This is a genomic window from Simplicispira hankyongi, from assembly GCF_003570885.1.
Taxonomy (GTDB): domain Bacteria; phylum Pseudomonadota; class Gammaproteobacteria; order Burkholderiales; family Burkholderiaceae_C; genus Simplicispira; species Simplicispira hankyongi.
Map to the genome: position 1 here is coordinate 1,134,043 of NZ_QXJC01000001.1, position 112,632 is coordinate 1,246,674.

General features: G+C 64.1%; 110 protein-coding genes, 3 tRNA genes, 1 other RNA gene, 1 pseudogene and 1 riboswitch (2 of these 116 cut by a window edge). Of the genes and pseudogenes, 58 read left to right on the forward strand and 57 right to left on the reverse strand.

Annotated elements, in window-relative coordinates:
- Together D3F03_RS05180 and recJ are read left to right on the forward strand one after the other, a co-directional pair.
- Positions 1-731, forward strand: partial view of a phosphoglycerate mutase gene (locus tag D3F03_RS05180; RefSeq protein ID WP_119108225.1) — the 3' portion only. The gene continues 226 nt to the left of window position 1, outside the view; 731 of the gene's 957 nt are visible here — the last part of the coding sequence; the start codon falls outside the window, past its left edge; the stop codon is at positions 729-731.
- A complete protein-coding gene (gene recJ / locus D3F03_RS05185; protein WP_119108226.1) occupies positions 728-2,437 on the forward strand; it encodes a single-stranded-DNA-specific exonuclease RecJ in 1,710 nt (569 codons plus the stop codon). The genes D3F03_RS05180 and recJ overlap by 4 nt, the downstream gene beginning before the upstream one ends.
- Here recJ and D3F03_RS05190 read toward each other — a convergent pair.
- On the reverse strand, positions 2,434-4,239 hold the full coding sequence (locus D3F03_RS05190; protein ID WP_119108227.1) for a methyl-accepting chemotaxis protein: 1,806 nt from the start codon (positions 4,237-4,239) through the stop codon (positions 2,434-2,436). The genes recJ and D3F03_RS05190 overlap by 4 nt on opposite strands.
- A gap of 151 nt (positions 4,240-4,390) precedes the next feature.
- Here D3F03_RS05190 and D3F03_RS05195 point away from each other — a divergent pair, with 151 nt between their 5' ends.
- The 4 genes from D3F03_RS05195 to D3F03_RS05210 all read left to right on the forward strand — a co-directional run bounded on the left by D3F03_RS05195 (position 4,391) and on the right by D3F03_RS05210 (position 8,101).
- The gene (locus D3F03_RS05195) at positions 4,391-5,248 is read left to right on the forward strand and encodes a 3',5'-nucleoside bisphosphate phosphatase (protein WP_119108228.1); all 858 of its coding nucleotides are present in this window, start codon (positions 4,391-4,393) and stop codon (positions 5,246-5,248) included.
- Positions 5,249-5,270: 22 nt separating this feature from the next.
- Positions 5,271-5,906: an L-threonylcarbamoyladenylate synthase gene (locus D3F03_RS05200; RefSeq protein WP_119108229.1), complete on the forward strand. Its 636-nt coding sequence runs from the start codon at positions 5,271-5,273 to the stop codon at positions 5,904-5,906.
- A gap of 203 nt (positions 5,907-6,109) precedes the next feature.
- On the forward strand, positions 6,110-6,787 hold the full coding sequence (locus tag D3F03_RS05205; protein ID WP_119108230.1) for a site-2 protease family protein: 678 nt from the start codon (positions 6,110-6,112) through the stop codon (positions 6,785-6,787).
- Between the two features lie 24 nt (positions 6,788-6,811).
- The gene (locus D3F03_RS05210; protein ID WP_119108231.1) at positions 6,812-8,101 is read left to right on the forward strand and encodes a tryptophan--tRNA ligase; all 1,290 of its coding nucleotides are present in this window, start codon (positions 6,812-6,814) and stop codon (positions 8,099-8,101) included.
- A gap of 53 nt (positions 8,102-8,154) precedes the next feature.
- Here the strand turns inward: D3F03_RS05210 and D3F03_RS17490 are convergent, their stop codons facing one another.
- The 5 genes from D3F03_RS17490 to ompA all read right to left on the reverse strand — a co-directional run bounded on the left by D3F03_RS17490 (position 8,155) and on the right by ompA (position 10,931).
- Positions 8,155-8,277, reverse strand: coding sequence for a hypothetical protein (locus tag D3F03_RS17490; RefSeq protein ID WP_281271411.1), 123 nt, complete (start codon positions 8,275-8,277; stop codon positions 8,155-8,157).
- A 156-nt stretch (positions 8,278-8,433) separates the two neighbouring features.
- Positions 8,434-8,820: a transfer-messenger RNA gene (gene ssrA, locus D3F03_RS05215) on the reverse strand.
- Positions 8,821-8,827: 7 nt separating this feature from the next.
- Complete coding sequence (locus tag D3F03_RS05220) at positions 8,828-9,499, reverse strand: HAD family hydrolase (protein ID WP_119108232.1); 672 nt, start codon at positions 9,497-9,499, stop codon at positions 8,828-8,830.
- On the reverse strand, positions 9,492-10,211 hold the full coding sequence (gene ubiG / locus D3F03_RS05225) for a bifunctional 2-polyprenyl-6-hydroxyphenol methylase/3-demethylubiquinol 3-O-methyltransferase UbiG (RefSeq protein WP_119108233.1): 720 nt from the start codon (positions 10,209-10,211) through the stop codon (positions 9,492-9,494). Before ubiG ends, D3F03_RS05220 begins: the two co-directional genes overlap by 8 nt.
- An 84-nt stretch (positions 10,212-10,295) precedes the next feature.
- Entirely contained in the window at positions 10,296-10,931 is a 636-nt protein-coding gene (gene ompA, locus D3F03_RS05230; RefSeq protein WP_119108234.1) for an outer membrane protein OmpA, read from the reverse strand.
- A 227-nt stretch (positions 10,932-11,158) separates the two neighbouring features.
- Between ompA and gyrA the strand changes: the two genes are divergently transcribed.
- The 16 genes from gyrA to D3F03_RS05305 all read left to right on the forward strand — a co-directional run bounded on the left by gyrA (position 11,159) and on the right by D3F03_RS05305 (position 29,876).
- A complete protein-coding gene (gene gyrA / locus D3F03_RS05235) occupies positions 11,159-13,804 on the forward strand; it encodes a DNA gyrase subunit A (protein WP_119108235.1) in 2,646 nt (881 codons plus the stop codon).
- Positions 13,805-13,901: 97 nt separating this feature from the next.
- The gene (gene serC / locus D3F03_RS05240) at positions 13,902-15,011 is read left to right on the forward strand and encodes a 3-phosphoserine/phosphohydroxythreonine transaminase (RefSeq protein WP_119108236.1); all 1,110 of its coding nucleotides are present in this window, start codon (positions 13,902-13,904) and stop codon (positions 15,009-15,011) included.
- Positions 15,008-16,129 carry a prephenate dehydratase gene (gene pheA, locus D3F03_RS05245; RefSeq protein WP_119108237.1) on the forward strand — a complete coding sequence of 374 codons (1,122 nt, stop codon included), beginning with the start codon at positions 15,008-15,010 and terminating at the stop codon, positions 16,127-16,129. The genes serC and pheA overlap by 4 nt, the downstream gene beginning before the upstream one ends.
- 129 nt (positions 16,130-16,258) lie before the next feature.
- Positions 16,259-17,140: a prephenate dehydrogenase gene (locus D3F03_RS05250; RefSeq protein ID WP_119108238.1), complete on the forward strand. Its 882-nt coding sequence runs from the start codon at positions 16,259-16,261 to the stop codon at positions 17,138-17,140.
- A gap of 188 nt (positions 17,141-17,328) precedes the next feature.
- A complete protein-coding gene (locus D3F03_RS05255) occupies positions 17,329-19,359 on the forward strand; it encodes a bifunctional 3-phosphoshikimate 1-carboxyvinyltransferase/cytidylate kinase (protein WP_119108239.1) in 2,031 nt (676 codons plus the stop codon).
- A gap of 165 nt (positions 19,360-19,524) precedes the next feature.
- Positions 19,525-21,225: a 30S ribosomal protein S1 gene (gene rpsA, locus D3F03_RS05260; RefSeq protein ID WP_281271412.1), complete on the forward strand. Its 1,701-nt coding sequence runs from the start codon at positions 19,525-19,527 to the stop codon at positions 21,223-21,225.
- 200 nt (positions 21,226-21,425) lie between these two features.
- Entirely contained in the window at positions 21,426-21,740 is a 315-nt protein-coding gene (locus tag D3F03_RS05265) for an integration host factor subunit beta (protein ID WP_119108241.1), read from the forward strand.
- Positions 21,741-21,878: 138 nt separating this feature from the next.
- Complete coding sequence (locus D3F03_RS05270) at positions 21,879-22,181, forward strand: LapA family protein (RefSeq protein ID WP_119108242.1); 303 nt, start codon at positions 21,879-21,881, stop codon at positions 22,179-22,181.
- A complete protein-coding gene (lapB, locus tag D3F03_RS05275; protein ID WP_119108243.1) occupies positions 22,171-23,337 on the forward strand; it encodes a lipopolysaccharide assembly protein LapB in 1,167 nt (388 codons plus the stop codon). The genes D3F03_RS05270 and lapB overlap by 11 nt, the downstream gene beginning before the upstream one ends.
- A complete protein-coding gene (locus D3F03_RS05280) occupies positions 23,337-23,651 on the forward strand; it encodes a ComEA family DNA-binding protein (RefSeq protein WP_245960502.1) in 315 nt (104 codons plus the stop codon). The genes lapB and D3F03_RS05280 overlap by 1 nt, the downstream gene beginning before the upstream one ends.
- A 20-nt stretch (positions 23,652-23,671) precedes the next feature.
- On the forward strand, positions 23,672-26,599 hold the full coding sequence (locus D3F03_RS05285) for a monovalent cation/H+ antiporter subunit A (RefSeq protein WP_119108590.1): 2,928 nt from the start codon (positions 23,672-23,674) through the stop codon (positions 26,597-26,599).
- Positions 26,599-26,982, forward strand: coding sequence for a Na+/H+ antiporter subunit C (locus D3F03_RS05290; RefSeq protein ID WP_119108244.1), 384 nt, complete (start codon positions 26,599-26,601; stop codon positions 26,980-26,982). The genes D3F03_RS05285 and D3F03_RS05290 overlap by 1 nt, the downstream gene beginning before the upstream one ends.
- Positions 26,979-28,697: a monovalent cation/H+ antiporter subunit D gene (locus D3F03_RS05295; protein ID WP_245960503.1), complete on the forward strand. Its 1,719-nt coding sequence runs from the start codon at positions 26,979-26,981 to the stop codon at positions 28,695-28,697. Before D3F03_RS05290 ends, D3F03_RS05295 begins: the two co-directional genes overlap by 4 nt.
- A gap of 8 nt (positions 28,698-28,705) precedes the next feature.
- A complete protein-coding gene (locus D3F03_RS17390; RefSeq protein WP_281271417.1) occupies positions 28,706-29,206 on the forward strand; it encodes a Na+/H+ antiporter subunit E in 501 nt (166 codons plus the stop codon).
- Positions 29,203-29,481 (forward strand): K+/H+ antiporter subunit F, encoded by a 279-nt coding sequence (locus D3F03_RS05300; RefSeq protein WP_119108245.1) that lies wholly within the window; start codon positions 29,203-29,205, stop codon positions 29,479-29,481. Before D3F03_RS17390 ends, D3F03_RS05300 begins: the two co-directional genes overlap by 4 nt.
- The gene (locus D3F03_RS05305) at positions 29,478-29,876 is read left to right on the forward strand and encodes a monovalent cation/H(+) antiporter subunit G (protein ID WP_119108246.1); all 399 of its coding nucleotides are present in this window, start codon (positions 29,478-29,480) and stop codon (positions 29,874-29,876) included. Before D3F03_RS05300 ends, D3F03_RS05305 begins: the two co-directional genes overlap by 4 nt.
- Positions 29,877-29,926: 50 nt before the next feature.
- Here D3F03_RS05305 and D3F03_RS05310 read toward each other — a convergent pair whose 3' ends face one another.
- Together D3F03_RS05310 and D3F03_RS05315 are read right to left on the reverse strand one after the other, a co-directional pair.
- Positions 29,927-33,640 carry a hydantoinase B/oxoprolinase family protein gene (locus D3F03_RS05310; RefSeq protein ID WP_119108247.1) on the reverse strand — a complete coding sequence of 1,238 codons (3,714 nt, stop codon included), beginning with the start codon at positions 33,638-33,640 and terminating at the stop codon, positions 29,927-29,929.
- Positions 33,641-33,710: 70 nt separating this feature from the next.
- Positions 33,711-34,241 (reverse strand): winged helix DNA-binding protein, encoded by a 531-nt coding sequence (locus D3F03_RS05315; RefSeq protein ID WP_119108248.1) that lies wholly within the window; start codon positions 34,239-34,241, stop codon positions 33,711-33,713.
- 174 nt (positions 34,242-34,415) lie between these two features.
- On the opposite strand from D3F03_RS05315, the gene D3F03_RS05320 reads away from it, so the two are divergent.
- The 4 genes from D3F03_RS05320 to crcB are packed head-to-tail and all read left to right on the forward strand — an operon-like array spanning position 34,416 to position 37,651.
- A complete protein-coding gene (locus D3F03_RS05320) occupies positions 34,416-35,399 on the forward strand; it encodes a TRAP transporter substrate-binding protein (RefSeq protein ID WP_119108249.1) in 984 nt (327 codons plus the stop codon).
- A 15-nt stretch (positions 35,400-35,414) separates the two neighbouring features.
- Complete coding sequence (locus D3F03_RS05325; protein WP_119108250.1) at positions 35,415-35,924, forward strand: TRAP transporter small permease; 510 nt, start codon at positions 35,415-35,417, stop codon at positions 35,922-35,924.
- Between the two features lie 13 nt (positions 35,925-35,937).
- The gene (locus tag D3F03_RS05330; protein ID WP_119108251.1) at positions 35,938-37,242 is read left to right on the forward strand and encodes a TRAP transporter large permease; all 1,305 of its coding nucleotides are present in this window, start codon (positions 35,938-35,940) and stop codon (positions 37,240-37,242) included.
- 31 nt (positions 37,243-37,273) lie between these two features.
- Positions 37,274-37,651, forward strand: a complete 378-nt coding sequence (gene crcB, locus D3F03_RS05335) for a fluoride efflux transporter CrcB (protein WP_119108252.1) — start codon at positions 37,274-37,276, stop codon at positions 37,649-37,651.
- On the opposite strand, the gene D3F03_RS05340 is transcribed toward crcB, so the two are convergent.
- Positions 37,648-38,808, reverse strand: a complete 1,161-nt coding sequence (locus tag D3F03_RS05340; RefSeq protein WP_119108253.1) for a cytochrome P450 — start codon at positions 38,806-38,808, stop codon at positions 37,648-37,650. The two genes, crcB and D3F03_RS05340, sit on opposite strands and share 4 nt — an antisense overlap.
- A gap of 139 nt (positions 38,809-38,947) precedes the next feature.
- On the opposite strand from D3F03_RS05340, the gene D3F03_RS05345 reads away from it, so the two are divergent.
- Positions 38,948-39,811, forward strand: coding sequence for an LOG family protein (locus D3F03_RS05345; RefSeq protein WP_119108254.1), 864 nt, complete (start codon positions 38,948-38,950; stop codon positions 39,809-39,811).
- Positions 39,812-39,835: 24 nt separating this feature from the next.
- On the opposite strand, the gene D3F03_RS05350 is transcribed toward D3F03_RS05345, so the two are convergent.
- The 6 genes from D3F03_RS05350 to D3F03_RS05375 all read right to left on the reverse strand — a co-directional run bounded on the left by D3F03_RS05350 (position 39,836) and on the right by D3F03_RS05375 (position 47,046).
- Entirely contained in the window at positions 39,836-40,780 is a 945-nt protein-coding gene (locus tag D3F03_RS05350; RefSeq protein ID WP_119108255.1) for a FecR family protein, read from the reverse strand.
- Between the two features lie 35 nt (positions 40,781-40,815).
- Positions 40,816-42,153 carry a surface lipoprotein assembly modifier gene (locus D3F03_RS05355; RefSeq protein ID WP_119108256.1) on the reverse strand — a complete coding sequence of 446 codons (1,338 nt, stop codon included), beginning with the start codon at positions 42,151-42,153 and terminating at the stop codon, positions 40,816-40,818.
- 152 nt (positions 42,154-42,305) lie between these two features.
- The gene (locus D3F03_RS05360) at positions 42,306-43,826 is read right to left on the reverse strand and encodes a DNA recombination protein RmuC (RefSeq protein WP_119108257.1); all 1,521 of its coding nucleotides are present in this window, start codon (positions 43,824-43,826) and stop codon (positions 42,306-42,308) included.
- Positions 43,827-43,886: 60 nt separating this feature from the next.
- On the reverse strand, positions 43,887-44,903 hold the full coding sequence (locus tag D3F03_RS05365) for a 2-hydroxyacid dehydrogenase (RefSeq protein ID WP_119108258.1): 1,017 nt from the start codon (positions 44,901-44,903) through the stop codon (positions 43,887-43,889).
- Between the two features lie 163 nt (positions 44,904-45,066).
- A complete protein-coding gene (locus tag D3F03_RS05370) occupies positions 45,067-46,473 on the reverse strand; it encodes a sodium:proton antiporter (RefSeq protein ID WP_119108592.1) in 1,407 nt (468 codons plus the stop codon).
- A 117-nt stretch (positions 46,474-46,590) separates the two neighbouring features.
- Positions 46,591-47,046 (reverse strand): acyl-CoA thioesterase, encoded by a 456-nt coding sequence (locus D3F03_RS05375; RefSeq protein ID WP_119108259.1) that lies wholly within the window; start codon positions 47,044-47,046, stop codon positions 46,591-46,593.
- Positions 47,047-47,316: 270 nt separating this feature from the next.
- Here D3F03_RS05375 and D3F03_RS05380 point away from each other — a divergent pair, with 270 nt between their 5' ends.
- The 3 genes from D3F03_RS05380 to D3F03_RS05390 all read left to right on the forward strand — a co-directional run bounded on the left by D3F03_RS05380 (position 47,317) and on the right by D3F03_RS05390 (position 49,986).
- Positions 47,317-47,865, forward strand: coding sequence for a phasin family protein (locus D3F03_RS05380; protein WP_119108260.1), 549 nt, complete (start codon positions 47,317-47,319; stop codon positions 47,863-47,865).
- 190 nt (positions 47,866-48,055) lie between these two features.
- A complete protein-coding gene (locus tag D3F03_RS05385; protein WP_119108261.1) occupies positions 48,056-49,114 on the forward strand; it encodes an extracellular solute-binding protein in 1,059 nt (352 codons plus the stop codon).
- 113 nt (positions 49,115-49,227) lie between these two features.
- Complete coding sequence (locus tag D3F03_RS05390) at positions 49,228-49,986, forward strand: 3-hydroxyacyl-CoA dehydrogenase (protein WP_119108262.1); 759 nt, start codon at positions 49,228-49,230, stop codon at positions 49,984-49,986.
- 207 nt (positions 49,987-50,193) lie between these two features.
- Here D3F03_RS05390 and D3F03_RS05395 read toward each other — a convergent pair whose 3' ends face one another.
- Genes D3F03_RS05395 through D3F03_RS05470 form a run of 16 tightly spaced genes read right to left on the reverse strand, consistent with a single transcriptional unit; the run spans position 50,194 to position 62,772 of the window.
- A complete protein-coding gene (locus tag D3F03_RS05395) occupies positions 50,194-50,385 on the reverse strand; it encodes a 2-hydroxymuconate tautomerase (protein WP_119108263.1) in 192 nt (63 codons plus the stop codon).
- A gap of 20 nt (positions 50,386-50,405) precedes the next feature.
- Positions 50,406-51,194, reverse strand: coding sequence for a 2-oxo-3-hexenedioate decarboxylase (gene dmpH, locus D3F03_RS05400; protein ID WP_119108264.1), 789 nt, complete (start codon positions 51,192-51,194; stop codon positions 50,406-50,408).
- A 10-nt stretch (positions 51,195-51,204) separates the two neighbouring features.
- Positions 51,205-52,242, reverse strand: a complete 1,038-nt coding sequence (dmpG, locus tag D3F03_RS05405) for a 4-hydroxy-2-oxovalerate aldolase (RefSeq protein WP_119108265.1) — start codon at positions 52,240-52,242, stop codon at positions 51,205-51,207.
- A gap of 10 nt (positions 52,243-52,252) precedes the next feature.
- The gene (locus D3F03_RS05410) at positions 52,253-53,164 is read right to left on the reverse strand and encodes an acetaldehyde dehydrogenase (acetylating) (protein WP_119108266.1); all 912 of its coding nucleotides are present in this window, start codon (positions 53,162-53,164) and stop codon (positions 52,253-52,255) included.
- Between the two features lie 15 nt (positions 53,165-53,179).
- A complete protein-coding gene (dmpE, locus tag D3F03_RS05415; RefSeq protein ID WP_119108267.1) occupies positions 53,180-53,962 on the reverse strand; it encodes a 2-oxopent-4-enoate hydratase in 783 nt (260 codons plus the stop codon).
- A gap of 27 nt (positions 53,963-53,989) precedes the next feature.
- Positions 53,990-54,841 (reverse strand): alpha/beta fold hydrolase, encoded by an 852-nt coding sequence (locus D3F03_RS05420; protein ID WP_119108268.1) that lies wholly within the window; start codon positions 54,839-54,841, stop codon positions 53,990-53,992.
- A gap of 10 nt (positions 54,842-54,851) precedes the next feature.
- A complete protein-coding gene (locus D3F03_RS05425) occupies positions 54,852-56,306 on the reverse strand; it encodes a 2-hydroxymuconic semialdehyde dehydrogenase (protein ID WP_119108269.1) in 1,455 nt (484 codons plus the stop codon).
- Positions 56,307-56,311: 5 nt separating this feature from the next.
- Positions 56,312-56,794, reverse strand: a complete 483-nt coding sequence (locus D3F03_RS05430; protein WP_119108270.1) for a GlcG/HbpS family heme-binding protein — start codon at positions 56,792-56,794, stop codon at positions 56,312-56,314.
- Positions 56,781-57,725, reverse strand: coding sequence for a catechol 2,3-dioxygenase (locus D3F03_RS05435; protein WP_119108271.1), 945 nt, complete (start codon positions 57,723-57,725; stop codon positions 56,781-56,783). The genes D3F03_RS05430 and D3F03_RS05435 overlap by 14 nt, the downstream gene beginning before the upstream one ends.
- A 31-nt stretch (positions 57,726-57,756) precedes the next feature.
- On the reverse strand, positions 57,757-58,113 hold the full coding sequence (locus D3F03_RS05440) for a 2Fe-2S iron-sulfur cluster-binding protein (protein ID WP_119108272.1): 357 nt from the start codon (positions 58,111-58,113) through the stop codon (positions 57,757-57,759).
- A 13-nt stretch (positions 58,114-58,126) separates the two neighbouring features.
- Positions 58,127-59,191 (reverse strand): NADH:ubiquinone reductase (Na(+)-transporting) subunit F, encoded by a 1,065-nt coding sequence (locus D3F03_RS05445; RefSeq protein ID WP_119108273.1) that lies wholly within the window; start codon positions 59,189-59,191, stop codon positions 58,127-58,129.
- 55 nt (positions 59,192-59,246) lie between these two features.
- The gene (locus D3F03_RS05450) at positions 59,247-59,603 is read right to left on the reverse strand and encodes a phenol hydroxylase subunit P4 (RefSeq protein ID WP_119108274.1); all 357 of its coding nucleotides are present in this window, start codon (positions 59,601-59,603) and stop codon (positions 59,247-59,249) included.
- Positions 59,600-61,186: an aromatic/alkene/methane monooxygenase hydroxylase/oxygenase subunit alpha gene (locus D3F03_RS05455; RefSeq protein ID WP_119108275.1), complete on the reverse strand. Its 1,587-nt coding sequence runs from the start codon at positions 61,184-61,186 to the stop codon at positions 59,600-59,602. The genes D3F03_RS05450 and D3F03_RS05455 overlap by 4 nt, the downstream gene beginning before the upstream one ends.
- A gap of 40 nt (positions 61,187-61,226) precedes the next feature.
- A complete protein-coding gene (locus D3F03_RS05460; RefSeq protein ID WP_119108593.1) occupies positions 61,227-61,496 on the reverse strand; it encodes an MmoB/DmpM family protein in 270 nt (89 codons plus the stop codon).
- A 36-nt stretch (positions 61,497-61,532) separates the two neighbouring features.
- On the reverse strand, positions 61,533-62,525 hold the full coding sequence (locus D3F03_RS05465; RefSeq protein WP_119108276.1) for a ferritin family protein: 993 nt from the start codon (positions 62,523-62,525) through the stop codon (positions 61,533-61,535).
- A gap of 13 nt (positions 62,526-62,538) precedes the next feature.
- Entirely contained in the window at positions 62,539-62,772 is a 234-nt protein-coding gene (locus D3F03_RS05470; protein WP_119108277.1) for a phenol hydroxylase subunit, read from the reverse strand.
- 291 nt (positions 62,773-63,063) lie between these two features.
- Between D3F03_RS05470 and D3F03_RS05475 the strand changes: the two genes are divergently transcribed.
- On the forward strand, positions 63,064-64,755 hold the full coding sequence (locus tag D3F03_RS05475; protein WP_119108278.1) for a sigma-54-dependent Fis family transcriptional regulator: 1,692 nt from the start codon (positions 63,064-63,066) through the stop codon (positions 64,753-64,755).
- Between the two features lie 17 nt (positions 64,756-64,772).
- A complete protein-coding gene (locus D3F03_RS05480; protein WP_119108279.1) occupies positions 64,773-65,546 on the forward strand; it encodes a GntR family transcriptional regulator in 774 nt (257 codons plus the stop codon).
- Positions 65,547-65,624: 78 nt separating this feature from the next.
- On the opposite strand, the gene D3F03_RS05485 is transcribed toward D3F03_RS05480, so the two are convergent.
- The 4 genes from D3F03_RS05485 to nadC all read right to left on the reverse strand — a co-directional run bounded on the left by D3F03_RS05485 (position 65,625) and on the right by nadC (position 71,462).
- Complete coding sequence (locus D3F03_RS05485) at positions 65,625-67,226, reverse strand: flagellar assembly protein A (protein ID WP_158606132.1); 1,602 nt, start codon at positions 67,224-67,226, stop codon at positions 65,625-65,627.
- Between the two features lie 219 nt (positions 67,227-67,445).
- Positions 67,446-69,227 carry a chorismate-binding protein gene (locus tag D3F03_RS05490; protein WP_119108281.1) on the reverse strand — a complete coding sequence of 594 codons (1,782 nt, stop codon included), beginning with the start codon at positions 69,225-69,227 and terminating at the stop codon, positions 67,446-67,448.
- A 71-nt stretch (positions 69,228-69,298) separates the two neighbouring features.
- Complete coding sequence (nadA, locus tag D3F03_RS05495; RefSeq protein WP_119108282.1) at positions 69,299-70,426, reverse strand: quinolinate synthase NadA; 1,128 nt, start codon at positions 70,424-70,426, stop codon at positions 69,299-69,301.
- A 160-nt stretch (positions 70,427-70,586) separates the two neighbouring features.
- The gene (nadC, locus tag D3F03_RS05500; RefSeq protein WP_119108283.1) at positions 70,587-71,462 is read right to left on the reverse strand and encodes a carboxylating nicotinate-nucleotide diphosphorylase; all 876 of its coding nucleotides are present in this window, start codon (positions 71,460-71,462) and stop codon (positions 70,587-70,589) included.
- A 106-nt stretch (positions 71,463-71,568) separates the two neighbouring features.
- On the opposite strand from nadC, the gene panB reads away from it, so the two are divergent.
- The 7 genes from panB (at position 71,569) to D3F03_RS05535 (ending at position 76,805) form a co-directional block, all read left to right on the forward strand.
- Entirely contained in the window at positions 71,569-72,462 is an 894-nt protein-coding gene (gene panB / locus D3F03_RS05505; RefSeq protein ID WP_119108284.1) for a 3-methyl-2-oxobutanoate hydroxymethyltransferase, read from the forward strand.
- A 40-nt stretch (positions 72,463-72,502) separates the two neighbouring features.
- Positions 72,503-73,351, forward strand: a complete 849-nt coding sequence (gene panC, locus D3F03_RS05510; protein WP_119108285.1) for a pantoate--beta-alanine ligase — start codon at positions 72,503-72,505, stop codon at positions 73,349-73,351.
- A 180-nt stretch (positions 73,352-73,531) separates the two neighbouring features.
- Positions 73,532-74,140, forward strand: a complete 609-nt coding sequence (locus tag D3F03_RS05515) for a hypothetical protein (RefSeq protein WP_119108286.1) — start codon at positions 73,532-73,534, stop codon at positions 74,138-74,140.
- A 17-nt stretch (positions 74,141-74,157) separates the two neighbouring features.
- The gene (locus D3F03_RS05520) at positions 74,158-74,781 is read left to right on the forward strand and encodes a pseudouridine synthase (RefSeq protein WP_119108287.1); all 624 of its coding nucleotides are present in this window, start codon (positions 74,158-74,160) and stop codon (positions 74,779-74,781) included.
- Positions 74,782-74,972: 191 nt separating this feature from the next.
- Positions 74,973-75,160: riboswitch (FMN riboswitch) on the forward strand.
- 103 nt (positions 75,161-75,263) lie between these two features.
- Positions 75,264-76,001, forward strand: coding sequence for a 3,4-dihydroxy-2-butanone-4-phosphate synthase (gene ribB / locus D3F03_RS05525; RefSeq protein ID WP_119108288.1), 738 nt, complete (start codon positions 75,264-75,266; stop codon positions 75,999-76,001).
- Positions 75,998-76,681, forward strand: a complete 684-nt coding sequence (locus D3F03_RS05530) for a DUF3334 family protein (RefSeq protein WP_119108289.1) — start codon at positions 75,998-76,000, stop codon at positions 76,679-76,681. The genes ribB and D3F03_RS05530 overlap by 4 nt, the downstream gene beginning before the upstream one ends.
- 36 nt (positions 76,682-76,717) lie before the next feature.
- Positions 76,718-76,805, forward strand: a tRNA-Ser gene (locus tag D3F03_RS05535).
- 114 nt (positions 76,806-76,919) lie between these two features.
- On the opposite strand, the gene D3F03_RS05540 is transcribed toward D3F03_RS05535, so the two are convergent.
- From D3F03_RS05540 to D3F03_RS05550, 3 genes and pseudogenes are all read right to left on the reverse strand, one after another.
- Positions 76,920-77,978, reverse strand: a complete 1,059-nt coding sequence (locus D3F03_RS05540; protein ID WP_119108290.1) for a sensor domain-containing diguanylate cyclase — start codon at positions 77,976-77,978, stop codon at positions 76,920-76,922.
- A 21-nt stretch (positions 77,979-77,999) separates the two neighbouring features.
- Positions 78,000-79,184 (reverse strand): S-methyl thiohydantoin desulfurase domain-containing protein, encoded by a 1,185-nt coding sequence (locus D3F03_RS05545; protein ID WP_119108594.1) that lies wholly within the window; start codon positions 79,182-79,184, stop codon positions 78,000-78,002.
- A 152-nt stretch (positions 79,185-79,336) separates the two neighbouring features.
- Positions 79,337-79,690: pseudogene (locus tag D3F03_RS05550) on the reverse strand (helix-turn-helix domain-containing protein); the annotation flags it as partial.
- Positions 79,691-79,719: 29 nt separating this feature from the next.
- Here D3F03_RS05550 and D3F03_RS17140 point away from each other — a divergent pair.
- On the forward strand, positions 79,720-79,887 hold the full coding sequence (locus D3F03_RS17140) for an urease accessory protein UreG (RefSeq protein WP_147414701.1): 168 nt from the start codon (positions 79,720-79,722) through the stop codon (positions 79,885-79,887).
- 56 nt (positions 79,888-79,943) lie between these two features.
- A complete protein-coding gene (locus tag D3F03_RS05555) occupies positions 79,944-80,258 on the forward strand; it encodes an I78 family peptidase inhibitor (RefSeq protein ID WP_119108291.1) in 315 nt (104 codons plus the stop codon).
- 10 nt (positions 80,259-80,268) lie between these two features.
- On the opposite strand, the gene hemW is transcribed toward D3F03_RS05555, so the two are convergent.
- The 5 genes from hemW to D3F03_RS05580 all read right to left on the reverse strand — a co-directional run bounded on the left by hemW (position 80,269) and on the right by D3F03_RS05580 (position 84,897).
- Entirely contained in the window at positions 80,269-81,504 is a 1,236-nt protein-coding gene (gene hemW, locus D3F03_RS05560) for a radical SAM family heme chaperone HemW (protein ID WP_119108292.1), read from the reverse strand.
- Between the two features lie 33 nt (positions 81,505-81,537).
- Positions 81,538-82,140 carry an RdgB/HAM1 family non-canonical purine NTP pyrophosphatase gene (gene rdgB / locus D3F03_RS05565; protein WP_119108293.1) on the reverse strand — a complete coding sequence of 201 codons (603 nt, stop codon included), beginning with the start codon at positions 82,138-82,140 and terminating at the stop codon, positions 81,538-81,540.
- A gap of 45 nt (positions 82,141-82,185) precedes the next feature.
- Complete coding sequence (rph, locus tag D3F03_RS05570; RefSeq protein ID WP_119108294.1) at positions 82,186-82,914, reverse strand: ribonuclease PH; 729 nt, start codon at positions 82,912-82,914, stop codon at positions 82,186-82,188.
- Between the two features lie 67 nt (positions 82,915-82,981).
- On the reverse strand, positions 82,982-83,881 hold the full coding sequence (locus tag D3F03_RS05575; RefSeq protein ID WP_119108295.1) for a PP2C family protein-serine/threonine phosphatase: 900 nt from the start codon (positions 83,879-83,881) through the stop codon (positions 82,982-82,984).
- Positions 83,878-84,897 (reverse strand): serine/threonine protein kinase, encoded by a 1,020-nt coding sequence (locus tag D3F03_RS05580; RefSeq protein WP_119108296.1) that lies wholly within the window; start codon positions 84,895-84,897, stop codon positions 83,878-83,880. Before D3F03_RS05580 ends, D3F03_RS05575 begins: the two co-directional genes overlap by 4 nt.
- A 74-nt stretch (positions 84,898-84,971) precedes the next feature.
- Between D3F03_RS05580 and D3F03_RS05585 the strand changes: the two genes are divergently transcribed.
- From D3F03_RS05585 to D3F03_RS05600, 4 genes are all read left to right on the forward strand, one after another.
- Positions 84,972-85,889 (forward strand): YicC/YloC family endoribonuclease, encoded by a 918-nt coding sequence (locus tag D3F03_RS05585; protein WP_199665409.1) that lies wholly within the window; start codon positions 84,972-84,974, stop codon positions 85,887-85,889.
- Positions 85,890-85,913: 24 nt separating this feature from the next.
- Positions 85,914-86,546 (forward strand): guanylate kinase, encoded by a 633-nt coding sequence (gmk, locus tag D3F03_RS05590; RefSeq protein ID WP_119108297.1) that lies wholly within the window; start codon positions 85,914-85,916, stop codon positions 86,544-86,546.
- 16 nt (positions 86,547-86,562) lie between these two features.
- On the forward strand, positions 86,563-86,766 hold the full coding sequence (gene rpoZ, locus D3F03_RS05595) for a DNA-directed RNA polymerase subunit omega (protein WP_119108298.1): 204 nt from the start codon (positions 86,563-86,565) through the stop codon (positions 86,764-86,766).
- A gap of 94 nt (positions 86,767-86,860) precedes the next feature.
- Complete coding sequence (locus tag D3F03_RS05600) at positions 86,861-89,134, forward strand: RelA/SpoT family protein (RefSeq protein ID WP_119108299.1); 2,274 nt, start codon at positions 86,861-86,863, stop codon at positions 89,132-89,134.
- A gap of 22 nt (positions 89,135-89,156) precedes the next feature.
- Here the strand turns inward: D3F03_RS05600 and greB are convergent, their stop codons facing one another.
- From greB to petA, 8 genes are all read right to left on the reverse strand, one after another.
- Complete coding sequence (gene greB / locus D3F03_RS05605; protein WP_119108300.1) at positions 89,157-89,714, reverse strand: transcription elongation factor GreB; 558 nt, start codon at positions 89,712-89,714, stop codon at positions 89,157-89,159.
- 101 nt (positions 89,715-89,815) lie between these two features.
- Positions 89,816-89,892 (reverse strand) — tRNA-Arg (locus tag D3F03_RS05610).
- Between the two features lie 93 nt (positions 89,893-89,985).
- Positions 89,986-90,060 (reverse strand) — tRNA-Thr (locus tag D3F03_RS05615).
- 48 nt (positions 90,061-90,108) lie between these two features.
- Complete coding sequence (locus D3F03_RS05620) at positions 90,109-90,621, reverse strand: ClpXP protease specificity-enhancing factor (RefSeq protein WP_119108301.1); 513 nt, start codon at positions 90,619-90,621, stop codon at positions 90,109-90,111.
- Positions 90,622-90,655: 34 nt separating this feature from the next.
- Positions 90,656-91,267: a glutathione S-transferase N-terminal domain-containing protein gene (locus tag D3F03_RS05625; protein WP_119108302.1), complete on the reverse strand. Its 612-nt coding sequence runs from the start codon at positions 91,265-91,267 to the stop codon at positions 90,656-90,658.
- A gap of 97 nt (positions 91,268-91,364) precedes the next feature.
- The gene (locus D3F03_RS05630; RefSeq protein ID WP_119108596.1) at positions 91,365-92,123 is read right to left on the reverse strand and encodes a cytochrome c1; all 759 of its coding nucleotides are present in this window, start codon (positions 92,121-92,123) and stop codon (positions 91,365-91,367) included.
- Between the two features lie 17 nt (positions 92,124-92,140).
- On the reverse strand, positions 92,141-93,577 hold the full coding sequence (locus D3F03_RS05635) for a cytochrome b (protein ID WP_119108303.1): 1,437 nt from the start codon (positions 93,575-93,577) through the stop codon (positions 92,141-92,143).
- 11 nt (positions 93,578-93,588) lie between these two features.
- Positions 93,589-94,188, reverse strand: coding sequence for a ubiquinol-cytochrome c reductase iron-sulfur subunit (petA, locus tag D3F03_RS05640; RefSeq protein WP_119108304.1), 600 nt, complete (start codon positions 94,186-94,188; stop codon positions 93,589-93,591).
- Positions 94,189-94,369: 181 nt separating this feature from the next.
- Here petA and mscL point away from each other — a divergent pair, with 181 nt between their 5' ends.
- Positions 94,370-94,813 (forward strand): large conductance mechanosensitive channel protein MscL, encoded by a 444-nt coding sequence (mscL, locus tag D3F03_RS05645; protein ID WP_119108305.1) that lies wholly within the window; start codon positions 94,370-94,372, stop codon positions 94,811-94,813.
- A gap of 4 nt (positions 94,814-94,817) precedes the next feature.
- On the opposite strand, the gene pdxA is transcribed toward mscL, so the two are convergent.
- Positions 94,818-95,858 (reverse strand): 4-hydroxythreonine-4-phosphate dehydrogenase PdxA, encoded by a 1,041-nt coding sequence (gene pdxA, locus D3F03_RS05650; RefSeq protein WP_119108306.1) that lies wholly within the window; start codon positions 95,856-95,858, stop codon positions 94,818-94,820.
- 89 nt (positions 95,859-95,947) lie between these two features.
- Entirely contained in the window at positions 95,948-96,697 is a 750-nt protein-coding gene (locus D3F03_RS05655) for a Nif3-like dinuclear metal center hexameric protein (RefSeq protein WP_119108307.1), read from the reverse strand.
- An 89-nt stretch (positions 96,698-96,786) separates the two neighbouring features.
- On the opposite strand from D3F03_RS05655, the gene D3F03_RS05660 reads away from it, so the two are divergent.
- Positions 96,787-97,938 (forward strand): S1C family serine protease, encoded by a 1,152-nt coding sequence (locus D3F03_RS05660; protein ID WP_119108308.1) that lies wholly within the window; start codon positions 96,787-96,789, stop codon positions 97,936-97,938.
- Positions 97,939-98,027: 89 nt separating this feature from the next.
- Here the strand turns inward: D3F03_RS05660 and rplI are convergent, their stop codons facing one another.
- The 4 genes from rplI to rpsF are packed head-to-tail and all read right to left on the reverse strand — an operon-like array spanning position 98,028 to position 99,536.
- A complete protein-coding gene (gene rplI, locus D3F03_RS05665; RefSeq protein ID WP_119108309.1) occupies positions 98,028-98,480 on the reverse strand; it encodes a 50S ribosomal protein L9 in 453 nt (150 codons plus the stop codon).
- A gap of 12 nt (positions 98,481-98,492) precedes the next feature.
- Positions 98,493-98,774, reverse strand: coding sequence for a 30S ribosomal protein S18 (rpsR, locus tag D3F03_RS05670; protein WP_119108310.1), 282 nt, complete (start codon positions 98,772-98,774; stop codon positions 98,493-98,495).
- Positions 98,775-98,792: 18 nt separating this feature from the next.
- Entirely contained in the window at positions 98,793-99,083 is a 291-nt protein-coding gene (priB, locus tag D3F03_RS05675; RefSeq protein ID WP_119108311.1) for a primosomal replication protein N, read from the reverse strand.
- 27 nt (positions 99,084-99,110) lie between these two features.
- Positions 99,111-99,536: a 30S ribosomal protein S6 gene (gene rpsF, locus D3F03_RS05680; protein WP_119108312.1), complete on the reverse strand. Its 426-nt coding sequence runs from the start codon at positions 99,534-99,536 to the stop codon at positions 99,111-99,113.
- 208 nt (positions 99,537-99,744) lie between these two features.
- Here rpsF and grpE point away from each other — a divergent pair, with 208 nt between their 5' ends.
- The 11 genes from grpE to D3F03_RS05735 form a co-directional block, all read left to right on the forward strand.
- Positions 99,745-100,299 (forward strand): nucleotide exchange factor GrpE, encoded by a 555-nt coding sequence (gene grpE / locus D3F03_RS05685; RefSeq protein WP_119108313.1) that lies wholly within the window; start codon positions 99,745-99,747, stop codon positions 100,297-100,299.
- Positions 100,300-100,389: 90 nt separating this feature from the next.
- Complete coding sequence (gene dnaK / locus D3F03_RS05690; RefSeq protein ID WP_119108314.1) at positions 100,390-102,336, forward strand: molecular chaperone DnaK; 1,947 nt, start codon at positions 100,390-100,392, stop codon at positions 102,334-102,336.
- A gap of 106 nt (positions 102,337-102,442) precedes the next feature.
- Positions 102,443-103,585: a molecular chaperone DnaJ gene (gene dnaJ / locus D3F03_RS05695; protein WP_119108315.1), complete on the forward strand. Its 1,143-nt coding sequence runs from the start codon at positions 102,443-102,445 to the stop codon at positions 103,583-103,585.
- 39 nt (positions 103,586-103,624) lie between these two features.
- The gene (locus tag D3F03_RS05700; protein ID WP_119108316.1) at positions 103,625-104,989 is read left to right on the forward strand and encodes an MBL fold metallo-hydrolase; all 1,365 of its coding nucleotides are present in this window, start codon (positions 103,625-103,627) and stop codon (positions 104,987-104,989) included.
- 115 nt (positions 104,990-105,104) lie between these two features.
- Complete coding sequence (locus D3F03_RS05705; protein WP_119108317.1) at positions 105,105-106,046, forward strand: LysR family transcriptional regulator; 942 nt, start codon at positions 105,105-105,107, stop codon at positions 106,044-106,046.
- Positions 106,047-106,079: 33 nt separating this feature from the next.
- Positions 106,080-107,531, forward strand: coding sequence for a 3-isopropylmalate dehydratase large subunit (leuC, locus tag D3F03_RS05710; protein WP_119108318.1), 1,452 nt, complete (start codon positions 106,080-106,082; stop codon positions 107,529-107,531).
- A gap of 48 nt (positions 107,532-107,579) precedes the next feature.
- A complete protein-coding gene (locus D3F03_RS05715; protein ID WP_119108319.1) occupies positions 107,580-107,705 on the forward strand; it encodes an entericidin A/B family lipoprotein in 126 nt (41 codons plus the stop codon).
- An 11-nt stretch (positions 107,706-107,716) separates the two neighbouring features.
- Positions 107,717-108,367, forward strand: coding sequence for a 3-isopropylmalate dehydratase small subunit (gene leuD, locus D3F03_RS05720; RefSeq protein ID WP_119108320.1), 651 nt, complete (start codon positions 107,717-107,719; stop codon positions 108,365-108,367).
- A gap of 76 nt (positions 108,368-108,443) precedes the next feature.
- A complete protein-coding gene (leuB, locus tag D3F03_RS05725) occupies positions 108,444-109,514 on the forward strand; it encodes a 3-isopropylmalate dehydrogenase (protein ID WP_119108597.1) in 1,071 nt (356 codons plus the stop codon).
- A gap of 262 nt (positions 109,515-109,776) precedes the next feature.
- Positions 109,777-110,907 (forward strand): aspartate-semialdehyde dehydrogenase, encoded by a 1,131-nt coding sequence (asd, locus tag D3F03_RS05730; protein ID WP_119108321.1) that lies wholly within the window; start codon positions 109,777-109,779, stop codon positions 110,905-110,907.
- A gap of 241 nt (positions 110,908-111,148) precedes the next feature.
- Positions 111,149-112,632, forward strand: the 5' portion of a protein-coding gene (locus D3F03_RS05735; protein WP_119108598.1) for a motility hub landmark protein FimV. It continues 1,153 nt past the right edge of the window; 1,484 of the gene's 2,637 nt are visible here — the first part of the coding sequence; its start codon is at positions 111,149-111,151; its stop codon lies beyond the right edge, outside the window.

The window sequence follows — 112,632 nt, forward strand, 5'->3', positions numbered from 1 at the left end:
CGCTGCACGCCGCACAGACCGGCTTGGCCAACGCCGCCAAGCCGGGCGACGGCTGGGCCTTTGTCACCCCCTGCCACTGGCAGGTGCGCACCGACCACGTCACGCTCTCGGACCCGGCCGGCCTGGACCTCGGCGACGAAGAATCGCGCGCGCTGCTGGCGCTGATGGCGCCCTGGTTCGCGCAAGACGGCATGGCCCTGCACTACGAGCAGCCGGGGCGCTGGCTGGCAAGCGGCCCGCTATTGGCCGAAGTGGCCACCGCCTCGCTCGACCGCGCGCTGCAGCGCGATGTGCGCGCCTGGCTGCCGCACGAAGCCGCCGCTGCACCCCTGCGCCGCCTGCACAGCGAAATGCAGATGCTGCTCTACACCCACGCACTGACCGACGCCCGCGAAGCACGCGGCCTGCCGCCGGTCAACGCCTTCTGGCTGCATGGGTCGGGCGCCCTGCCCGCGCAGCTCCCCGCCAGCCCACCCCCGCAAGTGGTGGAGTCGCTGCGCGGCCCCGCTCTGCGGGAGGATTGGGCTGCGTGGCGCAGCGCCTGGCAGGCGCTGGACGCTGGCGCCGTGGCACAACTGGCGGCGCGCGCGGCGCAAGGCCAGCCGGTGCAGATCACGCTGTGCGGCGAGCGCGGCGCGCTCTCGTGGCGCAGCGCACCGCGCAGCCTAGGGCAGAAAATTTCAAGCCTTTTTGGCCGCGAGCGCTTGTCCCAATTGCACGAGCAGCTATGAACATAGTAGCAAGGCAAGTGCCCCCACGCGCCGCCTGGGCGCTGGAGCAAGCGGGCGTGCACCCGCTGCTGGCACGCCTGTTTGCCGCCCGAGGCGTGCAGAGCCACGACGAGCTGGACGACGGCCTGGCGCGCCTGCTGCCGCCCGCCGGCCTCAAAGGCATCGCCGCCGCTGCCCGGCTGCTGGCCGACGCCATCGCCGCGCAGCAGCGCATCTGCATCGTCGCCGACTACGACTGCGACGGCGCCACCGCCTGCGCCGTGGCGCTGCGCGGCCTGCGTTTGCTGGGCGCAGAGCACGTGGACTACCTGGTGCCCGACCGTGTGGTGGACGGCTATGGCCTGACGGCGCCGATCGCCCGCCGCGTGAAGGAGCGTGGCGCGGACCTGCTCGTCACCGTGGACAACGGCATCGCCAGCGTCGAGGGCGTGGCCGAGGCCAAGGCGCTGGGGCTCGCGGTGCTGGTGACCGATCACCACCTGCCGGGTGCGCAATTGCCCGCCGCCGACGCCATCGTCAACCCCAACCAGCCGGGCTGCGGCTTCGAGAGCAAGGCCCTGGCCGGCGTGGGCGTGATGTTTTACGTGCTGCTGGCGCTGCGCAGCGAACTGCGCGCGCGCGGAACCTTCGACAAGGCCACACAGCCGCGCCTTGAGCCCCTGCTGCCCCTCGTCGCCCTGGGCACCGTGGCCGACGTGGTGCGGCTGGACGCCAACAACCGGCGCCTGGTCGCTCAGGGCTTGAAGCGCATCCGCACCGGCTACGCGAGCGCCGGCATCACCGCGCTGTTTGCGGCAGCCGGGCGCAAGATAGACGCTGCCACGAGCTTGGATTTTGGTTTTGCCCTTGGGCCGCGCATCAATGCGGCCGGGCGCCTGTCGGACATGTCACTGGGTATTGAATGCCTGCTGACGGACGACGCAGGCCACGCGGCGCAACTTGCCGCCCAGCTCGACGCCATCAACCGCGAGCGCCGCGACATCGAGGGCGGCATGCGCGAGCAAGCGCTGCTGATGGCCGAGAACCTGTTTGAAGAAGGGGCCGAACCCCCGCCCGCCGTCAGCGTGTTCGACGCCGATTTCCACGAGGGCGTGGTCGGCATCGTCGCCTCGCGCATCAAGGACAAGCTGCACCGCCCCACTTTCGTGTTCGCCACCAGCGGCGCGCCGGGCGCAGAGGGCGAGCTCAAGGGCTCGGGCCGCTCGATCGCCGGGTTTCATCTGCGCGACGCGCTGGACCTGGTCGCCAAGCGCCACCCTGGCGTGCTGCTCAAGTTCGGCGGCCACGCCATGGCGGCGGGCTGCACGCTGGCGGCCGGTCAGTTCGCGGTGTTCGAGCAGGCGCTGGCGCAGGTGGCGCGCGAATGGCTGGACGCGGCTGCGCTGACGCGCCGCATCGACACCGACGGCACGCTGGCGAGCGAATACTGCCGCGCCGATCTGGTGGACACGCTGCACCGCGAAGTCTGGGGCCAGGGCTTTGCGCCGCCCACCTTCAGCGAAGAAGTGGAGGTGCTGAGCCAGCGGCTGGTGGGCGAAAAACACCTCTCGCTCAAGCTGCGCCACCAGGGCCGGCCGGTGGACGGTATCTGGTTTGGCCACACCGACCCGCTGCCCGCCCGCGTGCTGCTGGCCTTTCGGCTCGACGTCAACGAGTGGAAAGGCGAGCGAAAAGTGCAGTTTCTGGTGGAGGGGGCGCAGGTCTAGAAGCTTTCCCAGTCGCCTTCTGCCACAGCCGCAGCTTGGCGCTTGGCGGGCGCAGCGATGCGGGCCGCAGGGACAACGGGTGCGCGGTATGCGCCGGTTGCGGTGCCTGTTTTGGTTTTTTCCGGCCCAGCAACCGCAGCCCGTGCAGCAGGCGCGGCGCCCAGCTTGCGCGGGGCCGGGGCAGCTCGCAAAGCAGCAGGTCGGGCCGGCGCCGGCGCACTGCGGTGCAGCGGTGCGCGGGCGGGCGTCAGCGCCACAGCGCCCACGTTGAACACCGACACCACACCGGTCAGGTGCTGGGCCTGGTCGCGCAGCGCCGTCGCCGCGGCGGTGGACTGCTCCACCAAAGCCGCGTTTTGCTGCGTCATCTGGTCGAGCTGGGTCACGGCCTGGTTCACCTGGGCAATGCCGTCGCGCTGCTCGGTGGACGATGCCGTGATCTCGCCAATCAAATCGCTCACACGGTGCACGCTGGCAACGATTTCCTCCATGCTCTGGCCGGCCTCGGTTACTTGGCGCGAGCCCGTTTCGACATTGGCGACCGAAGTGCCAATGAGCTGCTTGATCTCCTTGGCCGCCTCGGCGCTGCGCCCGGCCAGGCTGCGCACTTCGGACGCCACGACGGCAAAACCGCGCCCCTGCTCGCCCGCCCGGGCCGCCTCGACGGCGGCATTGAGCGCCAGGATGTTGGTCTGAAAGGCGATCCCATCGATGACGCCGATGATGTCGGCAATCTTGCGCGCGCTCTGGCTGATTTCCTCCATGCTGCTGACGACCTGCCCCACCACTTCGCCGCCGCGCGTGGCGGCCTTGGCGGCGTTGGCGGCCAGCTGATTGGCCTGGCGCGCCGTATCGGCGGACTGCGTGACGGTAGTGGTGAGCTGCTCCATGCTGGCCGCAGTCTGCTGCAAATTGGAGGCCGATTGCTCGGTACGGGCCGACAGGTCCTGGTTGCCAGTGGCGATCTCGGACGATGCCAGCGAGACCGCCTCGACACCGGTGCGCACGTCGCCCACCACACTGCGCAATTTCTCGGTCATGCCCGAGAGCGCGCGCAGCATGTGGCCGAATTCGTCCTTGCGCGTGGGGTGCAGTTCGCGCGTGAGGTCGCCAGCGGCAATGGCGTCGATCAGCTCCCCCGCCTGGGCCAGCGGCACGGTGATGGAGCGCACCAGCTTCCAGGCCAGCAGCAGGAAAACAGCCATCAGTACAGTGGCTGCCACCAACCCCTGGATGACGTAGGACGTACGCCGCGAAAGAGCCTCTGCCCGCACCGCAGCGCCATGCTGGCGCAGGGTCTCGACAAAGGCATCCTGGTCTTTGAGGTAGCCGGCGATCAGTGGCGCAAACTGATCATCGGCGAAGGCCTGCGTCGCCGCCACATCGCCCGCGCCCTTGAGATCCCAGGTCTTGGCGGTTGCCGCCAGCACCGCCTTGCGCGCGACAAGTACCTTGTCCACCGCCGCCTTTTCGTCCGGCGCAGTGGCCTCGGCAACGACCTTTTCCTGAAGCTTGTTGATGTCGCCAATGATGGCCTTGACCTTGGCGTTGTACTGCTCTGCCAGCACAGAGTCGGACGTCACCGCCGCACCCATGACCATGTTGACGGCAATTTCAGTGGCGCCGCGCCAGCGTACGGCGGTGGCGATCCGCTCGTCGATATGAACGACTTCGTCCATGGCGTTGGCCATGGAAGCGTTGGCGCGGTATTGCTGAACGCCAGAGATCACCAGCATGGCGAGCATCAGCGCCAAAAAGGCACCCCAGAGCTTGCGCGAGACACTGACATTGTCGAGTTGCATATTTTTTCCGAAAAACTGTCAAACCACCACTGTCGCACACAACAGGGGCCATAGATACATTCGTTCACATTTTAGCGAGCGAGGCGGCTGACGCTTGGGTTTACCCCTAGTGACCACCCGGCGAACACAAAACCGTAAGATGGTCGCAACTATGTACGCCAACGCCGACCTGCACTGCCACTCCGTCGTCTCTGACGGCACCCTCACGCCCGAGGTGCTGGCAGCGCGAGCGCACGCCAACGGCGTGGACCTGTGGGCCCTGACCGACCACGACGAAGTGGGCGGCCAGGCGCGCGCGCTTGCCGCCGCCCAGGCGCTGGGCATGGCCTATATCACCGGTGTCGAGATTTCCGTCACCTTTGCCGGCACCACGGTGCACATCGTCGGCCTGGGGTTCGATCCGACCGACCCGCAAATGGTGCAAGGCCTGGCCGCCACGCGCGGCGGGCGCCTGGAACGGGCGCGCGACATGGCCGGGCAACTGGCTGCGGTCGGCATTGCCGGTGCGTACGAGGGTGCGCTGCGCTATGTGGGCAACCCAGAACTGGTCTCGCGCACCCACTTCGCGCGCTTTCTGGTGGAAGCCGGCGTCTGCCGCGACACTTCCGAGGTGTTCCGCAAATACCTGGTCGAAGGCAAACCCGGCTACGTGCCCCACCGCTGGGCGGCCCTCGGCGACGCGGTGCGCTGGATCACCGAAGCGGGCGGCGTGGCCGTCATTGCGCACCCGGCGCGCTACCGCTTCACGCCCAACGAAGAATTCGCCCTGTTCTCTGAATTCCAGCAGCACGGCGGGCGCGGCGTCGAGGTCGTCACCGGCAGCCATTCCGCCAGCGAGGCCGTGCGCTATGCTGACTTGGCGCGCGAACTCGGCCTGGCGGCATCGCGCGGCAGCGACTTCCACAGCCCCGACGAATCCCACACCGATCTGGGTATCCTGCCCCCCTTGCCGGCGGACCTGACGCCCGCCTGGGATCTGGTGGCGGCGCACATCCACCCAGGCCGCTGAAGCCCTTTCCCCATCCAGCCCCATGGCCCTGTATTTCGAAGTCCATCCCGACAACCCGCAGCCCCGTTTGATCAAACAGGCGGCCGCCCTGCTGCAGCAAGGCGGCGTGCTGGCAGTTCCCACCGATTCCAGCTATGCCCTGGTCTGCCAGCTGGACGACAAGGCCGCCGTGGACCGCCTGCGCCGCATCCGCGGCGTGGACGACAAGCACCATCTGACGCTGTTGTGCCGCGACCTCTCGGAGCTGGCCAGCTACGCACGTGTGGACAACCGCCAGTACCGGCTGCTCAAGCTGGGCACGCCGGGGCCGTACACCTTCATCCTCGACGCCACCAAGGAAGTGCCGCGCCGCGTCAGCCACCCCAGCCGCAAGACGATTGGTCTGCGCGTGCCCGAAGGCGCGGCACTGCAGGCGCTGCTGGAGCTGCACGGCGGGCCGCTGCTGGGCACCACCCTGATCGCACCGGGCGAGACGCAATCCATGAACGACGCCGAGGAAATCCTGGCCCGCTTTGACAAGCTGATCGACGGCGTGATTGACGCGGGTGCCTGCCCGTCGCAGCCCACCACGGTGCTGGACCTGACGCCCATGGAGCGCGGTGGCGACCCCGAAGTGGTCCGCGAGGGGCGCGGCAAGCTGGCAGCGCTTGGGCTCTGAATTTTATAAAAATAGGCCTCTAGCGCTTATCCCATAAGCGCTTCAAGCTATTCATAAGATAGCAAAAAAACACCATCTGGCGCTACCAAATCGCGTCCCTGGCCACACTTTGGGGTGTGCGCAGCGCGCAATGCGCGGCATAAGAACGTATTTGCGATCTCCCAGGGGCCTCCTGCGAGATCGTAAACACGTTCTAAGGGACAATGTGGCTGGTGAACTTTTCCAACACCCTCCAGACCGTCCTCATCTACGCACTGCCAGTGCTTTTCGCCATCACGGTGCACGAGGCTGCCCACGGCTATGTGGCGCGGCACTTTGGCGACCCTACGGCGACGCGCCTGGGGCGCGTCACGCTCAATCCCTTCACGCACATTGATCCGGTCGGCACCATCCTGATGCCGCTGATCCTGTACTTCGCCACCTCGGGCGCCTTTCTGTTTGGCTACGCCAAGCCGGTGCCGGTGAATTTCGGCGCGCTGCGCAACCCCAAGCGCGACATGATCTGGGTGGCACTGGCGGGACCGGTGTCGAACTTCATCCAGGCCATTTTGTGGGCCCTGCTGCTGGTGGCATTGGTGGCCATGGGCGTGAACGAACGGTTCTTCATGGAAATGGCGCGTGCCGGCGTCCTGGTCAACCTCGTGATGTGGGCCTTCAACCTGTTTCCGCTGCCACCGCTCGATGGTGGGCGGGTTCTGGTGGGGCTGCTCCCCTGGAAGCAGGCACAAATGGTGTCGCGGGTCGAGCCCTGGGGCTTCTTCATCGTCATGGCGCTGGTGCTCGCTGGCGTCGTCGGCACGCTGTGGCTGACCCCGCTGATGTCGCTGGGCTACGCTGCCATCAACCTGCTGCTGTCGCCTCTCGTCGCCCTGCTGGGCTGAGCCTTTTTTGATTTTGATTTCGTCATGAGCACCACCCGTTTTCTCACCGGCATCACGACCACCGGCACACCGCACCTGGGCAATTTTGTTGGCTCGATCCGCCCGTCCGTCGCGGCCAGTCTGCGCCCCGGCGTGCAAAGTTTTTACTTTCTGGCCGACTACCACGCGCTCATCAAATGCGAAGACCCGGCGCGCATTCAGCGCTCGACGCTGGAGATCGCCGCAAGTTGGCTGGCTGCCGGGCTCAATCCTGAGAAAGTGATTTTTTATCGCCAGTCGGACATCCCCGAAATCCCCGAGCTGACCTGGCTGCTGACCTGCGTGACCGGCAAGGGCCTGCTCAACCGCGCCCACGCCTACAAGGCCAGCGTGGACAAGAACCACGAAGCCGGCCGCGAGAGCGACGACGGCGTGACCGCCGGTCTCTTCATGTACCCGGTGCTGATGGCCGCCGACATTTTGATGTTCAAGGCGCACAAGGTGCCCGTGGGGCGCGACCAGGTGCAGCATATCGAGATGGCGCGCGACATGGGCGCGAGCTTCAACCACCTCTACGGCGAGCATTTCGTGCTGCCCGAGGCCGCCATTGACGAGCACGTCGCCACCCTGCCCGGCCTGGATGGCCGCAAGATGAGCAAGAGCTACGACAACACGATTCCGCTATTTGCCAGCAAGGCGCAGCTGCAAAAGCTGATCCAGGGCATCGTCACCGACTCGCGTGCGCCCGGGGAGCCCAAGGACACCGAGGGCTCGGCCCTGTTCCAAATCTACCAGGCCTTCTCCACGCCCGACGAAACCGCCGCGCTGCGCCAGCAGTACGCCGATGGCATTGCCTGGGGCGAGGCCAAGGCCATGCTGCTCGAGCGCGTGGATTCGGTGGTGGCCCCGATGCGCGCCCAGTACGAGGCCCTGATGGCCGACCCGGCCCGCATCGAAGCCACGCTGCTGGCCGGCGCCGAGCGTGCCCGTGCACTGGCCACGCCCTTCCTGCGCGAACTGCGCAACGCCGTGGGTTTGCGCAGCCTGGCACAGGCCAGCACGGCGGCCAAAGCCGCCAAAGTCGCCAAAATCGCCCTGCCCTCCTTCAAGCAGTACCGCGAGCAGGATGGCAAGTTCTATTTCAAGCTGGTGGACGCCGATGGGCGTTTGCTGCTGCAAAGCCTGGCGTTTGATGCCCCCAAGGAGGCGGGCGCCGCCATTGGGCAGTTGCAAAAGGACCCCGCCGCTCTGGGTCAGCTTGCGAGCCGGCTGGACCCGCTCCCCGGAGTGACCGAGCAGGACGTAGCTGCGGCCCTGGCGCTGCTGCGGGAGTAGCTTCGTTTTTTATAGCTGCCAACGCAAGCCCAATAAGCGCTAGGAGCCAAAAATCATCCGAATTTCCGGCCTTCCATCTCACAGCCGACAGCGTCTGCAATTTTCTCGGGGCTGAGGGAGAGTTGGTCGCGCAGCTTCATGCGCCTGACCTTGCCAATCATGTCCATGGTGATCACCTCGTATCCTCGCTGAAAGTATCAGCAGGCCCGTGGAACACCCTGGTCATTGTGGATCGGCACTGTGCGGTCTAGCAGGTCAGTTCTGCAACGGCACCAACACTGGGGAGAAAGGGCGAAAAAAAACCAACCGGGAACGGTTGGTTTTTTGAATAGTGGTGGAGCTGGCGGGAATTGAACCCGCGTCCGCAAGCCTTTACCGGGCAGATCTACATGTTTAGCGGTCTGATTTAAGTCTCGCCACCGGCATCGCGCAGTCGCACGCTCTACCGGCCGCCAGCACCCTATTGTCTCGCCCCAACCCAAGGTACCCGGATCAGGACCAGCCCATGTAATTATCCTTGCAGCCGGGAGGCAGCGATTGCTCGATACCCCCTTGCCCAGCCCATCGGCCAACTGTTGCAAGGCTCACTGGCAATTAAGCAGCGAGTGCGAAACGTTCGTCGTTTGCAGTTAGTTTTTTGAATGCAGATTTACGAGCGCCAATCAAGCTCGACATGCACCACGCCGATTCCGAACCCACGTCGAAACCAGGGCAGCCCCAAGCCCCCTATATTAAGCGGGAAGACAGGAATTGCAAGAGTTGCGCAGGCGAATTAATTTCTGCGTCGGCACCCCAGGCCCTGACCGATGCAGTGGCGCCAAGATAGCCATAGTTGGCGGCCACGGTGGGCATGCCTGCTGCCCGTCCTGCCACGATGTCGCGCTCGTCGTCCCCCACATAAATACACTGGCCTGGAGCGACCCTCAGGCGCCGCGCAGCCTCGAACAGGGGCTCTGGATGCGGCTTCGCGTGCAGCGTGGTGTCGCCGCTGATGGCGACAGCACAGTTCGCGAAAACCGGCAGGGTGCGCAGCAGCGGCTCGGTGAAACGCGCCGCCTTGTTGGTCACAATACCCCAAAGAAAGCCACGCGCCGTGAGGGTAGCCAGCAGTTCGACCACCTCGTCGAATGCCGCCGTATGGTTGAACATGCACGCCGTGTAATTGGCAAAGAACTCTTCGCGCAGCAAGTCAAAGTCTGGATCTCCGGGCCCAATGCCAAACGCCACACCCAGCATGCCGCGTGCGCCGGCGCCTGCCATGGCACGGTAATCAGCAAGCGGCAGCGGCTCCAGGCCACGGTCGGTACGCATCTTGTCGGCAGCATGGCCAAGGTCGGTAGCGCTATCGATGAGCGTTCCGTCCAGATCAAACAGAACGGCGCGAACACCTTCAAACATTGGCGAGCGGTCGCTGCGCCGCAATCAGGTAGTTCACGCTGGTATTTTCGCTGAGCCAATAGCGCCCGGTGAGCGGGTTGTGCTCCAGTCCCCTCGTATGGGCAATGTCCAAACCAGCGTCGCGGCAGCTTTTTGCCAGCTCACTGGGGCGGATCAGACGCGCATATTCATGGGTACCACGGGGCAACAGCTTCAGCAGGTATTCGGCCCCCAGAATGGCAAATGCAAACGCCTTGGCGTTGCGGTTGATGGTGGAGAAAAACACCCAACCACCTGGCCGCACCAATTGGGCACAAGCACGGACAATGGAGTCCGGGTCAGGGACATGCTCCAGCATTTCCATGCAGGTGACGGTGTCGAAGCCCGCCGGCTGCTCCTGCGCCAGGGCCTCGGCGCTGATCTCCCGGTAGCTTACGCGGGGGGTCTCAGCTTCCAGAGCGTGCAACTGGGCGACTTTGAGGGACTTGGTAGCCAGGTCAATGCCCAGCACCTGGGCACCCTTGCGCGCCATGGCGTCCGCGAGAATGCCACCACCGCACCCGACATCAAGCACCTGCTTGCCCGAAAGGGGGGCGATGGAATCGATCCACGCCAGGCGCAAGGGGTTTATTTCGTGCAGCGGACGAAACTCGCTGTCCTTGTCCCACCAGCGATGGGCGAGATCGGAAAACTTGGCCAGTTCGGCAGGATCAACGTTGGTGGCATTCGTCATTTCAGCGATCGATGGCAAAAGCATGGAAGCAAAAAACCATGAAAAAAGCCCCGTTTCCGGGGCTTTTTTATCAGCAATCAAAGATTACTGGGCAGCGCGGGTACCGACCACTTCGATCTCTACGCGGCGGTTCTTGGCGCGACCTTCTTTGGTCTTGTTATCGGCCACAGGCTGCTTCTCGCCCTTGCCTTCGGTGTAGACACGGCTCTTTTCGATACCCTTGGACACCAGATAGGCCTTGACGGCTTCAGCGCGGCGAACCGACAGCTTCTGGTTGTAGGCGTCGGTACCGATAGAGTCGGTGTGGCCCACGGCAATGATCACTTCAAGGTTGATGCCTTGAACCTTGGAAACCAGATCATTGAGCTTGGCCTTGCCTGCGGGCTTCAAAACCGACTTGTCAAAGTCGAAGAAGGCATCGGCAGCATAGGTGACCTTGCTCGAAGTAGCCACTGCGGGGGCAGGAGCGGGAGCAGGAGCGGGAGCAGCTGCAGGTGCCGGTGCCGGTGCAGCGGCTACGGGAGCAGCCAGAGCGCCGTCGCAGCCAGGAGCTGCCGTAGCAGGGGTCCAGTTGGCATCGCGCCAGCACAGTTCGTTGGTGCCGTTCTTCCAGACCAGTTCATTGGTACCGTTTTTCCAGTTATCAACAGTCTGGGCACCAGCGGCGGTAGCAAGCGCTGCAGAGGCCAACAACATCGCCACTTTGTTCAGTTTATTCATGGTTCTCCTCTTGGGGGCAAAGGCCGCAGCAGCGCTGCGAATCAAGGACGTTATTCGGTGACCACCACCAAAAACGTTGACCGAATTGTGCCATACGTAACAGGGGAGAGTGGCCCCACATACCGCTCAGACCGTAGGACAAAAGCGCTTGAAAGCTTAAACGTTGCTCTACAGCTACAAAGCCTTGCGCCTAAAATGCCCGATTCCGGCCGTTTTGTACCTTATCCATGACCCAGTTCGCCAAAGAAACTCTCCCGATCAGCCTCGAAGAGGAAATGCGGCGCAGCTATCTGGATTACGCCATGAGCGTGATCGTGGGACGGGCGCTTCCCGATGCGCGAGACGGCCTCAAACCCGTGCATCGGCGCGTGCTGTTCGCCATGCACGAGCTCAACAACGACTGGAATCGGCCCTACAAGAAATCTGCCCGCATCGTCGGCGACGTGATCGGCAAATACCACCCGCACGGCGACAGCGCGGTGTACGACACCATCGTTCGCATGGCGCAGGATTTTTCCCTGCGCCATATGCTGGTGGACGGCCAGGGCAACTTCGGCTCGGTGGACGGCGACAACGCCGCCGCCATGCGGTACACGGAAATCCGCCTGGCCAAGATTGCCCACGAGATGCTGGGCGACATCGACAAGGAAACCGTCGATTTCGGCCCAAACTACGACGGCAGCGAGAAAGAACCCCTGGTGCTGCCGAGCAAGCTGCCCAACTTGCTGGTCAATGGCTCGTCGGGCATTGCCGTGGGTATGGCGACCAATATTCCGCCGCACAACCTGAACGAAGTGGTGGACGCCTGCCTGCACCTGCTGCACCACCCGGAGGCCTCGATCGACGACCTGATGGAGATCATCCCGGCACCTGATTTCCCTACCGCCGGCATCATTTACGGCATCAACGGCGTCAAGGACGGCTACCGCACCGGGCGCGGCAAGGTGGTGATGCGCGCTCGCTGCCACTTTGAAGACATCGACCGGGGCCAGCGCCAGTCCATCATCGTGGATGAGCTGCCCTACCAGGTCAACAAGAAGACGCTGCAGGAGCGCATGGCCGAGCTGGTGCACGAGAAGAAGATTGAAGGCATCAGCCACATCCAGGACGAATCCGACAAATCGGGCATGCGCCTGGTGATCGAGCTCAAGCGCGGCGAAGTCCCCGAGGTGGTGCTGAACAACCTGTACAAGCAGACGCAGCTGCAGGACACCTTTGGCATGAACATGGTGGCGCTGATCGACGGCCAGCCGCGCTTGTGCAATCTCAAGGACCTGGTCAGCGTCTTCTTGCAGCACCGCCGCGAGGTGGTCACCCGGCGCACGGTGTTCGAACTGCGCAAGGCGCGCGACCGCGGCCATGTGCTGGAAGGCCTGGCCGTGGCGCTGGCCAACATCGACGATTTCATTGCCATCATTCGCAGCGCCCCCACGCCACCGGTGGCCAAAACCGAACTGATGGCGCGCTCCTGGGACAGTAAGCTGGTGCGCGAAATGCTCACCCGCACGCGCACCGATGGCGGTGTCATCAATGCCGACGACTACCGTCCCGAGGGGCTGGACCGCGAGTTCGGCATGGGCCAGGACGGCCTGTACCGCCTGTCGGACACCCAGGCGCAGGAAATTTTGCAAATGCGCCTGCAGCGCCTCACCGGGCTGGAGCAGGACAAGATCGTTGCCGAGTACAAGGAGATCATGGCGGTCATCGAAGACCTGCTGGACATCCTGGCCACGCCCGAGCGCGTCTCGGCCATCATCGGCGACGAACTGACGGCCATCAAGCAGGAGTTCGGTCAAAGCAAGCTCGGCGCGCGCCGCAGCCTGGTCGAATACAGCGCGCAAGACCTGTCCACCGAAGACCTGATCACCCCCACCGACATGGTGGTCACGCTCAGCCACACGGGCTACATCAAGAGCCAGCCGCTCTCGGAATACCGCGCACAAAAGCGCGGCGGGCGCGGCAAACAGGCCACGGCGACCAAGGAAGACGACTGGATCGACCAGCTTTTCATCGCCAACACGCACGACTACATCCTGTGCTTCTCCAACCGCGGCCGCCTGTACTGGCTCAAGGTCTGGGAGGTTCCCGCAGGCTCGCGTGGCTCCCGCGGCCGGCCCATCGTCAACATGTTCCCGCTGGCCGAGGGCGAGAAGATCAACGTCGTGCTGCCGCTCACCGGCACCATGCGCACCTTCCCTGCTGACCACTATGTGTTCATGGCAACCAGCATGGGAACGGTCAAGAAAACCGCGCTCGACGATTTCTCCAACCCCCGCAAGGGCGGCATCATTGCCGTCAACCTCGACGAGGGCGACTACCTCATTGGCGCCGCGCTGACCGACGGCCAGCACGACGTTATGCTGTTCTCTGATGGCGGCAAGGCGGTGCGCTTCGACGAGAACGATGTCCGCCCCTTGGGTCGCCAGGCACGTGGCGTGCGCGGCATGACGCTCGAAGAAGGCCAGAGCGTGATTGCCATGCTGGTCGCCGAAGACGAGACGCAAAGCGTGCTGACCGCCACCGAGAACGGCTACGGCAAGCGCACCGGCATTACCGAGTACACGCGCCACGGCCGTGGCACCAAGGGCATGATCGCCATCTCGCAAAGCGAGCGCAATGGCAAGGTCGTCGCCGCCACACTGGTGCGGGGGCACGACGAAATCATGCTCATCACCGACAAGGGCGTGCTGGTGCGCACCCGCGTCAGCGAAATCCGCGAACTGGGCCGGGCGACGCAGGGCGTCACACTGATCGCCCTGGACGAAGGCGCCCAACTCATCGGCCTGCAACGCATCGTGGAAAACGACGCCCAAGGCGCTGATGGTGCAGACGGTGATGCACCGGGGACAGAGCCCGAAGCAGGAGCGGAGTAACGCAGGGCCGCCAGCCCTCGTTTCGACATTTCACTTATTGATAGCTGCTAACGCTTACCCCATAAGCGCTAGCGCCTGATTTGATACCTATTTTGTGATGCAACGTCCTTACAACTTTTCTGCCGGGCCCGCCGCCATTCCCGAAGAGGTACTGCAGCGCGCTGCGGCCGAAATGCTGGACTGGCACGGCAGTGGCATGAGCGTGATGGAAATGAGCCACCGCGGCAAGGAGTTCCTCTCGATCTACGAGGCGGCCGAAGCGGGTCTGCGCAGTCTGCTCGCCGTGCCCCAGCATTTCAAGATTCTGTTCATGCAGGGCGGCGGCCTGGCCGAGAACGCCATCGTTCCGCTCAACCTCTCGCGCGCGGCCGGCGTGGATTTCGTCGTCACCGGCAGCTGGAGCCAGAAGTCGCAGAAAGAGGCGCGCAAGTACGCGTCGGAAGTGAACATCGTCGCCTCAGGCGAATCCAGCGGCTTCACCACCCTGCCCGACCCGGCCAGCTGGACGCCCAGCGTGGGCGCGAGCTACCTGCACATCTGCAGCAACGAAACCATCAACGGCATCGAATTCCACGAGCTGCCCGACCTCAAGGCACTGGGCAGCGATGCGCCCCTGGTCATCGACTTCTCCTCGCACGTCGCCTCGCGCCCGGTGGACTGGTCGCGCGTCGGCCTGGCCTTTGGCGGAGCGCAAAAGAATCTGGGGCCAGCGGGCCTGACCATCGTCGTGGTGCGCGAAGACCTGATCGGCCAGGCGCTCCCCGCCTGCCCCAGCGCGTTTGATTACAAGCTGGTGGCCGAGAACCATTCCATGTTCAACACGCCGCCGACCTGGGGCATCTACATGGCGGGCCTGACCTTTGATTGGCTGGCGCGCCAGAGCGAGGGCTCGGCGCGCGGCATTGCCGCCATGGAGTTGCGCAACATCGCCAAGGCGGAGCTGCTGTATGGCGCGATTGACAACTCCGATCTGTACCTCAACAAAGTGGCCGCCAACTGCCGCTCGCGCATGAACGTGCCCTTCTTCCTGCGCGACGAATCGCTGAACGACGCGTTCCTCGCTGGCGCACGCGAGCGCGGCCTGCTGCAGCTCAAGGGCCACAAGTCGGTGGGCGGCATGCGTGCGAGCATTTACAACGCCATGCCGCTGGCCGGCGTGCAAGCGCTGGTGGACTACCTGCGAGAATTCGAAAAAACCCGCGCATGAGCTCCACCACACCCACCCCCGTGACCACGGCCGTCGCCTCGCCCGATCTGGCAAGCCTGCGCGTGCAGATCGACAACATCGACCAGCAGATGCTCACGCTGCTGAACCAGCGCGCGCTGGTCGCCGAGCGTGTCGGCGAGGTGAAAAAACGCGAAGGCACACCGTTTTTCCGCCCCGACCGCGTGGCGCAGGTGATCGAGAAAATCGTCCGCACCAACCCTGGCCCGCTGCGCAGCGCGCATGTCTCGGCCATCTGGCGCGAGATCATGTCGGCCTGCCTGGCGCTTGAGTCTCCCCAACGCGTCGCCGTGCTCGGCCCGGCCGGCACCTTCTGCGAGCAAGCGGCGATCGAGTTCTTTGGCGGCGCGGCCGACATCGTCTATTGCGCCAATTTCGACGAAGTGTTCCATGCCACGGCCTCGGGCAGCGCGCAGTTTGGCGTTGTCGGGGTTGAAAACTCGGTCGAAGGCGTGGTCACGCGCTCGCTCGACCTGTTCCTGCACACGCCCACGCACGTGGTGGGCGAAGTCAGCCTGCTGGTACGCCACAACCTGCTGCGCACCAGCGCCTCTGTCGAAGGCATCGAAGCCGTGCTGGCGCACCCACAGGCGCTGGCGCAGTGCCAGGCCTGGCTCTCCAAGCACTTGCCGCACGCCGAGCGGCGCCCCGTGTCGAGCAATGCCGAAGGCGCGCGCATGGCCGCTGGCAACCCCGCCCTGGCCGCGCTGGCCAGCGACCGTGCCGCAGCGCAATTTGGCTTGCATGTGGTGGCGCCCGCCATCCAGGACGACGCCTACAACCGCACACGCTTTGCCGTCATCTGCCTGCCGCACACGCTGGACACCCCACCGCCGTCGGCGCACGACTGCACAAGCCTGATTGTGTCTGTCCCGAACAAGCCGGGCGCCGTGCACGACCTGCTGGTGCCGCTCAAGAACCACGGCGTATCGATGACACGCTTCGAGTCGCGCCCAGCACGCACGGGTCAGTGGGAATACTATTTTTATATCGACATCGACGGCCATCCAAGCCAGCCGCACGTGGCAGCGGCCCTTGCGGAACTGCGCAGCCTGAGCGCCTTCTACAAGGTGCTGGGCACCTACCCGGTGACGTCATGACCCCCACGCTTTTCACTGCGTGTAAGACGCTGCCCCCCAAGGGGGCCTTCGCGCCTTGGGGCGGCCCGGCGGCGCTCATCACCCCCACGCTTTTCACTGCGTGCAAGGCGCTGCCGCCAGGAGCACGCCATGTTTGAACAGCTTGGCCTGATCGGTTGCGGCCTGATGGGTGGCTCCTTTGCCTTGGCGCTCAAGCAGGCGGGGCTGGTCAACCGCGTGGTGGGCTACAGCAAGTCGCCCTCCACCACCGACCGCGCCCGGCAATTGGGCGTGATTGACGTCGAGGCGCCCTCCGCCCTGCTGGCGGTGGCCGGGGCCGACATTGTGCTCGTCGCTGTCCCGGTGTCGGCCACGGAAGCCACGCTCAAGGCGATCAAGCACCTGGTGACACCGCAAATGCTGGTGATGGACGTGGGCTCGACCAAGGCCGACGTCGTACAGGCCGCGCGCCGTGCTCTGCGCGACCAGGTCGGCTCCTTCGTGCCGGCGCACCCGATCACCGGGCGCGAGGTGTCGGGTGTCGAGCATGCCGATGCCGAGCTCTACAGCGGCCGCCAGGTCATCCTGACACCCACGGAGCGCACACTGACCGCACAATTGCAAAAGGCCGAGGAAGTCTGGACAGCGCTGGGCTGCCGCGTCACCAGCATGTCGCCCGAATCACACGATGAGGCCTTTGCCGCGGTCAGCCACCTGCCTCACTTGCTGGCGTTCTCGCTGGTGAACAGCATCACCGGGCAGGCCCAGGCCGACACGTTTCTCTCGCTGGCTGGCCCAGGGTTTCGCGATTTCACCCGCATTGCCGCCAGCGACCCCAAGGTGTGGCGCGACGTGCTGCTGGCCAACCGCGACGAACTGCTGGCGCAGTCGAAACTGTTCCAGCAGGCGCTCTCGCAATTGGAAAACGCCATCCGCACCGACGACGCGCAAGCGCTGGAAGACATGCTGACCCTCGCCAGCGAAACACGCGCGCACTGGCGCATGGGTGCGCAGCGTAAAAAATCCCCCTGAAAAGTAATCCCCCCTGAGTCGCCTACGGCGCCTTCCCCCAAGGGGGACGCACCCGGTGGCCTGGCAAAGCCAGTTCCATGGGTGCACGGGTATTGGGCCGCGCCGGGTTCATCGGTTTCTAGCGGCAGACACGCACCACGTTCGCACTAAAAATATAGTGTCAACAGGCCTTAGACGAACCTTTACCGATGTACAGCACCGCATTTCTCGATATCCCTGCACTTGCCTCGGCAGGCGGCAGCGTTCAATTGCCAGGCTCCAAGAGCATTTCCAACCGCGTGCTGCTGCTGGCGGCGCTGAGCAGCGGCACCACCGCCGTGCACGACTTGCTCGACTCGGACGACACCCGCGTCATGCTGGACGCCCTGCGCGCGCTGGGTTGCCAGGTCGCGCTGGCAGAGGGCACAACCCGCATCACTGGGCTGGGTGATGCGCGCCCCGCAGCGGCGCTGTCGCTGTTCATGGGCAATGCGGGCACCGCCATGCGCCCGCTGACCGCCGCGCTGGCCCTGCTGGGCGGTGACTACACGCTCGACGGCGTAGCGCGCATGCGCGAGCGCCCGATTGGCGACTTGGTGGACGCGCTGCGCCAACTGGGCTGCCACATCGACTACCTGGGCACCGAAGGCTTCCCTCCGCTGCGCATTGCCCAGGGCGCGGGCGTGCCAGCGCTGGCGCTGGATCGGCCGGTCCGGGTGCGGGGCGACGTCTCCAGCCAGTTCCTCACCGCCCTGCTGATGGCGCTGCCGCTGGCGGCGAAATCGCAAGACGTGGTGATCGAGGTCGTTGGTGAACTCATCTCCAAGCCCTACATCGCCATCACGCTGGCCCTGCTGGCGCGCTTTGGTATCGCCGTGACCAACGAGAACTGGCAGCGTTTTCGCATTCCGGCGGGCAGCCGCTACCAATCGCCCGGCAGCATTCACGTCGAGGCCGACGCGTCTTCTGCTAGCTACTTCATAGCGCTAGGCGCAATCGCAGCAAGCGCTAGAGGCCAAAAAGGCATTGAAATCCACGGCGTAGGGCTTAATTCCATCCAAGGCGACATCCGCTTCATCGAAGCGGCCCAGGCCATGGGCGCCCAGGTGAGCGGCGGCCCCAACTGGCTGCGGGTGGAGCGCAGCACCTGGCCGCTCAAGGCCATCGACCTGGACTGCAACCACATTCCCGACGCTGCCATGACGCTGGCCGTCATGGCGCTGTATGCCGACGGCACCACCGTGCTGCGCAACATCGCCAGCTGGCGCGTCAAGGAAACCGACCGCATTGCCGCCATGGCCACCGAGCTGCGCAAGCTGGGCGCCACCACGGAAGAAGGGCCGGACTTCCTGCGCATCACGCCACCCGCGACGGCGCAGGCCTGGCGCGCCGCCAGCATCCACACCTACGACGACCACCGGGTCGCCATGTGCTTCTCGCTCGCCGCCTTCAACCCCGCCGGCCTGCCGGTGCGCATTGAAGACCCGCGCTGTGTCGCCAAGACCTTCCCCGACTATTTCGAGACCCTGTTTGCCGTGGTGCAGCCTGCGTCTACGGGCGTGCCGGTCATCTGCATCGATGGCCCCACCGCCTCGGGCAAAGGGACCGTGGCCGCAAAAGTGGCCCAGGCGCTGGGCTACCACCTGCTGGATTCGGGCTCCATTTACCGGGCAACCGGGCTGGCGGCGCGGCAGGCCGGCCTTGCGATCGGCGCGGAGCATGCGGAGGCCATCGCGGACCTCGCACGCACCATGGCGCTGCGCTTTGACGCCGGGCGCGTGCTGCTGGCCGGCGTGGACGTCAGCGACGCCATACGCACCGAGCAGGCAGGCATGGACGCATCGCTGGTGTCCGCCCTGCCGCAGGTTCGCACGGCGGTCGTCGCATTGCAGTTGGGGTTTCGCACCCTGCCCGGCCTGGTCGCCGACGGGCGCGACATGGGCACCGTGATCTTCCCGGCGGCGCCGCTCAAGGTGTACCTCACCGCCAGCGCCGCGTGCCGGGCCGAGCGGCGCCGACAACAATTGCTTGCGCGCGGAATAAACGCTAAAATAGCCGACCTTCGCGCAGACCTCGAGGCGCGCGACGCCCGCGACATGAACCGCAGCGTTGCCCCCTTGAAGAGCGCGCAGGACGCATTGCTTCTGGACAACTCCGAGCTCACGATCGAACAGGCCGTGGCCCAGGTGCTGGCTTGGTGGCAGCAGCGCCAGCCCTTTGCGCGGTCCGCAGCGGGCTGAAAAACCGGGGCCGCAAGGCCCCACCTTGGTCCACATGGCCTCCAGCCCGCGCCGCAGCGCACTGGCCTTGTGGTTGTTTCAACTCTAACCCGCGGCATCCGCCGTACCCCAACCACCACGGGCAGCCTTTCAAACCGCAGCAATGGTGCTGCTGTCAACCTGCACGTGGCAAGGAAATACATGTCTGAATCTTTTGCCGACCTTTTCGAAGAATCCTTGCAACGCACCGAGATGCGCCCGGGCGAAGTCATCACTGCCGAAGTCGTGCGCGTCGAGCACAGCTTCGTCGTGGTCAACGCCGGTCTCAAGTCCGAAGCCTATGTGCCGCTCGACGAGTTCAAGAACGACAAGGGCGAAGTCGAAGTCCAGGTCGGTGACTTCGTGTCGGTTGCCATCGGCTCCATCGAAAACGGTTACGGCGACACCATCCTCTCGCGCGACACGGCCAAGCGCCTGGCCTCGTGGATGAGCCTGGAAAAAGCCCTGGAATCCGGCGAATTCGTCACCGGCACCACCAGCGGCAAGGTCAAGGGGGGCCTGACGGTGCTGGTCAACGGCATCCGCGCCTTCCTGCCCGGCTCGCTGATCGATACGCGCCCGGTCAAGGACCTGACGCCGTACGAAAACAAGACCATGGAGTTCAAGGTCATCAAGCTTGACCGCAAGCGCAACAACGTGGTGCTGAGCCGCCGCGCTGTCGTGGAAGCTTCGATGGGCGAAGAGCGCGCCAAGCTGATGGAAACGCTGAAAGAAGGCGCCATCGTCCAGGGCGTGGTCAAGAACATCACCGAATACGGTGCCTTCGTGGACCTGGGCGGCATCGACGGCCTGCTGCACATCACCGACATGGCATGGCGCCGCGTTCGCCATCCTTCGGAAGTGGTCACGGCTGGCCAGGAAATCACCGCCAAGATCCTCAAGTTCGACACCGAGAAGAACCGCGTCTCGCTGGGCCTCAAGCAAATGGGCGACGACCCATGGATGGGCGTTTCGCGCCGCTACCCGCAAAGCACGCGCCTGTTCGGCAAGATCACCAACATCGCCGACTACGGCGCGTTTGTGGAACTCGAACCCGGCATCGAAGGCCTGGTGCACGTGTCTGAGATGGACTGGACGAACAAGAACATCGCTCCTGCCAAGCTGGTCACCCTGGGCGACGAAGTCGAAGTCATGGTCCTCGAGATCGATGAAGACAAGCGCCGCATCAGCCTGGGCATGAAGCAGTGCAAGGCCAACCCCTGGCAAGAATTCGCACAGGACACCAAGCGCGGCGACCGCGTCAAGGGCCCCATCAAGTCGATCACCGACTTCGGCGTGTTCGTCGGCCTGGCGGCCGGCATCGACGGCCTGGTGCACCTGTCCGACCTCTCGTGGAACGAGCCCGGCGAAGCCGCCGTGCGCAACTACAAGAAGGGCCAGGAAGTCGAAGCCATCGTGCTGGCCGTGGACGTGGAACGCGAGCGCATCTCCTTGGGCATCAAGCAGCTCGACGGCGACCCGTTCACCACCTTCGTGACCGTGAACGACAAGGGCCAGACCGTCACCGGCAAGGTCAAGACCGTGGACGCCCGTGGCGCCGAGATCGACCTGGGCGAAGACATCGTCGGCTACCTGCGCGCTTCGGAAATCTCGCGTGACCGCGTGGAAGACGCCCGCAACGTGCTCAAGGAAGGCGACGAAGTCACCGCCGTGGTGGTCAACGTGGATCGCAAGACCCGCAACATCCAGCTCTCGATCAAGCAAAAAGACATGCTCGACGAGCAAGGTGCCATGGCCAACCTGAGCCAGCAGTCGAGCCGCGAGAGCGCCGGCACGACCAGCCTGGGCGCCTTGCTGCGCGCCAAGCTGGACAACTCGGACAAGTAATTCCGTTTCTCAATCAATCGGGTGCGCGATGGTCAAGCGCAGACAGTACAGGCGTACTGGCTAAGCGAAGCCAACGAAGCAACCGTTTGATTTAGATTGGGAATCCAGCTTGTTCTGCCGGCGCCTCTGCTGCGCCGGCCTCATTTTTCATCGGGTGGGTGCACAATGCGCCCACCCGTTTTCATGTCTACGCCTCTCCCATGACCCGATCCGACCTTGTGGAAGCCTTGGCCGAGCGTTTTGACCAGCTCACCCACCGCGACGCGGAAGTCGCCGTGAAGGCGCTGCTCGACGCCGTTGGCGACGCCCTGGTGCGCGGCCACCGCATCGAAGTGCGGGGTTTTGGCAGTTTTTCCGTCAGCCACCGCCCGCCACGCATGGGCCGCAACCCGCGCAGTGGCGAAGCGGTTGCCATTCCCTCCAAACGTGTGCCGCACTTCAAGCCCGGCAAGGCCTTGCGCGAGGCGGTGGACCAACGCACCGACCAGCTCACCCAGCAAAGTACAGCGAAATAAAGCTATAAAACTTATAGCTACTAGCGCATGCTGCATAAGCGCTAGAAGCCAAAAACACCAAAATTTTCTGGTGGATGCGAACCCGCCTGCCAGTTTGGCGGCCAGGCTTCGTAGAATCGTCCTACCACTGGGACCACCATGAAATACTTCCTGTGGCTGCTCAAGGCAGCCATTTTTTTTACATTGTTCGCCTTCGCGCTGAACAACCAGCAAGACGCCACCGTGCACCTGTTCTTCGGCACGCAATGGCGCGCACCGCTGGTGCTGGTGGTGCTTACCGCCTTTGCCTTTGGCCTCGTCGCCGGTGTGCTCGGCATGGTGCCGCGCTGGTGGAAGCACCGAAAAGCCGCGCAGCGCGCCCAGGCAAGCCAGGCCCAAGCCGAAGCTGCAGCACCTCTGCCGCCGGCACCTGCCGATTCCGTGCCGCCCCATGGAGTTTGACCTCGCCTGGATCCTGCTGGGTCTGCCGCTCGCCTTCATACTGGGCTGGGGCGCCTCGCGCCTGGACCTGCGCCAGTTGCGCGCGCAGAACCGCGACGCCCCCAAGGCCTACTTCAAGGGCCTGAACTTCCTGCTCAACGAGCAGCAGGACAAGGCCATTGACGCTTTCATCGAGGCAGTGCAGAACGACCCCGACACGTCAGAGCTGCACTTTGCGCTCGGCAACCTGTTTCGCCGCCGGGGCGAATACGACCGCGCCGTGCGCGTACACGAGCACTTGCTCTCGCGCGGCGACTTGAGCGGCGCCGACCGCGATCGCGCACAGCACGCGCTGGCGCTCGATTTCCTCAAAGCCGGCTTGCTCGACCGCGCGGAAGATGCACTCGCGCGCCTCGAAGGCACGGCCTTCGAGGGCGAGGCACGGCTGGCGCGGCTGGCCATTTTCGAACGCTCGCGCGACTGGCCGCAGGCCGCCAGTGTGGCGCGCCGCATGCACGCCGCCGGTCAGGGCGACTTCAGCACCCGCCAGGCGCACTACCTGTGTGAGCAGGCGCAGAGCCAGCGCGCAGCCGGCGACAACGCCGGTGCCGTCGCCCTGCTGGAACAGGCGCTGGCCGCAGCGCCGCAGGCCGCGCGCGCACGTCTCGAACTGGCGCGCATTGCCCAGCAGGCGGGCAACAGCGCAGAAGCCCTGGGCACGCTGCGCGAGCTGCGCGCGCAGGCCCCCGCTGCCCTGCCCCTGGCCGCAGCCCTGTTCGCCGAAATCGCGCGAACCAGCGGCCGCGAGGCCGAGGTACTGGAACTGCTCACGGGGTACTACGCGGAGGCCCCCTCGCTCGATGTACTCGATGCCATCGTGGCGCTGTCCGCATCAGAACCGAAGGCGATACCGGGCACGGACGACAGCCGCATGTGGTACCTGCGCCACCTGGAACGCGAACCGTCGCTCGTCGCCGCCGCAAAATGGCTGGCCGGCGAACGGTTGGAGCATGAAGAGTTTCACCCCCAAATCCAGGCGGCGCTCGACACCGCCGCACGCCCGCTGACACGCTACCGCTGCGCCGCCTGCGGCTTCGAGGCGCGCCAGCATTTCTGGCACTGCCCCGGTTGCCAGGCTTGGGACAGCTACCCGGCCAAGCGCGTGGAGGAGCTGTAGTGGGGCGCGTCGGCGCGCGCCGTGCCTGCCTGCTGGCGTGCGCCCTGCTGTGGTGCAGCGCCGCACTCGCCCAGGTGGATCTCAACAGCGCGAGCGAAGCACAGCTTGACGGCATTCGCGGCGTCGGTCCGGCGACCACGCGGCGCATCCTGGCCGAACGCGAGCGCCAGCCTTTCAAGGACTGGGCCGACCTGGTCGCGCGCGTACGCGGCATCGGTCGCACCAATGCCGCAAACTTCTCTGCCCAAGGTTTCACCGTCAACGGCCAGCCGTATCCGGGAGCGCGCGAGGCCGGTCACGCTGCAGAAAAGTAAGGTCCATGGACCTGCCGCAGTTGCCACTCGCCACCCTTGTCGCCCTGCCCTTTGTCGGCAGCCTGCTGGCGGCGTTCCTGCCGTCGAACGCACGCAACACCGAATCGACCATCGCCGGGTTGATTGCCGTTTTCTGCACGGTGCAGGCGGCCCTGCTGTTTCCGCACATTGCCGTTGGCGAGGTGCTGCGCCAGGAGATCAATTGGGCGCCGGCGCTGGGTCTCAAGCTGGTGCTGCGGCTTGACGGCTTTGCCTGGATGTTCTGCCTGCTGGTGCTGGGCATGGGTGCACTGGTGGTGCTGTACGCACGCTACTACATGTCGCCCAAAGACCCGGTGCCGCGCTTCTTCGCGTTCCTGCTGGCCTTTATGGGTTCCATGGTGGGCGTGGTGCTCTCGGGCAACCTGATTCAACTGGCGCTGTTCTGGGAGCTGACCAGTCTGTTCTCGTTCCTGCTGATCGGCTACTGGTACCACCGCAAGGACGCCCGGCGCGGCGCGCGCATGGCGCTCACGGTGACGGGTGCCGGCGGTCTGTGCCTGTTCGCCGGGGTGATCGTGCTCGGCCACATCGTGGGCAGCTACGACCTCGACCATGTGCTCGCGGCGGGCGCGCTGGTGCGCGCGCACCCGCTCTACCCCGTGGCCCTGGTGTTGATCTTGCTGGGCGCGCTGACCAAGAGCGCACAGTTCCCCTTTCACTTCTGGCTGCCGCACGCCATGGCAGCGCCGACGCCCGTATCGGCCTACCTGCACTCGGCCACGATGGTGAAGGCCGGCGTGTTCCTGCTGGCGCGGCTGTGGCCCGTGCTCTCGGGCACGGAGCCCTGGTTCTGGATCGTGGGCGGCGCCGGCCTCATCACCCTGCTGCTGGGCGCCTATGTGGCGATGTTCCAGAACGACCTCAAGGGCGTGCTGGCGTACTCAACCCTCTCGCACCTGGGCCTCATCACCTTGCTGCTGGGACTCAACAGCCCGCTGGCAGCCGTGGCCGCCGTGTTCCACACCATGAACCACGCGACCTTCAAGGCCTCGCTGTTCATGGCGGCGGGCATCATCGACCACGAAACCGGCACGCGCGACATGCGCCGGCTCTCGGGCCTCGCGCACAGCATGCCGATTACGGCCACGCTGGCCACCGTAGCGGCGGCGGCCATGGCAGGTGTGCCGCTGCTCAACGGTTTCTTGTCCAAGGAAATGTTCTTTGCCGAAACCGTGTTCGTGCAGGCCAGCCCACTGGTCGAGGCGCTGCTGCCCTGGGCCGCCACGCTTGCCGGTGTGTTCAGCGTGGCCTATTCCGTGCGCCTGTGCCTGCAAACCTTCGCCGGCCCGCCCGCCACCGACCTGCCGCGCCAGCCGCACGAACCCCCGCACTGGATGCGCGTGCCGGTGGAGCTGCTGGTGCTGGCCTGCCTGGTGGTGGGCGTGCTGCCGCAGTGGTCGGTGGGGCGTGTGCTCGATACGGCTGCGCGCCCCGTCGTAGGCGGCGAACTGCCCAGCTACAGCCTGGCCGTGTGGCACGGCTTCAATACGCCTTTTCTGATGAGCCTGGTCGCCTTGGGTGGCGGCGCACTGCTCTACGCTTTGCTGCGCCGACGCAGCGACACCTCGGGCCGCACGCCTGGTCTCACCTGGGCCGACGGCCAACGCGCTTTCGAGGCGCTGCTCGCAGGGCTGACCGTGGCTGGCCGGCGCGGGCGGGCACTGCTGGGCACGAAAAAACTGCAGTGGCAGATGCTGTGGCTGGTGGCATTTGCACTGGTAGCGGCAACGCTACCGCTTTGGACGCGCGGCCTGCCGATCGGCAACCGCGCCAGCCTGCCCTTTGAGCCAGCGTTCGCAATGCTCTGGGCACTGGGCATGGTCTGCGCGCTGGCGACGGCATGGCAAGCCAAATACCACCGCCTGGCCGCACTCACGCTGCTGGGCGGCGCGGGCCTGGTCACCTGCGTCACCTTTCTGTGGTTCTCCGCTCCGGATCTGGCGCTGACGCAACTGGCGGTCGAAACAGTGACCACGCTGCTGATCCTGCTGGGCCTGCGCTGGCTGCCTAAGCGCGTGCCGGAATGGCAGCGCCGCGCCCTGCCTGGGGCGGCGCGGCGGGCCCGCCTGCGCCGCACGCGAGACTTTGCCCTGGCTGCGGCGGCCGGCTTGGGCATGGCGCTGCTGTCCTTTGCCATGCAAAACCGGCCGTTTCCCACCAGCACCTCGACCTTCTTTCTGGAGCACGCGCTCTCGGGCGGCGGTGGCTCCAACGTGGTCAACGTGATGCTGGTGGATTTCCGCGGTTTCGACACCTTTGGCGAAATCGTGGTGCTCGGCGTGGTGGCGCTCACGGTGTACGCCCTGCTGCGGCGCTTTCGCCCAGCCATCGAAATGCTCGACCTGCCACCGCAGCAGCGCGCGCTGCCCGCCGATCTGGACACCGACCTGATCAACCCACGCCTGGCGAGTGACACGGCCATTGGCTACCTGCGCGTGCCTGCCGTGCTGGTGCGCCTGCTGCTGCCTTTCGCCACGCTGGTGGCCGTCTACCTGTTCTTGCGCGGACACAATGCCCCAGGCGGTGGTTTTGTCGCCGGCCTGGTGTTCTCGGCGGCCATCGTGCTGCAGTACACCATCTCCGGAACGCAGTGGGTCGAAGCCCACCTTGCGCTGTACCCGCGCCGCTGGATGGCCGCGGGCTTGCTGGTGGCACTGGCCACCGGTCTGGGTTCGCTGGTCTTTGGCTACCCCTTCATGACCACGCACACGGCGCACTTCACGCTGCCGCTGGTTGGCGAGGTGCACGTGGCGAGCGCCATGTTCTTTGATACCGGCGTGTTCCTGCTGGTGGTGGGCGCGACGCTGCTCATCCTCACCTCCATTGCCCACCAGTCGATTCGCGGCCACCGGGCACACGCACGCCGCGCCGAAGAAGCGACAGCCGCGAAAGCAGAGGTCGCCTGATGGAACTTACCCTGGCGCTGGCCATAGGCGTACTCACCGGCTCGGGCGTCTGGCTGCTGCTGCGTCCGCGCACCTTCCAGGTCATCATGGGGCTGTCGCTCATCTCCTACGCGGTCAACCTCTTCATCTTCAGCATGGGGCGCCTGGGCCTGGCCACCGGCAAAGAACCCGTGCTCCAAGCCGGCGTACCGCAGGACCTGGCGCATTACACCGACCCCATGCCGCAGGCCCTGGTGCTCACGGCCATCGTCATCGGCTTTGCCATGACGGCGCTGTTCCTGGTGGTGCTGCTCGCGTCCCGAGGCCTGGCGGGCACCGACCATGTGGACAGCGCCGAGCCGCCCGAGGGCGATGGGCCGGACGACGAAGGACTCGCCCCATGAGCGATGTCCTGGATACCGCCGCCGTACAGCACCTGATGCTGGTGCCGGTGCTGCTGCCACTCCTGGTGGCGGCCTGGATGATGCTGCTCGGCGAAGAGCGCCACCGGCTCAAGATGGCGCTCAACGTGGGCTCCTGCGCCGTGCTGCTGGCGGTCTCGTCGACACTGCTGCTGCGCGCCGCGCAGGAGGGCACAGCCAACGCGCTGGGGGTGTACCTGCCGGGCAACTGGCCGGCGCCGTTTGGCATCGTGCTGGCGCTCGACCGGCTCTCGGCGCTGATGCTGGTCCTGACCAGCCTGCTGGCGCTCGCCGCCTCGGTGTTCGCCTGCGCGCGCTGGCACCGGGCAGGCGTGCACTTTCATCCGCTGTTCCAATTGCAGCTGATGGGGCTGTGCGGTGCCTTCCTCACCGCCGACCTGTTCAATCTGTTCGTGTTTTTCGAGGTCACGCTGGCGGCCTCGTACGGCCTGCTGCTGCACGGCTCGGGCCGCGCGCGCGTGCTCGCCGGCATGCACTACATCGCCATCAACCTGGCGGCCTCGGCACTGTTTCTGATTGGCGTGTCCATGCTCTATGGCCTCACCGGCACGCTGAACATGGCCGACCTGGCGCAGCACATTCCGACCCTGCCAGACGCCGACCGCGGCCTGCTGCACGCAGCGGCGGGCATTCTGGCCACGGCCTTCCTCATCAAGGCCGCCGTCTGGCCGCTCAACTTCTGGCTGGTGCCGGCCTACAGCGCGGCCACGGCGCCGGTGGGCGCGCTGTTTGCCATCATGACCAAGCTGGGCATCTACGCCATCCTGCGGCTGTGGACGCTGCTGTTTGGCGCCGAGGCCGGGGCGTCGGCGCAGTTTGGCAGCCAGTGGCTATTGGGCGCTGGCCTGCTGACCATGGCCTTTGGCGCCGTCGGCATGATGGGCTCGCAACGCCTGGGCCATCTGGCGGGGTATGCGGCGCTGGTGTCCTCGGGCACGGTGCTGGCCGCCAGCAGCTTTGGGCAAAACCTGCTGACCGCCGGCATGCTGTACTACCTTCCCGGCTCGACACTGGCCGTTGGCGCTCTGTTCCTGCTGGGCGACGTGCTCGACCGCTGGCGCAGCCCCAATCAGGGCGCCGACCCCTACGAGCAGGAGGACGAAGAGGCGCCCTTTCTCAACGCCCGCCTGGAACACACGCGTGGCTTCAACCTCGACGAAAACGAAGACGCGCTGGTGGGGCGCCCCATCCCGGCTGCCACGGCGTTCGTCGGCCTGGCTTTCATGGGCTGCACGCTGATGCTCGCGGGCATGCCGCCGCTGCCCGGTTTTCTCGGGAAATTCGCCATGCTGAGCGCGCTCTTGAACCCGCTCGGGCTCGCCGCGTCGGCCGGGCAGCAGCCAGGGCTCACCGGCTGGACTTTTCTCGCCGTGCTGATCGTCAGCGGCTTCCTGGCGCTGACCGCACTCGTGCGCGTCGGCATCGCCCATTTCTGGGCGTCACAGGGACGCCGCCCACTGCGCGTGGGGCTTGCCGAAGGCCTGCCGATTGGCGCCCTGCTGCTGGCCTGCGTGCTGCTGGCGGTGGCCGCCGGCCCGGCGCTGCATTTCACGCAGGCCGCAGCCGACGCGCTCTACGCACCGCGCGGCTACGTGCAGGCGGTTCTTGGCGCCGAGCCCGTGCCAAGCAGCGCTGCGGGCTCGACACCTTCAGAGCCTGGGGAGAAAACGCCTTGAAGCGCCTGTTGCCAACCCTATTGCCAGCACTCTTGCCTGCGCCCTTGCTGTCGCTCGCTCTGTGGGGGCTGTGGATGGTCCTGGGCCGCAGCGTCGACGCGGGCCAGGCGCTGATGGGCCTGGTGCTGGGCATCGCGATTCCGCTGCTCACGCGTGGGCTGCGGCCGCTGCCCGTGCGCGTGCGCCACCCGGTCGCCATTGCGCGGCTGGCGCTGCGTGTCGCGGCGGACACCATCGCGTCGAACCTGGACGCGCTGCGTGTGTTCCTCGCACCCGGCCTGCGCCGCCACCCTGCTGGCTTCGCCCACGTGCCACTGGAGTTGCGCGACCCGAACGCACTTGCCGTGCTGGCAGTGATCGTCTGCCTGACGCCCGGCACGGCCTGGGCAGAGCTTTCAAGCGACCACAGCATGCTGCTGCTGCACGTACTGGAGCTGGGCGATGAAGCCCAGTTCGTCGCCCTGGTGAAAGAGCGCTACGAGCGCCCGCTGATGGAGATTTTCGAATGAACCCGGTGCTGTCCTATGCCCTGCCTGCTGCGCTCTTTATTCTGGCGCTGGCCATGGCCTGCTCGCTGGTGCCCGTGCTGCGCGGCCCGACGGCGCAAGACCGGGTGCTGGCGCTCGACTGCCTGGCGCTCAACGCCATGCTGCTGATGCTGGTGCTCGGCATCCACCAAGGCAGCAGCAATTATTTCGAGGCGGCGCTGCTGATTGCCCTGCTCGGCTTTGTCAGCTCCATGTCCATGGCCAAGTTCCTGCTGCGCGGCGAGGTGATTGAATGACGCCGCTGCCGTTGTGGGTGGACATCCTGGTCTCGGTCTTGGTGCTGGCCGGCGCGCTGATTGCGCTGATTGGCTCGTTCAACCTGATGCGCTTGCGCACGTTTTTCGAGCGCGTCCATGCGCCGGCCGTCATCGCCACGCTGGGCTGCTGGTGCGTGGTGGCCGGCACGGTGCTGTACTTCTCGCTGCAAAGCCGCGCCGTGGCGGCAAACGGCCTGCTGATCGCCGTGTTCCTGGCGGTCACGGTGCCGGTGACCAACATTTTCCTCATGCGCACCGGGCTGTTTCGCGCCCGGCTGGCTGGCCAGGACGTACCGCCACCGCTCTCGGGCAGCGGCGAGGGCAGCAAGGCTGCGGCTGCAGTTCGCCCTGCATCCGGGCAAAAGAACTCCTAGATTCATAGCTGCTAGCGCTTACTGGGTAAGCGCTAGAGGCCATTTTTCCTCTATTTTTCTGATTCTCCGAAGCCGCCACCGCCCGGCGTGGTGACTTCAAACACATCGCCTGCCTGCATCTGCGCCTGCCCGATGTGGCCGAGCAGCGCTACCGTTCCATCCGCACGCAGCACGCGGTTGCGGCCCGGTGCGCCGGCGCTGCCGCCAGCCATGCCAAAGGCCGGGTGGATGCGGCCGTTGGAGAGGATGCTGGCGGTCATGGGTTCGAGAAAGCGCACCCGCCGCACGCCGCCATCGCCGCCGCGCCAGCGCCCGGCGCCGCCCGAGCCGCGCTGGATGGCAAAGCTCTCCAGCCGCACCGGAAAGCGGAACTCCAGCACCTCGGGGTCGGTGAGGCGCGAATTGGTCATCTGCGCCTGCACCACGCTGGTCCCCGGGAAGCCGCCGATCAGGCGACCGGCATCGTCAAACTCACCGCCCGCGCCCGTGCCGCCGGCAATGGTTTCGTAGTACTGGTGGCGCTCGCTGCCGAAGGTGAAGTTGTTCATGGTCGGCTGGCTCGACGCCATCACGCCCAGCGCGCCGAACAGCGCGTTGGTGATGCAGGTGGAGGTCTCCACATTGCCAGCGACCACCGAGGCCGGCGGATTCGGGTTGAGCATGCAGCCGGGCGGAATCACCACCTTGATCGGCTTCAAGCACCCGGCGTTGAGCGGAATGTCGTCGTCCACCAGGCAGCGGAACACAAACAGCACCGCCGCCATGCACACCGCCGTGGGTGCGTTGAAGTTGTTGGTCTGCTGCGGCGAGGTGCCGGTGAAGTCCACCACGGCGCTGCGCGAGGCGGCGTCGAGACGAACCGACACGGTGATCTGCGCGCCATTGTCGAGCTGAAGGGTGAAGGCGCCGTCCTGCATGCGCACCGCCAGGCGGGTGATGGCGCGGCGCACCGATTCCTCGGCGTTGTCCTGCACGTGGCCCATGTAGGCCTGCACCACGCCCAATCCGAACTGCTCGGCCATGCGGCGCAGCTCCTGCACGCCCTTTTCGTTGGCGGCAATTTGGGCTTTCAGGTCGGCAAGATTCTGCTGCGGGTTGCGCGACGGGTAGCCACCCGAGGCGAGCAGCGCGAGGATCTCCGCCTCGCGCAGCACACCCGCGTCGACCAGCTTGAAGTTGTCGATCTGCACACCCTCTTCTTCGATACGCGTGGAAAACGGCGGCATCGAGCCCGGCGTGGTGCCGCCCACGTCGGCATGGTGGCCCCGGCTGCCCACGTAAAACGTCGGCTGGCCGCTTTGGTCCAGGTACACCGGTGTGATGACGGTGATGTCGGGCAGGTGCGTGCCGCCGTGGTACGGGTCGTTCAGCACAAACACGTCGCCAGGCCGCATGGCGCCTGCGTTTTCACGAATGACCGTCTTGATGCTCTCACCCATGCTGCCCAGGTGCACCGGCATATGCGGCGCGTTGGCAATGAGCTGGCCCTGGGCGTCGAACAGCGCGCACGAAAAATCAAGCCGTTCCTTGATGTTCACCGAATAGGCCGTGTTCTGCAGTTGCAGCCCCATCTGCTCGGCAATGTTCATGAACAGGTTGTTGAACACCTCCAGCAGCACCGGGTCGACCTGCGTGCCGACGGCATGGCGCGCGGCGCGCGGGACGCGGCGTTGCAGCAGCAGGTTGTCCTGCGCGGTGAGCTGCGCCTCCCAGCCGGGCTCGACGATGGTTGTCGCGTTCTGCTCGGCAATGATGGCCGGGCCAGCCAGGCGGTCGCCAGCGCGCAGGTCACCCCGCACCACCAGTGCGGCCTCGTGCCAGGCGGGGGCGCCATCGACGCCGCCCGTGTACATGCGCGCCGTGGCGCGGCGCGGCACCTCACGCTCGGGGTACAACGGCAGGTCGGGCACAGCGGGGGCAACGCCGGGCAAGATTGCTTCGACGGACACCGCCTCAACCACCAGGCGCTTGCCCTGCATGACAAAAGCGTAGCGCTGGCGGTAGGCCGTTTCAAAGGCCTTGCGCAGCAGATCCACGCGCACGGCTGCATCGTCCGAAGTCTCGGGGGTATGCGGCACGACCAGCGCAGCGTCGCTGCCCTCATAGCGCAAATGCACACGCCGGAGCACACGGACCTTGGCGGGCCGCGACCCAGCGGCACCCTCGGCGGCGGCAACCGCCTGCTGGCTGACCAGCTCCTGGCGTGCCGCTTCGCCGATCTGCGCCAACTGCGCCTCCACCTCGACCAGCACCTCGGCACCCAGCAGGCGCTCAACCGCCTGCTCGCGGATCACGTTCTGGTCGGCCAGGCCCATGCCGTAGGCCGAGAGCACACCCGCCAGTGGATGCACCAGCACCTGCTCCATGCCCAGCGCATCGGCCACCAGGCAGGCGTGCTGGCCGCCAGCGCCACCAAAGCACTGCAGCGTATAGCGCGTGACGTCGTAGCCGCGGGCGACGGAAATCTTCTTGATGGCGTTGGCCATCTGCTGCACGGCAATTTGGATGAACCCGTGCGCCACGTCTTCCGGCTCGCGGCCAGTACCCAAACCCAAGGCGGCAAACTTCTGCGCCACCACATCTGCGTCCAGCGCCTCGTTGGCCGCCGGGCCAAACACCTGCGGAAAGTGCGCTGGCTGGATTTTGCCGACCATGACGTTGGCGTCGGTAACGGCCAGCGGCCCGCCGCGCCGGTAGCTCGCCGGGCCGGGGTTGGCGCCGGCGCTCTCGGGGCCGACACGAAAGCGTGCGCCGTCGAAGCTGAGCAGCGAGCCGCCACCCGCGGCAACGGTGTGGATGCTCATCATCGGCGCGCGCATGCGCACACCAGCCACTTGCGTTTCAAATTCGCGCTCGAAGCTGCCGGCATAGTGGCTCACGTCGGTAGAGGTGCCTCCCATGTCGAAACCGATGACGCGCGTGTGCCCGGCGATTTCCGCCGTGCGCGCCATGCCGACGATGCCGCCCGCCGGGCCCGAGAGGATGGCATCCTTGCCCTGAAAAGCGTTGGCATCGGTCAGCCCGCCAGACGACTGCATGAAGTACAGCGGCACGCCCGGCATCTGCCGTGCCACCTGCGCCACGTAGCGGCGCAGGATGGGCGAGAGGTAGGCGTCCACCACCGTGGTGTCGCCCCGCCCGACGAACTTCATCATCGGGCTGACCTCGTGCGAGGCACTGATCTGCGTAAACCCCAGCTCGCGCGCGATGCGGGCTGCCGCTTGTTCATGCTGCGCGTAGCGGTAGCCGTGCATGAACACGATGGCGCAGCTGCGCAGACCGGCGTCGTACGCCGCCCACAGGCGCTCGCGCAAACTCGCTTCATCGAGCGGCGCCACCACATCGCCATGCGCGCCAATGCGCTCGCTCGCCTCGACCACGCGCTCGTAGAGCAGCTCGGACAGCACGATGTGGCGATCGAACAGGCGCGGGCGGTTCTGGTAGGCAATGCGCAGCGCATCGCGAAAGCCCCGCGTGGTGATGAGCAGGGTCGGTTCGCCCTTGCGTTCGAGCAGCGCGTTGGTGGCCACCGTGGTGCCCATCTTCACGCACTCCACCTGCTCGGGCGTCACCGGCACGCCACTGGCGAGTCCCAGCAACTGGCGGATGCCCGCCACCGCAGCGTCCGGGTACTGCTCGGGGTTTTCCGAGAGCAGCTTGTGCGTGACCAGGCGGCCATCGGGCCGGCGCCCCACCACATCGGTAAAGGTGCCGCCACGGTCAATCCAGAACTGCCAGCGCTGCTTGGGAGTGGGCTCGGTCATGGGATGCTCTCGAATATGTAGCTGCTAGCGCTTATGGGTATTGCGCGAGAGGCCATTTTTGCTTGAAATTTCACAAGGACGCGGCGGCCCGCGCTGCCTGGTCGTACATGCCCGAGAGCACGCGCAGCAGCCGGGCCAGCTCACCGATATCGCGGTTGAGCGACTCGTCGGCATTGAGCGCATTGATCAGGCAGCTCTCGCGGATTTCACGGTAGCGCTTGACGTAGGCGCGGCCCTGTTCGGTGGCGGCATAGGTCACATCCTTGCCGCTCTTGTGCGACGCCACGACGGCCAGCCCCTGGAGCTTTTTGAGCGAGTAGTTGACCAGGTGCGTGTCCTCGACGTTCATGATGAAGCAGATGTCGGCCAGGCGCTTGTCGCGTGCGCGGTGCGTGACGTGGTGCAGCACCAGGACATCGAGCGGCGTCAGCTCCTTGAGACCCGCCGCCGACATGCAGTGCACCACCCAGCGGTGAAACGCATTGCCGGCAACGATGAGGCCAAACTCGAATTCGCTCATCTCGGCGCTGTGCGTCGAGACCAGATGCGCCGACGAGACGATGGGGCCCGACTCGGACTTGGGACGCTTGGCTGCATTCATGCGGAACTCCGGCTGTGCAGCGGCATGGAACGCGGCTGCGCAGCGGATTGTAGGCAGCAGATCACCAATTTGCCGACAATTTGTCGACATTTAGCGTAAACACCTAGCGGCTCGCACGGCGTGCAAGGCTACAGTCATCCGCACTTCCTCAACCCAACCACAGTGGAGCGTCCCATGAAGCGTAGAACCCTTTCCACCGCCGTGCTAGGCCTTGCGCTGGCCGGTGGCCTGGCCTGTGTCCCCGCAGCAGCACAAACCGCCTGGGACCTGGCCGCCGCCTACCCGGCCAGCAACTTCCACACGCAGAACCTGGCCCAGTTCACGGCCGACGTGGACAAGGCCACGGGCGGCGCGTTCAAGATCACGCTGCACGCCAACGCCTCGCTGTTCAAGGCGCCGGAAATCAAGCGCGCGGTACAAGGCGGGCAGGCGCAGATCGGTGAGATCATTTTTGCCAACTTCCAGAACGAATGGCAGATTTTCGGCGCCGATGGCCAGCCCTTCCTGGCCACCAGTTTTGCCGATGCCAGAAAGCTCTACGAAGCGCAAAAACCGCTGCTGGACAAGAAATTCGCCGAGCAGGGCATGATGATGCTGTACTCGGTCCCCTGGCCGCCCCAGGGCCTGTACACCAAGAAACCCATTGAGTCCGCCGCCGACTTGAAGGGCATCAAGTGGCGCGCTTACAGCCCCGCCACCGCACGCATTGCCGAACTGGTCGGCGCCCAGCCCGTGACGGTGCAGGCAGCCGAGTTCTCGCAGGCCCTCGCCACCGGCGTGGTCGAGGCGACCATGACGTCGGGCGCCACTGGCGTGGACAGCAAACTCTACGAGCAGCTCAAGTACTACTATGACCTGCAGGCCTGGTTGCCCAAGAATGCCGTCATCGTGAACAAAAAGGCGTTCGACGGCCTGAGCAAAGGCAACCAGGAAGCCCTGCTGAAAGCCGGCAAGGAGGCCGAAACACGCGGCTGGGCAGCGGCCGAGAAGGTCAACACCGAGACGCTGGCCACGCTCAAGGCGCACGGCATGCAGGTGCTGCCGCCCTCGCCCCAGCTCAAGGCCGACATGGCCAAGGTGGGCGAGACCATGCTCAAGGAATGGCTGGACAAGGCCGGCCCCGACGGCAAGGCGCTGATCGACGCCTACCGCAAGTAAGCCCGCGCCCGACCGATGCGCCGCTTGCTTGATGGCCTCTACACCGGCGCTGCGGCGCTGGCAGCCCTGTGCATGGTCGTGCTCCTGGCATGCGTGCTGCTTTCCATTGCCAGCCGGCAGCTGCATTTCATGGTGCAGGGGCTGGACGCCTACGCCGGCTACCTGATGGCGGCGGCGGGGTTTCTGGCACTGGCACACACCTTGAAGCGCGGCGAGCACATTCGCGTCACGCTGGTGCTCAACCTGCTACAGGGCCGCTGGAAAAAAGGCGCCGAGCTGTGGGCGCTTGGCGCCGCCACACTGCTGGCGCTGCTGTTCGCCTTCTACAGCTGCAAGCTCGCCTGGCAATCGCACGTGTTCAACGACATCTCTACCGGCAACGACGCCACGCCCCTGTGGCTGCCGCAAATTGCCATGGCGCTGGGCACGGTGGTGCTGGCCATCGCCTTTGTCGATGAACTGGTGCTCGAAATCTTGGGCCGGCGCGTGCCGGCGCAAAGCAGCGAAGCGCTGCGCAACGAATAGGCCCCGCGACACCATGAGCGACATTGCCATCACCGGTCTGCTGATCGCCACGCTGTTCCTCATCCTGGGCAGCGGGGTGTGGATCGGGCTCACGCTCTCCGGCGTGGCCTGGATCGGCATGCAGCTGTTTTCGTCCCGTCCCGCGGGTGACGCCATGGCGGTCACGATCTGGGGTTCGTCGTCAAGCTGGACGCTGACCGCGCTGCCACTGTTCATCTGGATGGGCGAAATTCTGTTTCGCACCCGGCTCTCGCAGGACATGTTCAAAGGCCTGGCGCCCTGGGTGCAGGCATTGCCGGGGCGGCTTCTGCACACCAACGTGATCGGCTGCACCATCTTCGCCGCCGTGTCGGGTTCAAGTGCGGCCACCTGCGCGACGATTGGCAAGATGACGCTACCGGAACTCACCCGCCGTGGCTACCCCGAGCACATGGTGGTCGGCACGCTGGCCGGGGCCAGTACCCTGGGGCTTCTCATTCCGCCTTCCATCATCATGATCGTCTACGGCGTGGCGGCGGACGTGTCGATCTCGCAGCTCTTCATTGCCGGGGTACTCCCGGGCATCCTGCTGGCGACGCTGTTTTCGGGCTACATCGCTCTGTGGGCGCTGCGCCACCCGGACCAGATTCCCCAAGCGGACGAGCGCCTGTCGCTTATGCAAAAGCTGTCGGCGTCGCGCAGCCTGATTCCGGTGGTGCTGCTGATTGCCGCGGTGCTGGGCAGCATCTACACCGGCTTTGCCACCGCCACGGAAGCCGCGGCCGTGGGCGTGACCGGAGCGCTCATCCTCTCGTCGCTGCAGGGCTCCATGAGCTGGCAGACCTTCCAGGACGCACTGATGGGCGCCACGCGCCTGTACTGCATGATTGGGCTGATCCTCGCGGGTGCGGCCTTCCTCACGCTGTCCATGGGCTACATCGGCCTGCCGCGCCACCTGGCCGAATGGATTACCTCGCTGGGCTTGAACCAGGCCCAGCTCGTCGCAGCGCTGGCGTTGTTTTACATTGTGCTGGGCTGCTTTCTCGACGGCATCTCCATGGTGGTGCTGACCATGGGGGTGCTGATGCCCACGGTCCAGGCAGCGCACATTGACCCGCTGTGGTTTGGCGTGTTCGTGGTGCTGGTAGTCGAAATGGCGCAGATCACACCACCCGTGGGTTTCAATCTGTTTGTGCTGCAAGGCATGACCGGGCGCCAGCTTCCCTGGATCGCCCGTGTGACGCTGCCCATGTTTTTGCTGATGTGCGTGGCGGTGGCGCTGATTTACGTGTTCCCCGGCATCGTCACCTGGCTGCCCCAGCAGATGAGCGGACATTGACAGGCCGCAGCGCGCGCTACCATTGCGCCCCATGCTGAACGTCTTCTCCATTTGCGCCGGCGCCAGCCTGGGCGCCCTGGCCCGCTGGCGCCTGGGCCTGTGGCTGAGCCCCGGTGGCCTGCTGCCCTGGGGCACGTTGGCGGCCAACCTCATTGGTGGCTACGTCATCGGGCTGGTCGTGGCCGTCTTTCAGATCATGCCCCAGCTCGACCCGACCTGGCGGCTGGCGCTCATCACCGGTTTTCTGGGCGCGCTCACCACGTTTTCAAGTTTTTCGGTGGAAATCGTCGAACTGCTGCAGCAGCAGCGCCTGCTGCTTGCCTTCACCAGCGTGCTGCTGCACCTGGGCGGTTCGCTGCTGCTGACTTGGCTTGGCTTGCAGACGGTGGCGCTGGCACTGCGCGGTTAGACGGGTTTGGCCAGCCGCAGTGGCACACACGCCCAGCCGCTGGCCGGGTGCACGGCAGGCTCAGGCGCCTGACCCGGCACGGGCGCTAGCACCACGCCAAGCGCGAGCAGCTCTTCCAGCAGCACGCGCAACTCCATCCGTGCCAGGGGCGCACCCGGGCAGACGTGGATGCCCGCGCCCCATAGCAGATTCGCCTCTTGCGAGCGCTCAGGGCGGTACTCCAGCGCGTCTTCGAACGCCTGCGGGTCGCGGTTCGCCGCCGTCCAGTGCAGCGTGACGCGTGCGCCCGCTGGCAAATGGCGCCCCCCGATGTCCACCGGGCACGTAGCGACACGCCGATTGGTGGCCAGCGGGCCACGCAGGCGCAGGATTTCCTCCACCGCCGGGGGGATGGTCTCGGGCCGCCCACGCAACTGCGCCTGCACCGGCGCATGCTGCGCCAGCCAGTCGCACAGGATGCCGACCGAGGCGGCAATGGAGCCGATCTCGCCCACCGTCCAGTTGCGCAGGATGCTGGCGATCTCCGCATCCGTCAGAGGCACGCCATTGACCTGCTCACGCATCAGGGAAGCCGTGATGTCGTTTACATCAGCGCCAGGCGCGCGGCGCCGTGCCAGTTGGCGCGTGACGATGGACTGGAACTGAATCGCCAGGTCGGCCAGCAACGTACGTTCCTGTGCCAGCGTGGCGGCATGGTTGGCATGCGTCCACTCGGACAATGCGGCGTAGTCTTCCTCGGTCCAGCCCAGAAAGGCGCACTGCACCTGCACCGCAAAGGGCAACGCGAGCTGCGCGATGCAGTCGAATGCAGCGCCCTGAGGCAAGGCGTCCACCAAACCACGAGCGATCGCTCGGCATTGCGGCTCAAAGGCGGCAACGCGCTCAGGTGAAAAATAGGGCTCGATCGCGCGCCGGTACGCGGTGTGCTGCGGCGGGTCCATGCCATTGGGCACCGCGACATGCTGGGACACCACGCTGCTGAAGGTTGCCGGGTCGTGCAGCACACGCAGCACATCGGCATGTCGCAACAGCGACCAGTGCAGCAAATTGCTATACGCCACAGGGCAATGCTCACGCAAGGCATCGGTGGCGGCCTGGGGATCGCGCTGCACCTCTGCGGCACGCGGATCCCAATCGGGTTCAACAGGGCTGGTCATGGCAGCATTTTCGAGCAATTGCCAAGGCTCTCGGATTGACCCATCTCACGCACGGGCTGAAGCAGGCAAAATCACTATCCGTTTCATAGCTCGCCGCGATTGCCAGCTATGCCTAAACATCGTTTTTCCCAAAAAAATAATGGACGCCACTACCCACCTCAACCAACGCCGCCTTGCCGATGCCCTGGCCGAGTTGCAACCTGACCCGAGCGACGTGGCGGCGCTGGAGCCACACTCCAACCGACTGGCCTTTACCGACCCCGAGTTTTTGTTGCGCCGCGAAACGCGCGGCATTCGCTTCCAGCTCGAAATGCTCAAGCCCGACCTGGGCCAAACCGCACAAGGCATTGAAAACACGGTGGTGGTCTATGGCAGCGCACGTTTTGTCGCCGCCGACGAAGCCGCTGCATTGCTCGCTACCGCCAAGGCCCAGGGTGACGCCGCAGCCCTTGCGCTGGCCGAGCGCGCAGTGCGCAATGCGCGCTACTACGAACTGGCGCGCGAGTTTGCCGGACTCGTCGCCCGGCACAGCAACGCACAGGAGCTGGCCAATCGCCTCTACATCTGCACCGGCGGCGGCCCCGGCATCATGGAAGCGGCCAACCGGGGCGCCCATGAGGCCGGCGCGCTTACCGTCGGACTGAACATTGCGCTGCCCCATGAGCAGAGCGGCAACCGTTTCATTACCCCGACGCTGAGCTACCAGTTCCACTACTTTGCGCTGCGCAAGATGCACTTCATGATGCGCGCCAAGGCACTGGTGGCCTTCCCCGGCGGTTTTGGCACCATGGACGAACTGTTCGAGGTGCTGACCCTGGTGCAAACGGGCAAGGCCAAGCCGGTACCCATCGTGCTGTTCGGCACAGAATTTTGGAACCGGTTTCTGGATTTCGAGGCGCTGGTGGAGGTCGGCACCATCACCGAGGCCGACCTCGATCTGTTTCACCTCACCGACGACCCCCACGACGCGTGGAGCCGAATCCAAGCCTTTTACCAGCTCTGACAATCAAGCGGCAACGCAGCCGCTTCAAGGAATGATTGGAATCGGAGGCCGAAACAGGATCGGGGGAGGCAGCAGCACCGGAGGGGTTCTGATGATCGGGGGCCTCGCCACGCCGCCTGCCCCATTGCCTCCGGGCCTGGTACCCCCGCCAGGCACCGTCCCACCAGGTGTGGTGCCTCCCGGCGTTGTCCCGCCAGGTGTCGTCCCACCGGGCGTTGTACCTCCAGGCGTCGTCCCGCCGGGCGTGGTACCTCCATTGCCAGGCGGAGTGGGCGTTGTCGGAACCACCGGCACAGGCGCAAGGAACACCGCCGCATTGCTGCCATCGCTGCGCACCTGCTCGCCTGCGGCAAACGGCCAGCCTGGCGTGGGCAGGGGAAGCAAGGCCTGCGTATTGGTATAGACCGCAAGCCGGTCGCTGGACAGCACCAGAACCGACTCACCGACCTTCAAGCCGACGCAGCCAGCGTGGGTGCAGACCTCAATCTCATCTTGCTCGCCTCCGACTTCAAGCTGCCCTTGAGGGTTGAAGAAGGCCCGGTAGGCAGAACCCCGAATACCCACCACCGCCGTCGGGGTGGTGAGTTTGTAGTTGGCCGGGTTGCGCTTGCCAATCAGCCCCGTGATCGCGCGCATGCTGCCTCGCAAAAAGCTGACCGCAAAGCTGTCCTGCGCTGGGTCGCCGCTGTCCACGTACCGCGTCACGGTGAATTCGGAATCGGGGTACAGGGACACGAGGCCACCGTCGGTAAACCGAAGCTGGGCACGGCCCGTGGCTCCAGTCAAGACGGTATCCCCATTGTCGAGCGACGCACCACTCGCCAAAGCGGCCAGTGCAGCGCCTCGGCGCATCTGGACGTCGCCCGCAGCAAACTGCACCCGGCCAGCGGCCGCCAGCGCCGACAAGGGAAGCCCTGCGGCAACGACCAGCACCAGGCACAGGCGCGCAATGCAATGTTCAGCTTTCATGACATGTCTCCGTCTGGCTGGCGCACCGGCTCACTTCAGAAATCACGCCGCACCGTGATGGAAAAGACCCGCCGCTGGTACTGGGTGACCGGAATGCTGGAATCGTTTTTCACCAGCGTCCATTGCGGGGTAATGCGCCAGTCCTGCGCCGGCACCCAGGACACACCGAGCGACACGCTCGCTTGCTGGTCGTGCCGTCGCACCGCAAAGAACGGGTCGCTGGCGCCGTAATGGCGCCTCTCCCCACTCAGGGCGGCAAACAGCGCCAGGCTGTGCGTCAGCGGCACCTGCCCACCCAGCTGCCAGCCCGTCAGATGCTGTCCAAGATCCGCGGCCCCAGACGCATCCGGAGATTCCCGCCCTCCATACACGCTGCCATAGGCCAATGCTCCATTGCGAAACACCTGGGAATACGAAACACCGGCAATCGAACGCTGCACACTTCGGATGGACTGGTGGGGGTAGCGCACATCCAGCCATTGCACAAAGCTGCCCCATTGGCGAAAGCCATCGACCCGGTAGATCCACTCGCCCTGCACACCGCCCATGCTGCGCAGGCGCGCGCCATCGAGCAGTTGCGAGCCATACACACCCGAAAGAATGACTTCGTTGCGCTCCCGGCGCCATGCCACACCGGCATTGGCATCGAGCTGGCTGTTGTCATAGGCACGTGCGGCTTGTGTGTGGTTCCGGGTACTGGCTGAGGCCGCCCCCACCAACGACCAGCCGGCATCCAGCACATGGCGCCCACGCACCGCCAGCAGCGCCGAGCCAAAACTGGCGGAGGTCGCCTGCGCCCCGGGAGCGAGGACCCACGCGGGTACCCCAGCCAACGGGGACGCCAGCAGGGCGCTCGCATCCGGCCCCGCATTCGCATTCGAATCGTGGCCCACCGCGAGCTCGGCGTAGCCCTTGATGCTGGAGGCGCCTCGGTAGTCGGCACGGTCGTAGGAGACCAGAAACTGGTCAATATCCAGCGCTGCATCGACCGGAATACCTTGCTCGCGCACAGCCTTGGAGAGGGCCAGCGCCGTGCGCTTGTCGCCTACGGCAAACAGCGCGCGGCCCAACTCCAGCTGGGCGATCACATTGTCTGGCTGCAAGGCCACCACACGCTCCCAGGCCAGAACGGCGCGCGGGTACTGCGCCGCAGCATAGGCGGCACGGCCGAGGGCGGCGTCAAACGCGGGATCTCCAGCGCGTTGCGGTTCCTCTGCAGCGAGCCGCGGAAAGTCCTCTGCGGATACCGTCTGCGTGCCCTCTGGTGTCACGACGGGCAAGTCACCCGCCCGCGCCCCTCCACTGCCACACGCCGCCAGACACACGCACCACACGGCAATCCAGGGGCTCCGATCGAACGCATCGACTGGCATGTCAACCCTCCTGCTCTGTTTGGCGCCCAATCTACTCCCGTTGCCTGCACCTGAGTGGATTGGCAGCACGAAAACGCTACTTCGTGATGAAAATCACTGCCGGGAACGCACAGATTCCTCAGCACGCGCACGCACGCGCGCGCCGCGAACCGCTATTCGGACTCGTCCCGCGCGCGCTCCACCAGTGCTGGCGGCAGCGCTTTGGTGGGCTTGACCCCCAGCTCTCGCAGCATCTCGGCCTGTCGGATGACGTTGCCCTTGTTTTGGCTCAGCTTGTTGTAGGCCTTGGTGTAGGCGTCCTGGGCCTGGCTGAGGTTTTTGCCCACCTTGTCCAGGTCGTCCACGAACCCGGCCAGCCGGTCGTAGAGCTCGGCACCGCGCTGGGCGATTTCCTGGGCGTTGCGGCTTTGCGCCTCCTGGCGCCACAGGTGGGCCACGGTGCGCACGACGAATAGCAAGGTAGAGGGGCTGACCAGCAGCACGTTCTTGTTCCAGGCGTCGCTGTAGAGCTGGCTGTCGCCGGTCACGGCGAGCATGAAGGCGGGCTCGATGGGCACGAACATCAGCACGAAGTCGAGCGACTGCAGCCCGTGCAATTGCTGGTAATTGCGCTCGGCCAGGCCCTTGATGTGCTGGCGCACCGATTCCATGTGGCGGCGCTGGGCGGCGGCGCGCTGCAGGTCGCCCTCGGCATTGGCGAACTCCTCGTACGCAATGAGCGACACCTTGGCATCGACGACCAGGTGGCGGTCTTCCGGCAGGTGGATGACCACGTCGGGCTGGGCCCGCGTACCGTCGTCGCGCAAGTGGTTTTCCTGGACGTCGTATTCGATGCCCGGGCGCAGGCCGGCGAGTTCGAGCACGCGCTCAAGGATCAGCTCGCCCCAGTTGCCCTGGGCCTTGGTCGACCCTTTGAGGGCATGCGTGAGATTTTTTGCGTCCTCGCTCAGTGCCTGGTTCAGGCCCATGAGCTGGTGCACCTGCTGGGCGAGCGCCGAGCGCTGCTTGCCTTCGGTGTCGTAGAACAGCTCCACCTTGCCCTGGAACTCCTGCAGCCGCGTGCGCAGCGGGTCGAGCAACTGGCCCAGGCTCTGCTGGTTCTGCTCGGCAAAGCGCTTGCCTTTCTCTTCCAGGATGTCGTTGGCCAGGCTTTTGAACTGGTGGGCGAGCGCTTCGCGCGCCTCGCTCAAGAGCTGCAGTTTTTCTTCCGATGCCAGGCGCTGTGCCTCCAGTTGCGCAGCCTGGACGGCCAACTGGCTCTGCAGCGCTGACACCTGCTGCCGTGCAGCCTGGGTGTGCCCTGCCTGCTCCTGCGCCTGGGCTTCCAAGGTAGGCACACGCGCGGCGCGCTCGGCCAGCTGCGCGCGTTCGTCGCGGGCAGCGTCCAGCGCTTCGCGCCAGCCGTCGGCCTGCAGGCGCGATTGCTGCAGTTCGGACAGCAGGTTGGCGCGCTCGGCTTCCAGCCCGCGCACGCGCTCTTGCGCGGTGGCGATCTGCGCGTTGGCCGTGCCCTGGACCTCTATCTGCGCCTGGCTGCGCGCTTGCGCTGCGATCTGCTCGTGCAGCAGCGCCGCCGCGCGGCGTGCCCGTGCAGCGCCCCAGAGCCAGCCCAGGCACAGAGCGGCCAGCGCCAGCAGGGCTGCAGCGAGCGCGGTAGTGAAGTCAAAGCGCACGGTAATTACTTCTTTTTTTATAGCTACTAGCGCTTACTGCATAAGCGTTATAAGCCATTTTCAATCATATTTTCGCGGTGCAGGCGTGTTCACCGGCGTGAGCGGCCCGCGCCCATCGAAAAAGGCGATCAGGTTGTCAGCGGCCAGTGTGGCCATGGCGCGCCGCGTAGGCACGGTAGCGCTGGCAATGTGGGGGGTGAGCACAACGTTGGACAGTGCCAGCAGATCGGGGTGCACCCGCGGTTCGCCCTCGAACACGTCCAGTCCGGCGGCGGCGATGCGCTGCTCGCGCAGGGCAACGGCCAGAGCGGCATCGTCCACGATGCCACCGCGGGCGATGTTGACCAGCGTGGCCGTGGGCTTCATCAACGCCAGTTCCGCCGCGCCAATGGCGTGGTGCGACGCTGGCGTGTAGGGCAGCACCAGCAGCACATGGTCGGCCGTGCGCAGCAGTTCCTCTTTGCCGACGTAACGCGCCTTGCAGGCAGCTTCCAGGTCGGGCGCCAGGCGCGAGCGGTTGTGGTAGACCACGTCCATGCCGAAGCCATGCGCGGCGCGGCGGGCAATGCCCTGTCCGATGCGCCCCATGCCGATAATGCCCAGGCGACTGCCGTGCACCTCTGCACCCGCGAACTGGTCGTAGCGCCACTGCTTCCACTGGCCGGCGCGCAGGTAGTGCTCGGCTTCGGTGAGGCGGCGCGCCGTCGCCATGAGCAGGGCAAAGCCAAAATCCGCCGTCGTCTCGGTGAGTACATCGGGCGTGTTGGTGCCCTGCACGCCCGCCGCACCCATGGCATCCACGTCAAAGTTGTTGAAGCCCACCGCCATGTTGGCGACGATGCGCAGCTGCGGACAAGCCGCCAACAGAGCAGCGTCGATGCGTTCGCTGGCCGTGGTCAGCACGCCCTGCTTATCCGCCAGACGGTGCGCCAACTCGGCCGGCGCCAGGATCTGGTCCTCCTGGTTGGCCTCGACATCGAACACGGCACGCAGCCGCTCCAGCACATCGGGGAACACTGCCCGGGCGACGAGGATGCGGGGGCGCACCGCAGCGTGCGTAGGAGTGGTTGGGGTCATGCAAGTACTCCAGTGCACTGTGCACCACCCGCATTGCATGCCACTGGCATGAACCCGCCGAGCGGCAACCGTGCAATGACGCCCCACCGCACGGACTGCGCCCCCCTTCCCGCATCGGACCCGCAATGCAAGGGGGAAGGCGACTCAGGGGGATGGCACATCTTCAGAACCAGATAAAGGTCATCACGATGAACAGCGGCACGAGGATGCCTCCCGACCACAGCATGTAGCCAAAGAAGCTCGGCATCTTCACACCGCGGTCTTCGGCAATGGCCTTCACCATGAGGTTCGGTGCATTGCCGATGTAGCTGTTGGCGCCCATGAACACCGCACCCGCTGAAACGGCCGCGAGCGTCGGAGCCAGCGTGGTCATCAGCGTCGCCGGGTCGCCGCCTGCGGTGTTGAAGAACACCAGGTAGGTGGGTGCGTTGTCGAGAAAGGAACTCAGCGCCCCCGTCGCCCAGAAGTACATGCCTGGCAGCGGCGCTCCATCGGGTCCGGTCACCGCACTGACGATGGCACCAAATGGCCCGTGCACGCCCGCCTTGAGCATGGCGATCACGGGAATGATGGTCAGAAAAATACCGGCAAAGAGCTTGGCTACTTCCTGCATGGGCCCCCAGCCGAACTGGTTGGCATCGTGCACGCGCGCGGGCGTGAGCCAGAGCGAGAGGCCGGTCACGGCCAGCAGCCCAACGTCGCGCACGATGCCGGGCAGGCCAACGTCCGTGCCTGCGATAGTGAAGACCACCGAAGATTTCCAGAAACCGCTCAGCAGCACCAGTCCCACGACAGCGCCCAGAAAGGCAAAGTTGACCTTGCCGTCAAAGCCAATGCCACGTGTGTCGGGCGTGGGGTCGGGGGCTGCAGTTTCGCCGCTCGTGTGGAAAAACCAGCTGTCGAGCGCAAAGAACAGAACCAGCAGCATGCCAACCAGAAACAGCGCCTCCGGGAGGATATGGCTCACTGTCCAAAAGAAATCCACCCCCTTCAAGAATCCCAGGAACAGCGGCGGATCACCCAGCGGCGTCAGCGAGCCTCCGGCGTTCGAGACGATGAAGATGAAGAACACGACCACGTGTGCCTTGTGGGCACGGTTGTCGTTGGCCCGAATCAGCGGGCGAATGAGCAACATCGATGCACCTGTCGTGCCCATGAAGCTCGCCAACACCGCGCCGATCGCCAAAATTGCGGTATTGAGAACAGGGGCTCCGTGCAGATTGCCGCGAATATAAATACCCCCCGCCACAGTAAACAAGGCGGTGAGCAAAATAACGAAGGGCAGGTATTCCGCGAGCAATGCGTGCGCCAGGCTGGCGCCCGCTGCCCCGCCGCCAAACACCAGTGCAAACGGCAGCAGGAACGCCAAGCCCCACGCGGCCGCGACCTTGCCGTAATGGTGGTGCCAGAAAATGGGTGCCAGCAACGGCATCAGCGCAATGGACAGCAGGATACCGGCAAAAGGAACGCCCCACCACAAGGGCAGCGCAGCACCATCGATTTCTGCCGAACGGGCCAGCGCGGGAAGCACCAGCAAGGCCACAGGGACGAGGCTGCGCAGTCGTTTCATGGGGGTGTCTCCGTTGGTTTTATTGCGATCCGGGGTGCGCAGCAGGCACAAATCCGGCCCTGCTGTCGCCCTTGCCAAGTGTAGGCCGCGCCCGTGCACGGACCTGAGGCCAGCCTGTCAATGCGCCAGCAGGCGTTCGAGCACTGTGCGCAGTGGCGCCGGCAACGCCGCCGGACGCCGTGTGGCCCGGTCCACATACACGTGCACGAAATGCCCGGCGGCTGCCGTTATGGACCCGCCACCAGCGAACAGCCCCACTTCGTAGCGCACGCTGGAGCCGCCAATGCGCGCTACGCGAATGCCGGCGTCCACCTGCTGGGGAAACGCCAGCGGCTCAAAGTAGTTGCACTGGGTTTCCACCACCAACCCTATGGTCTGGCCAGCATGGATGTCGAGCACGCCCGCTTCGATCAAGTGCGCGTTGACCGCCGTATCGAACCAACTGTAGTAAACAACATTGTTCACATGCCCATAGACATCGTTGTCCATCCAGCGTGTGCTGATACTGCGAAAAACCGGGTAGGCACTGCGCTGCTGCGGCAGCGCACGCGCGGAAGTGGCAGGTGAATTCATGTCGGACATTTTGCCAGCCCGCCTGACCGGCGTGTCCCGGTTGCGTGTCCCGGCACCCAGACCTCTGAAAATGTGCACACGTTCTGTGCGCGCGCCCCGTCGACTGGGCAAGTCTCTCTAATATGCTGCATTGCAGCAAAATCACTTGCATTTCTTCAGGTTTACCCTAGAATAGCCTCCATGCTGCACTGCAACATGCCGCTCAGAATGGCCAGCGCAGATATTTCGAGTTCCGTTTTCGGACCCCTATACCTCACCTGGAGAAATCTCATGTCCCTGACCCCTGAACAAATCCTCGCAGCCCACAAAGCCAACATCGAAACCCTCTTCGGCTTGACCAACAAGGCCTTCGAAGGCGTGGAAAAGCTGGTCGAGTTGAACCTGACCGCCTCGCGCGCTGCACTGAACGAAGCCGCTGCTCACACCCAGGCCGTACTGAATGTCAAGGACGCTCAGGAACTGATGGCTCTGCAAGCCAGCCTGTTCCAGCCCCTGGCCGACAAGGCTGCTTCCTACAGCCGCCACCTGTACGACATCGCTTCCGGCACCGGCAGCGAATTCGGCAAGGCCATGGAAGTCCAGACCGCTGAAGCACAGAAGAAATTCGCTGATTTGGTCGACAGCGCTGCCAAGAACGCCCCTGCCGGCTCGGAAACCGCCGTCGCCGTGATGAAGAGCGCCGTCTCTGCTGCCAACAACGCCTACGAATCGGTCCAAAAGGCCGTCAAGCAGGCAACCGACGCTGCAGAAGCCAACTTCAACGCTGTAGCCGCTACCGCCGCAGACGCAGCCAAATCGGCTACTCCCCGCAAGCGCTAAGCAGGTCCCGCAAGCGGTGCAGACCGCAGCGTGAACCCGAAGCCCGGCTCCCGCCGGGCTTTTTTTATGGCGAAAGCCGACGTGAGTGGGCGCCGTCATCCATCCGGCAGGCATTCACAATGCTATTGCGATGAGAATGACTCGCGTTTGCGTTATCATTTGATTTGTCTTATGCCCACGCTCTGAATTCATGCCACCCACCCTCCTTGCCCGCTGGGCAACCCCTTGGCTCATGGCCGCCAGCCTGCTCGCGCCCGCATATGCCGAAGAGCCTGTCGTCAACCTCTATTCCGCACGCCACTACGCCACCGACGAAGCGCTGTACACGGGGTTCACCAAGGCCACCGGCATCAAGCTCAATCGTGTGGATGCCGACGACGCTGGCATCATCGCCAGGCTCAAGGCCGAGGGCGAAGCTTCGCCCGCTGATGTCATCCTGCTGGTGGATGCAGCACGCCTGTACCGCGGCGAGAAGGACGGCTTGTTCAAACCCATTCAGTCTCAAGCCCTGAACGCGGCCATTCCCGAGAATCTGCGCAGCCAGCCGACCGCCGATGGCGGTATCTTCTGGTTCGGCCTGTCCACCCGGGCACGCATCATCGTCTACAACAAGGCGCACGTGCAGCGGGACGATGTCGATACCTATGAAAAGCTGGCCGACCCCAAGAACAAGGGCAAACTGTGCATACGTTCGGGTTCACACCCCTACAACCTGAGCCTGTTTGGCGCCGTCAATGAACATATGGGGCCAGAAAAAACCCAGGCTTGGCTGAACGGCATGGTGGCCAACATGGCGCGCGACCCCAAGGGCGGGGACACCGACCAGATCAAGGCTGTGGCCTCGGGTGAGTGCCAAATTGCGGTAACCAACAGCTACTACCTCGCCCGGTTGATGCGTTCGTCCAAGCCCGAGGACGTCGCGGTTGCCAACAAGGTCGGCGCTGTCTTCCCGAACCAGCAAAGCTGGGGCACGCACGTGAACATTGCAGGCGGCGCCGTAGCCCGCTACGCCAAGCACCCAGACAACGCGATCAGGTTCCTCGAATACCTCGCCACACCCGAGGCCCAGAACTACTTTGCCAATGGCAACAATGAGTGGCCCACCGCCAAAGGCGTTCATCCAGACAACCCTGCACTCAAGGCCATGACAGGCGGAAAACCGTTCAAGAGCGAAAGCATCCCGATCAGTGCCGTGGGTGCGCACATGGGCGCCATCCAGCAAATGCTTGACCGCGCTGGCTTCAAATAAGCAGCGCCACGCTCCCCAACGAGCCGCCCCACTCGGACGGCTTTCGTGTTTGTGCACCAACGGCATCCCGCATAATTGACGTTTACGTCAACGTCACTTAGAGGAGACTGGGCATGCAGATCAAAGGCAAAGTATTCATCGTCACCGGCGGCGCTTCGGGCCTGGGCGAAGGCACGGCGCGGCGGCTGGCCGCACAAGGCGCCACCGTCGTCATCGCAGACATGCAAGCGGATAAGGGCGAAGCCGTCGCCAAGGACATCGGCGGCGCCTTTGTGCGCTGCGACGTGAGCAGCGAGCAAGATGGCCAGGCCGTCGTCGCCAAAGCGGTGTCGCTGGGCAAACTGATGGGCCTGGTCAACTGTGCCGGCATTGCGCCCGCAGAAAAGACCGTGGGCAAGAACGGCGCGCATTCCCTTGCCGTGTTCAGCAAAACCATTACCGTCAACCTGATTGGCAGCTTCAACATGATCCGACTGGCCGCCGAGGCCATGGCCAAGAACGAAGCCGAAGACACGGGCGAGCGTGGTGTGCTGATCTCGACCGCTAGCGTCGCCGCCTACGACGGCCAGATCGGCCAGGCGGCGTATTCCGCCTCGAAGGGCGGCGTGGTCGGGATGACGCTCCCCATCGCCCGCGACCTGGCCCGCAGCGGCATTCGCAACATGACCATTGCCCCCGGCATTTTCGGCACCCCCATGCTGTTTGGCATGCCCCAGGAAGTGCAAGACGCGCTGGCTGCCGGCGTGCCCTTCCCGAGCCGCCTGGGTACGCCCGAGGATTACGCCAAGCTGGTGCAGCACATCATCGAGAACGACATGCTCAACGGTGAGGTGATCCGCCTCGACGGCGCCATTCGCCTGGCGCCGCGCTGAGGCAAGCCTCGGCTGGCGGCGTGTCCGTGCGGTATGGCACGCCGCTGGCCCCGCGCCGCAGCGGAAAACCCGCTGCGCGCCCACGGCCTCGCGTGGGCTGCGAGGGCCTGGGGTGCGAAAAAATTAGAGCATTTTGAGGCTCTAGCGCTTATCCCATAAGCTTTTATAGCTATATATAATATAGCATTCAGGCAAACCAGCCGGTGCTCAGCGCCCCAGCTCCTTGGCGCTGACCCCCGCGATGCCCCAGTTTTCCTTGGGCACGTCGTGAATCCAGACGCGCACGTTCTCCTTGGGGGCGCCCACGGCCTCGTGCAAGGCCTGGGTGACCTTTTCAATCACCGCTTTCTTCTGCGCTTCGGTGCGGCCTTCGATCATGTAAATCTGTGCAAATGGCATGGCAAGTCCTTGAGTGGTTTTCAAACAAACCGCACCGACACGCTGCCCAGGTGCTGAATGCGCAGCGTGACGTTGTCACCTGCCTGCACCGCCACGGCCTCGGTGATGCCCCCCGAAAGCACCAGGCTGCCCGCGGGCAATACCTTGCCACGCCGTCCCAAGTGATTGACCAGCATGGCAACTGCAGCCGCCGGGTGGCCCAGCACGGCAGCGCCAGCACCCAGCGCCACCGGCTGGCCGTTCTTTTCCAGCACGACACCCAGGGTGCGCAGGTCCAGATCGCGTGCCGAGGCAACGCGGCCGCCGACGACGAAGCGCGCAGCCGAGGTGTTGTCGGCCACCACGCTCTTGAGGTCGAACTTGAAGTCGCGGTAGCGGCTGTCGATCACTTCGATGCCGGGCAGCACCACATCGCTGGCGGCGAGCACAGCGCCGATGTGGCAGCCCGGGCCCTTGAGTTCGGTGCGCGTGACAAAGCAGATTTCAGGCTCGACCTTCGGGTGGATCAGGTCGCTGACCTTGATCTCTCCGCCTTCGGGCACGACGAATTCGTCCACCAGAAAGCCGAACACCGGGTCGGTCACGCCCATCTGCTTCATTTTGGCGTGCGAGGTAAGCCCCGCCTTGAAACCCACCACGCGGGCGCCGCGCGCGAGCTTGCGCGCGAGGATACGGTCCTGAATGGCGTAGGCATCGTCCCAGCCCATATCCGGGTGTGCCTCGGTGATCTTGAGGGTGTCGTGCGCCTGCAGTTGGCAGTTTTCCAGTTGCTCTGCAAGCTGGTCGAGGGTGGTGGTATGCAATGCCATCGTGTTTCCTTCAGGCCATTTGGAGATTGCGGGCCTTGGCCAGCGTGAGCGCGGTGTCTTCGATCATGTCTTCCTGGCCACCGACCATGCCGCGGCGGCCCATCTCGACCAGGATTTCGCGCGCCGGCACGCCGTACTTCTGGCTGGCGCGCTTGGCAAACAGCAGGAAGGAGCCGTACACGCCGGCATACCCCAGCGTGAGCGCATCGCGGTCGATGCGGATCGGGAAATCCATGATCGGCACGACCAGGTCTTCGGCGACGTCCTGAATCTTGAACACGTCCACGCCGGTCTCGATGCCCATCAGGTCACACACCGCAACGAGTACTTCCATGGGGGTGTTGCCCGCCCCTGCCCCCAGGCCGGCAGCCGCAGCGTCGATGCGGCTGGCGCCCACCTCGATGGCAGCCAGGCTGTTGGCCACGCCCATGGCCAGGTTGTGGTGGCCGTGGAAACCCAGCTCGGTCTCGGGCTTGAGGGCCTGGCGCACGGCACCGAGTTTTTCTTTCACATCGTGCGGCAGCATGTGGCCGGCCGAGTCGGTGATGTAGATGCAGTTGGCGCCGTAGCCCTCCATCAGCCTGGCCTGCGTGACCAGGCCTTCAGCACTGTTCATGTGGCTCATCATCAGGAAGCCCACGGTGTCCATGCCGAGCTTGCGCGCCAGGCCAATGTGCTGTTCGCTTACATCCGCCTCGGTGCAGTGCGTGGCCACGCGAATGGTGGCGACCCCCAGGTCGTGCGCCATGCGCAAGTGGTCTACGGTGCCGATGCCCGGGATGAGCAGTGCAGAGACTTTGGCCTGCTGCATCAGCGGAATCACGGCGCCCAGATACTCCCCGTCGGTGTGGGCCGGGAAACCGTAGTTGACCGAGCTACCGCCCAGACCGTCGCCGTGCGTCACCTCGATCAGCGGCATGCCGGCCTGGTCCAGTGCGGTGGCGATAGACGTCATTTGCTCCAAGGTCATCAGGTGGCGCTTGGGATGCATGCCGTCGCGCAGCGTCATGTCGTGCAGACGAACTTTTTTGCCTTTGAGTGGGGTCATGGTGTGCTCCTTACGCGGCCACGGCTTCAAGCGTGAGCGAGCCGGCCAGAATTTCTTGTGCAAACATCTCGGCGGTGCGGGCAGCAGCGGCGGTCATGATGTCCAGGTTGCCTGCGTACTTGGGCAGGTAGTCGCCCAGGCCTTCCACTTCCAGGAAGACCGAGACGCGCTTGCCGTCAAACACCGGGCCGTTGACCAGCCGGTAGCCAGGCACGTATTTCTGCACCTCGCGGATCATGTCGTGAATGGACTGCGTGATGGCGGCCTGGTCGGGCTCGGTCTCCGTCAGACAGTGCACGGTGTCGCGCATGATCATCGGTGGCTCGGCCGGGTTGATGATGATGATGGCCTTGCCCTTCTTGGCGCCGCCCACCTTCTCGACCGCACCAGCCGTGGTGCGGGTGAATTCGTCAATGTTCTTGCGCGTACCGGGGCCCGCCGAGCGCGACGAGACCGTGGCGACGATTTCGGCGTACGCCACCGGCTGCACCCGCGATACCGCTGCCACCATGGGAATCGTGGCCTGTCCACCGCAGGTGACCATGTTGACGTTCATCTCGCCCATGCCCACATGCTCCTTGAGGTTCACGGGCGGCACGCAGTACGGGCCGATGGCAGCGGGTGTCAGGTCGATCATCAGCGCGCCCTGGACGTTGACCTTGCGGCTGTTCTCTGCATGCGCGTAGGCGCTGGTGGCGTCAAAGACGATCTGCACGCCGTCCGCCTTCATATGCGGGATGAGGCCATCGACCCCGTCGGCGGTGGTCTTGATGCCCATGGCCTTGGCACGCTTGAGCCCATCGGACTCTGGGTCGATGCCGACCATCCACACGGGCTCCAAAACCTCGCTGCGTTGGAGTTTGGCCAGCAGGTCGGTGCCAATGTTGCCGGGCCCGATGAGGGCACACTTGATTTTTTTCATGGGAGTATTCCTGTCTCAAATAAACCGTACCGAACAGCCACCGATGCCGCCAATGGTGACGCGCAAGTTGTCGCCTGCCACGACGGGGACCATGATGGCAAGCGACCCCGACAGCACGACTTCGCCCGCCTCCAGCGCGATGCCGTGCGCGCCCAGCGTGTTGGCCAGCCAGGCGACGGCATTGGCCGGGTGGCCCAGGGCGGCGGCGCCAGCGCCGGTGGCAACGATTTCGCCGTTCTTCTCCAGCACCATGCCGCAGGTGACCAGGTCCACATCGCGCGGATCGACCAGACGATCGCCGAGCACAAAAACGCCGCAGGATGCGTTGTCGGCCACGGTGTCCTGAATCTTGATCTTCCAGCCCTGAATGCGTGAATCGACGATCTCGAAGCATGCCATCACGCCCTCGGTGGCGGCAAGCACGTCGGCCGCAGTGACGCCAGGGCCCTTGAGCGTCTTCTTGAGCACAAAGGCAATTTCGCCCTCAGCCTTGGGCTGGATCAGCGTGCTGGCGGCAATGGCCTCGCCTTCGTTGTAGACCATGGCGTCGGTGAGCCAGCCGAAATCAGGCTGGTACACGCCCAGCATGTTCATCACAGCGGCGCTGGTGACGCCAATTTTCTTGCCCACTACACGCTCACCTGCTTGCAAGCGGCGCGCCATCATGCGCTGCTGGATGGCGTAGGCGTCTTCAATGGTGATGTGGGGTTCGCGGTCGGTAAGTGGCACAACCGCCTGGCGACTTTGCAGCGCCTGGTACAGCTCGTCGCCGTAGGTTTGAATTGTGGAAATATCCATGGGTTTCTTGTAGTAAGAATGAAGGAATCAGACGGTATCGGCCTCGCCCAGAAAGTCGGCGACCAGTCGTGCGAAACGCGCCGCATGTTCAATCTGGGTCCAGTGGCCGCAGTGACCGAACACATGCAACTGGCTGCTGGGAATCCACTGGCTGAGCGTGAGCGAGTTCTGCAGCGGGATGACCTTGTCTTCTCGGCCGTGCACGATCAGTGTCTCGTGCGGCAGCGCGCGGATGTCGGCCTCAGAACTGACCATGGAGTCCACCCACCGCTGGCGCGGCGCCGGAAACATCGCGGCAAACGATTCCTGGAAACCGGGGCGGATGCTGGCCTCGTACCGCAGCTGCGCCAATTCGTCGGTGACCAAGGCTCTGCTGTAGGCAAAGATGTCGAGCAGACCTCTCATGTGGGCCAGCGAGGGTTGGTAGCCCCACACGGCGTCAAGCCCGGGTGTGATGGCAAACGGCACACCGACCGACCCCATCAGTACCAGCCTGCGCACGCGCTGCGGCGCGCGAATCGTCAGCGCCAACGAGAGTGCGCCGCCAAAGCTGTTGCCGACCAGATCCACTTGCGGCACCTCCAGCACGTCCATCAAGTCCAGCGCCTGCTGCACCCAGGTGTCTAGGGTGTAGGTGATGCCAGCAGGCCGGTCGGTGTAGCCAAAACCCACCATATCGGGTGCAATCACGCGCCGCTGCTGACCGATGACGGGGAGCGCCAGACGCCAGTTGGCCCAGGCGCTGACACCAGGGCCGGAACCATGCACGAAAAGCACGGGTGGCTGGCCCGGAGCAGAGGATCCGAGGTCATGCACATTGGTGTTGAAGGCGCCGGTGCGCACGCTGCGTGCGACTTCTGGGTTGTGGGGGAGGCTCATGCAAATAGCCTCAGAGCTTGATGCAGACATTCTTGAGCTCGGTGTAGAACTCCAGCGAATGCACGCCGCCCTCGCGCCCGATACCCGATTGCTTGGAGCCACCAAAGGGCGTGCGCAGGTCGCGCAGGAACCAGCTGTTGACCCATGAGAGCCCCACCTTCATGCGCTGCGCGACACGGTGCGCCCGCGCCAGGTCGCGCGTCCAGATGGCGGTGGCCAGGCCGTACACGTTGTCGTTGGCCTTGGCGAGCACCTCGTCTTCGGTATCGAAGGGGGCGATGTGGCAGCAGGGGCCAAAGATCTCTTCCTTGATGACGCGCGCCGTCTCGGGCAGGCCGGTCCAGATCGTCGGCTGAATCCACGAGCCCCCCGCATGCGCCGGCCCCATGTCGGGCACGCCGCCGCCGGTGACCACCGTGGCGCCCTCTTCCACTGCAAGCTTGTAATACGACAGCACTTTGGCCTGGTGCTCCTTGCTGATCAAGGGGCCCATGCCGACCGCGGCGTCTTCAGGTACACCGATCTTCATGCCCTCGGCGCCTTGCTTGAGCGCAGTGACGAACTTCTCGAAGATCGGGCGCTCAACATAGACCCGCTCAGTGCCCAGGCAGACCTGGCCACAGTTGACGAACACCGAGCGCAGCGTGCCCTCGATGGCGGCGTCAAAGTCGCAATCGGCAAACACGATGGCCGCGTTCTTGCCGCCCATCTCCAGGCTCACGGGGCGCGCACCGTGGGCGGCAGCCTTCATGATGGCCTCGCCGGTGCGCGTCTCGCCCGTGAAGGTGATGGCGTCCACGCCGGGGTGCGTGGTGAGGAATTCACCCGCCGAATCAGGGCCAAAGCCGTGCACGACGTTGTACACACCGGGCGGAATACCGGCCGCGTTCACCACTTCACCCAGCAAGGCGGCGGTCTGCGGCGTTTCTTCCGAGGGCTTGACGACCACGGTGTTGCCGCAGGCCAGCGCCGGGCCCACCTTCCAGGTCATCAGCAGCAGCGGCAGGTTCCAGGGGCAGATCACGCCGACCACGCCGACTGGCGTACGGTAACCGTAGTTGATGGCGCCGCGCCCGTCGGGCGTTGCGGTTTCGAAAAATTCGGTGGCGACGTTCTTGACGACGTCGGCAAACACCTTGAAGTTCGCCGCGCCGCGCGGGATGTCGATGTGGCTGGCCAGGCTGCGGGGTTTGCCGGTATCGGCGCACTCGGCATCCAGAAATTCATCGAAACGTTGGTTAATGCCGTCGGCCAGGGCGTGCAGGCGCTCGACTCGCTCAGCCACGCTCATCTTGCCCCAGGGACCCTCAAGGGCAGCGCGGGCGGCAGCCACCGCAGCGTTGACCTGCGAGCGATCGGCCTCATGCACCTTGGCAATCATGGCGCCGGTGGTCGGCGAGTGCTTGTCGAACTGGCGCTCGCTGCCGAGGTATTCGCCGTTGATGAAGTTTTGGATATTTTTCATGGGTTCTATTCAATAGAAGGTTCAGGGGCTCCAAGCCCCAAGGCGCACAGGCCCGCACGGGCAATCGCCTCGTCCTGCGCTTCGCTGCCACCCGAAACGCCGATGGCGCCAATGCGTTCGCCGCCTTCGATTGCAGGCAGGCCACCGCCAAAGGCAATAAAGCGCGGGCGCAGCACCAGGCCTTCGCGGACGGCGGGCGAATGCCCCGCCAGCACCGCGCGCCACTGCGAGGTGGCCAAGCCAAAGCTCGCCGCGGTGTAGGCCTTATCGATGGCGATGTCCACCGAGTGCAGCGGCGCGCCCGGCATGCGCACAAAGGCCGCCAGCACCCCTGCCGCATCGACCAGCGCCACGTTCACCGCAACGCCCATCGCCGCCGCTTGCGCCGCGGCTGCACCCGCGGCTGCGTGCGCAGCCTGCCAGGTAATGCAGCGCTGCACGGTGCTGTGCAGGCCTACCGAAGTGGGGGTGGGCTCAGGTGTAGACATCGGTGAACGAGGTCACAAGCTCGCCCGTGTGGTAGAAAATTCCACTGCCCAGGCGGTCTTCGGTCCAGGTGGTCACGGGGCGGTCAGGCTGCGCCAGGTAGCCCAGGCCGGCAAAGGTTTCGTTGCGGTTGCCACTCGGGTCGAAGAAGTAAATCGTCTCGCCACGCGTGATGCCATGGCGGGTGGGCGCCACATCGATCTTGACCTTCTTCTTGGCCATGATGTCGGCGGCCTTGAGCACGTCGTGCCAGGAATCGAGGAAGAAGGCAATGTGGTGCAGGCCGCTGACCGGGCCGCCGACGAAGGCAATATCGTGCGGCGTGCTGGTGCGCGCCAGCCAGGTGGCGGCCTGCATGTCGCCGTTGGGGCCGACCAGGATTTGCTCGGTCAGGAAGAAGTCCAGGCACTCCTTCATGAAACGCGTGTTGTCCTGTACGGTATTGATACCAGCCTCAGGATTCATCTCGCACATCAGCAAGCAGTGGTCCAGCCAGTGCGCGCCGGCACCCCGGATGCCGTCCGGCCACGGATCGGGGTTCGTGGTGCCCACATCGGTGCCCGCGTATTCCTTCATGGCATACAGGCGCATTTCGTGGCCGCTCGGCAGATTGAACTGCAGCATGCGACCGGTGGACGGCAGCGCGCCTTCCGCCAACATGGTGGTCTTGATGCCCCAGGCTTCAATGCGTGTCTGAAGGGCCTCCAGATCGGCGTCGTCCTGCACCTTGTAGGCCACATGGTTCAGGCCCGCACGGTCGCTGGGGCTGAGGATGAGCGAGTACTTGTCCCACTCGTCCCAGCACTTGAGGTACACGTTGCCGGCCTTGTCCTTCATGACGGTCTTGAGGCCCAACACGTCCTCGTAATGCCTGACGGCAGCCTCGATATCCATCACGCGCAAGCTCGCGTGGCCCATTCGCAATACACCCATGTCTGTCTCCTTCGGTTGGTGAATCAATCGGTCATTCGGTTGGGGGCGCACCGCTGCGCTGCGGCCCAGAAGAAAAAGGCTTGCACAGCCTGCCTGCCACTTCGAGCCGCACCGCTTCGGTGGGCGCCACCCGGCAGGCCAGGGTGTATCCGTCAGCCTCTTCGGCCAGGCTGACATGGGCGCGGCTGACTGGCCCGATCGGCTGCACTGTGCCCTCGAGAATCCGCACCTTGCACACGCCGCAGCCGCCGTTGACGCAACCCACCGGAATGCCTTTGCGGCCCAGGCGCAACATGCCGGCCAGCAGGCTCTCTGTCGTGGCGCAGACGTAGCACTCGCCGGTCTGTGCGACGCTCACGCTGACTTTTGGCCGGGTATCAAAAAGCATGGCTGCGACTCCCTTAGACGCGCTTGAACAGCGGGCTGCGTGCGCCCTGTGCGTCAGCAGCCGAGAGGAACTTCTCGGTATAGATGTCGCGCTCGAACAAGCGGCCCTGCATCAACGCACCGATGCAGGCTTCAATCATGGGCGGCGGGCCGCAGAGGTAGGCCTTGTGGCCCGCAAAGCCGTCTTTGAAATGCGCCTGGGCCGCCTGGTGGACAAAGCCACGTGCACCACTCCAATCGTGGCCTTCACCCACCTCGGAGAGTGCCGGGACATAGGTGAAATGCGGGTGCTGCTCGGCGAGCGCGCGAAACTCCGCGTCGTAGTACAGCTCTTCGGCTGAGCGCTGTCCATAGACCAGGGTGATGGGCTCGGTGGCGCCGCTTGCCAGCAATTCAAGAATCATGGCGCGCGGGCTCGACAGCCCCGACCCCCCGGCCATGAAGACCATGGGCATGGCGGCCGAGCGGCGCACAAAGAAGCGCCCATACGGCCCGGCCAACTGCACACGGTCGCCTTCCTTCAAGCTTTGGTGCAGCCAGGTGGTGCCGGCACCGCCAGGCACCAGGCGCACATTCAATTCAATTTCACTGCTCTGCCCATCGGGCCCCGGAGCATTGGCAATCGAAAAGGCGCGGCCACCTTCGACGCCAGGAATCTGGACCTGCACATACTGACCTGCCTGGTAGCGTATGGGCGTGCTCAGGCGCAGGTGCAGCGCCTTGATGGTCGGCGTCAGCTGATCGATGCGCACCACGGTGGCGGCAAAGTCGCGCACGGGGATGGTTTGCGCATCAGGCTCGTCTTCCATGTCGGCTTCGACCGTCACATCGGACAGCAGCGTGGCGCAGCACGCCAGCGCCATGCCATCGTCACGCTCCATCTCCATCAGCGCAAAGGGGTTGGCCGGGCCTAGGTCGACCTCGCCTTCGGTGATCTGAATCTTGCAAGTACCGCACAGGCCATGGCCACAGGCGTGCGGGATGTACAGCCCGGCGCGCAAAGCGGCGTCGAGCACAGTCTGGCCGTCTTCCACGTCAATGGTGGCGCCCAGCGGTTCAAGCGTCAGTTGGTGGCTCATGGCATGTAGGGCTGGCGGACTGGTGACAGGACCGCCAGAGCCCTCTCCTCAATGGTTAGCTAAACGATCCATGGATACCGGTCAGGCCGGGCGTGCGAAAGCGAATCGCATCCTTGTGCTTGAGCCCATTGGCTTCCAGCGATTTGGCGGGGTCGGGCTTCCAAGCCTGGCCCGACTTGAACCATTCCACCTTGTCCCAATCGATGCGTCCGAAATCGGGGTGCGCGCCGTACACGCCAGGCAGCACCGCCTGCGCCAGGGCGCCAAACGGCGTTTCGGCGGGCAGCGGCAGGGCCACGGGCGAGCAATACATCAAGTGGTCTTCCCAGCCGATGTACAGCAGCGGCGCCGGGAAATTGGTGCGCACATCCTTGGCAGGAAAGTCGTAGGGCTTGAGGGCTTTGACACTCATGGCTTGGCTCCTTGTGCCGTGGCATCGGCAGGATTGGCCGGCACGGGGTCGCCGCGCCAGGCGGCAAAGTTCTTCTGGTCTTCCGAGCCTTCAAAATCGAAGTTGTCGCGGCCGACTTCCATCTGGTACCAGTCGAGCACGGCCAGCAGCGGATCAAAACCTTCGGCGGTGGGATCGACATCCGGCTTGAAGCAGTGGCCCTGGTAGATCTGGTGCACCGGCAACCAGGCCTGGATGTATTTCTCGGGCTCGTGGTCGAAGATGTCCTTGCAGCCATCGCTGCAGAAGTGGTACTTCTCACCCGCGTGCTCCGACTCGCGGTAGCAGATCTTGGTGGGGTCGCCCGGCTCGGTGAAGCCCATGGGAATCTGGCAGGTCGTGCACAGCATGGGCAGCGTGCTGTTGTAGAAGCGCTTGCCCGCTTGCTGTTGCTCGCGGTAGTGCTCCAGGCGGGGGCGGTAGTACTTGTCGAACGTATCCGGGTACTTCTCGCTGAGCCACTGCATTTCTTCTTCCTTGGGCACCCAGGTGTGGAAGGTGGCGGCGGCGGTGTAGTTGTAGAAGATGTTCCAGGCCTGGTGGCTGATGTGGTCCTTGCCCTCGCAGGCCATCTTCCAGCCGAGTGGCTCACGGATGCCGTAACGCGCCAGGTCGCGGAACAGCGCGCCGCCGTTTTCTTCCGCATACATCTCCCAGGCTTCCTTCCAGCTCATCACCCGCTTGGGCAGCATGTAGTCCTGCATCATGGCCACGAGCGTCAGCACGCGGTAGCCGCGCCAGAACCATTTGTCGATCCAGCCCTGCACGATGGGCACGTTGGCCGGGTCTTGCTCCAGCATGAACTTGATGCACTCGATGCCCAGCGTCATGTGGCGCGACTCATCGCTCTGCGCCGAGAAGCCGAAGGTGACGGTGGACAGGTCGCCGTTGTGCGCGGCGCCCGACATGAAGGGCACGAAGAGCAGGTTGGTCAGCACGTACTCGAACGAGAAGCTCACTGCCGTGAGGAACTCGAATGGCCCGGCGGTCAGCGCATCCTCAAAGAACGACTTGGGCACCGACAGGAACCACACCCGGTCAAACCAATGGCTGCTGTTGTGCATGCCGTTGAAGTACTTGTTGTAGTGCGACAGCGCGTGGGTTTCGGTCTGGAAGTGGCGCAGCTCGTCGATCGACTGCATCTGCGCCGCCACCCGTGCACCCGGACCGGTGAAATGCCGGCCAGCGTGCGCGAAACCCCGGTGCGCGTAGTACTCGAGCGGCACCACGCCCTGAATGAAGAGTTTGAGCGCGTTGATGTAGCGCGCATCCGAGACGCCCAGCTGGCCATTGTTCTGTGCAAAGGCCTCGATGACGGCGTAGAGCTTTTTCTCTTTTTCGCCCTGGTACTTCCAGTAGGCATCCATGGTCAGGCGAAACGGGTCTTCCCACTTGTCCCAATCGTGAATCTTGATGCCCTCGTACTTGTCGTACGGGAACACCTTGTCCATCGGCTGGTAGGTCGTGTCCCAACCCAGGCCGCGCGTCATGGCGGTGTAGCGGTCTTTCAGGCCGAGTTTCTTTTTGCTGACAGGGGCGTCCATCGGTGTCTCCTTGTGTGCTTATGGGGTACTGGTGGGGGGCTTAGCCGAGCCAGCTGAGCGAGAGCTCGTCGTCGTCTTCATCGACGTTCCCGGACAGGGTGACCAGGTTGACCTGAATCTGCTGCAGATCGAACGGGCGGCCCACGATGTCTTCAATCGTGGCGCGGCGAATGACCATGCGGCCGGGGGCGTCGAGCTTCACGAGGCCAGGCGAATGCACTGCTGTGGCCTGTGGGTTGTCGGCGAGGATCGCCTCCACCACGGGGCGGGACTCTTCGTTGTCCTGAAAGGCAATGAAGACCTTGGAAATCACGGCTGTTGTCATGGGTGTTCCTGGCTGAAGGGCTTAGACATCGAGGCCGGCCTTGCGGGCGCGGGCGTCGAGCGACTCACGAACGGTTTGCAGCGCGTCCAGGCCCTGCGCTCCCAGAGCAAGCTCGGCCACTGGAGCAAGCGCCGCCTGGGCCTGAGCGGCATAGGCCTGGTACCAGCCACTGATCAGCGAGCGATTGGCCTCGGACTCGGCAGCCGCCACCTTGACCACCGCATCCACCCAACGTGCCGACTCTTCGTGCCATTCGGGAATGAAGGCCGTGAGCATGGACACCGCCGTGCCGCCGTGCGGCGCCAGGTAGTCGTCCACGAAGTGCTTGTAGATCAGCGGGTACAGCAAGCCATCGAGCGCCAGGTTCTGCGCCACGAACAATTCAAACGGGTCCTGCACCACCAGGGTGTCTTCCACCAGTCGGCGCAGCGCCTGCCAGCGGGGGTGCTCCAGCCAGTCCTTCTTGCCCGCATCCAGGGCGCCTGGTTCTTCGAGCGCCAGCCCCAGACGCGTCAGGTACTGCGCCACGCCGAGCTGGTCCATGGCGTGCAGCATGGCCGGCGCCGTGAAGGCGGTGCCATAACCACGCGCGCACACCTGGGCGTTGTTCATGTTGCCGCCCCAGGCCACATGGCGCAGGGGCAGCAGCACCTCACAGGCCTTGGCACGCAAGGCGTCGGGCATTTTTGCCGCCAGGCCGCGCAACTCGACGAACTGGTAGTTCGACTCCATCGCGTCCTGCTGGCGCGCCCGGGCGATGGTCCAGTTGGCGTAGTAGTACTGGCGTGGATCGCGCAGCACGTACCAGTCGGCCAGCTTGACCGCTGTGCGACCGGTGTCGAACAGCTCAAACTCAGGCTCCCAGGTGGGTCGGTAATGGAAATTCGCCGTGGGCTGCACCCCCAGCGTCGCCTCCTGGTAGCGCGAAGCGGTCTTGTCGCCAATGTAGGCGGCCACGCGGGCAAAGGTGTGGCGCTGCGGCTCGATAGCCCTCGCCTGCAAGTCGATATTCATCTGGTTTGTCTCCTCAAACGGTAGGGAAATTCGTGCCTGGAGCGGCAGCGTCGAGCCTGCGCACCTGGTGCGTTTGGCAGAACGCATCGAAGTCCTGGTGTGGCAGCATCAGCTCCACCACCAGCTCCGGCCAGCCGATCGAAAACTCGAACTCAACAAGGCCGTTGTCGCGTCTTCTCAATACACGGATGAAGCGCTTGGTCACGTCACACTGCAGACTGTTGGTGGCGAGCGATTCGGTATTCATGGCGGACTCCCTGGATTGGCTTTGCCCATTCGTTATTGCACGGGCTGTGCCAGATATCGATAAAAATGTCTCATTGGGGAAAATTCAAGGGTTAACACTTAGCAAATGGAAGCATTCCAGCTGCCGGGCCTTGTTTTTGGTCTTTTCTTTTTGGAAATCGCCAAGAATTGCGGCATTGCAGCATCACGAATTGATGAAAACGTAGAATTTCGATAGATCAAATGATGAATTCCTGGGCGAGGCAGGCTAAATAAAGCCCGCAGATCAAATTTATTTATCGATAATTAAGGCATGTCCTCTTCTGAGATCCCCCCACTCCCCTCAGACACCGATCTGCGGCGCCTGGTGCATTTCTCGGCCGGCGACGGGCGTATCTGGCTGTCGGGCCAGCGCATGCTGCTGGTCCACGCCGCCGCATTCGGAGCCATGCGCAGGGAGTTGATGGCCACCCTCGGGCCGCTGCAAACGCGGCGCGTGCTAATGCGTGCCGGCTATGCCTCAGGTGAGCGCGATGCGCTGCTGGCGCGCCAAGTGCGCCCCGACGCGGCGCTGTTCGACACCTTTGCCGTCGGGCCACAACTGCACATGCTTGAAGGCGCAGTGCAGGTCACGCCTCAAACATTCGAACTGGACGAAGCAGCCGGCCATTTCCTGGGGCGGTTCCGCTGGGACCACAGCTGGGAGGCGGAATCACACACACGCGATTTCGGCCCTCAGCAATCCCCTGTTTGCTGGATGCTGCTGGGCTACGCCTCGGGCTACACCAGCGCGTTCTTTCGCCGCTCGGTGCTGTACAAGGAAGTCCAGTGCACTGCCTGCGGCTGCAGCCACTGCCTGATTGAAGGGCGTTTTGCCGAAGAGTGGCCAGACGCCGCCGCCCTGGCACGTGACTACGACGCCGATTCGGTGCTGGTCAAACTCGACGAATTGCAGTCGCAGGTGCAGTCCCTGCGCACGCAGATGCAGCCAGCGGACGAGCAGGGCCCGCTGGTGGGGCGCTCGCGCGCATTCGAGCAAACCGTGGACCTGCTGCGCAAAGCAGCACAAACCCAGGTCACCGTGCTGCTTACCGGAGAAACCGGTGTGGGCAAGGAGCGGTTTGCCCGCGCCCTGCACAGCATGGGCTCCCGCGCCGACAAACCGTTTGTGGCCGTGAACTGCGCTGCACTACCGGCCGAGCTGGTCGAGAGCGAGTTGTTTGGCGCCGAAAAAGGCGCCTACACCGGCGCGGGCGCCGCGCGCATCGGGCGGTTCGAGCGTGCGCACGGCGGCACCCTGATGCTGGACGAACTTGGCGAGCTGCCGCTGTCGGCGCAGGCCAAGCTGCTGCGCGTGCTGCAAACCGGGGAAATCGAGCGCCTGGGCGGCACCGAGGCGCGCAAGGTGGATGTGCGCCTCGTTGCCGCCACCAACCTCGATCTGGAAAAGGCGGTGGAGGCCGGCCACTTCCGGCGCGATCTGTTGTACCGCCTGAACGTGTACCCGATCCGCATCCCGCCACTTCGCGAGCGCGCCGACGACATCGAAGCACTGGCCATGCACCTGCTGCAAAAGTACGCGGTTCGCCACGGCAAACGCATGCTGGGGTTTTCCGACCGTGCTCTGCTGGCCATGCGCGCCCACAGCTGGCCAGGCAACGTGCGCGAGCTGGAGAACCTGATCGAGCGCGGCGTCATCCTCACACCCTCAGACGACAACGTGGAGGCCGAGGTGCTGTTTCCGCATGTCACCCTGCAAGCGGGCGCCACCATCAACGACGCCGGCACGCTGGAGCGCGCTGCCGCGCCCACGGCACAGACAGTGCAAATGTACGACGCGCTACAAGATAGTGGCCTGACCCTGGAGGCACTGGAAGACACCCTGATTCGCGAAGCGGTTGCACGTGCTGGCGGCAACCTCTCGGCCGCCGCACGCGCACTGGGGCTGACGCGCCCACAGTTGAGCTACCGCCTGGCGCGCCTGCAAGAGCGCGCGCAAGTCTGAACGTCTAGACCCCTACCATGGCCAAACGCCCCTTTTTACAAGTTCTCGGAACAGACGCGGGGTTGTCCGATGATGGCACGGCCACCTCGCGCACCCTGATCGAGCAGACCTACGCCGAACTGCGCAACGACATCATCGAAGGCCGGCTGGAGCCCGCGAGCAAACTGCCCATCGAGCACCTGCGCGTGCACTACGGTGTGAGCGCAGGCACGCTGCGCGAGGCGATCACCCGTCTGGTCAGCGATGCGTTGGTGACCACCGAAGGCCAGAGGGGCTTTCGCGTGGCCCCGATTGCCATTACCGAGCTGGAAGACCTGACACGCCTGCGCGTGCAACTGGAAATCGAGGCCCTGCGCCTGTCGATTCGCCACGGCGGCAGCGCCTGGCGCGACGGTCTCGCAAAAAGCTACGAGGCCATTTCAGCACTGGAGCAACCTATAAAACCGGTCTATCGGCGCCAATGGGAAGCGCTGAACGTGCAGTTCCACGATGCCCTGCTGGCCGGCCACCACTCACCCTGGACGCAAAAGGTGCTGCGACTTCTCTCCCGCCATAGTGAGCGCTACCGGCGCTACGCCATGGGGCTAGCCAACTCGGCGCGCGATGTGCACGCCGAACACACACAGATCTTTGACTTGGCCATGGCGGGCCACGAAGCGCGTGCGGCGCTGGCGCTGGAGGCGCATATCCGCGCCACACCAGATCTGCTGGCACAGGCGCTGCGCAGCGGCGAACTGGTGCTGCCGACAGGCGCATGCCGCGACCTTGCGGCCGATCAAACGGCCGCCTGATACCGCGCCTTGGCGTGGCAAGAGGCTGTTGCCCCCTATCCCCACGACGCAATTTGTCTGTCTGAATGCACGCCGTAGCTACACCGCAGGCACTGCGTAGCCACTGCTGTCGGCAAATACAACGGTGCCCTCACCATCGAGCCGAAAACTGCCAGCCCGGTATTCGCTGCGCAGGTGCGCCTGCACGCGTCCAAAGGCCATATCCACGGCACCTGCCACGGCCACCCCAACGGCTACCACCGCATGGCGCGACAGTGCCATTTGCTGTTCCAGGTCCTTGAACGCCAGCAGGGATTTGGCATGTGCGCTCTGCGCATTTTTTAACGACGCCTGTGCACGGCTGAGCAAGCCCTTGGGGTCGCCCACGGCAGTCAGATGGGCGATCAACTTGTGCAAGCTCTCCTGCGCAGCAGTTTCCTTTTCCATCTGCTGTTGCAAGTCGTGGCAGCGTGCTTCCAGTTCGGGGTTGGCACCAAGCACCAGCTTGGTGATACCCCCGCTGGGCGAACCCACCAATGGCGCCTGGATCAGCATCATGGCCGTGGCACAACCGCCGATCAGCCGCCCGCGCTGGGGTGCGCTGGCGCCGATCACGATCTGGTTGAGCGATTGCAGCTCACATTCCAGCGCCATGTCGCCGATGGCGATGGAAGTGCCGGCATACAGCTGCGCGGCCTCGGCAAAGCGCGCGCTGATAGTGCCTGCAGCGCGCAGCATGGCGTGGGCAATGACGCCGCCCGTGACCTTGATGTTGCCCCCGGCTTGCAAAATGCCGCCATCGACCATGCCCCCGACGAGGATGTCGCCGCTCGCTTGCACCCGCATGCCTTGACCAATTTCACCATCAACCTGCACCGTTCCGTCGTAATGGATGTTGCCGGTGTCCATGTTGACCTCTGCAAGTCGCAGGATCGGTTCGACCATCACACCGCCGTGCACCCGAACCGGATGACCGGTCTGGCTGGCCTGGAGCAGATTGGGGTCTTCGTCGGACACCTTGGCACCCGTCAGTTGGGCCGCAAAGGGCTCGTCCAGCCCAGGCTTGGCCGACAGGGTGTCGCCGCGCACGGTAAACCCCGGAACGCCCGGCGTTGCCGGCTGGCGGCGCATCAACAAGGCACCGGTGTGCACCATGACGATGTCCCCATGCTCGCGGTAGTCGATGAAGCCGCTGTCATCGAGCTTTGGGGCCCGGTCGGGAGCTGCGGGAATCAGTTCCTCGAATGCTGCATCGTGGCCATTCTGCGCCAGCGCACCACGCGCCACCACAACGGCTTCACAGGCTTGGGCCACGACCGCCTGAGCGATTGCCACCTCATCGATTCCGGCCACCACGCCCGCAAGCATGAGGCCATGGCGCACGTCCTCAACTGTTGCCGGTGCACCGCCGCGCGCTGGCTTGATGTCGAGGCTGGCAGACATGGCATCCGTGGCGATATGGACCACCACCGTGGCATCACAGCGCTCTGCAACGGGTAGCGAAAAGGGCGCAGACGCAGCCCTCGCATCCTTGGCGGCACGCTCCAGCGCCTCGTGGTGCAACAAACAGTCCCCATAACCGTCGCGCACCAGCCAATCGCGCAGCGCCGCTGCGTCAATGTCGCCCCGGTCTTCCTGAGGCTGGACGTGAAGCAGGATGCTGCCGCCGGACTCGCTAAGCGCCATGCCAACAAAATCCATAGTCGATCGCCTCCATCCAGGCAGGTGCCTTGCCTGTGATCGCATCGTTGCCGTAGGAACTGCGATCCGGGATTTATCGCTGCGAAAGGTCTTGGCCGCTATCCCAGAAAGGCAATGCTGCTACTGCGCTTATAGCGCACTCAGGGCACTTGGGGAATGCGCAAAATCCGCTTGCAGACGGCAAGGGAATGCGTACGAATTTGGAACATGCCCACAACCTCAGGTCAGCAGGCTTGCCTCCAACCAGCCGCGCAGGTGGTTGAGGAACGCCCAGGCCTGAATGCGGGGAACCTCTTCCAGACGCACCGTCGCTTCCTGTACCCGGCCTGCTTCCAGTGCCAGGGCGCGGCCCACACCGGGCAGCAGACCGCAGGCGAGCGGCGGCGTGACCCACCGACCGCCGAGCAGCATGGCGACATTGCCGCGCGTGCATTCGGTGATTTCGCCTGCCGCGTTGTAGAGCACGGTGTCGAACACGCCGGCATCCTGCGGCGCAAACGCCTCGTAGTGTGCACGCCGGGTGGTCTTGTAGCGGACAAATTCACCATGCGCCTCGGCCAGGGGCCGGCTGGCCAGTTGCAGGCGCACCGGTTGGTGCGTTTCCCGCAGCGCAAACGCCTCGGTGCACGCCACGCCATCGGCGCCGAGCAGCAGCCGTACGCGCCAGGCGCCGTAGAGATGCTGCAAGGCCACAATTTGCAGATCCTGGCGCACCGCGTGGGCGTTCCAGGGGAAGCCGAAATGCGCCGCCGCCTCGCCCATCCGGGCCAGATGGCGGTCTGCCTGGTGAAAACTGCCCTCGTCCAGCAACAGCGTTTCGAGCAGCTCGAACGGGGCGCTGGCACGCTCCAGGAATGCGGCTTTGTAAAGCCACTCCTGCCATTCGGCATCCGGCTGCGACCCAGCCGTAATGCCACTGCCCACGCCAAAGCGCAGCTCGCCGCCTGAGAGCACCGGCGTGCGGATGGGTACATTGAAAGTGGCATGCACGCCACCCTGCGCACCAGGGCGCACGACACCCAGGGCTCCGCAATAGAGGCCGCGCGGGCCGGATTCCAGTGCCTGGATGGCGGCCATCGCCGCCGCCTTGGGCGCTCCCGTTACCGAGCCACAAGGGAACAGCGCAGCAAACACATCGGACAGGCGGGTACCGGTGCGCGTGCGTGCCTGGACATCGGAGGTCATCTGCCACACCGCTGGCAGCGCCTCGGTGTGGAACAGCCTGGGCACCTGCACGCTGTGCGGCTCGGCAATACGCGAAAGATCGTTGCGCAGCAGGTCCACGACCATGACGTTTTCCGCGCGCTCCTTGGGCGACGCGCGCAACTGAGCGGCTTGCGCGGCGTCCTGCTCCGGCGTGGCGCCGCGCGGCGCCGTGCCTTTCATGGGGCGGGTGAGGATATGGCCCACTTCAGCGCTACCGCCGCTCTCCCAGTCAAAGAACAATTCAGGCGACACGGACAGCACCTGCTCGCCTCCCATGTCCATGCAGGCCGCGTAGCCGCCGGGCTGCGCACGTTGCAGCGCGGCGAACAAGGCTGAAACCGCCTGCACGCCGCCGCCGTGCAGCGTGGCCCGCAGCATGGCGGTGTAGTTCACTTGGTAGCAGTCGCCGGCAGCTATGGCATTCCCAATGGAAGCCAATGCTTCATCGAAGCGCGCACGATCTGGCGGCGCCTGCCAATCCAGCGTGGGCGCATCTGCGATCGCCGACGCGCCCGGCCAAGGCAGCGGCGCATCGTGCACGGCAAACCAGGCCAGTGGGCCGTCGGCAGGGTGGGTCTTGAGCACGGCGTCTAAGGCTGGCGCCGCCTCGTAGCGCACGCCTCCGACGCACCAGGCGCCAGCTTCGGCAGCAACCTGCACCGCGTCAAGCACGCCGCGCACCTCCTCTGCCCGCCGCGCTATGAGCAGATCGCGTGGCGCCCCGAACGCGTGGCGCAGGCGCGGGGCACTGGCGTCACGGGGGTTGGCGAAGTCAAGCAGAGTTTTAAGTACCAAATTGACCTCCAGCGCTTTATTGGTCTGCGCTGTCAGCTATCAAAAAAATAGTAAAACAAAGCCAGGGGCACTCAGGCTGCCCCGATGTTGGGCACCAGCCCCGCCACGGGCTGGCCCTTCTTGAGCGCGGCGGTAAAGGCCAGCATGCGGTCGATCGGCAGGCGCGCACGCGGAATAATGGCCGGATCGACGTGGATGGTGTTGCTGCCCGTCTCCAGCACCTGGGCCACGCCGGCCAGGCCGTTCATCGCCATCCAGGGGCAGTGGGCGCAGCTCTTGCAGGTGGCGCTGTTGCCAGCGGTGGGCGCTTCGTAAAACACCTTGCCGGGGTTGAGCGTGCGCAGCTTGTGCATCATGCCGTTGTCGGTGGCGACGATGAACTCGGTGGCGTCCATCTCCTGCGCGGCTTTCAAAATGCCCGAGGTGGAGCCCACGGCGTCGGCCAGGGCAATCACGTCCGGTGGCGATTCAGGGTGCACCAGCACCTTGGCGCCGGGGTGGTCTTTTTTCAGCGCTTCGAGCTCGAAGGCCTTGAACTCGTCGTGCACGATGCAGGCGCCATTCCACATCACCATGTCGGCGCCGGTTTCGCGCTGGATATAGGCGCCCAGGTGGCGGTCAGGGGCCCACAGGATTTTTTGCCCGGCATCCTTCAGGGCGCGCACGATGTCGAGCGCGCAGCTCGACGTGACCAGCCAGTCGGCCCGTGCCTTCACCGCCGCGCTGGTGTTGGCATAGACCACCACGGTGCGGTCCGGGTGCTGGTCACAAAAGGCGCTGAATGCGTCGATAGGGCAGCCCAGGTCCAGCGAGCAGGTGGCGTCCAGGTCGGGCATGAGCACGGTTTTCTCAGGCGAGAGGATTTTCGCCGTCTCCCCCATGAAGCGAACGCCCGAAACGACCAGCGTCTGCGCGGCGTGGTCGCGGCCAAAACGCGCCATCTCCAGCGAATCGCTGACGATGCCGCCGGTTTCCTCGGCCAGATCCTGCAGGTCGGGGTGCACGTAGTAGTGCGACACCATGACCGCGTTCTTTTCCTTGAGCAGGCGGCGAATTTTGTCCTTGGTCGCGGCGCGCTCGTCCGGCGTCAGCTCGGCGGGCACGCGCGCCCAGGCGTGTTTGGTGGAGCAGACCGCGCCGTCCGTGCCCTCGCGGGGCTGCTCGTACTCGACCTCTTTAATGGCAATAACAGGATTCATTTCAGTGCTCCAGGGTGCGTCGCTGCGCCCGCCAAACGTCGAAGTTGCAGAGCCAAGGCCAGCGGACGCCGTGCAAGGGCCGCCCCGCCGCACTGGCGTCGTCCCCCTTCCCGCGCAGCGAGAGAAGGGGGAAGGCGCCGAAGGCGACGCAGGGGGTTGTTCACCATACTTCTATGCGCATCGAAAAATCCGTGGCTTTGACGTCCTTGGTCAGCGCTCCGGTGGAGATGCGGTCGACCCCGGTTTCTGCAAGCGCACGCAAGCCATCGAGCGTGACGCCGCCCGAAATTTCCAGAATGGCGCCTCCGCCCGGGTGTGCGGCATTCATGCGTACCGCCTCATGCAACGTGGCGAGATCCATGTTGTCGAGCAGCACCATGCGCGCGCCGGCGTCCAGCGCTTCGCGCAGCTGCTCCAGGGTTTCGACCTCGATTTCGATGAATTCGGCACGCGCGGCCACCTCGGCGGCAGCGCGCAGCACGGCGGCAACGCCCCCGGCAGCGGCAATGTGGTTTTCCTTGATCAGCACCGCATCGTGCAGACCGATGCGGTGGTTGGTGCCGCCGCCGATCCGCACCGCGTATTTCTGCGCAATGCGCAGGCCGGGCAAGGTCTTGCGCGTGTCCACGATGTGGGCCTGGGTGCCGGCCACTGCGTCCACGTAGCTGCGTGTCTTGGTGGCCACGGCCGAGAGCATCTGCAGAAAGTTGAGCGCCGTGCGCTCGGCGCTGAGCAAGGCGCGGGCGTCGCCCTGCATCGTCAGCACCACCTGGTCCGCAGCGCAGCGCCCGCCCTCGGCCACATGCCAGATGAGTTCCACGGCCGGGTCGAGCGTGCGCAGCGCGGCCTCGGCCCAGGGGGCGCCGCACAGCACGGCCGCCTCGCGCACCAGGATGCGGGCGCGCACGCGCCGGTGGGCAGGCACCAGGCCCGCAGTCAGGTCGCCGGCGCCCAGGTCTTCCTGCAGCGCACGGGCCACGTCCAGCAGCACCTGCGCGCGCAGCGGGGCTTCAAGGGTGTCCAAAGGAGAGTTCATGGGTGCCAAGCATAGCGCCGGCTGCGCGCTGCATCCGGCTGCCAGCCAATAGCTGCACAAAGCGCACGACTACACTCCCGGGTCCATCCTTTCAGCGCCGCCAGCCATGACCGAACCGCTTGCCCCGCCTGTCCAGCCCGCAGGCACGCCCTACGGCACCCTGCCTCCCGCATCGCCCCTGCCCCAGCGCCGCCCGGTCAGCCTGCCGCGCCTGCAGCAGATGCGCGAGGCCGGCGAGAAGATCACCATGCTGACCGCCTACGACGCCACCTTTGCAGCGGTGGCCGATGCCGCAGGCGTCGAATGCCTGCTGGTGGGCGACTCGCTGGGCATGGTCTGCCAGGGCCTGCCCAGCACCGTGGGCGTGACGCTGGAGACCATGGCCTACCACACGGAGAGCGTGGCGCGCGGCCTGCACCGGGTGCAGGGCACGGCCTGGCTGATTGCCGACCTGCCCTTCGGCAGCTACGCCGAAAGCCGCGAACAAGCCTTGCACAGCGCCTGCGCCCTGATGCGCGCCGGCGCGCACATGGTCAAGCTGGAGGGCGGCGGCTGGACGGCCCCCACGGTGCAATTCCTGGTGGAACGCGGCGTGCCCGTCTGCGCCCACCTGGGCCTCACGCCCCAGACCGTGCACGCCCTGGGCGGCTACCGCGTACAGGGCAAGACCGACCAGGCCGCCCAGGCCCTGCGCCGCCACGCGCGCGAACTGCAGGATGCCGGCGCCGCCATGCTGGTGCTGGAGATGGTGCCGGCGCAGCTATCGGCCGAGCTGACGAGCGAACTGACCCAGTGCGCCACCATCGGCATCGGCGCCGGCAAGGGCACGGCCGGCCAGGTGCTGGTGCTGCACGACATGCTGGGCATGAACCTGGGAAAGATGGCGCGTTTCGTGCACAACTTCATGCAGGACGCTGGCAGCGTGCGCGGCGCCATGGAGGCGTACGTGGCCGCCGTCAAGGCCCAGACCTTTCCCAACGACGCGCTTCACGCCTGGTAAAACGCCTGGCCCTACACCGCCCCCTTTGCCGATTCTTCCCATGCACATCGTCCACAGCATTTCCGACCTGCGCGCCGTGCTCGGTCCCCTCGGTCGCCCCGCCTTTGTACCCACCATGGGCAACCTGCACGACGGCCACATCGCCCTGATGCGCCGCGCCGTGCAACTGGGCGAGGTGCCGGTGGCGAGCATTTTTGTGAACCGCCTGCAATTTTTGCCGCACGAAGATTTCGATAGCTACCCGCGCACCTGGGACGCCGACTGCGAGCGCCTGGCCGCAGCCGGCTGCCAGGTGCTGTTCGCCCCGCGCGAGCACGATCTGTACCCCGAGCCGCAAACCTTCACGGTGCAGCCCGATCCGCAGCTCGCCAACCTGCTGGAAGGGGAATTTCGCCCTGGTTTCTTCACCGGCGTGTGCACGGTGGTGATGAAGCTGTTTTCCGCCGTGTTTGCCGGCAAGGCGGGCGGCGCCGCCGTGTTCGGCCAGAAGGACTACCAGCAACTGATGGTGGTGCGGCGCATGGTGCAGCAATTCGCGCTGCCCATCGACATCGTCGCGAACCCCACCGAGCGCGCACCAGACGGTCTGGCACTGAGTTCCCGCAACGGCTACCTGAGCGCACCCGAGCGCACGGAAGCCGTTGAATTGTCCAAGGTGCTGCGCAGCCTGGGCGAAGCAGCAAAGGCGGCCGGCGATGCCCTGCCCGCACAGCGCGAGGCGCTGGAGCAAGCGGCGCGTGCGCAGCTCAATGCGCGCGGCTGGCAAACGGACTACCTCAGCGTGCGCCGCCGCAGCGACCTGCTGGCGCCGCAGCCGGGCGATGCGCTGGTGGTACTGGGCGCCGCCCGGCTGGGCGCCACGCGCCTCATCGACAACCTTGAAATCTAAGGCAATGCTGAACAAGTCCCTCACGCGCCGCGCATCCGTCCCTCGGGTGGTCTGCGGCGTTGCCAATCCTCGCCATAGCTGCGGCTATGGCTGCGGTTTGTGCCTTGCATCCCATCCCGATGCACGGCGCGCGCCATTGCAGTGACTGATTCAGCATCGCCCTAAGCCCGACACACCTTCATGGACCCCATGTTTCTTCTTTTGCTGCTGGGCAGCGGCGGCCTGCTGATGGCCAATGGCCACCAGCAGCGCCAGCGCATTGCCCTGCTCGCCCACCACCTCGGCCCGCTGCAAATCGAAAAGCTGATGGAAACGCTGACGCAGGGCTATTTGCGCGCGCTGGGCGAGCGCGACCCCACGCGCCAGGCGCAGATATTTGCCGTGCTGGAGGGCAGCGAAGCGCAGCTCGCCACCCAGTTCGCCCAGCTGGCGCGTGAATTTGCCGCCGTGCCCGCCGCCCAGGCGCGTGCCAGCACCCTGCCGTTCTCGATGCCCTGGGCCAGCACCCTGCTGCCGCGCGCCAGCTTTGATATGCGCAAGCTCCTGGCCGTGCATGCCAATGGCATCGCACGTGCCCTGCGCACCGATGCAGCGCGCTCGCCACGCGACCGCGCCTTTCTCATTTCAGCCGAACTGTTCCTCATGCAGCACAGCTGCCACTGGTTCTGCAAGTCGCGCGCGGTGGCGTCGGCGCGCATGGTGGCGCGGCACCACACGCCCCACGCCCAACTGGTGGCTTCGGTGTCCCCTGAAACACGCAGCGCCTACCGGGCGCTGACGGGCAGCTAAAACGGCTGCCCACAGGCATGGCGACTTCGCCGCCCTCGCGCCCACACCGCGTGCAGACCCAGGTGCGGCGCAGCGCCCGGCCAGCGCCTGCCGCACCGCGCCTGATCCTGCTCAACAAGCCTTTTGGCGTGCTGAGCCAGTTCAGTGGAGATGGCACGCACCAGACCCTGAGCGACTTCGTGGATGTCCCCAACGTCTACCCCGCAGGCCGGCTGGACCGCGACAGCGAAGGCCTGCTTCTGCTGACCAACGACGGCGCCCTGCAAGCGCGCATTGCCGACCCGCGCCACAAACTGCCCAAGACCTATTGGGCGCAGGTAGAAGGAGCGCCCAGCGAAAAGGCCTTGGCCCAGTTGCGCGCCGGCGTGCTGCTGAACGACGGACTGACCCGCCCTGCCGAGGCAACGCTACTGCCCGAGCCCGCGCTGTGGCCACGCAACCCGCCGATCCGCGTGCGGGCGCAGATCCCGACGCACTGGATCGCCCTCACCCTGCGCGAAGGCCGCAACCGCCAGGTGCGTCGCATGACCGCCGCGGTGGGCTTGCCTACGCTGCGCCTGGTGCGGGTACAGATCGGGCCCTGGTGCCTGGACAACCTGCCGCCAGGCAGTTGGCGCGACGGCGATCTGCCCCGAGTTTGATACCGGGTTTCTGCCGTGGCCCACAGAAAAAATTATTAAAAATATAGCTTGATACGCTTGCTATATAAGCGCCAGAGCCCTATTTAACCAAAAATTCCCCGTCAACCCGCCCGACTGCTTTCCCCCTGCACGGCAGCTTCAGTGGCTCATGGCAATGGCAAGGGTGGCGGTAGGGGTGTGCGCTATAGTGCCAGCGTCTTCAGGGCGGGGTGCAATTCCCCACCGGCGGTAGGCGGCGCACAGGGCAACCTGGTGGCCGCGAGCCCGCGAGCGCCCTGGCCGCCTCCAAGCGGCCAGGGGTCAGCAGACTCGGTGCGACGGGGCAATGCCCAGTCCAGTCCGAGGCCGACGGTCATAGTCCGGATGAAAGAAGATCCGCCAAGCACCCACGTGCCTGGCGACGTACCCGCGCGCGGCCTGGTCTGCACGCGGGTGCTTCTTGCATGCCTTGAAGCGTTTTCTGTCACTTTCAGGAGCGTTTCATGATTCAACTTACCCCCTCCCCATTGGCCGGTGCAAACCACACCACACTTGCCGCAGAGCCATCTCTGGCACCGGTCGCCGACGTCATCGGCGCCATCCGGGCAGGACAGCCCGTTCTGGTGCTGGACGACGCCAACCGCGAAAACGAAGCCGACCTGATCTGCGCTGCAGAGCGGATCACCGAAGCCACCATGGCCTTGATGATCCGTGAAGGCAGTGGCATCGTCTGCCTGTGCTTGCCGGCAGGGCATGCCCAGCAGCTCGGTCTTCGGCCCATGGTCGAGGTCAACCGCTCGGCGTTCTTCACGGCCTTCACCCAATCCATTGAAGCGGCACACGGCGTGAGCACCGGCGTGTCGGCCGCGGACCGCGTCCAAACCATTCGCTGCGCACTGCGCCTGCCAACACCGGGCACCGCCCCAGAAATCGTCAGCCCCGGCCATGTGTTTCCGCTGGTGGCGCGCCCCGGTGGCGTGCTTGAGCGCACCGGCCACACGGAGGCTGCAGTAGACCTGGTCCGGTGGGCAGGCCTGCAACCCGCAGGCGTACTGTGCGAACTCATGAACCCCGATGGCAGCATGGCGCGTGGCGCTCAGGTCGCCCAATTCGCCCACACACATGGTCTGCTGTGCACTACGGTGCAAGCACTGGTCGCATTTGCCCAGTCCCACTCCACCCCGCAATGCCCTACCATCCGGTTTCGCTCTCAAGGCACCACTTTTCGAGAAATCCCATGAGCTCTTCCAACGATCGCGTCGTTTACAGCACCGAGCATGTGCTGACCAGCCTGTGCAATTCGGTCACCCGTGTGCTCACCGTGGCAACCCAGAGCCAGATTCAGTACTCGGCCATGGTGCAGCGGATCACCAAGACCTGCCTGCGACCCGACATTGGCTGCTTCGTGCTGTTTGATGGCGGTTTCTCAGGCCTGATGGTCATCAACTTCTCGGCACAGGCGGCGATGGAGCTGTATTCCAGCTACCTCCTGAGCATGGGCATGTCCAAGGACGAGCTGGCACGCTCCTATACGGCCGACGAAGTGAGCAACGTCATGGGCGAGCTGATGAACCAGGTGGCCGGCGACTTCACCAGCAAGGTGCGGCGCGAGCTGCAAACCCACATCACACAAAACCAGCCCAAGATGCTGGTGCTCAACAAACAGGTCATGCTGAGCGTGGACGCCAACCTCGACCAACCCGAGGCGCGCCGCGTGACCTTCTACACGGGCAACAACAACATCTTTTACCTGGAGCTCGCCATCGACCGCACCGAGTTCATCAAACTCTACGACTTCGAACCCCAGGCACGGGCCAATCCCGATGAAGTCATGGCCGAAGCCAACGCGCCGCGCGAGCTCGCCCCACCGCCGCCGCCCGACAGCGACACCGATGAGCTGCTGCGCTCGCTCGGCATGTAAACGCGCCGCGGCCCGCTAGAATGCGGGCCTGCCACAGGAGACTTGGGTGAGTGGTTTAAACCAGCAGTCTTGAAAACTGCCGACGGGCAACCGTCCGTGAGTTCGAATCTCACAGTCTCCGCCAGAACGTCGTCTCACGACGTATCAGAACACCGCAAAACCCGCCGCCGTCCAAGGGGAGCGGTTTTTTTTGTCTCACTCCGTACCACCCTGCCCTGCCTTACCGTGACAAATTGGCTCAGGTGAGCAGCGCGCCGTTCCTGCCTTCACCGGGGTCGATGAGCATATGCACCACAGGAACGCAACCATGCTGCACATCCGCGCAGTACACGGCGTTGCGCCCGGTTTCCTTGGCGCGGTAGAGGGCCTTGTCGGCGCGGTTCACCAATTCTTCAAAGCTGAGCCCGGAGCCCTTGTGCAGCGTGGCCACACCAATGCTCACGGTGACTGAAACGCTCACCCCCTCGTCGTTGACGGACACGCGCAGCGCGGCCACCTCTTGGCGCAGTGCTTCGGCCACGCGCAAGGCGCTGACGCCATCGGTTTCGGGCAACACGATGACAAATTCCTCGCCCCCAAAGCGCGCCACGATGTCGACACCACTGCGCTTGCGCGCCGCACAGGCCTGGGCCACGGCGCAGATCATGCGGTCGCCCGCAAGGTGCCCCCAGGCGTCGTTGACCGCCTTGAACAGGTCAATGTCCACCACCATCAGCGACAGGGTGTGATCGAAGCGCTCGGTGCGCTTGCATTCGTTGGCCCCCATCTCCATGAGCGTACGCCGGTTGGCCAGGCCGGTCAGCGAATCATTGGCCGCCAATAGTTCCAGTGCGGCGTTCAACTCCTGCAGCAGCTTGTTCTGCTCTGTCAATTGGCGGTTGATGTGAGCAATTTCGTCTTCCTTCTGCTTGCGGTCGTGGATGTTGAAGGTGACGCCGATCAACCGCTTGCCCGGGGTGTCACTGCTGCGGTCCATGATGCGGCCATAGTTGGCGAACCACACCCATTCGCCCGCCTTGGAGCGCAATCGGAACTCGGCGCGGTACTGCGCCGTGACGCCCGCCACGTGGTCAGCCACCGCCTGCCGCACCATGTCCAGGTCGCCGGGGTGGAAGAGGCCAAAGATGTCCTGCACGCCCGAGACGATTTCGTCCTCGGTGAAGCCCAGCTCCAGAAACGTCTTGGTGGCCTTGTGGGTAACCTGGCCGCTCACCAGGTCGTTCTCCCACAGGTCCAGCCCGGCGGCTTCGAGCACCAGCTCCAGCCGCTCCTTGTTCAGATCTGCGTCATCACCCATGGCACCAAACCAGCAGATCCATCAGGCCGTCGGCATGGCGCCCGCATAGCCCATATTGCGCAGCAGCGCGGCAAACGACGCCACGACACCGGGTGTGTTGTAGAGCTGGGGCGCCGTTTTCACAGCGATCACGCTCACCATCTGGCCCGTGCTTTTTCCCGTGGTGGCGTCAAAGTACAGGGCCAGGTCGTCGCTGGCGTTGGAGAAGCCGCGCCCCGTACTTTCCGAGTAGTAGCAGATGGAGTCCGGGGCAACGACGTCGGGACTCGTGCTTGCAGACGAGTACATGATGAGGTTCTCGTTCAGGTTGTACAGGTAGTGCGTCTCGGTACTCTGAGCCTGGTCCTGCGTGTTGTCCAGGCGGATGATGCCCGAATCGAGCGACGCGCTGGACGTAGCCTGCGTGACCGAGGTGATGAAAAAATTGGTCACCACCGCGCTGGCAGAGCGGCTGGTGATCAGGGTGATGGCATCTGCCACGGCAGCAGTGGCAGGCGGCGTCTCGGCCTGCAGCAGAAACTGCCCCAACCCACGCGCCTGCTCCAGCGTGCCCGCAATGTAACTGCCCGACAACGCAAAGCTGTTGCCCGCGTTGGAGGGCCACATGGCAATGCCCGAATACCCGCCAAACCCGGCCACGACCCCGCCCGCCAGGCTCTCGACACGCGCGGCGGTGGAGGCTCCCAGCACGGCGGATTCGATATCCACCAAGGTAGAGGCATCGCTGGCCAGGACGGCGGGGCATGGCGCGAGTTGCGCTCCGCCGGTATAGGTGGTCTGGGGCAGCTCGGGCACCGCACGGCCGGCGCCATCGCCGTTCACCACCCAGACCGCGCCCTGCGACATGGCCGCGCCAAGGAGCGGCACCAGCGAGTTGATCGGCCCGATCTCCACGGGAATCAGGGCACCCAGCGCGGCGCCCGTGCTGGCCTCCATCACGGCCACGGTGTTGCTGATTGCGTTCTGCACCGCCGACAGCGTGAGGCCATCGGCCGCATCGGGCGAGCCCATGATGGCCAGCACACAGGCATTGGTGGCGCCGTCATAGTCCTGCACCGTGACCGTGCCACTCCAGCCCTGATGAACCAGCTCCTGAAGAATCGAACAGGCGTCGTGGTAGCTACCGCCCCCACCACTGGCCAACATGGCAGCACCCGCCGCAATCGATTGAAAATCTACCAGCCCGTAGTGATAAACAACACCCATCTCACGCCCCCTCTGGATGGGAGGCACGATACGCCAGCCCGGTGGCTTGTCAATCCGCAGCATCCCATGCGCGGCCACGGTGCAATCGTGGTAGGCCCAGACTCACAAATTCTGCGCCTGCAACCCATCTTCCCAACGTTACAACGTCAAAATCACCCTTCAAACTGCGGGTGCAGCTGCCGGATCCGGTTCATCGCCATGGTCGCCGCCGTGCGTGTCTCCACCCCCCAACTTGGCGAACGCACGCTCCAGGTGCGTCTTCACCGTAGCGGGGCTGGCACCGAGAATGCCGCCAATCCCGTGGTTGATCCTGCCCTTGAGCGCCCAGTACAGCACCTCGGCCTCGCGCGCAGTGAGCTTGAACGACAGGCCCATGGACTCGATGATCCTGGCGTCGGACACCTCGCCATCATCTGCAACCAGCCGCCGCCGCCCGCGCTGTCGTCCACCTGCTGGTGCAGCCGGAAGGTGAGGCGGCACGTGCCCTGCTCGACGGCCAGACCCGGCGCCCCACGCAGGCGCCGACCTGGCCGTGATGCGTGCTGACACCGGGCGCATGCGCACCACCGCGCAAGGCCTGCGACCTTTCGCGATGGCGACCCTCAAGACGCTTGATGGGCTGCCGCAGGTGGTGGACTTCATCGTGGCGCGCGGCCTGCTGGGCACGGGCAGCACCTGGTGCGCACGCGGTTACGCCTGCTGACGTGGGCGACCGGCCGGGCGCGCTATGGTTCAGGTTTTGTTCCAAGGAGAACGTGCATGACCCTACGCCTGATGCCCACGCTGGCGACCGCTGCCCTGCTGGCTGCCTGCGCCAGCCCAGCGCCGCCCACACCTATCGACGTGCGCCCCAACATTCCTCCGCATGGCGGGCGCTGCAACGCGGGCCCAGCGCAGTCGGTTATTGGCCAGATCAGCACCGCGCGCAACGTGGAAGCAGCGCGGGTTGCCGCAGGGGCGCGCGTGGCGCGCACCCTTCGGCCTGGGCAAATGGTGACCAAGGAATACGACGCCGAGCGACTGAATCTGGACGTGGACGCCAGCGGGCGCATCGTCGCGGCGCGCTGCGGCTGAAGCAGCCGAATCAACCAGGCAGGAACAGCTCCTGCAGATTGCTCAAGAAGTCAAACCCCCGCTCCGTGGGGCGCACATGCGCCATGTCGCGCGCAATCAAGCCCTGGGCCTCGGCTTTGTCCAGCGCCGGGACGATGGAAGCCACGCTCTGGCCGGTGCGCTCGACGAAATCCTGCAGCGCAAAACCTCCGCGCAGCCGCAGGGCGTTGAGCATGAATTCAAACGCCAGGTCGGCGCGGCGCACCTCGTCGTCCCGTGCCATGGCGTGACCGGCCAGCGCGTGATCCATGTAGAGCACCGGGTCACGAAAACGCGTCTGCCGCACCACGCGGTGCGCAAAGCTGATCTTGCTGTGCGCGCCGGCACCGATGCCCAGGTAGTCGCCAAACTGCCAGTAATTGAGGTTGTGCGCGCACCCGTGCCCCGGCTGGGCATAGGCCGAGACCTCGTAGCGCTGCAGACCCACGGCAGCAGTGCGTTCGGTGATGCGATCGAGCATGGCGTAGGCCAGGTCGTCCTCAGGGATGGCTGGCGGGTATTTGGCAAAAAAGGTGTTCGGCTCGATGGTCAGGTGGTAGATCGACAGGTGCGGCGGCGCGAGGGCCAGCGCGATGTCAAGGTCGGCATCCAGCGCGGCGATACCTTGGCCGGGAAGTGCGTACATCAGGTCAAGGTTGAAGGTGTCGAAGGCCTGCGCGGCCTCTTCCACCGCCGCGCGGGCCTGGGCGCCATCGTGCACGCGCCCCAACGCTGCAAGGTAGGTGTCGTTGAAGCTTTGCACCCCGACCGAGAGGCGCGTGACGCCAGCGGAGCGGTAGGCGCGAAAGCGGTCTTTCTCGAAGGTGCCGGGGTTGGCTTCCAAGGTGATTTCAGCGCCCGCCGCGAGCGGCAGCAACGCCCGGATATCGCCCAGCAGCTGGTCGATAGACGCGGGCGAAAACAGGCTGGGCGTGCCACCACCGATGAACACGGTCTGCACCGGCCGGCCCCAGATGAGCGGCAGCGCAGCCTCCAGGTCGGCGTGCAAGGCGTCGAGGTAACGCGCTTCGGGCAAGGCGCCCGCACCGCCTACCGCGTGCGAATTGAAGTCGCAGTACGGGCATTTTTTCAGGCACCAGGGCAGGTGCACATAGAGCGAGAGCGGCGGCAGCGCGGATAGCTGCAGCAGGCCGGGGCGCATGTAGTGCTGGATGTCGCGCTGCAGCGCTGGCGCAGCCTCGTTGGCAGGAAGGATGGGAATGGTCATGGTGTCGCGGCGCGCAGTAGTTCAAACAGGCGGTCATCCCATCCAGTTGGCGCGCATCAGCGCCAGCATGGCCTGCGCGGCGCGGCCACGGTGGCTCAGGCTGTTCTTGACCGCCGGATCGAGCTCGGCAAACGTCTTGCCCAGTTCGGGAATGGCCATTACCGGATCGAAACCAAAACCGTGGCAACCGCGCGGCGTGCGTGCAATCTCACCGACGACGCGGCCCACCGCGATCAGCGGCTCCGGGTCTTGCGGGCTGCGCAGCGCCACCAGCGTGCTGACCAGCGCGGCGCGGCGATTGTCCAGGCCCGCCATTTGCTCCAGCAAGGCGCGGACGTTGTTGTCGTCGCCCTTGGGGTAACCGAATTGCGTGGCGTAGTACGCCGTGTCAACACCGGGCAGGCCGCCAAACGCGTCCACGCACAGGCCAGCATCATCGGCCACGGCGGGCAGGCCCGTGTGCTGCGAGGCAAAGCGTGCCTTGGCCAGCGCGTTTTCGACGAAAGTGCGGTGCGGCTCTTCGGCTTCGCCCACGCCCAGGTCGGCCTGGCGCACCAGCTCCACGCCCAGCGGCGCGAACAGGCTTTGCAGTTCGGCGAGTTTGCCCAGGTTGTTGGACGCCAGTACGATTTTCATAGTCAAAATGGCCTCTAACGCTTATCCACAAAGCGCATACAGCTATCAATCAAGGAGCGCACTGCGCTGCAAGCGCACCAGCTCGGCAATGCCGGCCTGGGCCAGATCGAGCAAGGCATCCATCTCGCTGCGGCTGAATGCCGCGCCTTCGGCCGTGCCCTGCACTTCGACGAAATCGCCGGCGCCCGTCATCACCACGTTCATGTCGGTGTCGCAGGCGGAATCTTCCCCATAGTCCAGATCCAGCAGCGGCTGGCCCTGCACCACGCCGACCGATACGGCGGCCACGGCGTCGCGGATGGGCGAGCGGGTTAAAACACCGCGGGCCATCAGGGACGAAACGGCGTCTTGCGCTGCCACCCAGGCGCCGGTGATGGCGGCAGTGCGCGTGCCGCCGTCGGCCTGGAGCACATCGCAGTCAAGCACGATGCTGCGCTCGCCCAGCAGCTCCAGATCAAACACCGCGCGCAGCGACCGGCCGATAAGGCGCTGGATCTCCTGCGTGCGGCCGGTTTGCTTGCCCTTGGCGGCCTCGCGCTCGCTGCGCTTGTGGGTAGCACGCGGCAACATGCCGTATTCGGCTGTCACCCAGCCCTTGCCACTGCCGCGTTGGTGCGGCGGCACCTTTTCTTCGACCGTCGCAGTGCACAGCACGCGGGTGTTGCCGAACTCGATCAGCACAGCGCCTTCGGCGTGCATGGTGAAGTGGCGGGTGATGCGCACGGGGCGCAGCGCATGGCTGGCGCGGTCGCCAGAACGTGAAACGGGGGTCATGCTTGTCTTTCGGTCGGGACCTGCGCAGCCACCAAGGCGTCGGTGGCGTGGCGGTCAGATGCCGCGTTCAGCGCCTGCGTTCTGCAGAGCGCCGAATAGCTTCGTTGATCTCGGCAATCGAGCGCTCGATGGCAGCGTCGTCCAGGTCATCCGCCAGGCCATCGAGCGGGCCGGCCTGGATGGTCGAGGCAAACACGTCGTCGCTGATGCTGTCGGTCGAGACACCCTGGGTGGACTCGAACGCGTCGGGCGTTTCCCATTCGATGGCCAGGACGGTCACGTTGTCGCTGCTGTCGCCCGCCTTGCGCAGCGCCGCCTCGACCAGCTCGGGCACCGCCTGCGAAACGGCATTGCGGCCCAGTTCGCCCGCAATCTCCTCGTCGCTCAGGGTGCCCCACAGGCCGTCCGAGCAGAGCAGCAGGCGGTCACCCTGCTCCAGCGGCACCGGGCCGGTGGTGTCGTAAATGGGTTTGGTGGGCGAACCCAGGCAGGTGAACAAGATGTTGCGGTTGATGCGCTCCAGCCCCTCGGGCATGTTGCGCAGCTCCAGATAGGAATGGTCCCGCGTGCGGGTCAGCAGCGCGCCGCCGCGCACCATGTACAGGCGCGAGTCGCCGCAGTGCACCCAATGCACGCAGCCCGCCTGCACCACCGCCACCACAAGCGTGGTACGGGGAGAATCGATCATGCCTTTGTCGCTGGCGTAGCGCAGGATCTGGTGGTGCGCCGCAAGCAAGGCGTTCGATAGAAATTCGGAGACATCCGGCAGTTGCGGCTTGGCCTGGCGCTGGAACATCACGGCCACGGTCTGCAAGGCAATCTGGGCGGCGACCTCGCCCTCTGGGTGCCCACCCATGCCATCGGCCAACACAAAAAGCCCCGATTCGCGCGTGTAGCAGTAGCCCATGCGGTCTTCGTTCCTCTCGCGCCCGCCACGCCGGCTGATCTGAAATATGGAGAATTTCATTTGGGTTTGGCTCCCGCGGCGAAGGACGCGTCACCAGGCTTGGTCACACTCTTGCGGGTTTCCGCCACCAGCGTATCGAGTTGCATGCGCATTTTCTCCGTGACGGTGAGTTTGGTGTAGCGCCTCTCGCCTTCGCGCGAGAGCTCTTTCTGCAAGGCGAACACCGACTGAGGACGCGAGAGCGGGTCGAGCGCCATGCACCACTCGACCACTTCAATCAGATTATCGGAATACACGCCGCGCAGTTTGGCCAATGCCAGCGAGAGGCGGTCCTTGTCCTGGCGCTGCGGCGCCTCGTTGGGCGGAAAACCCTGCATGCAGGCGTAGATGCAGGCACCAATGGCATAGATGTCGGTCCACGGCCCCATGGCCGAATCGCGCCGGTACATCTCGGGGGCGGCAAAGCCGGGCGTGTACATGGGTCTGATGAAGTTGCCTTCTTTGGACAGCACCTCGCGCGCAGCGCCGAAATCGATCATCACGGCCTTGTTGTCGTCGGTGATGAAGATGTTGGCCGGCTTGATGTCCAGGTGCAGCATCTTGTGCTGGTGCACGATGCGCATGCCGCGCAGCACCTCGTCGAACAGCGAGCGGATGGTGGATTCGCGGAACACCTTCTGCTGCTTGAGGTCGCGCGCCGTGATGATGAAGTCCTGCAGGGTGGCCCCCTCAAGGTAGTTCATCACCATGTAGACGGTTTCGTTTTCGCGGAAGAAGTTGAGCACGCTCACCACGGAGGCATGCGAAATTTGCGCCAGCGCGCGGCCCTCTTCAAAAAAACTCTTCAGGCCAAGCCGGTAGAGCGAGAGCTTTTCCGGCTGCACCTTGGGCAGCAACTCGCCTGGGGTGCGAGTGGCGAGCGAAGAAGGCAGGTATTCCTTGATGGCAACCTGCTGGCCTTCAGCGTCCATGCACAGATAAACCACACCGAAACCGCCCGAAGACACTCGCCGAATCACCCGGTAGCCACCAATGACGGTGTCGGGTGGCAGCGGCGCCGGTTTGATTTTGGACATATTCTTCGCGTGTGATTCGAGGGCGGACGAGAAGCCGGATAATCTCCGGTTCGCTAGCTAACAAGAAAAGTCCCATGGCAGTTTACAGCATGACCGGCTACGCCAGCGCCCAAATCGGCGCCGCTGCGGCGTCCGCAGAAGGCGAGCCGCGCACCGGTCCACAGCGCCGGCTGGGCATGGAAATGCGCTCGGTCAACAGCCGCTTCCTGGACTTGTCGTTCCGGCTGCCTGACGAGTTGCGCAGTTTCGAGCCGACACTTCGATCGCTCGTCACCGCCAAAATCAAACGCGGCAAGATAGAAGTGCGCGCTGCTATCGAAGGCCAGGATGGCAACGCCCTGCCAGACCCGGCACCCCGCATGCTCCAGCGACTCGCGTCGGTTCAAGACACCGTCCAATCCTGGCTTCCCGACGCTGCACCGCTTTCCGTTGCCGAAATTCTGCGCCTTTGCGGCGCTGCAGCGCCCACCGCTGATACGCCTGCAGATGAAGTGACCCAATTGGCGGAAGCCGTGCTGGCCGCCTTGCTCGCTGCGCGGGCGCAGGAAGGCGTGCGCCTTGTGGCCATGCTGCGCAGCCATCTCAAACTGCTGCGCGGGTTGACCGAGCAGGCCGGCCCCTTGGTGCCGCAATTGGTGGAGCAACAACGCCAGCGCTTCATGGACCGTTGGCGCGAAGCCATGGGCCTGGCTGAGGGCAGCGCCACTCCGGAGGCTGCGCAGGATCGCGCGCTCTCCGAAGCGACGGCCTTTGCCATCCGCATCGATGTAGCCGAAGAGGTCACGCGTCTCGAATCCCACATCACGGAAATCGAACGCCTGCTGACCAAGGGCGGCGAAGTCGGCAAGCGGCTGGACTTTCTGATTCAGGAACTGCATCGCGAAGCCAACACCTTGGGGTCCAAATCGTCCGCACTTGAGCTGACACGTATCAGCGTCGACATGAAAGTCCTGATCGAGCAAATGCGTGAGCAGGTACAAAACTTAGAATAAACGCCTCATTCGGTACCACCCCTCATGACTGCCACCACGGAATACCCCGGCAATCTCTTTGTTGTCGCCGCCCCCAGCGGCACCGGCAAATCCAGCCTGGTCAAGGCCCTGCTGGAGCTCGACTCCCACGTGCACCCTTCGATATCGCACACTACCCGTGCGCCACGCGGGCAGGAAAAGCACGGTCGGGAGTACTTTTTTACTTCCGAGCCCGAGTTCGATGCCATGATCGCCAGCAATGCCTTTGTCGAATGGGCAGTTGTGCACGGCAACCGTTACGGCACCTCGAAAAATTCCATCGAAGAGCGCATCGCGCAGGGCAACGACATCATCCTGGAGATTGATTTCCAGGGGGCCTTGCAGATCAAGCAGGCATTTGCCAATGCGGTCCTGATTTTCATCTTGCCGCCCAGCTGGGCAGAATTGCGCTCGCGCCTGGAGCGACGCGGCGAAGACTCGCCCGAAGTCATCGAAAGAAGGCTGGCAAATGCCGCTACAGAGATGGCGCAGGTGCACAAATTCGACTTCGTTATAATTAATGAGTTATTTGAGCGCGCACTTTTTGACCTGAAGGCGATTGCACACGCCCAGCGACTCAAGTACGCAGCGCAACGCCGCGCGCGCTCAGAGACGTTCAAAGCGCTGAACGTCGCTTGACCCACCTGGAGAATTCATGGCCCGCATTACTGTCGAAGACTGCCTCGTGCAGATCCCCAACCGTTTCCAGCTCGTACTGGCAGCAACCTATCGCGCGCGCATGCTCAGCCAGGGCCACACCCCGCGCATCGAGAGCCGAAACAAGCCGGGCGTGACGGCCTTGCGCGAAATCGCCGCCGGCAAGGTGGGCATCGAGATGCTCAAGAAAGTTCCAGGCTGACCGACCCAGCGTCTGCCTATGAAAAGGGCACCGCATTGCGGTGCCTTTTTTCATTTCGGCCGGCTGCCGCTCTGTCGCGCGCTACATTTAAGGTATGAACGCGGAGTCGAATCAGGTTTCTGCCAGCGAAGGGCAAGCGCCCGAGCGCACGCAGGAAATCAGCAATGCCACCGCCGCCGCCAACGCGGCCGCGGCAAGCTTTGCTGCGCTGACCGACAGCCTCGACTATCTGGAGCCGGCTCAGGTCGACCTGGTGCGCCAGGCTTACCGATTTGCTGATGCCGCCCATCTGGGGCAACTGCGAAACAGCGGCGAGCCCTACATCACGCACCCGATTGCCGTCGCAGCGCAATGCGCACAATGGAAGCTCGACGCGCAAGCGCTGATGGCGGCGCTGCTGCACGACGCCATGGAAGACTGCGGGGTCACCAAGGGCGATCTGGTGGAGCATTTCGGCGCCAGTGTCGCCGAATTGGTCGATGGGCTCACCAAGCTGGACAAGCTGCAGTTCGACACGCGGGAAGAAAACCAGGCCGAGTCGTTTCGGAAAATGCTGCTGGCCATGGCACGCGACGTGCGCGTTATTCTGATCAAGCTGGCGGATCGCAGCCACAACATGCGGACGCTGGCGGACATGCCGCGCAGCAAGTGGGGGCGGATCGCCTCGGAAACGCTGGAAATTTATGCGCCCATTGCACACCGACTGGGCCTGAACCAGACGTACCGCGAGCTGCAGGATCTGTCGTTTCGCTACCTACACCCCTGGCGCTACGCCACGCTGTCGAAAGCCGTTGCCAAGGCCCGCAGTCGCCGGCGCGATCTGGTGCAGAAAGTGCAGATGGATGTCGACGCTGCGTTTGTGCGTGTGGGCCTGCCCGCACGCCTGGCAGGTCGGGAAAAAACACTTTTTGCGATCTACGAGAAGATGACGCAAAAACACCTGAGCTTCGCCCAGGTAACGGACCTGTACGGTTTTCGTGTGATCGTAGGCAGCGTAACCGAGTGCTATACGGCCCTCGGGGTGCTGCATCAGATGTACAAACCGGTGCCGGGCAAGTTCAAGGACCACATTGCTATTGCCAAGGTCAATGGCTACCAGTCCCTGCACACAACGCTCGTCGGCCCTTCTGGCGTGAACATCGAATTTCAGATGCGCACAGAAGAAATGCACCTGATCGCTGAGGCCGGCGTTGCAGCGCACTGGCTCTACAAGGAAAAGGATGTCGACGGCGGCTCAGCCGAGCGTCTTGGAACCAAGTGGTTGCAGTCGCTCCTGGACATCCAGAACGAAACCCGCGACGCCGCCGAATTTTGGGACCACGTCAAGGTCGATCTGTTTCCCGACGCGGTCTACGTGTTCACGCCAAAAAGCCAGATCCTGGCGCTGCCGCGTGGTGCCACCGTGGTCGATTTCGCCTATGCCATTCACAGCGATGTCGGCAATCACACAGCGGCAGCCAAGGTCAACAACGAGCAAGTTCCGCTGCGCACCGAAATTCACAACGGCGATATCGTCGAGATCATCACCACACCCACCACCACACCCAATCCGGCTTGGTTGGGGTTTGTGCGCACCGGCCGAGCACGCTCCAAGATTCGCAGCCACCTCAAGTCGCTGGCACAGGCGGATTCGGAAACGCTTGGCGAGAAGTTGCTCACCCAGGCCTTGCGCGCAGAGGGCCTGGAACGGCTCCCCCCCAATACGGAAGAGATGCAGCCGTTGTGGGACAAGTTGCTCCGCTTCACCGGGAGCCGCGCCCGCAGCGAGCTGATGACCGACATCGGGTTGGGCAAGCGCATTGCAACCATCGTTGCCAAGCGCCTGCTCGGGCTGATGGCAGAGCATGGCTATCGCCCTGATGCCCTTTTGCTGACACGCGAACGCTATTCGTCGCACGAAAGAATCTCGCAGGGCGGCGTGTCGCTGGATGGCAGCGAGAACGCGTCCGTGAAGTACGCGCCCTGCTGCCGGCCGGTCCCGGGCGACGAAATCGTGGGCTACCTGGGGCGCGGCGAAGGTCTGGTGGTCCATGCGGCGTCCTGTGCAATCGCACGGCGCTTGCAGGCCAAGGACAGCGAACGTTTCATCTCGGTTGATTGGAGCGAAGAACCTACCCGTATGTTCGAGACGGGAATTGTCGTCACCGTGAACAACGGCAAAGGGGTTCTTGCGCGCGTCGCGGCCGATTTGGCCAGCGTCGAGGCCGATATTATTCACATCGACATGGACGATGAAGTGGCGCTGGATACCGTCAATCTGCGTCTGGTGATTGGGGTGCGCGACACCACGCATCTGGAGGCAGCGCTACGCAGTCTTCGGCGGACCCATGCCGTATTGCGCGCGGTGCGCGCCCTGCCGACCGCATGAACAGGTGCTGAGCAGGGGAATCCTACTGCTCTGAATCTGGATACGTCACATCAAGGATTTCGAGGTAGCGCGTGCCCGATGGCGTCGCGAGTTGCACCTCATCGCCAACGCGCGCCTTGAGAAGCGCCCGCGCCACGGGCGAAATCCAGCTGATCTCACCATGACGTGTATCCACTTCGTCTATGCCTTTGATGGTCACCACGGCTTCTGCGCCCTGATCGTCTACATAGTGGACTGTGGCGCCGAAGAATATCTGTTGATTTCCTGCATGGATGGCAGCGTTGACGATTTCCGCTGCCTCCATGCGGGAAGTGAGAAACCGGATGCGACGATCAATCTCACGCAGGCGCTTTTTCCCATAGAGATAGTCGCCATTTTCCGAGCGATCGCCGTTTTTTGCCGCCCAATGCACCGTCTCCACGATCTTGGGGCGCTCGACATCCATCAACTGTAACAGCTCATCGCGCAAGCGAGCATAGCCAGCTGAGGTGATGTAGTTGCGGGTGTCGCCGAGAGGCGTCGCCGAGGACAAAGGCTCCACAGGCTCCTCATCGGTTTCGCGGGTGAACGCCTTGCTCATGAATTCTCCTCGCAGTCCTCAAAGCTTGTATCACTGTTGGCGCCCAAGCTAAGCACAAAGGAAAAAGCCCTGATACCTTGCAGTATCAGGGCTTACCTTTTTGGTGCGGCTGGCAGGAATTGAACCCACGACCCCTTGGTTCGTAGCCAAGTACTCTATCCAACTGAGCTACAGCCGCCAAGTCTCAAATTATAGCGTGAATTTTTGCCTCGCATGAGTATCGAGAAAAACTACACACTCTTTTTTTCAAAAAGCACATTGGCGCATGGAATGGTGCCGATTGTCGGGATTGAACTGACGACCTACCGCTTACAAGGCGGTTGCTCTACCACTGAGCTAAATCGGCAAAGATGTGATTTTAATCGGGAACCGCGTAGATTTCGACGAACCCTGCTTACTTCACCCGCTTGAGCGAAGCGCGCCTAGGCCCGCCACTAGAAGGCGACGGCTGAGGATGTTCGGGTGCTGGCTCGGAGGCGGGGTTAGCCATCTCCGGCACCAGCTGGACGACCGATCTAGCTTCCGCAGGGTCGACTTGCTCGGGCTCTATTGCTTGGGTCGGTTGCACGGCGCCAGACAAAAGATCCACGGGTGGAGGGAACGCCATGCCCTGGCCGTTTTCTCGTGCATAGATGGCGATGACACGCCCCACTGGCACCAGAATGTCGCGAGGCTGTCCACCAAAGCGCGCCTTGAACTCAATGAAATCATTGCCCAACTGCAGCCCACTTGTCGCGTCAAGGCCAATGTTGAGTACGATTTCCCCATTGCTCACGTATTCGCGCGGTACCTGGACGGAGTCGTCCACCTTCACAGCGACATGGGGGGTAAACCCATTGTCGCTGCACCATTCGTGCAGCGCCCGAATGAGGTACGGACGGGTCGAGTTGGATTCCTGAGGCTTCATGGCACGTTTCCTGCTGACAACTGCGCGGGCCTATTTACTTGCGCATGACCTTTTCGGAAGGCGTAAGTGCTTCAATGTAGGCTGGCCGGGAGAAGATGCGCTCGGCGTACTTGAGCAAAGGAGCAGCGTTCTTGCTCAGATCGATGCCGTAGTAGTCCAGGCGCCAAAGCAGCGGAGCGATCGCCACGTCAAGCATGGAGAAGTTGTCGCCCAGCATGTACTTGTTCTTCAGAAAAACCGGCGCTAGCTGGGTCAAGCGGTCGCGAATGTGCGCACGGGCCTTCTCCAGTGCCTTCTCGTTGCCTTTGCTGGCACGCGATTCAAGACTGTTGACGTGTACAAAAAGCTCCTTCTCAAAGTTGAGCAGGAACAGGCGCACACGGGCGCGGTCCACCGGGTCGCCGGGCATCAGTTGGGGATGAGGAAAGCGCTCATCAATGTACTCATTGATGATGTTCGACTCGTACAAAATCAGGTCGCGTTCCACCAGGATGGGGACTTGGCCGTACGGGTTCATCACGGCAATGTCTTCGGGCTTGTTGTAGAGATCCACGTCGCGGATCTCGAAGTCCATGCCTTTTTCGAACAAAACGAAGCGGCAACGGTGAGAGAAGGGGCAAGTCGTACCCGAATAAAGCACCATCATGTAGCGAAACTCCTAAAAACCAAAAGAGTGGAACGCCAGCGGCGCCCACTCTTGCAAAAACGCTGCATCCGCAGATGCAGCATGGTGAAACCTGGGACTACTTGACGTCTTTCCAGAAGGCCGCATTAAGCCTCCAGGCCAGCACTGTGGTGAATGCAAGGAAAATCAGCACCCCTACGCCTACGCGGATGCGCGTCTTCTGTGCAGGCTCGCCCATCCATTGCAGATAGCCCACGAGATCGCCAATGGCCTCATCGTACTGCGCCGTGGTCATCGTGCCCGCGGCCTTCTGCTCCCAAGCCTTAAAGACATGCACAGTCTCACCATGGCTTTCGTGCTCTGCGAAGACCGGCTGACGATCACCCTGCAGCTGCCACAGAGGATTGGGCATGGCAACATTCGGAAAGGCAAGGTTGTTCCACCCCGTCGCCTTGGTATCGTCGCGGTAGAAGCTGCGCAGGAAGGTGTAGAGATAGTCCGCCCCGGTACCGCCGTGCCCGGCACGCGAACGCGCGATCACTGTGAGGTCCGGCGGGTTTGCGCCAAACCACTCCTTGGCCTGGCTCGGATCAATCGCGGCCACCATGGTCTCGCCGATCTTGTCGGTCGTGAAGAGTAGGTTGTCCTTGATCTGTTGGGGCGTCAAGCCAATATCGGTCAAACGGTTGTAGCGCATGAACGCCGCAGAGTGGCAACCCACGCAGTAATTGACGAACAGCTTGGCACCATTTTGCAGCGCCGGCAGGTCGTTGATTCGATTGGGCGCCTTGTCCCAGGCGAGGGCACCACCAGATGCATGGGCCACACCCGCCACAAGACCGAGTGCTGCAATGAACGAGAGGATGATTTTTTTCATGATCTGCATCTCCTGGCTCAATGCGCAGCAAAGTTTACGCGGTCGGGCACAGGCTTGGGCTCACCCAGGCGACTCCACCAAGGCATGAGCAGGAAGAAGCCAAAGTACCCGAGTGTGAACACCTGAGACACGCGCTGAGCAAGATCTTGGCCCGCCCATGCACCCCAGGCACCCGGTGGCTGAATGCCCAGATAACCAAGGACCATAAACATGAATACAAACACACCAAACATATATTTGTGCCAGCTTGGACGGTAGCGAATGGACTTGACCGGGCTCTGGTCAAGCCAAGGCAGGAAGAAAAGAATGACCACGGCGCCACCCATCACCACCACACCCCAGAACTTGGCATCGATATTCAGCATGAGCACAATCGCCACCGCAGCGGCCACCACAATGACGCCCTTGAAAATACTGGGCAATTTCCCTTTAATGACGCCAAAACCAGCGGCTGCGACGATACAAGCGATCAGCGCGTACACCATTTCGGTGGTGACAGCGCGCAGCATTGAGTAAAACGGCGTGAAGTACCACACTGGTGCAATGTGCGCTGGCGTCTGGAACGGATTGGCGGGAATGAAATTGTTATATTCCAGGAAATAGCCCCCCGCTTCCGGCGCAAAGAAGATCACCGCCGAGAACGCCATCAGGAACAGGCAGACCCCCAGGATGTCGTGCACCGTGTAGTACGGATGGAACGGAATGCCGTCGAGCGGATGGCCCTTCTCGTCGCGCGGTGCGTTCGGACCCTTGATTTCGATGCCGTCAGGGTTGTTCGAACCCACGTCGTGCAGCGCCAGCAGGTGCGCCACGACCAGGCCCAGCAGAACCAGCGGCACAGCAATGACGTGGAAACTGAAGAAGCGATTGAGCGTGGCGTCTCCCACCACGTAATCACCCCGAATCAGCAGTGCCAGATCGGGGCCGACGAAAGGAATAGCGGAGAATAGGTTCACGATCACCTGGGCACCCCAGTACGACATCTGACCCCAGGGCAGCAAATACCCCATGAAGGCCTCGGCCATGAGTGCCAGGAAGATCGCACAGCCAAAGATCCAGACCAACTCGCGCGGCTTGCGGTAACTGCCGTACAACAGGCCGCGGAACATGTGCAAATAGACGACGATGAAAAACGCCGATGCGCCCGTAGAGTGCATGTAGCGAATCAACCAGCCCCATGGCACGTCGCGCATGATGTACTCGACCGAGCCAAACGCCAGCGCGGCGTCCGGTTTGTAGTGCATCACCAGAAAAATACCGGTGACGATCTGGATCACCAGCACCAGAAGGGCCAGCGAGCCAAAGATGTACCAGAAGTTGAAGTTCTTCGGGGCGTAGTACTCCGACATATGGACGCGGTAAGCATCGAATGCCGTCGGGAACCGGTTCTCAAACCAGTTCGTGAGCTTGGCGCCCGCCGAAGCGTTGGGGGAAATTTCCTTGAACACAGCCATAGTTCAGTCCCTCAAGCTTTCTTGTCTTCGCCGATGAGCAGGCGGGTATCCGAGAGGTACATGTGCGGAGGCACTTCCAGGTTGTCTGGCGAGGGCTTGTTCTTGTACACGCGGCCAGCCAGATCAAAGGTGGAACCGTGACAAGGGCAAAGGAAGCCACCCGGCCAGTCGTCGGGCAAAGATGGCTGCGCGCCTGGGGTGAATCGATCGGAGGGTGAGCATCCCAGGTGCGGGCAAATGCCGACTGCCACGAAATACTCGGGCTTGATCGAGCGCTGCTCGTTGCGGGCATAAGGGGGCGTGAATTCGTCGGGTTTGCGCAGCGACTTGGGATCCGCCAGCTTGTCGTCGTTCTTGGCAAGTTCGGCGACCTGCTCCGGCGTGCGGCGCATGATCCACACGGGCTTGCCACGCCACGCGACAACCATTTTTTCATCCGGCTTCAAGGCAGAAATGTCCACTTCAACTGCAGCGCCTGCGGCTTTGGCCTTCTCGGATGGCTGGAAAGAACTCACGAAGGGAACGGCGGTTGCTACGCCACCCACCGCGCCAGCACAGCCGGTCGCGATCAGCCACGTCCGCTTGCTGGAGTCGATTGGAGTGTCACTCATGGGGGTCCTCGATGTACATCGCTGGGGTTGGGGAGACAGCCCGAAATTGTAGCGGAGTGAAAACGTCCAACCCCGCACACGCTCAGTGAAGACCGCACAGTGTTTGACCCCTGGCAAGCTTCAGCACGAACGGCGCGCTTCAGGAGATACTGCGAAGTATCCAAAACCACGGGAGAATTCAATGGGAATGATGAAAGAATTTCGCGAGTTTGCGATCAAGGGCAATGTGATCGATCTGGCGGTAGGCGTGATCATTGGAGCGGCTTTCGGAAAAATTGTCGACTCGGTGGTCAGCGATCTGATCATGCCGGTAGTCGGGCTGGTGTTCGGCAAGCTCGACTTTTCCAATCTCTTTGTCGTTCTGGGTACGGTCCCAACCGGCACGGCGATGACTCTCGACGCGCTCAAGAAGGCCGGTGTTCCTGTACTGGCCTATGGCAACTTCATTACCGTGGCCGTGAACTTCTTCATTCTGGCCTTCATCATTTTCCTGATGATTCAGCAGATCAACCGCCTAAAACGCAGCCATCCGGAACCTGCACCAGCGCCTGCCGTGACGCCCGAGGACATCGTGCTCCTGCGCGAAATTCGCGACAGCTTGAAAGGCCGCACGCCAGGCGCCTGAGATATCAGGTACTTGAGAGGCGGCGCGCCCAGCGCACTGCCTCAATCAGGCTTGCGGGGTCGGCCTGGCCGGTGCCGGCAATGTCGAACGCTGTTCCGTGGTCCGGGCTGGTGCGCACCAAGGGAAGCCCCAGTGTGACGTTCACGCCCTTATCGACCCCCAGGTACTTGACGGGAATGAGGCCCTGGTCGTGGTACATCGCCACCACAGCGTCGAACTCACCTGGCCGCGCAGGCGTGTGGCGGGCGCGCATGAACACGGTATCGGGCGCCCAGGGGCCCGTTGCGTCTATGCCCTCGCCGCGCGCCCGTGCGATGGTTGGGACAATCACCTCGATTTCCTCGCGCCCGAACAAACCGCCCTCACCCGCGTGCGGGTTCAGGCCCGCCACACCGATGCGCGGGACCCGTCCCAGGCTTTTAAACAGCGCGGAATGCGCAATGCGCAGGGTTTGCAACAGGTTGTCCGGCGTAACAGCAGCTATCGCGTCCCGTAGCGCCATGTGAATACTGACCAGCACAGTGCACAGCTCATCGCTCGCCAGCATCATGCGCACCGGCATGTCGCTCAGTGGCACACCAGCGTGCGCGGCTGCCTGCGCCTGCAGCAGCTCGGTGTGGCCAGGGAAGTCCACTCCCGCCGCATGCAGCGACTCTTTGTGCAGCGGCGCAGTGACCAAACCGGCGATATCGCCCCGCAGCGCCGCCTGCGCGGCCCACACCACGCAGTCTGCTGCGGCGCGGCCGCCCTCGGCACTCACCCTGCCGATGGGGATGGCCGCCGGCAGCCCGGCCAGGGGCAGCACAGGCAGGCAGCGCGGCGGCATATCCCAGGCCTCCTGCGCGGACTGGAGGACCGCCACGGGCAAGTCCGGAATGCCTGGCCGGCGCACGCAGGCAGCTGCGCGGCGCAGGGTGCCAAGCTCGCCAACGACAAACGCGCCGCGCATCTGCTCGGGCGCGTCGCGGAAAGCCTTGGCGATGATTTCAGGCCCGATACCCGCTGGGTCGCCCTGGGTAATGGCAAGTGGTAGGCGTGTGTCCATGAAAATATGAAGAAAATAGCCTGCAACGCTTATTGGTACTGCGCTATAAGCTATTAATTTGATAGTTTACAAAATGCGGTTGGAACCGCTTAGGCGGGGTTGTCAATGTCAATGAAGCGGTGTGTGAGGCCCAGTTGCTGCGCTACGTGGGCCGCCACGGCCGGCGCCCCGTAGCGCTCCGTCGCATGGTGGCCCGCAGCAATGAATCCCGTTCCCATTTCGCGCGCAAGATGGGCCTGCGGTTCGGAAATTTCACCCGTCAGGTACACCTGCGCACCGGCTGCGGCCGCTGCCTCAAAATAAGCTTGCGCGCCGCCAGTGCACCAACCCACCCGGGTCACTGCGCCTTGAGGGCCAGGCACACACACCGGCTCTCGGCCAAGCACCTGGGCCACATGGGCACACAAGGCTGCTGCGCTCGCATACTGCACGCTCGCCAGGCAGCCAAGTTCCTGGTCGCCAAAATGGGCATCCGTCCTCCACCCAAGCGCTTTTCCCAGGCATGCGTTGTTGCCCAGTTCAGGGTGCGCATCAAGCGGCAAGTGGTAGGCAAACAGATTGATGTCATGCGCCAGCAGGCGTTGCAGGCGTTGCTTCATCCAGCCGATGACGCGCCCATCCTGGCCACGCCAGAAAAGCCCGTGGTGCACGAAGATGGCGTCCGCACCAGCGTCAATGGCGGCATCGATCAAAGCCTGGCTGGCGGTCACACCACTGACCACCCGCTCAATGGACGGCCGCCCCTCCACCTGCAGCCCATTCGGGCCATAGTCCTTGAACCGGTCGGGCTGCAGCAGGGTATCAAAGGCGTGCAGCAAGCTCTCGCGCGATATGCTCATGGCACTATTGTGGCGCGCACTGCGCGACAATAGCGTGGCAGCGCTCAACACGGGCTGGGTTGCCTTCTTTCACTTACTGCCTTTCCTTCATGAAACGCCTTTGGCTGCTTTTCTCACAAACCATTACGGTCCTGCTTGCTGCATGGTTTGTGGTCGCCACCCTGCAGCCAGGGTGGCTGCACGGCGTGTCCTTCCCAGGGCGGACGAGTATTTCGCTCGTTGAGGCGCCTACAAGTACCACAACGGCGCCCATGCCTGGCAGCTTTGCCGCAGCCGCCCGCAAAGCCGCGCCCGCAGTGGTCAGCATCAACACCAGCAAGGCGCCAGTGCGCGACCCGCGCAGCGACGACCCATGGTTCCAGTTCTTCTTCGGCAACCAAGGCAGTCAGCCGCAGGCTGGCCTGGGCAGCGGTGTCATCGTCAGCCCGGAGGGGTACATCCTGACCAACAACCATGTGGTCGAAGGGGCCGACGAGATCGACGTCACCCTGAGCGACAGCCGCAAGGCACGCGCACGCGTCATCGGCACCGATCCAGACACCGATCTGGCCATCCTGAAGATTGAGCTCGATAAGCTGCCGGTCATCGTGCTCGGCAACTCGGATGCCGCCCAGGTCGGTGATCGGGTGCTCGCCATCGGCAACCCGTTTGGCGTGGGACAGACCGTCACCAGTGGCATCGTCAGCGCGCTGGGGCGCAGCCAGCTGGGCATCAACACCTTCGAGAACTTCATCCAGACAGACGCCGCCATCAACCCCGGCAATTCCGGTGGTGCACTGGTCGATGCCAATGGCAACCTGCTAGGCATCAACACGGCGATCTACTCGCGCTCGGGCGGCAGCCTGGGGATTGGCTTTGCTATCCCGGTGTCCACCGCCAAGATGGTGCTCGCCAACATCACAGCCCACGGACAGGTGACGCGCGGCTGGATCGGCGTCGAGCCAGGCGAGCTCTCGCCTGAAATGGCGGAAACCTTCGGCGTCAAGGCCCCTTCGGGCGTGATCATCACCGGGGTATTGCAGAATGCGCCGGCAGCGCGTGCCGGGCTGCGACCCGGCGATGTCATCACCGAAGTCGCAGGCAAACCCGTCACGAGCGTGGCCGGACTGTTGAGTGCGGTCGCAGCCCTCAAGCCTGGCGAAATGGCCAGCCTGCGCGTGCAGCGGGGCGAGCACATGCTCGACCTCGAAGTCGAGCCTGGGGTACGCCCGCGCCCCCCGCGCGCTCCCGCAACCCGGTAGCCACCAGCCCCTTCGCCTTCCGCCGTCCATTCAGAAAAAGAAAAAACCGCCCGAAGGCGGTTTTTTCTGAGAGACGAAAAACCGGCTTATCAGGCGGTTTCGCCGTAGACCGAGACCGTCACTTCGACGGCCACATCGTGGTGCAAGTTCACGCTCACGGTGCTGTCGCCGATGGTCTTGATAGGGCCGCTGGGCATACGCACTTGCGACTTGAGCACCTTGAAGCCTTGCTTGTTCAGCTCTTCGGCGATATCACCGTTGGTGACCGAACCAAACAGACGACCGTCCACGCCGGCTTTTTGCGTCAGCTTGACGATTTTGCCTTCAAGCTTGGCGCCTTCGGCTTGCGAGGCGGCGAACTTTTCAGCCGCGGCCTTTTCCAGTTCGGCGCGCTTGGCTTCGAACTCGGCCTTGGCGGTAGCCGTGGCACGGCGGGCTCGGCCCGAAGGAATCAGAAAATTGCGGGCGTAGCCGTCTTTGACCTTGACGAGATCGCCCAGGTTGCCAAGGTTCACAACCTTGTCGAGCAGGATGATTTGCATGACGGGTGCTCCTTAGATCTTGTGCTGGTCGCTGTAAGGCACCAGGGCCAGGAAGCGCGCGCGCTTGATGGCGGTGTTGAGCTGGCGCTGGAAGATCGCTCGCGTGCCAGTAAGGCGCGCGGGGATGATCTTGCCGTTTTCAGCGATGAAGTCGCGCAGCGTGTCCACATCCTTGTAGTCGATTTCCTCGACGCCAGTGACGGTGAAACGGCAGAAGCGCTTGCGCTTGAACAGCAGCGACTGGGTATTGCGCTTGGGGCGCTTGTCTTTGTTGAATTTCTTGAATGCGGCCATTTTCGGACCTCTTAAAAATTAATCGGGTTGAATATCCTGAACGTGCAGCACAGCATGCTTGCCATTGCGAGGCGTGGCCAGAAAGCCGTTGAAGCGCCAGAGGCTGCCTATGGGCTGCTTGGCCAATCGCTCGGCCATCGCACCAAAAGCCACCGCTTTCATCGCTGCCTTGACATCTCGATTCTGTCCTGCCTCTTGCTGCTGCGAGCTGTGCTCAAGCCGCAATTCAATGGCGGGAAGACCGGCGGGCGTGAATCGCAAAGGCTGGGCCTCGGCGATGCAGGCGGTCAAGGCGACGTGGTTCTCCACTGCCCGGGCCAAGCGCTGTGCGTAGCGTTATGCGCGCTCGGTACGCTCGCTGCGCTCACCACGGTCAGGGCGCTCGCCGCGCTCACTGGAGGCAGCGTATTCGGCCTGGCTGGCCTTGCGGGCTTCCTCGCGCTCGACGGTCTTCATCATCGACGAAGGACCGGTATCGGCCTTCTTCTTCAGCACGGTGAGGTGGCGCAGCACGGCGTCGTTGAACTTGAAGGCATGCTCCAGTTCAGCCATGACAGCCTGATCGGCTTCAATGTTGATGCACAGGTAGTGCGCCTTGGCGAGCTTGTTGATCAGGTACGCCAGTTGGCGGCGACCCCAGTCTTCCACGCGGTGCACCTGGCCACCGCCGGCGGTGATCATGCCCTTGTAGCGCTCGAGCATGGCAGGAACCTGCTCGCTTTGATCCGGATGGATCAACAAAATGATTTCGTAATGACGCATGCATACTCCTTGTGGTTGAAAGCCACCCGCTGCGTCCGTAGCAGTGTGGCAAGGCAAAGCCAGCAATTATAGTACGCAGCCGACACCTGCTGCTGGAACACGCCACCACATACCGCGTCATGCAAAATCCTTGAATTAGGCCCTGTCGCCCCCACGTGCGCCGGCATACCTACCTTTCATCCGCTCCTTCGCATTTGAGACGACCGACATGCAAGACAACAACCACAATCCCGCCACGCCGTCCCCGAACCTCCCCCCCGAAGAGCTTGAAGCCGCGATGGCAGCCAACGCCAACGACGAACTGCAGCGCCTGCAGACCGAACTGGCCGAGTTGAAGGCGAAAAGCGCAGATCTGGCGGACCAGTTCCTGCGCGCCAAGGCGGAAGCCGAAAATGCCCGCCGCCGCGCCGAAGAGGAAATTTCCAAGGCACGCAAATTCGGCATCGAGAACTTTGCCGAAGGCCTGCTGCCTGTGGCCGACAGCCTGGACGCCGCGCTCGCTATTCAAAACGCCACCGCGGCGCAGTTGCGCGAAGGCTCTGAAGCCACCTTGCGCCAACTGCACTCGGCGCTGGAGCGCAACCGGGTGCTGGCGATCACGCCTCCGGCGGGCGAAAAGTTCGATCCTCATCGCCACCAAGCCATCAGCATGGTGCCTGCCAACCAGGAACCCAACACCATCGTTTCAGTGCTGCAAAAAGGCTACCTGATTGCCGATCGGGTGCTGCGCCCCGCTCTGGTAACGGTCACTGCGCCCAAATAAGCACAAAAGTGCGCCTGCCCGCTTGAAGCCGGCGACGCAGGCCACAAATAGCAGCCATTCACACCAATTAACTGCCTCGCGGAGAAAAAAATGGGAAAAATCATCGGTATTGACCTCGGCACGACCAACAGCTGCGTTTCCATCATGGAGGGGAACACCACCCGCGTGATCGAAAACAGCGAAGGCGCGCGCACTACGCCTTCCATCGTCGCTTATCTGGAAAACGGTGAAGTGCTGGTGGGCGCGTCGGCCAAACGCCAGGCCGTGACCAACCCCAAGAACACGCTCTACGCCGTCAAACGCCTGATCGGACGCAAGTTCACCGAAAAAGAAGTGCAAAAGGACATCGATCTGATGCCCTACTCCATCGTGGCGGCCGACAACGGCGACGCCTGGGTGGAAGTGCACGGCAAGAAACTCTCGGCACAACAGATCAGCGCAGACATTCTGCGCAAGATGAAGAAGACCGCGGAAGACTTTCTCGGCGAACCCGTGACCGACGCCGTCATCACCGTGCCAGCCTACTTCAACGATGCACAGCGCCAGGCCACCAAGGACGCCGGCCGCATTGCAGGCTTGGACGTCAAGCGCATCATCAACGAACCCACGGCTGCGGCACTGGCCTTTGGCCTCGACAAGCAGTCCAAGGGCGATCGCAAAATCGCGGTGTACGACTTGGGCGGCGGCACATTCGACGTATCCATCATTGAAATTGCCGATGTCGATGGCGAGAAGCAGTTTGAAGTGCTCTCCACCAACGGCGACACCTTCCTGGGTGGCGAAGACTTCGACCAGCGCATCATCGACTACATCATTTCCGAGTTCAAAAAGGACCAGGGCGTGGATCTGTCGAAGGACGTACTAGCGCTGCAGCGCCTAAAGGAAGCCGCTGAAAAGGCCAAGATCGAACTGTCCAACTCGGCTGCGACCGATATCAACCTGCCCTACGTGACGGCAGACGCCTCGGGGCCCAAGCACCTGAATATCAAGCTCACCCGCGCCAAGCTCGAAAGCCTGGTGGACGAGTTGATCGAACGCACCATCGCCCCTTGCCGCACCGCCATCAAGGACGCAGGCATCGGCGTGTCCGACATCAACGACGTCATTCTGGTCGGTGGCATGACCCGCATGCCCAAGGTGCAGGAGAAGGTCAAGGAATTCTTCGGCAAGGAACCCCGCAAGGACGTGAACCCCGACGAAGCCGTGGCCGTGGGCGCGGCGATCCAGGGCCAGGTGCTGTCGGGCGACCGCAAGGACGTGCTGTTGCTGGACGTGACGCCGCTCTCCCTGGGCATTGAAACCCTGGGTGGTGTGATGACCAAGATGATCAGCAAGAACACCACGATTCCGACGAAGTTCGCACAAACCTTCTCCACCGCCGACGACAACCAGCCAGCCGTGACCATCAAGGTGTTCCAGGGCGAGCGTGAGATTGCCGCGGGCAACAAGCTGCTGGGTGAATTCAACCTCGAAGGCATTCCACCAGCATCGCGTGGCACGCCGCAGATCGAAGTGTCGTTCGACATCGATGCCAACGGCATCCTGCACGTAGGCGCCAAGGACAAGGGCACGGGCAAGGAAAACAAGATCACCATCAAGGCCAATTCGGGTCTCTCCGAAGCCGAAATCCAGCAAATGGTCAAGGACGCCGAGGTGAACGCGGCAGACGACAAGAAGAAACTCGAACTGGTGCAGGCCCGCAACCAGGGCGAGGCGGCCGTGCACAGCGTGAACAAGAGCTTGGTCGAGCATGGTGACAAGCTTGATGCTGGCGAAAAAGACGCCATCACCGCGGCAGTCAAGGCCCTGGAAGAAGCCCTCAAGACCGAAGACAAGGCGGATATCGAGACGAAAACCACGGCCCTGATGACCGCCAGCCAGAAGCTGGGCGAGAAGATGTACGCCAATGAGCAGGCGGCCCAGGCAGCGCAGGGCGCTGGTGGTCCGGACGCTTCGGCCCAGCAAAGTGCAGGTTCTGCAGCCGCGGACGACGACAACGTGGTGGATGCCGAAGTCAAGGAAGTGAAGAAGGGCTAAGCCCAGGCGCTGCGCGCCAGGGCGCAGCCGCCCCGACCAAGCCGCCGTGCTGGGAGCCCCAAAGGCTTTCGCGCGGCGTTCCTGTTCCAACCGGGCTGACAACTCCATGTCGAAAAGAGATTTTTACGAAGTCCTTGGCGTTCCCAAGAACGCCTCCGAGGATGAGATCAAGAAGGCCTATCGCAAGCTGGCGATGAAGCACCACCCTGACCGCAACCAGGGCGATACGGGCAAGGCAGCAGAAGACCGTTTCAAGGAGGCCAAAGAGGCCTACGAAATGCTGTCGGATTCGCAGAAGCGCGCGGCCTACGACCAGTACGGACACGCGGGCGTTGACCCCAACATGCGCGGCCCCGGCGGTCCGGGCGCTGAGGGCTTTGGCGGGTTTGCCGAAGCCTTTGGCGATATCTTTGGTGACATGTTCAACCAGGGCGGGCGCGGGCGCGGCCAGGGCGGGCGCCAGGTCTACCGTGGCAGCGACCTGAGCTACGCCATGGAAGTCACGCTGGAAGAAGCCGCACGTGGCAAAGACGCCCAGATCCGCATCCCTTCGTGGGAAGCCTGCGAGACCTGCCACGGAAACGGTGCCAAGCCTGGCACCAGCGCCAAAACCTGCGGCACCTGCAGTGGCTCCGGCACGGTGCAGATGCGCCAGGGGTTCTTCAGCGTGCAGCAGACCTGCCCGCACTGCCGCGGCACGGGCAAGATCATCCCCGAGCCCTGCCCCAGTTGCCAGGGCCAGGGCCGCGTGAAGAAGCAGAAGACGCTGGAAGTGAAGATTCCGGCCGGCATCGACGACGGCATGCGCATTCGCTCGACCGGCAACGGCGAGCCCGGCACCAATGGCGGGCCGCCCGGTGACCTGTACATCGAAATCCGCATGAAGAAGCACGACATCTTCGAGCGCGACGGCGACGATCTGCACTGTCAGGTGCCGGTGAGCTTCATCACCGCGGCGCTGGGCGGCGAAATCGACGTGCCCACCCTCGACGGCAAAGCGGCCATCGACATCCCCGAGGGCACCCAGGCCGGCAAGCAGTTCCGCCTGCGCGGCAAGGGCGTCAAGGGCGTGCGCGCCAGCTACCCCGGCGACCTGTATTGCCATATTGCGGTCGAGACCCCGGTCAAGCTGACCGAGCACCAGCGCAAGCTCTTGCGAGAGCTCGAAGAATCGCTGAAAAAGGGCGGCGCCCGCCACTCGCCTAGCGGCGAGAGTTGGACCGACAAGCTCAAGAGCTTCTTCAGTTAAGTTGGCTACCATGGGGCTCCAGAGCGCATCGGAGTACCCATGGCCCCCAGCATCACGTTTCTCGGCGCTGCCAGCACCGTTACCGGATCCAAATACCTCGTTCGCCACGATGGGCACTGTGTCCTGGTGGATTGCGGTCTGTTCCAAGGTTACAAACAGCTGCGGCTGCGCAACTGGCAACCTCTGAGCGTCGACCCGGCGCACATCGATGCGGTGCTGCTGACCCATGCGCACCTGGACCACAGCGGCTACCTGCCGCTGCTGGCGCGTGATGGCTTTCACGGCGCGGTCCATGCCACCGCCGCCACCCGCGATCTATGCGGCATTCTGCTGCCCGACAGCGGCCATTTACAGGAAGAAGACGCGGCGTATCTCAACCGCCACGGCCTGAGCAAGCACTCGCCTGCGCTGCCGCTGTACACGCGGCTTGATGCGCAGCATTGCCTGCGCCAGTTCCACACCCATGCACTGCACCGCAGCTTCGAGCCGGTGCCAGGCTGGCGCGCCACGTTCAGTTCCGCCGGTCACATCCTGGGCGCCGCCAGCATCCTGCTGGAAGTCGGCGGCCATCGCATTCTCTTTTCCGGCGATCTGGGCCGGGACGACGATCTCGTGATGGCACCGCCCGAGGCGCCGCCACAAGCCGACACGGTCCTGATCGAATCGACCTATGGCGACCGCCAGCACCCTCCAGAGAACATGGTGGACGAGCTGGGCGCAGCGCTGGCGCCCGTCGCGAAGCGTGGGGGCGTGGCCGTGGTGCCGGTGTTTGCCGTGGGCCGCGCGCAGTCGGTGCTGCACGCCATCAACCTGCTCAAAGAGCGCGGCGCACTGCCCCGGCAGTTGCCGGTGTTTCTTGACAGCCCCATGGCCGTCAACACCACGGCCTTGTTTGCCCATCACCCGCAGGAGCACCGCCTCAGCACGGATGAAGTGCATGCGCTGTCGCACAGCGCGACCATGGTGCAGACCACCGAAGACTCCAAGGCGCTGGCCAAGCGCCACGGACCGATGGTGATTCTGTCGGCCAGCGGCATGGCCACGGGCGGGCGCGTGCTGCACCATCTCGCGCTGTATGCGGGCGACCACCGCAACCTGATCGTGCTCACCGGCCACCAGGCCCCCGGAACCCGCGGCGCCCGCCTCGCGGCCGGCGAGAAAAGCATTCGCATCCATGGCCAGGAGGTGGCTATCCGCGCCCAGGTGGTACAGATCACCTCAGCGTCCGCCCATGCCGATGGCGATCAGACCCTGGCCTGGCTGCGCCGCCTGGACCACGCCCCCAGCCAGGTGTTCGTGGTGCATGGGGAGATGGCCGCCGCCGACCGCTTGCGCGAACGCATCGCCCACGAACTGCGCTGGCCAGCGCTGGTGCCCGAGCAAGGCGCAGTTCATTCGCTGTAGGTGCGGTTCGGCCCGCGCGTATTTGAATTCCTTAGACATCGCGTTTTGCGATGTCTAAGGAATATTTATTCGAAGAAAATACAAAGACTTCGTTTTTCAAGGGGTCTTTGCTTCCATGTCCCGCTCCGAGCGCAACTTTGCGCGCCGTATCGACCTGACCTCGCTGCAGCTTTTTGTTGCGGTATGCGAGCTGGGCAGCATCGGCCGGGCGGCGGAGCGCGAGTTCTTGGCGGCCTCGGCCGTCAGCAAAAGGCTGGCGGACCTGGAAGCCGCCGTGGAAACCCCCCTGCTCTACCGCCACAGCCGCGGCGTGCGGCCGACCCCCGCCGGCGAGAGCCTGCTGCACCACGCACGCACTGTCCTGTTCGGCCTGGAACGCATGCAGGGCGAACTGGGCGAATACGCGGGCGGGGTGCGCGGCCACGTGCGCGTGCATGCCAATATTTCCGCCATCGTGGGTTTTTTGCCGGAAGACCTGGGCGGCTTTGCACGCGCCCATCCCCACATCAAGATCGACCTGCAGGAACACCTGAGCGGCGCCGTGCAGCATGCCGTCAGCGAGGGCGCGGCCGATCTGGGAATTTGTCATCTGGGCCCAAACAGCACAGCCGCCGACTTGCAAACCCGACCGTACCGCAGCGACCGGCTCGTCTTGGCCGTGCCAACAGGGCACCCATTGGCGGCGCGGGACGGCGTGCAGTTCAGCGAAATCCTCGACCACGACATCGTCGGCCTGCACGCCAATAGCAGCATCAGCCTGGCGATGCGCACAGCGGCCGCCGCCGCGGGCCGCACGCTGCGCCAGCGCATCCAGGTGACAGGCGTGGACGCCATGTGCCGCATGATCGACAACGGCCTGGGCATCGGCCTGCTGCCCGATCGCGCCTTTGCCCTGCTGCGCGGCGTGGGCCAGCTCCAGGCCGTGCCCCTGCTGGAGCCCTGGGCCGAGCGCGCCCTCACGCTGGTGGCGCGCGACTTTGGCGCCCTGCCGGTCACGGCCCACTTGCTCGCGCAGCACCTGGCCCCTGCTGCTGCGGACGAGTGCGACAAAACCTAAAATTCATCTCCCCACCTGAAAGAAGAGCACCCCATGGGACGCACCCTGTACGACAAGATCTGGGACGAGCACGTCGTCCACACCGAAGAAGACGGCACGTCCATCCTCTACATCGACCGCCATCTGGTGCACGAAGTCACCAGCCCCCAGGCGTTCGAGGGCCTGCGCCAGGCCGGGCGCAAGGTCTGGCGCATGAGCTCCATTGTTGCCACGGCTGACCACAACACCCCTACCACCGGCTGGGAACAGGGCTACGACGGCATCACCGACCCGATCAGCAAGGAGCAGATCACCACGCTGAACGACAACATGGCGCAGATCAGCCCGGCGGCGTTCTTCCCGTTCATGCACCAGCGCCAGGGCATCGTGCACGTCATCGGCCCGGAAAACGGCGCCACGCTGCCCGGCATGACCGTCGTCTGCGGCGATTCGCACACCTCCACCCATGGCGCCTTTGGCGCATTGGCCCACGGCATCGGCACCAGCGAGGTCGAGCACGTGATGGCCACGCAAACCCTGCTGGCCAAGAAGGCCAAGAACCTGCTGGTGCAGGTCAACGGCCAGGTGGCGCCCGGCATCACCGCCAAGGACATCGTGCTGGCCATCATCGGGAAGATTGGCACTGCGGGCGGCACGGGCTACACGATTGAGTTTTCCGGCCCAGCCATTCGCGCGCTCAGCATGGAAGGCCGCATGACGGTCTGCAACATGGCCATCGAAGCCGGTGCCCGCGCCGGCTTGGTGGCGGTGGACGAAAAAACCATCGACTACCTGCGCGGCAAGCCCCTGGCGCCAGGCTACGACGCAAAAACCGGGCGCTTTGTCGGCGGCGCCGAATGGGACCAGGCCGCGGCCTACTGGCGCACCCTGCATTCCGACCCGGATGCTGCCTTCGACGCAGTGGTCACCTTGAACGCCGCAGACATCGTTCCGCAAGTCACCTGGGGCACCTCGCCCGAAATGGTGCTGGGCGTGGACGGCCACGTGCCCGACCCCGACAAGGAAAAGGACGCCAGCAAGCGCGGCGCGATCGAGCGGGCACTTACCTACATGGGCCTACAGCCCGGCAAGGCCATGGACGACATCACCATCGACAAGGTGTTCATCGGCTCGTGCACCAACAGCCGCATCGAGGACATCCGAGAAGCTGCTGCCGTGGTGAAGAAGCTCGGCCGCAAGGTGGCGGGCAACGTGAAACTCGCCATGGTGGTGCCGGGCTCGGGCCTGGTGAAGCAGCAGGCCGAGCGCGAGGGGCTGGACGCCATCTTCAAGGCCGCCGGCTTTGAGTGGCGCGAACCCGGCTGCTCCATGTGCCTGGCGATGAACGCCGACCGCCTGGAGCCGGGCGAACGCTGTGCATCCACCTCCAACCGCAACTTCGAAGGCCGCCAGGGCGCGGGCGGGCGCACGCACCTGGTCAGCCCCGCCATGGCCGCCGCAGCTGCCGTGCACGGCCATTTCGTGGATATTCGCAAGTTCGCCTAAGCTGCTTGCCGTTTTGTCCGACTGCGCTATTGCCTAAGGAGCATCACCATGAAAACCACCGCCACCCTCCTCACGCTCGCCCTGGCCTTCTTTCTTGCCGGCTGCAACACGGTCAAGGGGATGGGCCAGGACATTGGCCGAGCCGGCAGCGCCATCGAGCGCGCCGCCAAATAAGAAAGCCCAGCATGCAGAAATTCAACACCCACAAGGGCCTCGTCGCCCCCATGGACCGCGAAAACGTCGACACCGACGCCATCATTCCCAAGCAGTTCCTCAAATCCATCAAGAAGACGGGTTTTGGCGTCAACCTGTTTGACGAATGGCGCTACCTTGACCACGGCGAGCCCGGCCAGGACCCGGCCAGCCGCAAGCCCAACCCCGATTTCGTGCTGAACCAGCCGCGCTACCAAGGCGCCTCCATCCTGCTGGCGCGCAAGAACTTTGGCTGCGGATCAAGCCGCGAGCACGCGCCCTGGGCGCTGGACCAATACGGCTTTCGCTGCGTGATCGCGCCCAGCTATGCCGACATCTTCTACAACAACTGCTTCAAGAACGGCCTGCTGCCGATTCAGTTGCCAGAAGCCACGGTGGCCCAGTTGTTCGACGAGGTGCTGGCCTTCCCCGGCTACCAGCTCACCATCGACCTGGAGCGCCAAGTGATCGTGCGCCCGCAGGGACAAGAAATTGCGTTTGAAGTGCAGGCCTTTCGCAAGTACTGCCTGCTGGGCGGCCTGGACGACATCGGCCTGACGCTGCGCCAGTCGGACAAGATCAAGGCGTTTGAAGCCGAGCGCCTGGCCACCAAGCCCTGGCTGGCGCATTCGATGGCGTCCTGAAAATTTACACACAAAATAGGCCTCCAGCGCTTATCCATAAAGCGCTTACAGCTATCAAAATAAGAGTATTCTCATGATGAAAATCGCGGTGTTGCCGGGTGACGGCATTGGCACAGAAATCGTCGCCGAGGCCATCAAGGTCCTGGATGCGCTGGGCCTCCCCTTCGAGATGGAATCGGCCCTGGTGGGCGGCGCTGCCTACGAGGCGCACGGCCACCCTCTGCCCGAGTCCACCCTGAAGCTCGCCAAGGAGTCCGACGCCATCCTGTTTGGCGCCGTGGGCGACTGGAAATACGACAAACTCGACCGCCCCCTGCGCCCCGAGCAAGCCATTTTGGGCCTGCGCAAGCACCTGGGCCTGTTTGCCAATTTCCGCCCCGCCATCTGCTATGAGCAATTGGTGGGCGCGTCGAGCCTCAAGCCCGAGCTGATTGCAGGCCTCGACATCCTCATCATCCGCGAGCTGACCGGCGATATCTACTTCGGCCAGCCGCGCGGCCGCCGCACCGCCGTGGACGGCCACTTCCCCGGTGCCGAAGAAGCCTTCGACACCATGCGCTACAGCCGCCCCGAGATCGAACGCATCGCCCACGTCGCCTTCCAGGCGGCGCGCAAGCGCAGCAAACGCGTGACCAGCGTGGACAAAGCCAACGTCTTGGAGACTTTCCAGTTCTGGAAAGACGTGATGACCGAAGTCGGCCAGCAATACCCCGACGTGGAACTGCAGCACATGTACGTGGACAACGCGGCCATGCAACTCGTCAAGGCGCCCAAGGCGTTTGACGTGATCGTCACCGGCAATATGTTTGGCGACATCCTCTCGGACGAAGCCTCCATGCTCACCGGCTCGATTGGCATGCTCCCCTCGGCATCGCTGAATGCCAAAAACCAGGGCCTGTACGAACCGAGCCACGGCAGCGCACCGGATATCGCCGGCAAAGGTGTGGCCAACCCGCTGGCCACCATCCTCAGCGCCGCCATGATGCTGCGCTTCAGTCTGAACCAGGAAGCCGCCGCCCAGCGCATTGAGGCCGCCGTGCAAAGCGTGCTGGCCCAAGGCCTGCGCACGCCGGATATCTACAGCGCAGGCACCACCAAGGTGGGCACAGCGCAGATGGGGGATGCGGTGGTGACGGCACTGGGCTAACCGGCTCCAAAACCCGGCGGGTCGTCTGCCGGGTGAAATTCACCATCCAGTACAATTCAGCCCCATGCTCGCCGCTTGCCCGTTCGCATTGAACCCCACATCCGCCACCCTGGCCGATGTAGCAACGCGCGCAAGCACCACCAAAACCACGACCATTAAGGGCTGATCCAGCTCCGGTTCGTCGTGCGCCCTCCCTGGCCAGACGAGCCGGGGCAAAACAGTCTGGTCTGCACTGTTTTTTTAACTTGATAGGGGCGTTGAAATGAGCAAGTTGGTAGGACTCGTCGGCTGGCGCGGCATGGTCGGCTCGGTATTGATGGACCGCATGGCCGAAGAAAAAGACTTCGACCTGATCGAGCCGCTGTTTTTCTCCACGTCGAATGCCGGCGGCAAGGCCCCCGCACAGGCCAAGAACGAAGCCACGCTGCAAGACGCTTTCAACATCGACGCCCTCAAGCGCTGCGACATCATCATCACGGCCCAAGGGGGCGACTACACGAACGAGGTCTACCCCAAGCTGCGCGCTGCAGGCTGGGCTGGCCACTGGATTGACGCCGCATCCGCCCTGCGCATGGAGAAGAACGCCGTCATCGTGCTGGACCCGGTGAACATGCCCGTGATCAAGAACGCCTTGGCGCGGGGAGGCAAAGACTGGATCGGCGGCAACTGCACGGTCAGTTGCATGCTGATGGGAGTGGGCGCGCTCTACAAGGCAGGGCTCGTGGAGTGGATGAGCACGCAGACCTACCAGGCGGCCTCGGGCGGCGGCGCCCAGCACATGCGCGAGCTGCTGACGCAGTACGGCACACTGAACGCCGAGGTCAAGGCACTGCTGGACGACCCCAAGAGCGCCATTCTGGAGATCGACCGCAAGGTCATCGCCAAGCAACGCGCGCTCACCAGCGCCGAAACGGCCAACTTCGGCGTACCCCTGGGGGGTTCGCTGATTCCCTGGATCGACAAAGACCTCGGCGACGGCATGTCCAAGGAAGAATGGAAGGGCATGGCCGAGACGAACAAGATTCTGGGCATGGGCGAGGGCTTCGACTCCGCTGCGATTCCCGTCGATGGCTTCTGCGTGCGCGTCGGCGCCATGCGCTGCCACAGCCAGGCACTGACCTTCAAGCTGAAGAAGGACGTCCCCGTGGCCGATATTGAAGCCATGATCGCGGCCGACAACGAATGGGTGCAGGTGGTGCCCAACACCCGCGAAGCCACCATCAAGTCTCTCACGCCTGTGGCCGTCACCGGCACGATGCAGATTCCCGTGGGCCGCATCCGCAAGCTGGCCATGGGGCCGGAATACGTTGGAGCATTCACCGTCGGCGACCAGCTTTTGTGGGGTGCGGCCGAGCCGCTGCGGCGTATGGTGCGCATCCTGCTGGATGCCTGAACGGGTACAAAGCACGGTCAGGGCACGCGGCGCTCGTTGTGGCGAGACAACAGCCCCGCGTGCTGGGAACCCTTCGGCTTGCCTGCCAGAAGCTTCCCCATTGCCTTAGCTTGTCACTGCAAAACATTGCTGCTATGGTGCTTTTACCTATTTTCTATGCCGGAGCGGATTGGGCATTCAGACCATGAAAAACGATATCCCGTTCGGCAACGTCCCCCACTCCTATCCGCTAATGGCAACCATGCACCGTTGGAAATACTCTGCGCTGGCGGCTGCCGCGCTCGCGTCCGTGGCTTTGTATGCGCCCGACGCACTCGCACTTGCCTTGGGGCCCGTCACGGTGCAATCGGCACTGGGCGAGCCCCTGCGTGCAGAAATCGCCTTGCCGAGCATCACGCCGGCAGAAGCCGATTCGCTGAAAGTCACTACGGCAGCACCCGAAACCTTCCGTGCCCAGGGCATGGAATATTCAAGTGCTGCGGGACAGGTACATATGGCGCTGCAGCGCAGGCCGGATGGCAGCAGTGTGCTGCGCCTGAGCAGCAACACACCTGTCAACGACCCTTTCGTGGACCTGATCATTGATGCCACTTGGGCGACCGGCCGCATCACGCGCAGCTACACCATGCTGTTTGATCCACCGGCCATGCGTCGGCCCGCACCCAGCGTGACGGCGGCTCCCCAGGTGCGTGCACCGGCTCCAGCCGCACCCTCCGCGCAAGCCTCGGCAGTGCCCACGCGCCCGGCAGCGCCGCCGCGTTCGGCTGCGCCTGCCACAGCCGAATCGTCAGGCAATGTCACCGTGAAGGCAGGCGACACCGCCGGCCGTATTGCCAATGCCCACCGTCCGCACGATGTGTCGCTTGACCAGATGCTGGTGGCCATGCTGCGCGCCAATCCCGAGGCGTTCATTGGCGGCAACGTCAACCGACTCAAGGCCGGCGCGGTGCTCGATCTGCCAAGCGCGAGCCAGGCAGCAGCCACTCCAGCAGCCGAGGCGCGCCAGACCATCGCAGCGCAAAGCCGTGATTTCAACGCTTTCCGCCACAAGCTGGCCGCGGCAGCACCCACTGCCGAAACCACCAGTGCCGGGCGCAGCGAAAGCGGGCGCGTGCAAACGCAGGTGCAGGAGCAAAAGACGACAAGCACCTCACCCGACAAACTCACCCTCTCCAAGGGCGCCGTCAAAGGCACCAAGGCCACGCCGGAAGCACTGGCGACGCGCAAGCAGGCCAGTGAAACGTCCGCACGGGTGGAAGAGCTGTCCAAGAACATCAGCGATCTCAACAAGCTGGCGAGTGCTTCCGGTTCTGCCGCTGGCGCAGTGCCCAGCGCACCTGCCGCGTCCACAGCAACGGGAGCAGGCCCAGCCGTGACAAGCACCGCTGCGGTTCCCCCAGCCGTACCAGCCGCCACCCCGGCAAGCGCATCTGGTCCGGCCATCGCAGCATCGGCCCCCGCTCCGCAGGCGACAGCGCCTGCCGCCACCGCTAGCGCTGAAGCCTCCCCACCTGCTGCGGCCAGCACGATCGCCGCCAGCGAAATGGTGCCTGCTTCGGCACCTGCCGCCCCTGCGCCGGCAGCGTCGAAGGCCGCCGCTGTGCCTCCTGCTCCAGCGCCTGCAGAAGAACCTGGTTTCATCGCGGGTTTGCTGGAGCAGCCGCTGATTCCCGCAGGCGCGCTGACACTGCTGCTGTTGCTTGGCTACGGTGGCTACCGCATCGC

Bases quoted from the DNA above. Each gene is read 5' to 3' on its own strand.
- D3F03_RS05315 (WP_119108248.1), bottom strand. From the start codon at position 34,241: ATGAATGCAGCCAAGCGTCCCAAGTCCGAGTCGGGCCCCATCGTCTCG.
- pdxA (WP_119108306.1), bottom strand. From the start codon at position 95,858: ATGGACACACGCCTACCACTTGCCATTACCCAGGGCGACCCAGCGGGT.
- dnaJ (WP_119108315.1), top strand. From the start codon at position 102,443: ATGTCGAAAAGAGATTTTTACGAAGTCCTTGGCGTTCCCAAGAACGCC.
- D3F03_RS05625 (WP_119108302.1), bottom strand. From the start codon at position 91,267: ATGATGGTGCTTTATTCGGGTACGACTTGCCCCTTCTCTCACCGTTGC.
- nadC (WP_119108283.1), bottom strand. From the start codon at position 71,462: ATGAACTCTCCTTTGGACACCCTTGAAGCCCCGCTGCGCGCGCAGGTG.
- gmk (WP_119108297.1), top strand. From the start codon at position 85,914: ATGACTGCCACCACGGAATACCCCGGCAATCTCTTTGTTGTCGCCGCC.
- D3F03_RS05545 (WP_119108594.1), bottom strand. From the start codon at position 79,184: ATGGGTGTTGTTTATCACTACGGGCTGGTAGATTTTCAATCGATTGCG.
- serC (WP_119108236.1), top strand. From the start codon at position 13,902: ATGCAACGTCCTTACAACTTTTCTGCCGGGCCCGCCGCCATTCCCGAA.
- D3F03_RS05310 (WP_119108247.1), bottom strand. From the start codon at position 33,640: ATGACCGAGCCCACTCCCAAGCAGCGCTGGCAGTTCTGGATTGACCGT.
- D3F03_RS05440 (WP_119108272.1), bottom strand. From the start codon at position 58,113: ATGCTTTTTGATACCCGGCCAAAAGTCAGCGTGAGCGTCGCACAGACC.
- D3F03_RS05580 (WP_119108296.1), bottom strand. From the start codon at position 84,897: ATGTCCAAAATCAAACCGGCGCCGCTGCCACCCGACACCGTCATTGGT.
- D3F03_RS05375 (WP_119108259.1), bottom strand. From the start codon at position 47,046: ATGAATTCACCTGCCACTTCCGCGCGTGCGCTGCCGCAGCAGCGCAGT.
- D3F03_RS05430 (WP_119108270.1), bottom strand. From the start codon at position 56,794: ATGTCTACACCTGAGCCCACCCCCACTTCGGTAGGCCTGCACAGCACC.
- asd (WP_119108321.1), top strand. From the start codon at position 109,777: ATGAGCAAGTTGGTAGGACTCGTCGGCTGGCGCGGCATGGTCGGCTCG.
- leuB (WP_119108597.1), top strand. From the start codon at position 108,444: ATGAAAATCGCGGTGTTGCCGGGTGACGGCATTGGCACAGAAATCGTC.
- ribB (WP_119108288.1), top strand. From the start codon at position 75,264: ATGATTCAACTTACCCCCTCCCCATTGGCCGGTGCAAACCACACCACA.
- D3F03_RS05350 (WP_119108255.1), bottom strand. From the start codon at position 40,780: ATGAAAGCTGAACATTGCATTGCGCGCCTGTGCCTGGTGCTGGTCGTT.
- rph (WP_119108294.1), bottom strand. From the start codon at position 82,914: ATGACCCCCGTTTCACGTTCTGGCGACCGCGCCAGCCATGCGCTGCGC.
- gyrA (WP_119108235.1), top strand. From the start codon at position 11,159: ATGACCCAGTTCGCCAAAGAAACTCTCCCGATCAGCCTCGAAGAGGAA.
- rdgB (WP_119108293.1), bottom strand. From the start codon at position 82,140: ATGAAAATCGTACTGGCGTCCAACAACCTGGGCAAACTCGCCGAACTG.
- D3F03_RS05540 (WP_119108290.1), bottom strand. From the start codon at position 77,978: ATGGGTGATGACGCAGATCTGAACAAGGAGCGGCTGGAGCTGGTGCTC.
- D3F03_RS05200 (WP_119108229.1), top strand. From the start codon at position 5,271: ATGGCCCTGTATTTCGAAGTCCATCCCGACAACCCGCAGCCCCGTTTG.
- D3F03_RS17140 (WP_147414701.1), top strand. From the start codon at position 79,720: ATGCGTGCTGACACCGGGCGCATGCGCACCACCGCGCAAGGCCTGCGA.
- dmpG (WP_119108265.1), bottom strand. From the start codon at position 52,242: ATGACCCCACTCAAAGGCAAAAAAGTTCGTCTGCACGACATGACGCTG.
- grpE (WP_119108313.1), top strand. From the start codon at position 99,745: ATGCAAGACAACAACCACAATCCCGCCACGCCGTCCCCGAACCTCCCC.
- D3F03_RS05270 (WP_119108242.1), top strand. From the start codon at position 21,879: ATGAAATACTTCCTGTGGCTGCTCAAGGCAGCCATTTTTTTTACATTG.
- D3F03_RS05340 (WP_119108253.1), bottom strand. From the start codon at position 38,808: ATGACCAGCCCTGTTGAACCCGATTGGGATCCGCGTGCCGCAGAGGTG.
- dmpH (WP_119108264.1), bottom strand. From the start codon at position 51,194: ATGGCATTGCATACCACCACCCTCGACCAGCTTGCAGAGCAACTGGAA.
- mscL (WP_119108305.1), top strand. From the start codon at position 94,370: ATGGGAATGATGAAAGAATTTCGCGAGTTTGCGATCAAGGGCAATGTG.
- D3F03_RS05635 (WP_119108303.1), bottom strand. From the start codon at position 93,577: ATGGCTGTGTTCAAGGAAATTTCCCCCAACGCTTCGGCGGGCGCCAAG.
- D3F03_RS05655 (WP_119108307.1), bottom strand. From the start codon at position 96,697: ATGAGCATATCGCGCGAGAGCTTGCTGCACGCCTTTGATACCCTGCTG.
- ubiG (WP_119108233.1), bottom strand. From the start codon at position 10,211: ATGACGAATGCCACCAACGTTGATCCTGCCGAACTGGCCAAGTTTTCC.
- D3F03_RS05465 (WP_119108276.1), bottom strand. From the start codon at position 62,525: ATGAATATCGACTTGCAGGCGAGGGCTATCGAGCCGCAGCGCCACACC.
- D3F03_RS05705 (WP_119108317.1), top strand. From the start codon at position 105,105: ATGTCCCGCTCCGAGCGCAACTTTGCGCGCCGTATCGACCTGACCTCG.
- D3F03_RS05450 (WP_119108274.1), bottom strand. From the start codon at position 59,603: ATGAGTGTCAAAGCCCTCAAGCCCTACGACTTTCCTGCCAAGGATGTG.
- D3F03_RS05205 (WP_119108230.1), top strand. From the start codon at position 6,110: ATGTGGCTGGTGAACTTTTCCAACACCCTCCAGACCGTCCTCATCTAC.
- rpsR (WP_119108310.1), bottom strand. From the start codon at position 98,774: ATGGCCGCATTCAAGAAATTCAACAAAGACAAGCGCCCCAAGCGCAAT.
- leuC (WP_119108318.1), top strand. From the start codon at position 106,080: ATGGGACGCACCCTGTACGACAAGATCTGGGACGAGCACGTCGTCCAC.
- D3F03_RS05575 (WP_119108295.1), bottom strand. From the start codon at position 83,881: ATGAAATTCTCCATATTTCAGATCAGCCGGCGTGGCGGGCGCGAGAGG.
- D3F03_RS05300 (WP_119108245.1), top strand. From the start codon at position 29,203: ATGAACCCGGTGCTGTCCTATGCCCTGCCTGCTGCGCTCTTTATTCTG.
- D3F03_RS05445 (WP_119108273.1), bottom strand. From the start codon at position 59,191: ATGAGCCACCAACTGACGCTTGAACCGCTGGGCGCCACCATTGACGTG.
- D3F03_RS05475 (WP_119108278.1), top strand. From the start codon at position 63,064: ATGTCCTCTTCTGAGATCCCCCCACTCCCCTCAGACACCGATCTGCGG.
- dnaK (WP_119108314.1), top strand. From the start codon at position 100,390: ATGGGAAAAATCATCGGTATTGACCTCGGCACGACCAACAGCTGCGTT.
- rpoZ (WP_119108298.1), top strand. From the start codon at position 86,563: ATGGCCCGCATTACTGTCGAAGACTGCCTCGTGCAGATCCCCAACCGT.
- D3F03_RS05585 (WP_199665409.1), top strand. From the start codon at position 84,972: ATGGCAGTTTACAGCATGACCGGCTACGCCAGCGCCCAAATCGGCGCC.
- petA (WP_119108304.1), bottom strand. From the start codon at position 94,188: ATGAGTGACACTCCAATCGACTCCAGCAAGCGGACGTGGCTGATCGCG.
- D3F03_RS05195 (WP_119108228.1), top strand. From the start codon at position 4,391: ATGTACGCCAACGCCGACCTGCACTGCCACTCCGTCGTCTCTGACGGC.
- ompA (WP_119108234.1), bottom strand. From the start codon at position 10,931: ATGAATAAACTGAACAAAGTGGCGATGTTGTTGGCCTCTGCAGCGCTT.
- D3F03_RS05320 (WP_119108249.1), top strand. From the start codon at position 34,416: ATGAAGCGTAGAACCCTTTCCACCGCCGTGCTAGGCCTTGCGCTGGCC.
- D3F03_RS05455 (WP_119108275.1), bottom strand. From the start codon at position 61,186: ATGGACGCCCCTGTCAGCAAAAAGAAACTCGGCCTGAAAGACCGCTAC.
- greB (WP_119108300.1), bottom strand. From the start codon at position 89,714: ATGAGCAAGGCGTTCACCCGCGAAACCGATGAGGAGCCTGTGGAGCCT.
- D3F03_RS05220 (WP_119108232.1), bottom strand. From the start codon at position 9,499: ATGTTTGAAGGTGTTCGCGCCGTTCTGTTTGATCTGGACGGAACGCTC.
- panB (WP_119108284.1), top strand. From the start codon at position 71,569: ATGACCGAACCGCTTGCCCCGCCTGTCCAGCCCGCAGGCACGCCCTAC.
- D3F03_RS05380 (WP_119108260.1), top strand. From the start codon at position 47,317: ATGTCCCTGACCCCTGAACAAATCCTCGCAGCCCACAAAGCCAACATC.
- D3F03_RS05520 (WP_119108287.1), top strand. From the start codon at position 74,158: ATGGCGACTTCGCCGCCCTCGCGCCCACACCGCGTGCAGACCCAGGTG.
- D3F03_RS05630 (WP_119108596.1), bottom strand. From the start codon at position 92,123: ATGAAAAAAATCATCCTCTCGTTCATTGCAGCACTCGGTCTTGTGGCG.
- D3F03_RS05470 (WP_119108277.1), bottom strand. From the start codon at position 62,772: ATGAATACCGAATCGCTCGCCACCAACAGTCTGCAGTGTGACGTGACC.
- D3F03_RS05385 (WP_119108261.1), top strand. From the start codon at position 48,056: ATGCCACCCACCCTCCTTGCCCGCTGGGCAACCCCTTGGCTCATGGCC.
- D3F03_RS05250 (WP_119108238.1), top strand. From the start codon at position 16,259: ATGTTTGAACAGCTTGGCCTGATCGGTTGCGGCCTGATGGGTGGCTCC.
- D3F03_RS05330 (WP_119108251.1), top strand. From the start codon at position 35,938: ATGAGCGACATTGCCATCACCGGTCTGCTGATCGCCACGCTGTTCCTC.
- D3F03_RS05290 (WP_119108244.1), top strand. From the start codon at position 26,599: ATGGAACTTACCCTGGCGCTGGCCATAGGCGTACTCACCGGCTCGGGC.
- D3F03_RS05600 (WP_119108299.1), top strand. From the start codon at position 86,861: ATGAACGCGGAGTCGAATCAGGTTTCTGCCAGCGAAGGGCAAGCGCCC.
- crcB (WP_119108252.1), top strand. From the start codon at position 37,274: ATGCTGAACGTCTTCTCCATTTGCGCCGGCGCCAGCCTGGGCGCCCTG.
- D3F03_RS05435 (WP_119108271.1), bottom strand. From the start codon at position 57,725: ATGGGTGTATTGCGAATGGGCCACGCGAGCTTGCGCGTGATGGATATC.
- recJ (WP_119108226.1), top strand. From the start codon at position 728: ATGAACATAGTAGCAAGGCAAGTGCCCCCACGCGCCGCCTGGGCGCTG.
- lapB (WP_119108243.1), top strand. From the start codon at position 22,171: ATGGAGTTTGACCTCGCCTGGATCCTGCTGGGTCTGCCGCTCGCCTTC.
- leuD (WP_119108320.1), top strand. From the start codon at position 107,717: ATGCAGAAATTCAACACCCACAAGGGCCTCGTCGCCCCCATGGACCGC.
- D3F03_RS05355 (WP_119108256.1), bottom strand. From the start codon at position 42,153: ATGCCAGTCGATGCGTTCGATCGGAGCCCCTGGATTGCCGTGTGGTGC.
- D3F03_RS05295 (WP_245960503.1), top strand. From the start codon at position 26,979: ATGAGCGATGTCCTGGATACCGCCGCCGTACAGCACCTGATGCTGGTG.
- D3F03_RS05620 (WP_119108301.1), bottom strand. From the start codon at position 90,621: ATGAAGCCTCAGGAATCCAACTCGACCCGTCCGTACCTCATTCGGGCG.
- nadA (WP_119108282.1), bottom strand. From the start codon at position 70,426: ATGAATCCTGTTATTGCCATTAAAGAGGTCGAGTACGAGCAGCCCCGC.
- rplI (WP_119108309.1), bottom strand. From the start codon at position 98,480: ATGCAAATCATCCTGCTCGACAAGGTTGTGAACCTTGGCAACCTGGGC.
- D3F03_RS05370 (WP_119108592.1), bottom strand. From the start codon at position 46,473: ATGAAACGACTGCGCAGCCTCGTCCCTGTGGCCTTGCTGGTGCTTCCC.
- D3F03_RS05190 (WP_119108227.1), bottom strand. From the start codon at position 4,239: ATGCAACTCGACAATGTCAGTGTCTCGCGCAAGCTCTGGGGTGCCTTT.
- D3F03_RS05530 (WP_119108289.1), top strand. From the start codon at position 75,998: ATGAGCTCTTCCAACGATCGCGTCGTTTACAGCACCGAGCATGTGCTG.
- D3F03_RS05410 (WP_119108266.1), bottom strand. From the start codon at position 53,164: ATGAAAAAAATCAAGTGTGCCCTCATCGGGCCCGGCAACATTGGCACC.
- hemW (WP_119108292.1), bottom strand. From the start codon at position 81,504: ATGACCATTCCCATCCTTCCTGCCAACGAGGCTGCGCCAGCGCTGCAG.
- D3F03_RS05425 (WP_119108269.1), bottom strand. From the start codon at position 56,306: ATGAAAAATATCCAAAACTTCATCAACGGCGAATACCTCGGCAGCGAG.
- D3F03_RS05480 (WP_119108279.1), top strand. From the start codon at position 64,773: ATGGCCAAACGCCCCTTTTTACAAGTTCTCGGAACAGACGCGGGGTTG.
- D3F03_RS05305 (WP_119108246.1), top strand. From the start codon at position 29,478: ATGACGCCGCTGCCGTTGTGGGTGGACATCCTGGTCTCGGTCTTGGTG.
- D3F03_RS05325 (WP_119108250.1), top strand. From the start codon at position 35,415: ATGCGCCGCTTGCTTGATGGCCTCTACACCGGCGCTGCGGCGCTGGCA.
- D3F03_RS05395 (WP_119108263.1), bottom strand. From the start codon at position 50,385: ATGCCATTTGCACAGATTTACATGATCGAAGGCCGCACCGAAGCGCAG.
- rpsF (WP_119108312.1), bottom strand. From the start codon at position 99,536: ATGCGTCATTACGAAATCATTTTGTTGATCCATCCGGATCAAAGCGAG.
- D3F03_RS05390 (WP_119108262.1), top strand. From the start codon at position 49,228: ATGCAGATCAAAGGCAAAGTATTCATCGTCACCGGCGGCGCTTCGGGC.
- D3F03_RS05420 (WP_119108268.1), bottom strand. From the start codon at position 54,841: ATGAGCCTCCCCCACAACCCAGAAGTCGCACGCAGCGTGCGCACCGGC.
- dmpE (WP_119108267.1), bottom strand. From the start codon at position 53,962: ATGGATATTTCCACAATTCAAACCTACGGCGACGAGCTGTACCAGGCG.
- D3F03_RS05555 (WP_119108291.1), top strand. From the start codon at position 79,944: ATGACCCTACGCCTGATGCCCACGCTGGCGACCGCTGCCCTGCTGGCT.
- D3F03_RS05700 (WP_119108316.1), top strand. From the start codon at position 103,625: ATGGCCCCCAGCATCACGTTTCTCGGCGCTGCCAGCACCGTTACCGGA.
- D3F03_RS05255 (WP_119108239.1), top strand. From the start codon at position 17,329: ATGTACAGCACCGCATTTCTCGATATCCCTGCACTTGCCTCGGCAGGC.
- D3F03_RS05715 (WP_119108319.1), top strand. From the start codon at position 107,580: ATGAAAACCACCGCCACCCTCCTCACGCTCGCCCTGGCCTTCTTTCTT.
- panC (WP_119108285.1), top strand. From the start codon at position 72,503: ATGCACATCGTCCACAGCATTTCCGACCTGCGCGCCGTGCTCGGTCCC.
- D3F03_RS05365 (WP_119108258.1), bottom strand. From the start codon at position 44,903: ATGACCCCAACCACTCCTACGCACGCTGCGGTGCGCCCCCGCATCCTC.
- D3F03_RS05485 (WP_158606132.1), bottom strand. From the start codon at position 67,226: ATGGATTTTGTTGGCATGGCGCTTAGCGAGTCCGGCGGCAGCATCCTG.
- pheA (WP_119108237.1), top strand. From the start codon at position 15,008: ATGAGCTCCACCACACCCACCCCCGTGACCACGGCCGTCGCCTCGCCC.
- D3F03_RS05265 (WP_119108241.1), top strand. From the start codon at position 21,426: ATGACCCGATCCGACCTTGTGGAAGCCTTGGCCGAGCGTTTTGACCAG.
- D3F03_RS05660 (WP_119108308.1), top strand. From the start codon at position 96,787: ATGAAACGCCTTTGGCTGCTTTTCTCACAAACCATTACGGTCCTGCTT.
- D3F03_RS05515 (WP_119108286.1), top strand. From the start codon at position 73,532: ATGGACCCCATGTTTCTTCTTTTGCTGCTGGGCAGCGGCGGCCTGCTG.
- D3F03_RS05210 (WP_119108231.1), top strand. From the start codon at position 6,812: ATGAGCACCACCCGTTTTCTCACCGGCATCACGACCACCGGCACACCG.
- D3F03_RS05345 (WP_119108254.1), top strand. From the start codon at position 38,948: ATGGACGCCACTACCCACCTCAACCAACGCCGCCTTGCCGATGCCCTG.